Origin of the sequence: Brucella lupini (assembly GCF_002252535.1) — a bacterium.
Taxonomy (GTDB): domain Bacteria; phylum Pseudomonadota; class Alphaproteobacteria; order Rhizobiales; family Rhizobiaceae; genus Brucella; species Brucella anthropi.
Genome location: NZ_NNRN01000062.1, coordinates 455,872 through 571,214 on the forward strand (window position 1 = coordinate 455,872; position 115,343 = coordinate 571,214).

Below are 115,343 nucleotides of genomic sequence, written 5' to 3' on the forward strand. Positions count from 1 at the left end.
GCTTGAGGCATAGACCAACGTCGGCTTTAGCGATCTCTCATCCACCGAAAGAAACGAGATGAGAACCCCGATGACGGCTTCGCATGGCGCTGCACTCAACCGGGGGTCACCGCGAACAGTCTCCAGAAGTTCGAATTTGAAGGTGGCAATGCTGGACTTTGCCTTGGCCTTCGCCGTGGCATAGTCGAGCACTTCACCATCATCGGTGACGAACTCACTCATGCCGCATCCTTCTGATCGCGCAGGGAGATACGATCATCGATCCACGCTTGAACCTCATCGGATACGAAGGCTTTCCGAATACCGTCATCGCTCAGCGAGATCGGCTTAGGGAATGCACCTTCCTTCACCTTCTTCCACAACGTGGAGCGGGAGAAAGAAGTAATAGAACACACTTCACGAATGCTGATTAACGACTTGATGCTATTTACAGATTTGCTCATGACTTCACCGTTCCGGCAATCGATTAACTGCCTTCCAATATATCGTAAAAGGGGCATGATCCCTACAGTGCAACCCGTTCTAGGGCGCGCTATCCACACTAAACCCGTGCTATTTTGTTCACTGTTGGTTCGTTTAGTGTTCCAGACAAGCTATCCGCCCACTTTTCCAGAGCTTCCCGCTTCTCCGGCTCATACGTTGCGCGGTTGTAAACGCCTGCGACACCAGACCTGAAACCGCTGATATGGTTTAGACAGGCTTCCACAATGTGCGGCATTACGCCGAGATTAGACATTCCCGTCGCAACCGTGCGGCGTATGTCGTGAGGCGTCCATCGTTCGCCGGAAACTTGAAGCTTCAGCCTAACCGCCTGCGCGATGGCATTGCTCTCAATTGGATTATCTACGCGGCTGAATAGGGCAGGGTCTTCCTCGTCCTTGTCGGCGGCGGCTACCGCTTTGGAAAGGATCGCCAGCGCCTGCTCGGGTAGAGGGACAACGTGCGTGTTTCCGTTCTTCGTGCGGCTGCCTGGGATCGTCCATTTCTTCCCGTCAAGGTCAACTTCGCTGCGTTTGATGCCGCATACCTCGCCGGAGCGTTGCCCGGTTAGGAACAGTAGCTGAATGATGCTCACCGTATGCTGGCTTAGAGCGGCGTCAGGAAGCGCCTTTAGGATTGCCTTGACCTCCTCACCGGAAATCACTCGGTCGCGCCTGACGGGCTTCGCTCGCGGTTTGATGCCAGATGCAGGCGAGGCTTCGAGATAGTCACCATCCACTGCCCAATTGAACATCTTGCGGATGACCGCCAGTAAGTTGTTCGATTGCGCCCCTTTGCCCGCCTCGGCCTTGGCTTCAACGATGTCCAGAATATCGCGCTTCTTAACCGCCTCGGCTTTCATGCGCCCGATTTCAGGATAGACATCGGCCTTGAGAAGTTGCTCATCCTGCTTCCAAGTCTTCTTATTCCGCTGGGCATACTTCTCGATATAAAGCGCGCCTAACTCCTCGACCGTCATAGCGCCCCGCCTAGCGCGTTTCTGCTCGGCTGGGTCTTCACCATCAGAAATACCACTCATGGCCTTCAGCGCCTTCGCACGAGCGCTTTCCAAGTCCATCGCAGGATACCTGCCCAGCTTCACGCGCTGTTTCGCGCCATCGCTTTCGCGGGTGTAAAAAAGGTTCCAAGTCTTCGTGGGTGTGGGGGGCGTCAACTTCTTGTTGGAAGGCTTCTGCTTAGGAGCGGGCGAAACCCGCAACGAAAGCCCATGCACGAGCGTGTCATGGTAATCGGTCCGCACATCGACCGAGACATTGTCAATGAAGCGAGTAGTCAGACGCACCTTAGCCATATTGAACCTACTGATGAAAATCTTCTGATTTCCATTTGGGTACCGTATGGGTACGGAAATGTCAAAACTCGCTGATACGCCGCTGGACACTATAGAACAGAAATCCCCATGTTTTGCAGGGACTTCCGATGTTTCATAGCGTTCATGATGTTCTAAATTGTATGAGCGGAAGCCACTTTTAATCAGTAGGTCCAGGGTTCGAATCCCTGCGCGCTCACCACTTTCTCTTCAAATTGGTTCATTTCACCTTTGTCGCAGTGACTTTGCATTGCAAGAATGCCATGAGCGATCATGACCTTGCGTAGAAGAATTGTTGGCGATCGGTCGGATACCGCCCTTTGGGTTGTATCGCTGACGCTTGTTATTCTTCTGCAAGGGCTGGTAACGGCATACGCGCAGGCTTCCATGGCGGCGTGGAGCGCTGGTCCCTCGTCCGTGATCTGTTCAGTCCACACGACGCAGGCAGATGCGAACGCTCCCCTGAAAGATCTCGCCAGACATTGCTGCTCGACCCTATGTCAGGCCGCGTGTGCCATTGGGACAGGATTGCCAGAACAGCCTGTCACCGTGTCTTTCGATTCGATTGTTGCGAAAGACACGGTCGCTTTTCCTCTCGCGGTTCGCGCACCTCCTGGTCAGTTTGTTACGGCTGCTCAAGCCAGAGGGCCTCCCGCTTTGCACGATCTTTGAAAACGACGCCGCCGCCCCGCGACGGCAATTTCATATCGTTTGGAGATATCGATGCAAAATCATGATTTTATCGCGGCAGCCAATGCTGGCTGCCCACGCACTGTGCTGTGCTTCGACTGCTTTTCAAGGAGGGTTCCATGACGGATACGCTTCTTGAAGGAAAAGCTGGGGTACAGGCACGGCCGAATACCACTAGTTCTGCGAACTCCGGCTTCCAGGCCTTCATCACACGGCTTCATTTCTATGTCGGCCTGTTTGTTGGTCCTTTTATCTTGATTGCAGCTGTGACGGGCACGCTTTATGTGCTGACGCCTCAGCTTGAAAACTACATCTACCGCGACCAGTTGCGTACCGCATCACTTGGAACCTTGCAGCCATTGGCGGACCAGGTGAAGGCGGCCGAAGCCTTTATAGGCGAGGGCCCAAAACTTTTTGCCGTGAGGCCTTCAATTGCGCCCGGCTGGAATACACGGGTCATGTTCACCCAGCCTGGATTGGGAGAATCTGAAAGCCGGGCAATCTTCATCGATCCCGTCACGCTGGCAGTAAAGGGCGACCTCGTTGTCTATGGCACAAGTGGGACCTTGCCGTTTCGCGCGGCGATCGACTACCTACACCGCAATCTGATGCTTGGGGATTTTGGGCGTTACTACAGTGAACTCGCAGCATCCTGGCTGTGGATCGCGGCTCTAGGCGGCACTCTGCTTTGGTGGTGGAATCGGAAGATCCGGCGAAAACAAAAACAAACGAAAAATCTCCACCTGAAGACCCGTCGCTTTCACAGTCAGGTCGGTATCTGGATAGCTGTCGGTCTTTTGTTCCTTTCGGCAACCGGCATGACCTGGTCGCAATTGGCGGGGGAAAGGATTGATCAGTTCAGAGCGGCGGTTGGCTGGATTACGCCTTCAGTTTCGACAGTTCTGAATAAGGCGACAGAATCTAGCCAAGAGCGTGCGCATCAGGACCATGGCGGCATGCCGATGCCGTCCGGAACAGGGGATGTGCAGGATCATGTCGGACAGCTGGATAGTGTTTATCTGGCTGCACAACAGGCAGGCCTCGATTCCCCGATGCTTGAAATCCGACTGCCCCGTTCATCGGATCAAGGCTGGCTGGTGCGTGAATATGACCGTTCCTGGCCGACACAAGTGGATACGATTGCTCTCGATCCCCAAAATATGGAGGTTATCAGCCGTGCTGACTTCGAGAGTTTTCCGCTTATCGCAAAATTGATCCGCTGGGGTATCGATCTCCATATGGGTGTCCTGTTCGGGGTCACTAATCAGATCGTGATGGCTGCGCTCGGCCTCTCGCTGATTGTGATGATTGTCTATGGCTATCGCATCTGGTGGCAGCGTCGCCCGCCTGAAGGATCAATGCCCAGAACGTTGATCGCAAGCTGGAGACGTCTCACTGCCGCGCAACAGATTGGGATCGCAATCGCTGCTGTATTTGTAGGTTGGACGCTGCCATTGGTCGGTATTAGTCTGATTGCATTCTTGCTGGTTGATTCCGTGCGCTGGTGGTTTGGTGGTCAAAAACCTGTCGTGCGCTAAATCAAAAGCTGGCGTCCGTCTTCCGGGCGCCAGCTCTGGCTTAATTATCAACTGGCCGGTCGTGGCGGCAGTCCGGCACGGACGCGCATCTTTTCCAGAAGACTGGCGGCAATTGGCTCATAATTTTCATCGAAATGATGACCGCCGGCCAGTTTCATGACTTCCATCCCTTTGAGCTCGGCAGCTGTGCAGGCGGTATCGTCTTCTTCTTCGCCATAGACGCAAACAACCCGATCAAGCGGGATTGTCGAGATAGCAGGAACGACATCCTTGTCGCCATCCATTCCGAGCCAGCCTTCAATCGAAACCTGGAAGGTCGTCGTCGTCTCGACACCGAGAAGCCCGATCATTTTCGTCCGGTCCTGTATGGAAGGGTCGAGATATTTCCAGGCAAAGGGGAATGTATCGGCGCCGAATGAGTAGCCCAGAACTGCAACCGGCAATTTGTTCGTCGGGTCGGCCTTCTTGATCATGGCCGTCGTGTCATTGGCTATTTCTTCCGGCGTTCGTTCCGACCAGAAATAGCGAAGCGAATCCACACCGATCACGTGAACGCCATGAGCCTGCAGCCATTCACCAATGGATTTGTCGAGATCTCGCCAGCCACCATCACCCGAATAAAAGACGGCAACCATATCGGCTTTGCCGCCTTTGGCGGGAAGATCGACGATAGGCAGGGCTTCGTTTTTGGCGTCCTGATCCGCCATGGCGACGACATTGTCGACAGCCATTTTCAGGCGAGCAGGAAATTCCGGAGCGGATTGAAGCACGGCGACATTTTCGTGGCGGGCTGTAACCGGATTGTTGACCGGCGATCCGCTGGGACCGACCACAAGGGCAGGGGCGGGAATTGCCGCGTTGAAGCCATAGGTGAAGCCGCCATCGGGTGCCTTGGTCGCGTCGGCTTTCTCGGTGCAGGAAGGCAGACGGGTCTTGGCCGGGACCGGATCAAGCGATACCGCACCTGCAATCGTCGCATCCGGAGAATCCGAGGCTGCGGCATATGCGATGGTAGCGCCTTGTCCAACGCCTGTCAGAACGGGATGAAAATAGACGCCCAAATCAAGTCCACGCAGAGCCTCCTTGGCGATGGCTTCGAAATCCGAGTCCAGATAGTTGCAATCGCCATCTTCCTTATCGAGGGCGGCGCGCCACGGGCCGAGTTCGACCGGCAGAACGATCATGTTCCGGGCAAGCATGGCGTCCATGAAGCTCTTCTCCCGGTCGCTCATACCTCCTTCGTCACTCAGTAAAATCGCAAGGCCGACGGGATCGTTCTTCGGCATGTAGACCGGAATATTGGACAGTCTTTCAGCACTGGCGTGGATGACCGGTTCATCGGAATCGGTGATTCTCGTCCAGAGTCGGGCGATCTTGCCTGTATGCATTGCGCCATACGCGCCAACCGCAGCCACCAACGCCAGTCCAAGAAAAATGAAGAGAACGCGTCTTTTCGTCATTTGCGGATGAACTCCAGAGGACTGCCATTGATGAGGGTTGTGGCATCGAGAAGCGCGCGCGGCGTTTCCAGGCCACCCGGGCAAACCATGTAATGCGGGGTCCAGACTGGATCGAACTTTTCCTTGAAGGCTTTCAGTCCGTCAAAATGATAGAGATCGGCTCCACGCTTGTAGATGAAGGAGCCGAAACGGTTCCAGCGGGATGCCAGCCTGCTACCGCTCAGGCCGGAAAGCGGGGCGGCACCTAGATTGAACCACTTGTAACCTTCTTCCTTGCTGGCCATCAGCAGTTTTGCAAACAGCGCGTCCATCAGAAGCTTGTGTACATTGGGCATGTAGCGCATGAGGTCGACGGTGATTTCATACTTGTCCGCACCACGCCACATATTGGCGAAAGCCACGATTTCTCCGTCACTTTTCAGCACTGCGACGTCGAAGCGTTTCATGTATTCGTCATCGAAGTACCCCAGCGAGAAGCCTTTCTCGCTGCCCGACTTGAAATCGAGCCACGCATCGGAAATCTCGCGCAGGCGTGGAATGAGTGGCGGTACGTCAGCCGCCGGAATGATTTCAAACGTCAGGCCGTCCTTGTCGATCTTGCGGTCGGCATATCGGAATGGCTGGCGACGCGGACCATCGAGCGAGAAATTGGTGAGATCAACACGGGCGACTTCGCCGAGCTTCAGGGCAATCAGTCCCATATCCAGAAACAGGGGCAGGCTTTGCGGGCCAACACCGTAGAATACGGTTCGCAGGGCAAGTTCGTCGGCCAGTGCGTGAAATGACCATGCAAGCTCCTTAGCCGTCTGTTCCTGGCCTATGGGTTCTCCAAGCGCAATCAGGCTGCCCCCTGATTGCGCATACATGATGAAGGCGCTCTTGTCTGGCGCGAGGAGGAATTGCTTGTCACCAAGCATTGCCAAAGCGGCATCCGTATGTGGCCATTGGGCAACGAGATCCGGCACGGCATCAGGTATGGAATAATCCACCTTGCGTTTGCGGTGACCAGCCCGGTTGATAATCGAGTAAAGGCCTACTGCAGCGACCACTACGAAGACAAGGACAGTCGCACGCAAGAATCGGGGCGCATTGCCGTTCCATGCGAAATCCCACCAGAGGTCATTGGAATATTCCACGTGACGATAGACGAAGAAGCCGAGCCATGTTGAGACAAGCACCGTCGTGCCGACGGTCGCGATCCAGTTCCAGCTTAAATCGAACGGTCCGGAAATCGGGCGGCGATAGAACGAATCCCGGAAGCCCCAAAGTGTGAATGCAGAAATGCAAAGGATGGTCGCTTCTTCCCAGTCAAGGCCTTTGGCGAGGGAAAAGACAGCGCCGCTGAGGAGGAGAATTAGTGCTGCTACCCACGCACGTGCAAGCCGCTTAGACAGACCGCGCGCAACGATCAGCAGCGCGACTCCGACGAGGCTGGCGGCAAGATGCGACATTTCCATGAAAGATTCAGGAACAATGTCGGAGAGCAATTTTACGCGGTAGCGGAGGTCTGGTGTCGCACCGGACACCAGAAGAATGATGCCGCCGAGAAAGATGATGCTGGCAGAAAGGCTCGGGATGAGTGGCTCGACCAGACGTTTGGCGAAGCGCGCCTGCTTGCCGAGCATATGACGTCGCCGCATGATCTCCCATATGAGAATGCCTGCGGTCGCTACAACGAGCGGCATAACCGTATAGATAAGACGGTAGGCGAGAAGCCCCGCAATTGCATCCGGTTTCCCGCCTAGGCCGAGTCCAGCAATGATTGTCGCTTCAAATGCGCCTAGACCGCCCGGAGCATGACTGGCAATGCCCAGCACGATGGCGATGACATAGACTAGCGCGAAAACCGCAAAGCTTGGCACTGCGTCGGCAGGCATGAGTACATAGAGTGTAGCGGCAGCTGCGCCTACATCCACAAGCCCGGCAAAGATCTGGGTCAGAGCGCCTTTTGAGTTCGGCAGGCGCAGACTGAACGAACCCACCGTAAAACTACGCTGTCCATGCGACAGCCAGTAGATCAGCCAGCCGATGCCACCCAGAATGGCGATACCGGCGACGATATCGATTCGGGAATCGATGGCGGAAAGCCAGGGAACATCCTGCGGGTCGATAAGAAGCGCTGCACCGACCATGATGATCAGTGCGAACCAGATCGCGAACCATGATGTCCCGACAATCTTGCCGATATCGGCAAGGCTAACACCCTCCGCAGCATAGATGCGATAACGCAATGCGCCGCCGGTCAGCAGGGAAAACCCAAGCGCGTTGGAGATTGCGTAGCCGGCAGCACCTGCGACGGCAGCGATGCGGCGCGGTATCTGGTTGGGCGCAATCGTATCGACAGCCACCACATCGTAGAGTGCGACGGCTGCGTAGCTCAGAACTGTGAAGAACACAGCTAAACCAAGTGTCATCCACGAAATGTTGTGGAAGGCAGCGAGTGTTTCCGTGCGAGACGTATTCTGGAGCAGATTCTCCAGCACATAGATCGCCAGCAGCGCAATGGCGATGCCCGCTATTGGAAACAGAAAATGTTGGTATCGCTTGAGCCAGCCAGAATGTCTTGTCGACGTTGCAGGTGGTGTTGAAGGCACTTCATCATCAATAAGGCTCATAGGAACGTCGTCCGGTTGGAGCAATATATTATAAATCGCGCAATGATCTCGATTTAGGGCGAACTTGTGTTCGAGCGAGATGCCGCATTGAAAATTTTCTAAGTAGAGCAGAATCTAGTCTATATAAGCCTGTGGTTTGGCCAGACCGCAAGCGATTTGATGAACTGAAAGAGGTATTGGTGCTCGATATTTCATATATGACCGCAGCCGGAGCCGGTGCACTGTCGTTCCTGTCGCCCTGTGTTCTCCCGCTCGTGCCGCCTTATCTGTGTTATATGGCGGGCGTGAGCGTAGAAGATTTTCGCGCAGATAAGGCGACAGCCGTTGCCGCCGCGCCTTCGGCGCGCCGTTCGTTGGCATTTGCGGCAATTTGCTTTGTTCTCGGTTTCACAACTGTTTTTGTGGCGCTCGGCGCTGGAGCTTCGTCCATCGGCGCCTTCCTGCGCGCATGGCAGCAGGAGATCGCAATCGTTGCGGGCGTCGTCATCATATTGATGGGACTGAACTTTCTTGGCATCTTGCGTTTCTCGTTCCTGTCCCGCGAAGCTCGTTTTCAGGCACGCAACGCTCCGGCATCGCCGCTTGGAGCCTATGTCATGGGACTGGCATTCGCCTTCGGCTGGACGCCGTGCATCGGGCCTGTTCTTGGGCCGATTCTGACGCTTGCAGGCGGCAGCAGCACGGTTGGTGAGGGCGCGTTATTGCTGGCAACCTATTCGCTTGGCCTTGGCATTCCGTTTTTGATTGCCGCCCTTTTTTCCGGCGCATTCATGCGGTTTCTTTCACGTTTCCGCGTGCATCTCGGCAAGGTGGAGAAAGCAATGGGCGCGCTTCTGGTCGCTGCAGGTGTCCTGTTCCTGACCGGAGGCATGCAATCCTTCTCGTTCTGGCTGCTTGAGAATTTCCCCGCGCTCGGGCGGTTGGGTTAAAGGTTTGGCAGCAGCCCGTAAGTTTTCATAGACGCTTTGATGTTAAGAGCGAAAATCATCTCAATTTTCTGGACGATACCATGACAGACCGTACCTGCCTTTCCATCGTACTTGCTGCTGGCGAAGGCACACGCATGAAATCCAACTTGCCCAAAGTACTGCATCAGGTGGCAGGCTTGCCGCTGGTCTCTCACGTGGTCACGGCGGTTCAGGGCACCGGAAAGAGCGACATTGCGCTGGTGGTGGGGCGTGGCGCCGACGATGTGCGGGCGGCAGTGGAAAAGAACGCAGGCCCGGTGTCGGCTTTCGAGCAGAAGGAACGCCTGGGCACGGCGCATGCGGTTCTCGCTGCCCGCGAAGCAATCGAACGCGGCTATGACGATCTGCTCATCGTTTTCGGTGACACGCCGTTGATCGAGGCGCAATCTCTGCAGAAAGCTCGCGAACGACTGGCCGAGGGTGCAGACGTTGTCGTTATCGGTTTTCGCCCAGACAATCCACATGGCTACGGGCGCCTCATCGAGAAAGGCGACAAACTTGTCGCCATCATTGAGGAAAAGGAAGCAACCGAAGAGCAGAAGCAGATCGGATTCTGCAACGGCGGGCTGATGGCGGTTCGCGGTCAACACGCCCTGGCGCTTCTGGATGCGGTGGGCAATGACAACGCCAAGGGCGAATATTACCTGACCGATATCGTCGCCATCGCCCATAGCAAGGGCATGAACGTGACGGCCATCGAAGTGCCGGTCGATAATGTCATCGGCATCAACAATCGTGTTGAACTGGCCGAAGCCGAAGCCATCTGGCAGCAGCGCAAACGTCGCGAGATGATGCTTGCAGGTGTAACGCTTATTGCACCTGAAACTGTTTTCTTTTCGCATGATACGCTGATCGAAGCCGACGTCATTGTTGAACCGAACGTGTTTTTTGGTCCTCGCGTGCATGTCGCGACGGGAGCTCTGATCCATTCCTTCTCGCATATGGAAGGTGCTGACGTTGGGCCGAAGGCCGAAATCGGGCCGTTTGCGCGGCTGCGCCCGGGTGCAAATCTCGGTGAGAAAACCAAGGTTGGCAATTTTTGCGAAGTGAAAAATGCCACCTTGCACAAAGGCGCGAAGATCAATCACCTAACCTATATCGGCGATGCGACTGTGGGAGCCTCCAGCAATATCGGCGCTGGCACGATCACCTGCAATTACGACGGCTACAACAAATACAAGACGGTGATCGGCGAAAACGCATTTATCGGTTCGAACAGCTCACTGGTCGCGCCGGTGGAAATCGGCGACAATGCTTATATCGCCTCAGGCAGCACGATTACCGACAATGTCCCTGCCGATGCGCTGGCTTTCGGTCGTGCCCGGCAGGAAACAAAAGAGGGGCGGGCGAAGATCCTGCGAGAGAAGTACGCTGCCATCAAAGCGGCTAAAACCGCGACCAAATAAGTCGTCCAATTGTTTAAGCGAACGGCAATCCGCTGGGTTGCCGTTCTGCGTTAGAATCTTTAAACCGCGAAGTAACACGCCTGAACGTCGGATTTGGAGCAGCCTATGTGTGGAATTATCGGCATCATCGGAAATAACGAAGTCGCTCCGCTTCTTGTGGATGCACTGAAGCGGCTTGAATATCGCGGCTACGACTCTGCCGGTATTGCCACACTACAGAACGGCAGGCTCGACCGGCGCCGTGCCGAAGGCAAGCTGGTCAATCTGGAAAAGCGCCTGGCCGGAGAGCCGCTTCCCGGCGTTATTGGTATCGGCCATACCCGTTGGGCTACGCACGGCAAGCCAGTGGAGCGCAACGCCCATCCACACATTACCGAGCGCCTCGCGGTCGTCCATAACGGGATCATCGAGAACTTCGCCGAGCTTCGCACCATGCTTGAGGCCGAAGGCTACAAGTTCCAGACGGAAACCGATACCGAAGCTGTTGCCCATCTGGTCACCCGTGAACTGGCAAAAGGCAAGTCTCCGGTTGAAGCTGTGCGCGACAGCCTGCCGATGCTGCATGGTGCCTTCGCACTCGCTTTCCTGTTTGAGGGTGACGAAGAACTCTTGATCGGAGCGCGCCAGGGGCCGCCACTCGCCGTTGGTTACGGTGAGGGCGAAATGTTCCTCGGTTCCGACGCTATCGCACTTTCGCCTTTCACGGATACCATCGCCTATCTCGAAGATGGCGACTGGGCCGTCCTGACGCGTAAGGGTGTGACCGTTTACGACGAAAACAACAACGAAGTTGAGCGTCCGATTCAGAAGACTCAGACGGCGAATATGCTCGTCTCCAAGGGCAATCATCGTCACTTCATGCAGAAAGAGATGTTCGAGCAGCCGGAAGTCATTTCCCATACGCTCGCCAATTATCTCGACTTCACGACGGGCAAGGTTCGTCAGGAAGCCATTGATATCGATTTCAGCAAGATCGATCGCCTGACAATTTCTGCCTGCGGTACGGCCTACTACGCGGCTTCGGTTGGCAAATACTGGTTCGAGCAGATCGCGCGACTGCCGGTCGACAGCGATATCGCTTCCGAATTCCGCTATCGCGAAATGCCGTTGTCGAAAGATTCGCTGGCGATATTCGTGTCCCAGTCGGGTGAAACGGCCGATACGCTGGCGTCGCTACGCTACTGCAAGTCGCAAGGATTGAAGATCGCAGCTGTCGTGAATGTCACCGGCTCGACCATTGCGCGTGAATCTGATGCCGTTTTCCCGACGCTTGCGGGCCCAGAAATTGGCGTTGCTTCTACCAAGGCCTTTACCTGCCAGCTTTCGGCCATGGCATCGCTGGTAATTGCGGCTGCAAAATCGCGTGGCGCAATCGATGATAAGCGGGAACAGGAACTGGTACGCCAGCTTTCCGAAGCGCCGCGTTTCATCAACCAGGTTCTGAAGCTTGAAGACCAGATCGCTGCGGTCTGCCATGAACTGGCCAAGGTCAATCATGTGCTTTATCTCGGTCGTGGCACGTCTTTCCCGCTGGCGATGGAAGGCGCGCTGAAGCTCAAGGAAATTTCTTATATCCACGCTGAAGGCTATGCCGCCGGCGAGTTGAAGCACGGCCCGATTGCGCTGATCGATGAAACCATGCCGGTTATCGTCATCGCGCCGTCTGATCGGCTCTATGAGAAGACCGTTTCCAACATGCAGGAAGTTGCAGCACGTGGCGGTCGCATCATTCTCATCACCGACAAGAAGGGTGCCGAGGCAGCAAGCATCGACACGATGGCAACCATCATTCTGCCGGATGTGCCGGAATTCATCACGCCGCTCGTCTATGCGCTGCCGATCCAGATGCTGGCTTATCATACAGCCGTTCTGATGGGGACGGATGTCGATCAGCCACGCAATCTCGCAAAGTCGGTAACTGTCGAGTAAAATCAGCTTATTATAGCAAAATCTTGATAAGTTAATAGAAATGGCGGCTGATAGCCGTCATTTTGCTATCCTGCTCTCAGGAGCCTGATCGCTTCGTCGCGCCCGAAAAGATATAGCAACACGCGCAGTGCTTGTCCGCGTTCGGACTCCAGATCGGGATCGCTTGTCAGAATATAGCGCGCATCCTTGCGGGCGATTTCCAGAAGATCACCATGCGCTTCGATGGAAGCCAAGCGGAAGCCTGGGGTGCCGGATTGCCGCGTGCCGAGCAATTCGCCTTCGCCACGCAGTTTCAAATCTTCTTCCGCGATACGAAAACCGTCTTCCGTCTCGCGCATGACCTTCAGCCGGGCTTGTGCGATTTCGCCCAGCGGGCCTTTGTAAAGCAGCAAGCACGTTGACGGTTTGTCGCCGCGCCCCACGCGGCCGCGCAGCTGGTGCAGTTGCGACAGGCCGAAACGTTCGGCATGTTCAATAACAATGATCGTCGCATCGGGAACATCTACGCCGACTTCGATCACAGTGGTCGCGACCAGTAACCGCGTTTCGCCCTGCTTGAATGCCCGCATGGCTTCGTCTTTTTCAGCCCCGCTCATGCGGCCATGGATGAGACCGATGCGATCCCCAAAGACGGGTTTGAGGCTTTCGAAACGTTCCTCCGCCGAAGTCAGTTCAACGACTTCGGATTCTTCAACGAGCGGGCAAATCCAGTAGATTTTCTGTCCTTCTGCCACAGCTTTTCGGATTCGCTCGACAAGTTCCCCCATACGTTCCATCGGCACGATGGCGGTCGTGATGGGCTGGCGTCCGGCAGGCTTCTCGGTCAGTTTCGACACGTCCATATCGCCAAAAGCGGTGAGGACGAGGGTGCGCGGAATAGGTGTAGCCGTCATGACCAGCATATCCGGTGCAGAACCCTTTGCGGTCAGCATCAGACGTTGGTGCACGCCAAAACGATGCTGTTCATCGATGATGACCAGAACGAGGTCGTGATATTCGACCTTTTCCTGAAAAAGCGCATGCGTGCCGATGACGATATCGATTTCGCCAGTTTTTAATCCTTCGAGAACTGCATTCCTGTCACGGCCCTTTTCGCGACCGGTCAGAAGGGCGGTTTTCAGTCCCGCTTTCTCCGCAAGCGGCGCGATGGTTGCAAAATGCTGGCGGGCGAGAACTTCCGTCGGCGCCATGAGTGCTGATTGGCCGCCGGATTCAGCGGCATGCGCCATGGACAGCAATCCAACGACCGTCTTGCCGGAGCCGACATCGCCCTGCAAAAGCCGCAACATGCGCTCAGGCGATTTAAGATCTGTGATGATTTCGCGAACTGCCTGATCCTGCCCCTTGGTCAAGCGATAGGGCAGGTGGCGCATGATTTCGGCGACGATGCGCCCTGTACCTTCCAGAGGACGACCGGAAAGCCGCCGTGTTTTCGCGCGAACAAGGGCGAGTGCCAATTGTCCGGCCAGAAACTCGTCATATGCGAGCCTGCGCCGCGAAATGCTTTCAAGCGCGATATCCGACGGGTCTTCAGGCAGGTGAAGCGTGTTCAGCGATTGCTGGAAACTGGTGAAGCGCTCCCGCGCCAGCAACGGGCCGTCGATCCATTCCTGCAGCGGAGGCACGCGGGTCAGTGCTTCCTTGACGGCGCGCGCCAATGTCTTTGGCGACAGACCCGCGGTCAGCGGATAGACCGGTTCGACCATCGGCAGATTGGCTGCATCTTCTAAGCTCGCAATATAGTCCGGGTGGACCATGGAGGCGCGACCGTTGAACCATTCCACCTTGCCCGAGACGATGACAGTTTCACCCTCAGGCAGCATTTTTTGCAGCCAAGGCAATTGCGCATGGAAGAAGGTCAGCGCGATTTCGCCGGTGTCGTCATGAGCGAAGACGCGATGCGGAACATTACCACGCCCGGGTGGTGCAGGCTGATGCTGGTCTACAATGACTTCCAGCGTGACGATTGCACCTTCCTGAGCAAGCGCGATACCAGGCCGATTGCGTCGGTCGATCACGCTGTGCGGTGCCAGAAACAGGAGCTGACCGACCTTGGGCTCCGCGCCCGGTATGTCGGTGCCAAGCAGTTTGCCAAGCAGGGCGGCAACCTTCGGGCCAATGCCGGAAAGCGAACGAACGGAAGCAAAAAATGGATCGAGCATGGATGGGCGCATGGGCTTGAGCATTAACTGCTTCGTCCTGCGGTGCAAGGGCGGTGCGCAATCTTTCTGTGCTCTTTTTGTTCTTGTTGGATAAACGGGTTCCCGTTTGCGGCGCAGATGCTATATACCAGCAGCAATTTGAATGATTGGAGCTTACCGAGGATGACTGGCAGCACATTGGCGACGGAAAATCTGGATGTACGGCGCCGCAAGCTTCTGTTTCGCGCGTGGCATCGCGGTATGCGCGAGATGGATTTGATCCTTGGGCAATATGCGGATGAATATATTGTCGGCTTCACCGATCCGCAGCTCAATGAGTTCGAGCATATTCTTGAAGTGCTTGACCGCGATCTTCTGAAATGGGTGACGGGTGAAAGCCCGATCCCGGCAGATTATGACACGCCTCTGTTCCGCGATATTGTCGCGTTCCGCGACCGCATAGAATTCTGAGTTCAAGGTTCCCATGCCCGTTTTCAGCAAACTAGGTCTCAAGTCCTCCAGCGCACTCGGGGCAAATCGTCATATCGTGATCGACGGCGTTGCCGACGGTTATGAGGCGTTCTGTCTCATTCGTCTGGCGGAAGAGATCGGCGAACGCGGACCGATTATGTATATCGTGCGCGACGGGCAGCGCATTGCCGATCTGGAGCAGGTCTTGAGTTTCGTGGCACCGGATATGCCGGTTCTGCATCTGCCTGCTTGGGACTGCTTGCCTTATGACCGCGTATCGCCCGGTGCAGACGCATCGGCACGTCGGCTCGCCGCACTCAGCGCGCTGTCCCAGCTTAAAAAGGCACCGCATCCTGCCATCATTCTCACCACAGCCAATGCCGTTCTGCAAAAGCTGCCGCCGGAAGCGGCGATAGCCGAACAGGTGATTTCGGCGCGTCCCGGCAACCAGCTGGATATGAACGATCTGGCATCCCGGCTGGAGCGCAACGGTTTCGAACGTGTTTCCACCGTGCGCGACATCGGCGAATTTGCCGTTCGTGGTGGTATTCTCGATCTTTATGCACCCGGCGCAGAAGAGCCGTTGCGGCTTGATTTCTTTGGCGACACACTGGAATCGATCCGCGCTTTCGATCCGGCTTCGCAGCGTACCACGGGCACACGCAAGGAGTTCGTGCTCCAGCCGATGAGCGAAATCACGCTTTCGCCGGACATGATCAGCCGTTTCCGCAAGAATTACGTCGCGATGTTCGGTGCGCCGCAGCGCGATGACGCGCTTTATCAGGCGATCAGTGAAGGTCGTCGCTTTGCGGGCATGGAACACTGGCTGCCGCTTTTCTACGACAAGCTTGATACCGTCTTCGACCATGCGGGCAATATGCCGGTGGTGTTCGACCATCTGGTGCATGAGGCGCTGACCGAGCGCCACACCATGGTTGTCGATCACTACGAGGCGCGGCTGAGGCAGGCCGAAGGCAAGGAGCCGGGCAGCGATGCCGTGCCTTACAAACCGGTCAAGCCGGAAACGCTTTATCTCACACCATCAGAGGTCGAGAAGCACGCTGAGGCCGGAGGTATGCGCATCGACCTGACGCCATTCGGTGCGCCGGAGGTTACGGGGCGGACGATTATTCATGCCGATGTGCACAAGGGCCGCAGCTTTGCCGAGGAGCGCGCCGCCACCGACGTGAACCTGTTCGAAGCGGTGGTGAAGCATATTGCCGAACTGCGTGCAGCGGGCAAGAAAGTGCTGGTTGCTGCCTGGACTGAAGGTTCTCTCGACCGTCTTTTGCAGGTCCTTGATGAACATGGGCTGGAAAAGATCGAGTCGGTTGACCGGCTTTCTACCGTCAAGGCGCTGTCGCGCGACAAGGTAACGGCGGCTGTGCTGGCCGTCGAGAGCGGATTCGACGCGGGCGATCTCGTCATCGTGGCCGAGCAGGATATTCTGGGTGACCGTCTTATCCGCCGTTCTAAGCGCCGCAAGCGCGATCAGGATTTCATCTCGGAAGTCGCCTCGCTAAACGCTGGCGATATCGTCGTCCATGTCGATCACGGTATCGGTCGCTTCATTGGCCTCAAGACCATTACCGCCGCTGGCGCTCCCCACGACTGTCTTGAAATTCACTATGCGGGCGATGACCGGCTGTTCCTGCCGGTTGAAAATATCGAACTGCTCTCGCGTTATGGTTCGGAGGGCTCCGATGCGGTTCTCGACAAGCTTGGCGGTGGCGCGTGGCAGATGCGCAAGGCCAAGCTCAAGAAACGCCTGCTTGAGATTGCCGGGCATCTGATCCAGATCGCTGCCGAACGGCAGATGCGCGGTGCGCCGGTGATGACGCCGCCAGATGGTCTCTATGCCGAATTTTCTGCTCGCTTCCCCTATGATGAAACCGACGACCAGCTGACGGCAATCGAGTCCGTGGCGGACGATCTGGCTGCTGGCAAGCCGATGGATCGCCTGATCTGCGGTGATGTCGGCTTCGGCAAGACGGAAGTAGCCCTGCGCGCTGCTTTCATTGCTGCGATGAGTGGCGTTCAAGTGGCGATAGTCGTGCCGACAACGCTCCTGTCGCGCCAGCATTTCAAGACCTTCTCGAAGCGCTTCCATGGTCTGCCGATCAATCTTGCCCATGCCTCGCGTCTTGTCGGCACGAAAGAACTTGCGGCTGCCAAAAAGGGACTGGAAGAAGGAACGGTCGATATTGTCGTCGGCACGCATGCGCTGCTCGGCAACTCGATCAAATTCAAGAATCTCGGTCTGCTCATCATCGATGAAGAGCAGCATTTCGGCGTTAAGCACAAGGAGCGGCTGAAGGAACTGAAGTCGGACGTGCATGTGCTGACATTGTCCGCCACGCCGATCCCGCGCACTTTGCAGCTTGCGCTAACCGGCGTGCGCGAACTGTCGCTCATCACCACGCCACCCGTCGATCGTATGGCGGTGCGCACCTTCGTCTCACCGTTCGATCCGCTCGTCATTCGCGAGACGCTTTTGCGCGAACGCTATCGTGGCGGCCAGAGTTTCTACGTCTGCCCGCGCATTTCCGATCTTGGCGAGATAGAGGAGTTCCTGAAAACGCACGTGCCCGAACTGAAAGTGGCCGTGGCCCATGGTCAGATGGCGCCGGGCGTGCTCGATGACATCATGAACGCCTTCTATGACGGCCAGTATGATGTGCTTCTGTCCACGACCATTGTGGAATCCGGTCTCGATATTCCGACGGCCAACACGATGATCGTGCACCGCGCCGATATGTTCGGTCTGGCACAGCTCTACCAGCTGCGCGGTCGTGTTGGTCGCTCGAAGCAGCGCGCTTTCGCGCTGTTCACACTTCCGGCAGGTAAGATGCTGACGCAGATGGCGGAACGTCGCCTAAAGGTTCTACAGTCGCTCGACACGCTGGGCGCAGGCTTCCAGCTTGCCAGCCACGATATGGATATTCGCGGGGCAGGCAATCTGCTCGGCGAGGAACAGTCTGGCCATATCAAGGAAGTCGGTTTTGAGCTTTACCAGCAGATGCTGGAAGAAGCCGTTGCGACGCTCAAGGGTTCCGACGAAGTGGAAGACAGCCAGTGGTCGCCGCAGATCGCTATTGGCACGGCGGTTATGATCCCCGAAGCCTATGTGCCGGACCTGCAATTGCGCCTCGGCCTTTATCGCCGTCTCGCCGATCTGGAAGAGCCGCAGGATATAGATGCTTTCGGCGCGGAACTCATTGACCGTTTTGGTCCGATGCCGGATGAAGTGCAGCACCTGCTCAAGATCGTTTACATCAAGGCACTCTGCCGCCGTGCGAATGTCGAGAAGCTCGATGCCGGTCCGAAGGGCGTGGTCATCCAGTTCCGTCATGCGACGTTCAACAACCCGGTCGGGCTGGTGAAAATGATCGGTGAACAGGGCTCCATGGCCAAGATCAGGCCGGATCAGAGCATCGTCTTCATCCGCGACTGGCCGACACCGGAAAAGCGCCTCAACGGTTCTGCCGTCATCATGACGCAACTGGCGAAGATCGCGGCGGGTTAACCCGCCGCTTCGCGTCTTTTAGCGATCTTCAGAAATCCCCGGCTCAAAGCCTTCAGCCGTCTGGCGAATAGCGTCAGCAAGGACATCTGCCGTCTGAGCGCCCATGACGGCATATTTCTGATCGATGATGAAGCATGGTACGCCGCGCACGCCGATGCGGCTGGCGGTATCGATCTCCTCACGAATCGTTGCCTTGTCTGCCTCACTTTGCAGGAGCCGGGCGACCACTTCGGCATCCATGCCGACGCTTGCCGCAGCATCAACCAGCACTTCGTGGTCGCCGATATCCTGTCCCTGCTCGAAATAGAGCGAGAACAACATGCCGACCATCCGGTCCTGCGTATCAGGTGCAGCCTGTGCTGCCCAATGGATGACGCGATGTGCGTCCAGAGTATTTGGCGCTCGGGCGATGGCATCGAAATCGAAGACGATGCCGTTTTCCTCACCAAGCTGGGTCAGCTGCTTGTGGATGTCATCAATCTTTCCGCCGGTGCCGAATTTCTCGCGCATGTAGGTCTGGCGATCCTTTCCCTGCGGAGGCAGGGTCGGGTCGAGCTGGAAGGGACGCCAGCGCACTTCCGCCTCCACATCCGGCACCATGGCAAGTGCCGCCTCAAGGCGCTTGCGCCCCAGAAAGCACCAAGGGCAGACGACGTCGGACACGACATCGATAGTTATCTTTCTGGTGGCCATGGCAGTGTCTCCATACGGGAACCAGAGGCGTGGCCTCCGGTTGAGTACTCATCATATATTGGGTGCATGTAGGGCGAATTACATCAACGTTAAAGCCCGATCATGGCTTTGCGCGCCACCAGGTTGGCAGTTGATAGCCATAGAGTGAAGTCTTCTGCGGATGCTCGATGCGATCCCAGCGCGCTACCCACTGATAGGGCAGGTGGTAAAGCGGAATGTAGTAATCCCCGGAGATAAGCACACGATCAAGGGCGCGGACCGCACTCACGAAATCGGCGCGGCTTCTGGCTGCCAGCAGTGCTTCAATCATCGCATCTACTGCCGGATCAGCAACGCCCGGATAGTTGAAACTTCCCTGAACGTCACGCGAGGCTGCGCCCCAGCGCATCCATTGTTCGTTGCCGGGCGAAAGCGATCCGGTCAGCGCTCCGAGAATCATGTCGTAGTCGAATGTCTGGAGGCGTTGCTGATACTGGGCGTCGTCCACAGTGCGTATTTCGATTGTGATGCCCAGTCGCGCGAGATTGCGCTTGTAAGCCAACGCGACTTTTTCCTCGTCGGGCGAGCGCGTCATGATCTCAAATTTAAGCGGCTTGCCAGAGGGATCAACGGCGAGGCCGTGTTCAAACTGAAAACCCGCGTCAGTCAGGAGATCGTAGGCTTTCTTTGCAGGCGTGCGGTCATGACCGCTACCGTCCGTTACCGGCGGATGCCATGTACCATTCATGACATCGTCGCGAACGGCTTCGGGGAATGGTTTCAGCAACTGCTTCTCGCGGTCATCGGCAGGCTTGCCGACGGAGGAAAGCTCCGATCCTTCCCAAAAACTCTGCGTGCGGCGGTACTGATCGGCGAAAAGGTTGCGGTTAGCCCATTCGAAGTCGAAGAGCAGCCCCAGAGCCTGCCGGACACGACGGTCGGCGAAAATCGGACGGCGCGTGTTGAACACGAAGCCGAGCATGTTGGCTGGCGTGCCTTTTTCAAAGCTGTCCTTGATGACACGGCCCTGTTTTACAGCCGGGAAATCATAAAGCTTCTCCCATCGAGTCGGGTTTGCTTCGATGAAGACATCCAGCAGCCCCTTCTTGAAAGACTCAAACAGGGATGTCTCGTTTCGGTAATATTCAATCGTCAACGTATCGAAGTTGTTGAGACCGCGCTGCGACGGCAGATCCTTGCCCCAGTAGTCAGGGTTGCGCTTGTAGATAATACGCTGGCCGGGCTGCACGCCGGAAACGAGATACAGGCCGCTGCCGACAGGTGGTTTCAGGGATGAATTGCCGAAGGTTTCGCGATCAATGGCGTGCTTTGGCAGCACGGGCATCGATGAGGCAATCAGCATCGGAAATTCGCGATCCGACTTGTCGTTGAAGGTGAAGCGAAATGAGCGCTCCCCCGTCTTTTCGATCTTCTCGACCCGACTCATCCGGTTGTTGTAGGGAGGGCGTCCCTTTTCCGTCAGAATGTCATAGGTGAAGAGAACGTCATCCACCGTCACCGGCTGGCCGTCCGACCATTTCGCTTTCGGGTTCAGGGTGAATTCGACCCATTTGCGGTCCGGATCAACCGCAACCTTTTCAGCAAGCAGGCCGTAAAGGGTAAAGGGTTCGTCCCGCGAGCGCTGCATGAGCGTTTCGTAAACCAGATTTCCGAGGTCGACATCCCCGAACAGGCCGCGCGCTGTCGTACGCATGCTTTTCAGAACAAATGGGTTGAGACTGTCGAAAGTGCCGACAACGCCCATTGTGATGGCGCCGCCCTTCGGGGCGTCGGCATTTGCATAGGGGAAATGGGTGAAGTCAGCCGGCAGCGCCACATCTCCATGCATGGAGAGCGCATAGTCCGGCTGTGCTTCGGCTATCGCCTGCGCCGGCAGCACGCCGACGACAGCTCCGGTAAGGCTCGCAAGAACCACTTTGCGGAGAAAGGCAATCAATCCGTTCAACTTCAATCGTCCATTGTAAATAAGTTTGATGGTCGGCGCCGGGAAGCGTCGATTCGGAACCGAAAACTAGCATGATCGTACATTAAGTGCGGAATTAGGGCGTGTCCGTCACGCGACAGTAGGGGCTAAAATAAAGATTTTGGCGGATTCCGGGCATGGAAAGACGAAACTCATCTGGATTCATACCCCTAGTCGTTGTAACACGGCTCCGGATTGGGGCCCGCAAGGGTCTGGATGGGGGCTAAAATCCCCAAGGTCACGCTGTTGCCGCATTTTAAAACCAGTGACGGTCTATCGCTGACTTATAATACAGAACGGGAACTATAGATCAGAGCGTTGAAAGGAACCTGTTGATCATGTCCAGCACTAAGACAATCGCTGCCGCATCTGCCATTGCTGGCGCGTTCGCCCTGCTTGCCTCCGCGACGATGCCTGCATCGGCGCAGCAGCCGCCACAGGGCTGGTTCAAGGTTTGCTCGAAGCAGGAAGACAATGACATCTGCAACACGCAGAACATCGTCACTGCAGATTCCGGCCAGCTCCTGACCGCCGTCAACCTCATCGAGATCAAGGGCAAGATCAACCGCAAGATCTTTCAGGTGACCGTTCCTATTGGTCGTCTGATTCCTGCCGGCGTCGGCCTCCAGATCGACAACAACAAGCCGGTCAAGCTTGAATACGGCATCTGCTTCCCGGATCGCTGCATCGCAGAAGCTCCGCTGACCGACGATCTCATTAATGCGCTCAAGAAGGGCGGCAAGCTGACCCTGACTTCGGTCAACTATCAGAACAAGCCGAACCCGATTCCGGTTGCACTCACCGGCTTCTCAGGCGCTCTGACCGGCCCGGCTCTCAAGCAGTCCGAACTGGAAGAACGCCAGAAGGAACTTCAGGACGCCGTCCAGAAGCGCCAGAAGGATTTCGAAGCCAAGATGAAGGCTGAACAGGACAAGGCAAAGGGCGCAGCCAACTAAGCTGCTGTCTGTCCAGTGTGTTATGAAAAAGGGGCGCTTTGAGCGCCCTTTTTTTTGAACCATCACTTTAGAAGATAGTGCTATATTAGTTAGAATGTTGCGACTTTACGCGATAGGAACCATTGTCCTGTCGATCAAACATCTCCTCGATCTGAGGATGGCGCAAAGGCTCGCCGCTTAAATCCGGCACCAGGTTCTGCTCCGATACATAGGCGACATATTCGGATTCCGCGTTTTCCGCGAGCAGATGGTAAAACGGCTGGTCGCGATGCGGGCGCGCTTCTTCCGGAATGGACTCATACCATTCCTCCGTATTTGCAAATTCGGGGTCTACGTCAAAGATAACCCCGCGGAAGGGGAATAGCCGGTGCTTGACGACCTGACCGATCTGAAATTTCGCGTGCTTTATCTGTGTCATACCCATGCAACATTATGTAGTTCACCGCGTGACAAATTAAAGTCGGCGGTAACCGGCAATTCTGTCTGTTCGATGTCTCGGATGGTCCGAAAATTAAGTTAGCTGGAACGTTTGCCGTCGCTTCGGTGTGGAAGGCTTGGCAGTTTCGGTAGCAGATGCGAGAAACCGCTGCCAGGACGAAGCCCCTCACGCATGAAGAATGCGCGCAGCGGTGCGAATGAGCGGAGCATTTCCAATCCCACTCCACGCACGATCTGCGCCGGAAGCATGCCGGAGAGAAGTGAACGATTGAGCGCATCGACAGAGCCGGTGCGGGCTAGAATATCCGGACGTCTTGCGCGGTCATAGGCGCGAATGACCCGATTTGAGCCCGGGTCGACAGGATCGCTTTCGATAGCCTTGACCAGCGTTTCGACATCGCGGGAACCCAGATTGAGGCCTTGTGCGCCAATCGGTGGAAACACATGTGCGGCTTCACCAATCAGGATCGTGCGCTTGGCCGCAAAGACATGGGGCACGAGGCCGGAAAGGGGCCAGGCTTGCGGCTTGATCTCGAGGTTAATCTTGCCCAGCATGGACTGCATCATGTCTTCGATGCGCTGAGCGAGCGTGGCTTCGTCAAGCGCAAGCAGCGTTTCGGCGCGACCGGGATTGACCACCCAGACGAGGCTTGAGCGTTTGCCTTTCAACGGCACTTGAGTGAAAGGGCCTTCTTCGGTGTGGAACTCCGTCGAAATATTCTCGTGGTCGACGCTATGCGAGAAGGAAAGCACGACGGCTGTCTGCGGATAGCTCCAGCGGCGTGTGCGGATGCCTGCCGCTTCGCGGGCCATCGAATTGCGCCCGTCGGCTGCCACGACCAGCCGCGTATGCAATGTGTCGCCACCTGAAAGCGTGATGGTTACGTGGTCGCCATTGTGACGGTATTCGATAACAGAGGCATTGATGCGCTGGATACTCGGATTGCGGGAAACGGCGTCAGCCAGCTTCTCGTTCAAAACGGCATTGGGGATATTGTAGCCGAACGCAGTCTCATCAATTTCGCCCGCACGGAAGGTGACGACAGGGCTTCTCACGAGCCGTCGCGTGGCGTCTATAATGCGCATGGAAGCGAGGGGGGCTGCTTCCGGCTCGATATCCGACCAGACGCCCAGTCCCTCCAGTAGTCTGATGGCAGGCATCATGAGTGCGGTGGTGCGGCGGTCACCCTTATCGGTCTCCGGTCCAAGCAACACGGTGCGATAGCCTTTTGCGCCAAGCGCCAGCGCTGCCATCATCCCGGCAGGCCCGCTGCCGCTGATGACAATGTCAGTGAGAGGCTTGTTCACAACAAGATCGTTCATCGTGTTTCATCCCTGGTCCGACAGTGCAGACCTCGTGACCGTTCGCTATGCATATCGCATTGTCTGATGATTCCAGACGGATGCGTTTGAGCTGCACTTAAACCGAATTGCAGGCAAAAGACCATTCTTCCGTGGGATTATGGCGGATTTGCCTCACGCCTTACTTGCTCTTTTGTGCTTATTCAGGGAAAGCTGCTGCAGGATCATGGCTTTTCCTGGGGGAGAAGCTATTCAACGATCTTGAGGGTTGGGGACGTCAGTTTGTTTGGTGTACGCGTTCCCCGTTTGATGAAATGTACTCGCTGCCTTGGGGATTATCTTCGGCGGGATATGCGCGGCGACAAACTGAAATGGCGGACGGCGTGAAAACCAAACTGACCGGAAAACTCAAAGCCAAAAAAGTCACCGCGCCGCAAGCCAAGGCGTTTTCGGTTCATCTTCTGACGGCATCGGGTTCGTTTCTGGCGTTCCTTTCCATCGTGGCGGCCAGTGATGGGCGCTATACGGCGATGTGGTGGTGGCTGGGGCTGGCGCTTTTCGTCGACGGCATCGATGGCCCCATCGCGCGCAAGCTTGAAGTCAAATATGTTCTGCCGAACTGGTCTGGCGAGCTTCTCGACAATATCATCGACTATGTCACCTATGTTCTGATACCGGCTTTCGCGCTTTATCAAAGCGGGTTCATGGGGACATATCTGTCCTTCATATCCGGCGCGATCATCGTGGTTTCGAGCGCGATCTATTATGCCGACACCGGCATGAAGACGAAGGAGAACTTCTTCAAGGGGTTCCCGGTCGTCTGGAACATGGTGGTCTTTACGCTTTTCATCGTCAAACCGGGCGAGTGGGTCGCTTTCGCAACCGTTGTCGTGTCGGCAATCCTGTCGTTCCTGCCGATCAACTTCCTGCATCCAGTGCGCGTTGTGCGCCTGCGACCGCTTAATCTGACGGTTTTCCTGCTCTGGTGTGCCTTTGGCGCGGCTGCGCTCTATTATACTCTGGACGCGCCGTTGTGGGTCCGCGTTGGCATATCCGTGACGGGCCTCTACATCTACTTCATCGGCGCTGTCATGCAGTTTTTCCCAGGATTGGGACGGACTGCGACCGTCATCGCGGCTGAGAAAGCCGCTGCCGCAAAGAAGAGTGGAGAAGCATCATGATCAATGCCATTCGCGTCCATCAGACCGGTGGGCCGGAAGTCATGAAGTATGAACAGATCGAGATAGGCGAACCCGGTCCGGGCGAGGCAAAAGTGCGCCATGAAGCCGTCGGTCTGAACTTCATCGACGTTTATTTCCGCACCGGGCTTTACAAGGCAGCCCAGATGCCTTTCACGCCTGGCAATGAAGGCGCGGGCACAGTCATTGCGGTTGGTCCGGGCGTTGAGGGTGTTCGTGTCGGTGACCGTGTTGCCTATGTGGCGACACCGGGCTCCTATGCAGACGAGCGCATTCTGCCAGCGGACCGGCTGGTCAAGGTTCCGGATAATGTCGATCTGAAAACCGCCGCCTCCATGATGCTGAAAGGCATGACGGCGCAATATCTTCTGCGGCGTACATTCAAGGTGGAGCCGGGCCAGACGATCCTGTTTCACGCCGCTGCCGGTGGTGTAGGCTTGATTGCCGGACAATGGGCGAAGCATCTTGGCGCCACCGTCATCGGCACGGCGGGATCGGAAGAAAAGATCGCGCTGGCCAGAAAGCATGGCTACGACCATGTCATCAATTACCGCACCGAGAATTTTGCCGAAAAGGTGAAGGAACTGACGGGCGGAGCGGGTGTCGACGTTGTCTATGATTCTGTTGGGCGCGATACCTATATGGGTTCGCTCGACGTGTTGAAGCCGCTTGGCATGTTTGCCTGCTTTGGCCAGTCATCGGGTGTCATTCCGCCGTTTGATCTCGGCATTCTGGCGCAGAAGGGTTCGCTCTTTGCCACGCGTCCGACGCTGTTCAATTATATCGCCAAGCGGGCGGACCTCGAAAAGACTGCAGCAGAGCTTTTCGACGTGGTCGGAAGCGGAGCCGTCAAGATCGAGATCAACCAGACCTATGCGCTCAAGGATGCGGGCAAGGCGCATGAGGATCTGGAAGCCCGCAAGACGACGGGAACCACCATTCTGCTTCCATGATCGGGCTGATGATTGCAGCAGTGTGTATATGTCCACCGCTGCTTGCTTTTGGGCTTTTCAAGAGCAGAGTTGCTGGATAAGGTCGCTCAAAAATATAATTTTGGGGAACAATGACAGCGCCTTTAACCGACCGGCCTCTTCTGGATGTCCGCCGGCTCACGAAAGTATTTGGTCAGCTGCGGGCCTGCGATGGTGTCGATCTCACCATCGGGGAAGGCGAAATTCACGCGCTTCTGGGTGAAAACGGCGCCGGAAAATCAACCTTTGTGAAAATGTTGTTCGGCGCGTTGCAGCCACTTGAAGGCGAAATCGTCTGGAAGGGGCAACCTGTCACGATAGATGAACCTGCCGCCGCAAGAAAACTTGGCATAGGCATGGTTTTTCAGCATTTTTCGCTGTTCGACTCACTAACTGCCGCTGAGAACATTGCCTTGTCGCTCGACCGTTCGCTACCGCTTTCAGACGTTGCGAAGCGTGCGCGTGAGGTTGGCAGGACTTACGGTCTTCCGGTCGACCCGCAGGCCCATGTTGGTGATCTGTCCGTCGGCGAACGTCAGCGTATCGAAATCGTGCGCTGTCTTCTTCAGGAGCCGGATCTCATCATCCTTGATGAGCCGACTTCGGTGCTGACGCCGCAAGAAGCCGACAAGTTGTTTGAAACGCTGGAGCGCCTGAAAGCCGAAGGCAAGTCGATCCTCTATATCAGCCATCGTCTGGAGGAAGTGAAACGCCTCTGTGACCGCGCAACCGTGTTGCGGCATGGCAAGGTCGTTGCGCATTGCGATCCGCGCAAGGAAACCGCCGCGTCGCTCGCTCGTATGATGGTCGGTAATGATATCAATGTCGTGGCACGTAGCCCCATTGTGGCAGTAAATGCCGGTAATGACGCACTTTTTGAAATCAGGTCACTGTCGCAACCGCCGCGTGGGCCATTTTCGACGGCATTGAAAGATATTTCTCTCTCGGTCGCCGCAGGCGAAGTCGTTGGCATTGCCGGTGTTGCAGGCAACGGGCAAGGTGAATTCTTCGAAGCTGTTTCGGGTGAAGTGCTGCAGTCAAATCCATCGAATGTGCGCATTCGCGGGAAGGATGCAGGCAAGGCCGGCATCAGCGACCGCCGCATGATGGGGGCAGCCTTCGTGCCGGAGGAGCGGCTTGGTCACGGTGCTGTTCCGACCATGACGCTGACCGACAATCTGTTCTTGTCGCGATACAAGACCGACGCAAAGATGTTCCTGCGTGGCGGCAAGATGAAGCTGATCGCAGAGAGCGCGCTTCGATCGGCTGCAAAACGCATCATTGAACGGATGGATGTGCGCAAGAGTGCTGAAAATCCGCCCGCATCTGCACTTTCTGGCGGAAACCTGCAGAAATTCATCATCGGGCGCGAGCTTGATCGCTCACCATTGGTCATGGTTGTGAACCAGCCGACATGGGGCGTGGATGCCGGTGCCGCAGCACATATCCGGCAGGCACTTGTGGATCTTGCGCGCTCCGGTTCGGCAGTTCTCGTCATCAGTCAGGACCTTGATGAGCTTCTTGAAATCAGTGACCGCATTGCCGTGATGAATCATGGCCAGCTCTCCGATCCTCTGCCGATTGCCGATGTAACGCTGGAAAAGATCGGTCTTTTGATGGGCGGTATCTCAGGAGAGGCGGGAGCTGCATGATGCGGATTGAACTCGTCAAACGCCCGCAGCCGTCGAGACTTTTCAGCGCCTTGTCACCATTGCTGGCACTGTCGTTGACGCTGATTTTCGGCGGACTTGCGTTTGCGCTGATGGGCAAGGATCCGTTGCATGCGCTTTATGTCTTCTTTGTCGAGCCTTTGTTCGACATCTGGTCTTGGCATGAATTGCTCGTGAAGGCTGCGCCGCTGATCCTGATCGCAGTCGGCCTCTGCGTCTGCTTTCTGTCCAACAACTGGAATATCGGTGCCGAGGGGCAGTTCATCGCCGGTGCCATAGCGGGATCGATCTTGCCCGTTATGTTCCCTGAACTGCAGTCTTGGGTGGTTTTGCCCCTGATGATGCTGATGGGGATGGCAGGCGGCGCGGCCTATGCATCCATTCCCGCTTTGCTGAAAGTGCGCTTCAATACCAATGAAATCCTGACCAGCCTTATGCTTGTCTATGTCGCGCAGCTGTTCCTCGACTGGCTCGTGCGCGGGCCATGGCGCAACCCGGAAGGATATAATTTCCCGGAAACCCGTCAGTTCAACGATAGCGCCATTCTGCCGGAAATCTGGAGCGCATCGGGCCGCGCGCATTGGGGCTTCATCTTTGCGCTCGTTGCAGCGGTTGTCGTCTGGCTCCTGCTCAAGCACACGCTGAAGGGTTTCGAGGTCAAGGTGATCGGCCAAAGTCCGAGAGCCGGGCGTTTCGCGGGTTTCAGCGCGGGCAAGATGGTGTTCTTCGTCTTTGCGATTTCCGGTGCCCTTGCCGGTCTCGCAGGCATCGCGGAAACCTCCGGTGCCATCGGCCAGCTTCGTCCGGTCATATCTCCGGGCTACGGTTTTACGGCGATCATCGTCGCGTTTCTGGGACGCCTCAATCCGCTGGGAGCAATAGCAGCCGGTCTGGTGTTGGCGCTTTCCTATCTTGGAGGCGAAGCTGCACAGGTGGCTATCGGCATCTCCGAAAAATCTGCGCGCGTGTTTCAGGGCATGATCCTATTCTTCGTTCTCGCTTGCGATACACTCATCCTTTATCGCATTCGCTTCATATCCGGTCGCCACGCGGGAAAGGCCTGATCCCATGGATTTGACGCAGGCTATTCTTCTCACAATTGCAACGGCAGCGACACCGCTCCTGATCGCTGCCATCGGCGAACTGGTTGTTGAACGTTCCGGCGTGCTCAATCTTGGTGTCGAGGGCATGATGCTGATGGGGGCCGTGTCCGGCTTCGCCATTGCACAAATGACCGGCTCGGCCTGGTTAGGCTTGTTTGCCGCCGTTCTGGTCGGTGCGCTTTTCTCCGCTATTTTTGGCTTTCTGACGCTCATACTCGTCACCAATCAGGTCGCAACCGGGCTGGCGCTGACGATTCTTGGCGTTGGAGCATCGGCCTTGCTCGGCGAAAGCTTTGTCGGGCTTCCAGGTGTCCGGCTTGAAGCCATCCATATTCCCTATCTGACCGATCTGCCGCTTGTCGGGCGGTTCTTCTTCGGTCAGGATCCGATCTTCTATCTTTCGATCCTGCTGGTTATCGGTGTGGCATGGTTTCTGTTCCGCACGCGTGCAGGGCTTACATTGCGCGCCATCGGCGACAGCCATGGCTCGGCCCATGCGCTCGGCGTGCATGTGGTGCGCACGCGCTTTCTGGCGGTTTTGTTCGGCGGTGCTTGTGCCGGTCTTGCAGGCGCGCAATTGTCACTCGTCTACGTGCCGCAATGGGTGGAAAACATGACGGCCGGTCGTGGCTGGATCGCACTTGCGCTTGTCGTGTTCGCATCGTGGCGGCCATGGCGCGTATTGATCGGCGCTTACTTGTTCGGTGCGGTGACCATCGGTCAGCTTCACGCGCAGGCGCTGGGCTTTGGCCTGCCATCGCAGTTCCTGTCTGCGCTGCCTTATCTCGCGACGATTGTGGTGCTGGTCATCATATCGCGCAACAAGCGCCTGACGATGATGAATACGCCGGCTTCGCTCGGCAAGCCGTTCGTGCCAGACCGGTAGAACGAACGGCTGAGGGGGTAGACGTAAACCGTCCCAAGGGTTTTCGTTTTGGTTAGAGGGTAAAAACAAGGAGTGCAGGGAACATGAAAAAGACGCTTATGGCGATTGCCACTGCGGCGAGCTTTATGCTCGGCGGCGCGGCGCATGCAGAAGAAAAACTGAAGATCGGTTTCATTTATATCGGACCTCCGGGCGATTTTGGCTGGACCTATCAGCACGATCAGGCCCGCAAGGAGCTGGTCGAGGCACTTGGCGACAAGATCGAAACCACCTTTCTGGAAAGCGTTCCGGAAGGTGCCGATGCTGAACGTTCCATCGAACGTCTGGCGCGTGCTGGCAACAAGCTGATCTTCACGACGTCGTTCGGCTATATGGATCCGACCCTCAAGGTTGCTAAGAAATTCCCGGACGTGAAGTTCGAACATGCGACCGGCTACAAGACTGCCGACAACATGTCTGCCTATAATGCGCGCTTCTATGAAGGCCGTTATGTGCAGGGCGTGATTGCCGCCAAGATGTCGACCAAGGGCGTTGCCGGTTACATCGCTTCTGTGCCGGTTCCGGAAGTCGTGCAAGGCATCAATGCGTTCATGCTCGGCGCGCAGTCGGTTAATCCCGACTTCAAGGTCAAGGTGATCTGGGTCAATTCGTGGTTCGATCCGGGCAAGGAAGCTGATGCGGCCAAGGCACTGATCGACCAGGGTGTGGACATCATCACCCAGCACACCGATTCCACCGCTGCCATTCAGGTGGCGCATGATCGCGGCATCAAGGCTTTCGGTCAGGCTTCGGACATGATCAAGTTTGCGCCTGACACGCAGCTTACCGCTGTTGTGGACGAGTGGGGCCCTTACTACATTGACCGCGCCAAGGCTGCTCTCGACGGTTCGTGGAAGAGCCAAAACATCTGGTGGGGCATGAAGGAAGGCCTCGTGAAGATGGCGCCTTATACCAACATGCCGGACGATGTGAAGAAATTGGCCGAAGAAACCGAAGCCAAGATCAAGTCGGGCGAACTGAAGCCTTTCACCGGTCCGATCACGAAGCAGGACGGTTCCGTCTGGCTGAAAGAAGGCGAGCAGGCTGACGACAAGACCTTGCTTGGCCTCAATTTCTACGTCGCCGGCGTGGACGATAAGCTGCCGCAGTAAGTTTCTCCATACTGAAACAGAAAAGGGCGCTCAAAGCGCCCTTTTTATTTTCTTACAATGGATTGAATCCACCTCTCAAAGCGATAATTTAAGTCCCTCGTGGCTATCCGTGAAGCCGAGCGACTGATAAAAACGCAGCGCGTCGGAACGCGACTTATCGGTTGTCAGTTGCACAAGGCCGCAGCCGCGTTCACGGCATTGCTCGATTGCCCAAACGATCATCTGACGGCCTACTCCGCCGCCACGAATATGGCTCGCAATCCGCACGCTTTCGATCTGTCCGCGCCACATTCCCATCCGCGACAGGCCGGGTACAAAGCTGATTTGCATGCAACCAATGATCTCGCCATCATGTTCAACGACAGCCAGGAGCTGATTGGGATCGGAATCGATTGCCGCAAAGGCGCTGCGATAGGAATCTCGCAAGGGGAGGCTCGCATCTTCGCGCTGTGCGCCGAGCGCGTCATCGGCGAGCATGGCGACAATTGCCGCCACGTCAGCCGCGGCGGCTTTTCTGATCGCTATGGCAGCTTCCGCCGCCATCAGACCGCGATACCATGCAGATCGTAAGCGTCGCTCGCCTCGATCTTCACCGTTACGATGTCGCCGACGCGTAGCGGGCGGCGCGACTGGATGTGAACGCTGCCGTCGATTTCCGGAGCGTCGTAGCGCGTACGGCCTTTGCCGATTGTGCCGTTTGCTTCATCAATGATGACCGGCAGGCGCTTGCCAACTTTCTTCTTGAGGAGATTGGTCGAAATCTGCTGCTGCTTGGCCATGAAACGATGCCAGCGGGCTTCCTTGATTTCTTCCGGCACCTGCTCAAGACCGAGGTCATTGGCTTTTGCGCCCTTGACCGGTTCATATTTGAAGCAGCCGGCGCGTTCGATCTTGGCTTCATCGAGCCAGTCGAGAAGTATTTCGAAATCTTCTTCCGTTTCGCCGGGATAGCCGACGATAAAGGTGGAACGCACGGCCAGATCCGGGCAGGTCTCACGCCAGGCCTGAATGCGGCGCGAGGTCTTTTCCTGATGTGCCGGACGGCGCATGTTCTTCAGAACCGCCGGGGAGGCGTGCTGGAAAGGAATATCCAGATAAGGCAGAATCTTGCCTTCAGCCATCAGCGGAATGACTTCATCGACATGCGGGTAAGGGTATACGTAGTGCATACGCACCCACACGCCCATATCGCCCAGTTCACGTGAGAGGTCGAGGAATTTGGTGCGAACCGTGCGGTCCTGCCACATGGCTTCCTGATACTTGATGTCGAGGCCATAGGCGCTCGTATCCTGCGAGATGACGAGGATTTCCTTCACGCCTGCATTGACCAGCTTTTCCGCTTCACGCAGCACAGAATCGATCGGGCGTGATACCAGATCGCCGCGCAGCGCCGGAATGATGCAGAAGGAGCAGCGGTTTGAGCAGCCTTCGGAGATTTTGAGGTAGGCATAATGGCGCGGGGTCAGCTTCACACCCTGCGGCGGCACCAGGTCCACAAATGGATCGTGCGCGGGAGGGACGACTTCATGCACCGCGCTCATCACGCTTTCATAAGCCTGCGGGCCGGTGATGGCCAGCACGTTCGGATGCCGCTCACGGATGACATCGGGTTCTGCGCCAAGGCAGCCGGTTACGATGACCTTGCCGTTCTCGTTGAGAGCAAGGCCAATGGCATCCAGCGATTCATCGCGTGCGGAATCAAGAAAGCCGCAGGTATTGACGATCACCAGATCGGCACCGTCATGCTTGCGGGAGATTTCATAACCCTCGGAGCGAAGGCTGGTGATGATGCGTTCGGAATCGACAAGCGCCTTCGGGCAGCCAAGAGAAACGAAACTGACGCGCGGTGCGCTCATTGGGAGAACCTTGCAAAATATCGGAAATTGCGCGCGCAATATCACGATAAAGGGGCAACGGTAAAGTTGAGATGATAAAAAAAGCCGGAGCGCAAAGCCCCGGCTTCCATTCGCAAAGCGGATTTGGCTTACTCAGCCTGATCGGCCGGAGCCGCATTGAGCTGGCCATAACGCTCTTCGCCGATCTTGGCGAGGAGGTCGAGCTGGGTTTCGAGGAAGTCGATATGACCTTCCTCATCCGCCAGAAGCTCATCGAAAAGCTGCTTGGAAACATAGTCGCCGAGTTCGTCGCAGATTTCGCGGGACTTCTTGTAAGAAGCGCGTGCGTCGTACTCACCTGCAAGGTCGGCTTCGAGAACTTCCTTGACGTTCTGGCCGATGCGCAGCGGAGCTACGGTCTGCAGGTTCGGGTGACCTTCGAGGAAGATAATGCGGTCAATCAGCTTGTCTGCGTGATGCATTTCTTCGATGGATTCTTCACGTTCCTTCTTGGCAAGACGCGTGAAGCCCCAGTCGTTGAGGAGGCGGTAGTGAAGCCAGTACTGGTTTACAGCGCCAAGCTCGAGGAACAATGCCTCGTTAAGCCGCTCGATGACCTTTGGTTCGCCTTTCATTCCATGAACTCCCGAATTTGTCGCGTAGAGAACGTACACGATCCATGAACTGGACCACGTTTTCGTCCATTTGGTTATGACGAAGATGATACTCTTCAGTCACCCTTATGATCGTTTCCACGACGTTTGGGAAGCAGCCACAGCAACGGCCGCGTTTGGACATGACATTATAGACGGTGCCAGGAACTATAAGTTGCCAGCAATCCTGATCCAGAAGCTCAATAACAACGGCTTCAATGTCTTTATCGGTAATAACGTTACAGCTGCAGACTAGCATGAGGAAGTATCTCCCATGCCCGAAAAGCAGAAATCAGACGCAAAAAGCGTCGACTGGAGAGACTTTACCGGCTCACTCTTTACTTCAACTGTGTTGCTGACCTGAAAAACTGGCAGCTTTATTTCACTCGTGGCGCAAGGCCGAACTGAACCGGTCAATGGTTCCTCCAACTGCAAGGGTTAAAGGCCCGAACATTAAAGGCATTACTTAAGTGGCGTTTATAAAACCCACCAAATTAAGTCAGGTTATGGCCGGTAGGGCTCCGTTCTGTCAATTTTTATGTTTTTGAAATGTTCTAAAAATCAATAAGTTAGAATCATTCTAAATATGAGTTAACTACCCATCTTTAAAAGATAATTGGTGCTTTACTATCGTCATAGCGGCCTCCGAATGGCGCCGCTATGACATTATGCGCTATTTCGCCGCACCTTGTGGATAGGCGTTTCTACCGTGCGTCAGGAGCCGAGAACGGCGCTGAAGCCTTCAAACTGCGGAGGTCCCAGATAGAGCGGCTTGTTGTCTCCGGCGTTGCGATGCGCATCGCGAAACTGTTCGGACTTGGTCCAGGCGACGAAATCATCGCGGTTGCGCCAGACCGTGTGCGAAGCATAAAGCGTGTAGCCTTCCTCTTCATTGGTCGCACCGCGGAGAAGGTGAAAACTCTCGAAACCGGGAAGTTCGGACAGTTTCGAGTCGCGGTTTTTCCATACGGTCTCGAAGTCGGCTTCGCTGCCGACGCGAACCTTGAAGCGATTCATGGCTATGAACATTGCTGATCCTTTTCCATCAGGTTTGGGATTGGCTACTTTATATAACTTTTGGCGAGTGCAGCGGTAGGGGCCGCACCCGCCGCGTCACATCTCGGGATCAGAAGGCCGCCGCGGTCAGGTTGGTCGGTCTTCGAAGATGTGACGATCATGAACGGGAGGCGAGAACGCCTCCCAAAGTTTTAGAACTGGAACTGTGTCGAGACGAGGAATGTACGTCCGCGACCAGAACCATAAGTGCTGAGGGCAGGGGTATATTCCTTGTCGGCGATGTTCAGCACCTGAAGCGAAAGATCGACCGTTTCGGTGAACTTGTATTTCGCGAAGACGTCGACCAGCGTGTAGGGATCGGTGTCGTTTCCGCTGATGCTTTTGCCGCTCGAAACGTGCTGAACGCGCAGACCGCTTTCGAGCTTGCGCTCGAAGAAACGCGCACCGGCGGTAACCGTTACGACATCTTCCGGCAAATACTGGTTTGCGCCCATGCCAGCTGTCTGCTCAGGCAGTTCAGAGGTGGAATGCGTATAAGCAATGCCACCGAACGCGAAGCCCGCATCATAACGCGCGTCGAGTTCGAAGCCTTTCACTGTCGAAGTGCCGTCGACATTGATGAACTGGCTGTAGTCGGATGCAGCTGTGATGTAATCCTCAACACGCATCGTGTAGCAATTAGCCTTGAGGCGTAGTCCGTCTTCAGCAGTCAGGATGCCATCGCGAGCGATATTGACGCCGAATTCCCAGCCGCGCTGCTTTTCAGGACGAAGGTTGGGATTGCCGTGCATCATGCCGGTTCCGGTATGCGCCACGCCACCGAGGAATGTTTCCTGCAGGCTGGGCGAACGCATGGAATGCGCATAGGTGATGTAGGGCTGCAACCAGTCGGTCAGGTTATAGGCAACGGTGACCTTGGGGCTGAATTCGCCATCGCTGTTAGAGATCGAGCTGTCTTCGCTTTCGAGCTTGAAATAATCGTAACGAAGGCCGGTAACGACTTGCAGGGCCTGATAATTCCAGGTCGCTTCCGAGAAAACCGCGCCGCGATTGGATGTGGCATCCGTCGGATTGACGCCCGTTTGGGTGCCGCCAGCGGTGTCGCGGTTGATTTCAAAGCCGTTCTTCCACGCGACCGCCACTTCGCCGAAGGTGAAGCGCGACGTGTTCGAGGCCGTCATGCCGGTGGTTTCGGTCGAAACCTGCCGTCCTACGAAGCTGCCATTGCCGTCTTCCCAGTTCTGCAATGTGCTGTTGTGGTAGAGGTTGACGTCGAGGCCGATGAGATCGTTGTCGGACGGATTGTAGTTGTACTGTGCGAAGAACGTGCGGTTCTGCAGGAACATATCGTAGATCGTATAGGTTCCCGGACGGTAGCCGTTCGCATATGTTCCGTAGTGGTTGTTGTAGAGCACGCCACCAAGCGTCAGCTTCTGGTCTTCGCCAAGGCCGAACTCAGCTTTGAACAGGCCGGAAGTCAGTTCTTCGCCGGTTTTCTCGACGGTCACGCCGTCGCCGTTCTTGTAATCGTTGGAGTCGTGACGGCTGATGGCCGCAACAATCCCGATGGAATTGACGCGGGCGGCACCGGCCAGCATTTCGGAGAAGCCGGTTCCATTGCTACCCCAGGAAGCGCGGCCGAGGACGCCCTTGTCCTTGCCATCCAGAATGACATCATCGACGCCGAGGGTGCGGAAATTGACGCTGCCTGCAAGGCCAGTGCCGCCTTCGGTCGTCACAGCGCCGCGCGCCACGTCGATTTCAGATAACAGGTTCGGGTCGATATAGGCATAGCCCTGCGCATCGTGCGCGGTGTTGCGGTAGCTCTGCGGTACGCCGTCGATCATCATGTTGACGCGGCCGGAGCCTTCAAAACCACGAATATTGACCGCAACGCCGGGATTGGAAGCATTCTGCAAGGTAAACACGCCAGCGGTGCCGCGCAACACGTCGTCGAGCTTAGCGCCGCCGAAACGATTGATCTCTTCGCGGTCAACCCTGCCAACCGGTGCCGCAACGGAAGTCGGCGCCTGAGCGTCGTTCGCTCTGCGAATGGTGATCGTCTTCAACGCGACGCCAGCTTCTTCTTCAGAAGCCTTCTGTTCCTGCGCAAAGGCTTGTGACGTCATCGCCACCAGAATGACAGCAAGCCCCGTGCTCGCCAGAATTGACCGTTTGTGAACCCCACCAGTCGCCCGCATTTCCAATGTTTCCTTCATGACCCAGACGCGCTTCGCCGACCCGATGGGTGACGAAGAAATTAAAAAATTCAATTGTTTATGACTTCCCCCTCGGGAGAAGGCGCGTGCTGGCTGGGAAGAGGATTTCTTCCGGGCTTGCGCGGAAAAAGCGAGATTTAAACTTGACTCGATTATTCCAGTAATGCAGTGATTAATAAACATGACTGTTGATGTCAACAAAACAAATTTGCTGTCATCACCGTGTGGAAAGTCGATGCTGAGGCGAGAAAATGAACAGGCGAATCCATATCGACATGCAGGTGCGGTTACCACGCGGACCCGTTTCCGAACGAGCCGCAAATCGCATTCCTGAAAGCCAGCTCCGCAGCGATTCAACCGGGTCTGTCCCAGTTCAGGCGAAACCTCGCTTCGGCGAAGGTGGTCTTGAGCCGCAATTGAAAACCTATGGCAGTCGCGAACTCTTCGACGGCTCCCGGGAAGTGGGCATAGAGCACGGCGGTTCGCTCTATCGTCTCAAGATCACCCGCCAAGGCAAGCTCATCCTAAACAAGTAGGCAACCATCAGATGACGACCCATTCCAAGCCCTCCCCAGAGCAGATCCTCAAGGCACGGGCTGATAATCCGAAAATGCGCGAACGTGATTTTGCGCAGAGCCTCGGTGTATCAGAAGCCGATTTTGTAGCAGCGCATTGCGGACAGGATATAGCAGCCCCCATTTCGGCGCGGCGTATTCGCGCCGATGTTGAAACGCTGTTGAATCGCATTGCTGCTGTCGGCGAAATCATGGCGCTGACGCGTAATGAGAGCGTCGTTCATGAAAAGATCGGGCCTTTTGAGAAGACGATCTGGGGCCAACATGCTTCGCTGGCGCTCGGCAAGGAAATCGACCTTCGTATTTTCCCGAAGCATTGGGTTCACGGTTTTGCCGTTGCCAAGCAGGATGGCGAAGCAACGCGTCGCAGCCTGCAATTTTTCGATGCCACGGGCGAGGCGGTTTTCAAGATTCATCTGCGCCCAGCTTCGAACGTTGAAGCCTATGAGGCTCTTGTCGCCGATTTGCTGCTGGACGATCAGTCGCCAGCTGTTGAGACCAGTGCGCTTGCAACAAAGGGACCGAAGGCAGACGTATCGCTTCTCGATATCGACGCATTCCGCGAACGCTGGGGCGCACTCACCGATGTGCACCAGTTCGTTGGCCTGTTGAAGGATTTCGGTGTGGACCGCCATCAGGCTGTGCATCTTGCCGGTCATGATTTCGCCTGGCGTGTCGATACGTCATCGGTCGAGGCCATGATGAACCATGCGGTGCAGGAAAAGCTGCCCATCATGTGCTTTGTCGGAAGCCGTGGCTGCATCCAGATTCACACTGGCCCAATCCATGAAATCAAGATGATGGGCCCGTGGCTGAACGTGCTGGACCCGACGTTCCATATGCATCTGCGCCTCGATCACATCGCTGACGTCTGGGTTGTGCGCAAGCCGACGAAGGACGGGCATGTGACGTCGCTGGAGGCCTATGATGCCAATGGCGAACTGATTGTTCAGTTCTTTGGTGAGCGTCATGAAGGCGAAGCCGAACTAGCCGACTGGCGCATGATCGCGGAAAACCTTCCGCGTCTGCCGCAGTCTTCCGCTGCATAAGGTGACGGCAATGTCGTTCATTTCCTTGCGCTTCAGTCGCGGAGCTGCTCTGGCTGCCATCGCTTTGTCGCTGGCAGCTGGTGGTGCTGCACGCGCAGAAGCCGTCGACCATTTCGGCGATACGTCGCGCATCGTTTCCGTCGGCGGCTCGCTGACGGAAATCGTCTACGCTCTTGGCGCAGAAAAGATGCTCGCCGCGCGCGACCAGACAAGCGCCTATCCCGACGCGGTAAAGAAGCTGCCGGATATCGGATATATGCGTCAGCTTGCACCAGAAGGTGTGCTCTCGGTCAATCCGACCGGCATTCTGCTCCTTGAAGGCAGCGGCCCACAGGATACGCTCGATGTTTTGAAGAAAGCGTCTGTGCCAATGATCGTCGTGCCGGAAACCTATACCGGCGAAAGCGTCGTCAAGAAAATCGAGATCGTGGGCGAGGCTCTCGGTCTGGAAGAGAAAGCCAGGGCGCTTGCGAGCGAAGTCTCACGCGATATCTCAGCGGCTGAGAAGGCCGCAGCTGGCCACAGTTCGCGCAAGCGTGTACTTTTCGTTCTGTCGGCTCCCGGCGGGCGTATGATGGCTTCGGGCACAGGCACTGCGGCCAATGGCATGATTGAGCTTGCCGGTGGTGAAAACGTCATCACCGAATTTCACGGATATAAGCAGCTGACCGACGAAGCCGTCGAGAAGGCCGCGCCCGACATGATCCTGATGATGGATACGGGAGCGGACGGGATGACGCCTGAATCGCTGTTGAAAAATCCCATTATCGCTGCAACACCGGCAGGGCGTAACAAGAATGTCGTTTCGATGGAAGCGTCGTATCTGTTGGGATTTGGGCCTCGAACAGGTTCTGCCATTCGGGACCTGTCAGCAAAACTCTATGGCGCCTCTGCAGCGCAATAACATAATCAGACTTGCGGGATTGAAGAGCACGCAAGTCTGATTGTAAGGATTATTCGAAATGACCAGCCAAGGTCGCGTAGCGCGCGAACAGCGCTTTGCAGCGCGTCAATCAGAAAATGAAGTCACCACCTCAGAAGGTGACATCACGGGAGACCGTGCCGCACGTGCACGGTTCACCATCATATTGCTCGCCGTTGCTTTATGCATCGCGGCTTTGTTCAGCCTGACAGCAGGCGCTTCGGATGCATCCGTGCTTTCGGTTCTGCGCGCTCTGACCTCCTCCGGCGCAGCCGAAGGCGCGGATGCATTCCGTCGCGATCACCTGATCATCATGGAGATCCGCCTGCCGCGTATCGTCATGGGTATGCTGATAGGAGCGGGGTTGGCGGTTTCCGGTGCCGTGATGCAGGGCCTTTTCCGCAATCCGCTGGCCGATCCGGGTCTCGTCGGGGTGTCCGCCGGGGCAGGACTTGGCGCGGTATCGATGATTGTCCTGGGCGGCACTTTTCTTGCTCCCGTTATTGCGATCCTTGGTGTCTATGCGCTGCCTCTGGCCGCATTTCTGGGCGGGCTTGCCAGCACCTTGCTGCTCTATCGTGTCGCGACGCGTCGGGGCCGCACGTCTGTTGCAACCATGCTGCTCGCAGGTATTGCACTTGGCGCCCTGGCGGGCGCTGCGACCGGCGCGCTCATCTATCTGGCCGATGATCGACAGTTGCGCGACCTGACATTCTGGGGGCTTGGTTCGCTTGCAGGTTCCACCTGGGCCAAGATTGGCGCCGCGGGACCAATCATCACCATCATTCTGGTGGTTTCGCCATTGCTTGCGCGTGGTCTCAACGCACTGGCGTTGGGCGAGGCTGCAGCCGGTCATCTCGGTATTCAGGTGCAACGCATCAAAAACATCGCTATCGTTACCGTAGCGGCAGCTACCGGCGCGACTGTCGCCGTTGCTGGTGGGATCGGCTTTGTCGGCATTGTGGTGCCGCATATGCTGCGCCTCAGCATCGGTCCAGACCATCGCTATCTCCTGCCAGCGTCGGCGCTGCTCGGCGCAACGCTTCTGCTTCTGGCGGATGCGGTAAGTCGGACGATTGTGGCCCCGGCAGAATTGCCGATTGGCATCATCACCGCACTTTTTGGCGCGCCGTTCTTCCTCTGGATATTGCTGCGCCAGCGCGGCCTGCTCGATCTGTGAGGCTATCATGATTGAAACAAAAGCATTGGGCGTAAGCCTGTCAGGCAAGACCATCATCAGCGATATCGCCTTCTCCGCTAATCCGGGCGAGGTGACCGCAATTGTCGGGCCGAACGGTTCTGGCAAAACTACGCTGTTGCGTGCGCTTGCCGGTGACGTCGCTTACACGGGAACAGCCTATCTGGACGGCCGCTCCTTCGCTGAAATCAAGCCGTGGCAGTTGGCGGCGCGGCGGGCGGTGCTTCCACAGGCAAGCGCCTTGTCGTTTCCCTTCACGGTCCGCGAGATCGTGAAGATCGGGCTCACCGGCGGCTATAGTGGGGTTTCTCGCGAAGAAGAAAAGCGCTTGCCCGATCTCGCTTTGCAAAGGGTTGATCTCGCTGGCTTCGGCGGTCGGCTTTATCAGGAACTTTCCGGCGGAGAACAGCAGCGCGTGCAGCTTGCCCGTGTTCTTTGTCAGGTCTGGAAACCGGTTGTGGATGGTGAGGCGCGCTATCTTTTTCTGGATGAGCCGATTTCAAGTCTCGATATACGTCACCAGATTGTGGTGATGGAGATTGCGAGAGATTTCGCGGCAGCGGGCGGCGGGGTGATTGCTATCCTGCATGATCTCAACCTGACTGCCATGTTCGCCGACCGTATTGCGGTCATGAACAGAGGCAAGCTTGATGTGATGGGCACACCGCGCGAAGCACTGACCGACGAGAGGCTCGAACGTGTTTATGAATGCACGTTGCGGGTGGGTGTCCCGCCGGAAAAGGGGGTGCCTTTTGTATTGCCTCAGTCTGCCTATCGCGCAGCCGCAGAATAAAAAAGGTCCGGCTCTAAGCCGGACCTTTTCATTTCAAACTTCGCGCTGAATTATCAGCTCGCTACGCGCTCTTCTTCCATTTCATCGAGACCAAGCAGGTGCCGCACATTCGGGCGCGCCTTGACGAGGTCTGCAATGCTGTACTTCATCAGCACGGCGAAGAATGCATTGAGTGCCTCGCGCAGCGCTGAATTGAGTGCGCAGCTGTCGACCAGTGGGCATTCGGTGGCATCGTTCTCGAAGCACTCCGCCATGGCGAAGTTTTCTTCGGTCACACGCACAACATCGAACAACGAAATGTCCTGTGCTGCACGTCCGAGGCGCACGCCTCCATTGCGGCCACGTACAGTTTCCACCAGCCCATGTTCAACGAGCGGCTGAAGAATCTTGAACAAAAACAGCTCAGAAACGCCGTAGGCGCGTGCGATTTCCGGAATGCGGCTGAGCTTGCCGTCATTGGCAGCACAATACATGAGCATACGAACGGCATAATTCGTCTGGCGGGTAAGACGCATCACTGTTCCTTTCAACACGTCTCGGAACAACTGCAACCTCGATGCCGAGGACGCGATGCTCCAATCCTTGAGTTCGCAATTCCAAACCGAAAGCGGTTTATCCCTGTTTCGGAACTGCTCCAAAATTCTGGTCTTGTCGCATTTGCGATCCGGAAAGGTTCAAGGCTCGATCGGATCATGCGCTAAAGCGGATATCTGTTTCTTAACCCACTTTAGAATCATTCTTAAAATATATGAAGTCTTTTCTCACCTTTAAAGGGGAAAAGTTGTTACCGGTATCAAATAACCGCGAGTTCCTCCCAGACCCGCTGCAAAAGCCCATTCTGACCTACTGGCAAACGTCTATCCATTCGGCGCTGACCAGCTCAGCCATTTTGTGCGGAGCGATGCGCACGGCACTGTTGGTCGCTCCGGCAGCGGGCACGACTTCCTCGAAATTCTTCAGCGATACATCGCAGTAAACGGGCAATGCGCTCGGCAGACCGAACGGACATACGCCTCCGACCGGATGGCTGGTTTCGGCAAGAACGGTCTCGGCATCAAGCATACGAGGCTTGGTTCCGAACTGATCCTTGAACTTGCGATTATCGATACGCGCATCGCCACGGGTGACAATAAGAATGGTCTGGTCTTTGGCGGAAAAAGAAAGCGTCTTGGCGATCTGTCCCGGTTCCACGCCATGCGCTTCGGCGGCGAGAACAACAGTGGCGGTGCTCGTCGACAGCTCAATCACTTCGATTTCAGGCGCTTTGGCCGCAAAAAATGCCTTAACAGAATCCAGACTCATAGCTTCCCTTTTTCTTATTTTGATTATTAAACTCAAGTTTAAGCCGCAATGTGGCAAAGGACAAGTCTGGTTGCTTCCTTGCGGCGTTTTGGCATTGAGTTTCTATCAGATCGGAGTCTCGATCTGCAACAATGCGCCAGGACCGAGAATGGGAAGCAGGTGAGGGGAGTTTGTCTCATAACACGGCTGCCATTGGCCCCGTGTTATGAGCGGCCTTGGATATTGCTTCAAAGATCGACTGGGCGACCGGATGCTTCCTCTTCCAAGGTTACAGCAACATCGGCATTGGCCGACAGCCTGACCTTGTCACCTTCGATATCGGCGACAAAACCGAGTTCGATATAATGATGATGGTCGCTGTGCATGCCGGAATTATCGGTTTTCTTCAGCTTGATGCGGTTATCTTCGACGCGATCGACCGTGCCGACATGCACGCCATCGGCGCCGATGACTTCCATATTCTCCTGGATTTTGTGCTGCATGGGGAATCCTCCGTGTTGAATGATGCCGGAACGGCAATCTGCAATTGAGGCTGCGCCAAAGAACTTAGAGCGCATTTAACCGCTGGCCATGGCAGTAACATTGAAAGTTAGGTTTTGGAGGCTGGATCGAGCTATTGTGATCGGTATCCGTTACCGGTTTCGTTCCGTGTTGTTCAGAATGCTGGCAAATGAAACAGTGCACGTTGACGCCGCAAGAAAAACTGCTAAGAAGTCACTCGCTGAGCAATTGGGCGCAAATCGATAGCTTGCTGCGATTTGCTGTTTTTCCAGACTTGTGAAAAGCATAGATAAAACAATTGCCTGGAGGGGTGGCCGAGCGGTTTAAGGCACCGGTCTTGAAAACCGGCGTGCAGGAGACTGTACCGTGGGTTCGAATCCCACCCCCTCCGCCATTTCAGTATAAAATCTAAACGCTGGCACTAGCCGCCGCCTATCGTTTCCAAACCGAAGCCGATCGCGTTACTCCGGTTGCGAGCAACGGGTGCTTCGGTGCAAGCTGCACGGTCCAGAGCCTGCTTCCATCAACATTTCTGGTAAGACGCAAAAAGCCGCCCCGGTTTGGGGCAGGCTTCGTGTGGTGGTGGCCTGTTCTGAAGCGAACTTCTCTTTACTGGGTAACGTGGGCAATCGCCTCAAGAATAACTTCTGCGACTTCCGACGGTTGGGAAATGTGCGGTGCGTGCCCGGCTGGCAGAGTAGTCACCTTTGCGGAGATTTTCTGCGCCATTGCTGTCTGGAGATCTGGTTGGATCATGCGATCCTGTTCACTCACCACATACCAGGACGGTTTCGTCGTCCACGCAGCCACGGACACCTTGCCATCGAAACTACTGGCGTGGGTTGGGTGCTGTGTGGCGAATATCACCTTGGTTTGTGCAGGTGCAACGTCCTGAGCAAGATGCTGCTGCACACCTTCCAATGTCAATGTCAATGTCAATGTCAGGAAGCCATCCTTGTCGGCTTGGACGTGATTAAAACCGGAAGGGGGCGGGTAATCCTTGGCCGTCTGGTTGACCGACATACCTTCGGAAAGCGCGAAGGCCGCCACATAAACAAGTGCTTTCACATTGTCGTTCTGGCCGGCTTCGGTAATCACGGCTCCACCATATGACCAGCCGACCAGCACAACAGGGCCTTGCAGTCTTTCAAGCGCGCGCCGGGTGGTCGCGATGTCGTCCTCCAGGGAGGTCAACGGGTTCTGTACGGCTACGACATTCACGCCTTTTTCCTGAAGCAGGGAGGTCAGTCGGCTCCACGTCGATCCATCGGCCCATGCTCCATGCACGAGGACTACAGTTGGTTGCTGTGCGCTAGGACGGGTCGCGGTGCTTGTTGTATCAGGGACGGGTTGCATGGCTTTGTGCCTTTCCTTCTAAATGGTACTGTCCCGGTTGATCGCGGGATAATGGCAGCTTCATGCATATTGTAGTTATGAAACACTGAGGATAAAATGGTTTATATTTTTCAATAATAGAAATGGATCGTTTGTAATGGATCGGTTGACTGGCATGAGAGTCTTCGTGAAGGCAGTCGAATCCGGGTCCATCTCGTCGGCGGCACACGAGTTGGAGATGTCGTCACAGCTTGCCGGCAAGCAGATACGTGCCTTGGAGCTCGGACTGGGCGTAAGACTGCTGACAAGGACGACGCGTCGGCAAAGCCTTACTGATAGCGGGCAAGTGTTCTACGAGCGCGCGAAGAACATTCTGGCGGAAATGGACCTTGCCGAAGCATTGATGGCGGAGACAAGGTCTGAACCAAGGGGAAGGCTTCGCGTCAGTGCTCCGGTGACTTTTGGAAGCCATGCGCTTGCGCCCGAACTTTCGGAATATCTCAGGCGGCATCCCGAGGTGTCGGTAGACCTCAATCTTACGAACCGAAATGTCGATTTGGTGGAGGAGGGGTTTGACGTGATTTTTCGTGCTGGCGATCTCCCCGACAGCAGCCTTATCGCCAAGCGTCTTGCGCCCTATCGCCTTATTCTATGTGCTGCGCCTGCCTATATGGATTCTGCAAGCAGCCTGAAGACACCGCAGGATCTGGTCGAACATGAATGCCTGATCTTCACGCATTCATCGCTCCGCACTCATTGGTCATTCATTGGGCCGGAAGGAGAGGTGACTATTTCAATCACAGGTCGTTTCTGTGCCAACAGCGGTGAAGCACTGCGTGCTGCAGCGCTTTCTGGTATGGGCATCCTCTTTCAACCGTATGAACTGGTTGCCGATGAGATATCGTCAGGAAAGCTGATCCGGCTTCTCCCTGAATACGAACCCCCATCGCGCGCCCTGCATGCGCTTTATGCTTCAGATCGACAGATGACGCCCAAGCTCAGGAGTTTCCTGGATTTCGCAACCGAGAAATTTAGTGACGGAAAGCGTTGAGAGGTCGCGTCGCACATATTTTCCGGAGCTATAGCAAGTGTTCTGTCTTCTTTTGTCCCGGAAATTGTTTCACATTTTTCCAGATACGTTCCAGTGAAGCAGGTCGTGATTAAATCACAATGTTCCATTGGTATTTATGCCGATAAATATCATGAACATTATCACTATTACGACTGCAAACAATGCAAGAGATTGAAGAACAGAGAATGTATCAAGTCCCATATTTATAAATCCTAAAATATAATATAGGTAAAACATATCATAAAACTTAATTTATGGCCAGTAATTGATTCGTTTTAAGTAAATGAAAGTCGTCAAAGTCAATATATCTTCATTTTTTATTTGCATAATATAGCAAATGGAGGGTGTTTTCATATGAGCCGTGGATCTGAAAGCCGGGCCACTTTCACACGTGCGTCCATTAGAGCTCATCCCGAAAAGTGTGAAACGGTTTTCGGATAAGATGCGCGTGAAAACAAATATTTAGAGCGCGTTGTGCGCCCACAGCCGGACGGCACGCGTTAACACCGACCGTTGCTGTTGCAATCGTATGTGAAGCTTATGATGCTTCTTCTTCGATTACATTCTGCGCAACCTGTTCGATACCACCATTGAAGCGTTCTGCGGCAAGCAGCCCGAGCCACACGGCGATCAGGCAAAGCACAACCGAAAAACCGATATTGAACAGGGCTTTGCCGGGTTGTCCAGCGCGCAGAAGATCCATCGTTTGCAGGCTGAAAGACGAGAAAGTGGTGAAGCCACCGCACACGCCGACCATGAAGGCGAGGCGCCAGATTTCCGGTATGGGAAAACGGCCTTGCTCCAGTGTCAGCGCACCGAAGAACGAGATTGCAAAAGAGCCGGCAATATTGATGACGATGGTGCCCCAGGGAAGTTCGCGGCTTATCGGCAGCATCAAGAGGGCCAGCCAATACCGCGCGACACTTCCGATCGCTCCACCGAGCGCTACCATGAGGGTTGCTTGCATTGTTCTGTGTCCATTTCAATAATGGATAGAGATTAGTCGGTGACGTCTGGAAATTCGATAGAATATCTCACTTCGAGAGGTCTTGCGACGCACTCTTCTCCTGTTTCAATTCAAGCAGGAGTCATCAGCCAATTGCTGGCAGTTTCGGGAGAACCCCATTCCCATCATGTACGGCGAAAGCCGTCATTGATTTATACTGAAATATCGGACTGTTCGTCAACGTGATGGGCGCGGATGCGGCGCCCATCCCGATCACAAACCGGTAATCAGTTCAGCGCGCCGCTCTTGCGGCGTCCTAGCCGCCGTTTCACCGCGTCGCTGGCGCGATAGAGGAACGAAGCGGGTGCAGGCAAAGTGCGCCGCATGAAGGCGACCTTGCGCAGATAATTGTCGATTTTCCAGGTTGCCCATGTGCCGCCCCGGAAATAGGCAACGTCGCCAGCCCGCAAGGTGCGCGTGCCGCCGTCAGCGTCGGTAACGTGCACTTCACCTTCCAGAATATAGACGGTTTCATCCCAGCCGAAATACCAGCGGAAAGTGCCTGCGGTGCAATCCCAGATGGCCGTATAGGCGGCTCCGTCCCGGCTTGCTGATTGCTCGCTGGAGCGCGCCTGCGGAGTGCCGTCCAGCACCCAGTCAGGATTGATCGGTGCGGGTTTCAGTTCCATTTCCATTGCATTATCGGAGACCACAGCTGGTCCCGTGGGCGCAACGAAACCCCTCGGCATCGTTCGAGTTACGGCAAGAACGGCACTTGCAAGCATGAATTTCCAAGCCATGATTTCCCCCGAATGGCAGTCATCTTTCCAAATAACGGCTAATCGTCAGGAATGCGTTAAAGGCTTGAAAGAAGCGATCTTTCCCCGCAACTCATGCGAGACTCGCAATTGGCTCCAGTAATTATTTTATGTCTTTGATTTTACTTTGTATTCACAGAAAACGAAAAACGGAATTCGGTTGTTGCTTCAAACAGGCGAGGGATAGAAACGCCACCGGAACTTGCTCCGGTGGCGAGATGTCATGCTGCCACTATGCTATCACGGCGGGCAGGCAGTTCGAAGAGGCGGGCACCATTGTCGGTTCCTTTTTCTTGGTAACCAATGATCTTGAACCATTTTACGATGTCGGATCGGTCGAGCCAGCTTCGTGAATGGATTGGCAGATCACCGGCCAAAGCCTGAATCTGCCGGATATGCTGCTTGCAGAAACGCACGGTATTTCGGTTGAAAAATTCTTCCTTCGCCGCAAAAAGCGTATCGGTGGCACCGTCGCCCTCATGCCAGGCGATGATAGCAACCACCTTGCCGTCCTGCAGCAAAGCATGTGCACGGCCTTCCCGCAGGTTCATCATCAGGTTGTCATAAGCGGCTTTAGTATCCTTGCCGGCGGCGATATATTCGATCGCCATACGCCTCGAAAGGTCGTGAAAAACGCTTTCAAGATCACCGACAGTCGCTGTGCGTGCCTTCATTTTTCTGACCTCCCTTCGTTTCACTCCAGTCGCGTGCAAACCGCGACAGCACCATAATGGCCACTTCCGGCCATCGCTTTCAACGTGAAAAGCTGCTGCCGGTTCCGGTCAGGCGAACCCAATTCAGCTTTGATGGGTGATCGTAACTGCAAGACCGGGCAATATGTGGCGGGCAGGGATTGTCTTCACGTGATTGTGAAAACTGCCCGCGCCTCGGCGTCATTCGACCGGATTTTCGTCATTCTCCGGGCCTTTTCGGATTGCGCTAAGGCTCTAGTCTTATAGCGAACGCAGGTTGGTTATGCACAACTAGGGTACAAGTTGTTTGAACAATTCTGGAGGCTTGTGTATCCAGAGCGTATGTTTCTCATCTGCGTATCGTGGAATTTTCTCGGAAACACCTCCAAAAGTCTTACCCACCTAATCGGCAGGAAACGACAATGACCGACCTTCCCGGATATCCGAGTCGTCGCAGTTTTCTGAAAGCCTCCGCGGCAAGCGTGATGCTTTCAGGGCTCGCTGTCTCAGCTAAAGCGGAACCACAAACTCCCCCGGTTCCACTCGAAGAATATGAACGTCAATATTTCAATGAAGTCGAATGGGCTTTCATTCTCGCCGCAACGGCAAGACTGATCCCGTCTGAAGGCGATGGTCCAGGCGCTATCGAAGCCCGTGTTCCTGTCTTCATCGATCTCCAGCTTGCCGGTGATTACGGTCGCGCGGATGACTGGTACATGGTTGGTCCCCACGATGCGTCCGCCGATCCGACGCGCGGCTGGCAGACGCCGCTCAACCCTGCGCAGATTTACAGGCAGGGTATTCCTGCCTTCAATGCGTGGTGCGAGCAGAAGCATGGCGCTGCGTTCTCGGCCTTGACGGCGGAACAGCAAGATGCGGCGCTGACCTCGCTGCAGAAGGGGGAGGTCGGTTTGCAGCCTGAACTGCGCGACTTCTTCACAGTCCTGTTGCAGAACACCAAGGAAGGCTATTTCGCCGATCCGATGTATGGCGGCAATCACGGCATGCAGGCCTGGAGCTATATCGGCTTCCCCGGCGCGCGCGGCAGCTACAAGGAATGGGTCGAACGCTACAATGTTCGCTACCCGTTAGGCCCAGTTTCGATCAAGGGCGAGAGGGCTTAACAATGGCACGTCAGGAAAAGAAAAAAGACGTGGTCGTTGTCGGCCTCGGCTGGACCGGCGCTATTCTGGCCATGGAACTGGCTCAGGAAGGGCTTGAAATCGTTGCGCTTGAGCGCGGTCACGACCAGAACACGGTCCCCGATTTCAAGTATCCCAACATGATCGATGAGCTGAAATATGGCGTGCGCCTCAAGCTGATGCAGCGCGCCAGCCAGCAGACGGTCACGATCCGACGCAACGAGAATGAAGTTGCATTGCCGTATCGCAGTTTTGGTTCGTTTCTGCCTGGTAACGGCGTTGGCGGAGCGGGCACGCACTGGAACGGCCTGAACTGGCGTCCACAGCCGGAAGAGCTGCGCCTGCGCTCCTATGTGCAGGAACGCTGGGGCGAACAGATCATTCCGGAAGACATGCTTCTGGGCGATTATCCGATCCATTACGACGAGCTGGAACCGTTCTTCGACCGTTTCGAGCGTATTGCCGGTATTTCCGGCAAGGCTGGCAACCTCAAGGGCAAGATCGCCGAAGGCGGTAATCCGTTTGAGGGATGGCGCTCAAACGACTATCCCATGCCACCGATGCACACGACCTGGGACGGCCGGAAGTTTGCCGATGCCGCGCAGGGCATGGGGTATCATCCGTTCCCGTCGCCCGGCGGCATCGCGTCGACGGCCTATGTCAATGAATATGGCATGCAGATGGGACCGTGCAACCATTGCGGTTTCTGCGAGCGCTTCGGCTGCTACCAGTATTCCAAGTCTTCGCCTCAGACAGCAATCCTCGATGCGCTGAAGCGCATGCCGAACTTCTCCTATCGCACGGAGTCGGAAGTTCTGCGTGTCGAGATGGCGCCAGACGGCAAGACGGCTACGGGCGTGACCTATTTTGACGAGGCGACGCAGGAGGAAGTGTTCCAGCCCGCCGATATCGTTATTCTTGCGTCCTTCTCGCTCAACAACGTGCATCTGGCGCTGCTTTCCGGCATCGGCCAGCCATACGATCCGGCAACGGGCGAAGGTGTGACCGGGCGTAATTATGCCTATCAGATGAATGGCGGTGTGACGCTCTTCTTCAAGGATGAAGAGTTCAATCCGTTCATCGGCACCGGCGCGAACGGCATGTGCATCGACGATTTCGGTGTCAACCAGATCGATTTCGGACGAGAAGGCTTCATCGGCGGTTCGTACTGGCGCGCAGGCCAGACCAACGGCCAGCCGATCCGCAGCATGCCACTGCCGTCCGGTACGCCGGGCTGGGGCGGTGCATGGAAGAAGGCAATTGCTGAATGGTATGGCCATGCCATGTCCATCGGCAGCCATGGCTCGCATATGGCTTACAGGACCAACCATCTCGATCTGGACCCAACCTACAAGGATCGTCACGGTCGCCCGCTCATGCGCATGACCTTCAACTGGAATCCGAATGATATCCGGATGACCCAGTACATGAAGACCAAGATGGAAGAACTGGCCAAGACGATGAACCCGGACCTGATGCAGTCGTCCTTCAAGAAGGAAGGCGCGCAATATGACGTGCGTCCCTATCAGACGACGCACAATACGGGTGGCCATAGCATGTCGGAAAACCCGCGTGAGGGCGTGGTCAACCGCTACTCGCAGGCATGGGACAAGCACAATGTGTTCATGACCGGCGCGGGCAATTTCGTGCAGAACACGCAGTACAATCCGACAGGCCTGCTCGGCGGGCTTGCCTATTCGACTGCGCATGCGATCCGCACGCAATATCTGTCCAATCCGCGTCCGCTGATCTGAGGAGAATGGTGATGAAAACTTTTCTTCGCATAATCGGCGCTCTGGTCGTCATCGGTATTGTCGCACTGCTGGCCTTCATCTTCGTGCCGGTACAACTGACTAAACCGACCAAGGAACTGGCCGCAGACTGGAAGCCTGCCGAAGGGCAGGGCGAATATGTCATGTATGCCTCCGACTGCATGGCCTGCCATACGGCGGAAGGCGGCAAGCCCTTTGCCGGTGGCCGCCCGATTGCAAGCCCGATGGGTACGATCTGGACGACCAACATCACTCCGGATAAGGAAACCGGCATTGGAAACTGGACACTCGATCAGTTTCGCGCCGCTCTCTATGATGGCATTCGTGCCGACGGCTCGCATCTTTATCCAGCAATGCCATATGAGAACTATCGCAAGCTGACGGAAGAAGATGTCCGCGCTCTGTATGATTATTTCATGCATCAGGTGGAGCCGGTGAACAATGTCGTTCAGGAAACCAAGCTCGGCTTCCCGTTCAACATGCGTTTCGGCATTCGCGCCTGGAACTGGCTTGCTCTAGGCCAGGAAGCGGGCTTCAAGGCCGCCGGCAAGTCGGAAGCAGAGGATCGCGGACAGTATCTGGTCGAAGGACCGGCACACTGTGCTGCCTGCCACAGCCCACGCAATCCGCTGATGGCGCAGAGCGGCACGCAGGTCGGTGACAAGGACTTCCTAACCGGCGGTGTTGTCGATGGCTGGAATGCGCCGTCTCTGCGCGGTGCCAATTCCGCTCCGCAGAAATGGTCCATCGAGGAGCTGGCAACCTATCTCGCAACAGGCCGCAATTCCCATTCAACAGCCAATGGCGAAATGGGCCTCGCTGTCGAGCATTCGCTGCAGCATCTCACCGATGCAGACAATCTGGCGATGGCCGCTTTCCTGAAGGGGATCGACGGTGCGGCTGTCGAAGTGCCGCAGAGCTTCGCTTCAAAGGCGTCGATGGCGCTGCCAGCGGCTCCGGCCGATGCGGCCGGTGAAGCAACGACAAAGATGCTGACGGAAGCTTCTCCGGATATGCCTCTGGGCGCACGTCTCTACATCGATAACTGCGCCGCCTGCCACTTCGTGACGGGCAAAGGCGCGCCGGAAATCTTTCCTGAGCTTTCCGGTAATGATCTTGTGACAGGTTCGGAGACGAAACCGCTGATCTCGATCATCCTGCATGGAGCCGAGGTTCCGTCCACGGCGAAGCGTCCGATGCGTCTGGTGATGCAGGGTTATGCCGACCGCCTGTCGGATGATGAAGTCGCCGAACTGGCAACATTCGTCCGCTCGGCATGGGGTAACAGCGCAGGGCCGGTAAAGGCGACAGATGTCGCAGCGGTCCGCAACAGCCAGGGGCACTAACAATAGAACGGCGGAACGAAAGTTCCGCCGTTCTGCTATCTAAGCCGCTTCGATATCGCGCATCGGCGGGTTTCCATAGAAGCGGCTATATTCGCGACTGAACTGTGACGGGCTTTGATAGCCTACGCGATGGCCAGCCGTACCAGCATCCAGACGCTCGACCAGCATCAGCCTGCGTGCCTCGTTCAGACGCAGTTGCTTTTGATACTGAACCGGCGTCATTGCCGTAATCGCCTTGAAGTGATGATGAAATGACGACGCGCTCATATTGACGTGTTCGGCAAGCTGTTCAATCCGCAATGGCGCTGCGAAGTTCTGCCGAAGCCACCCGATGGCCCGCGCTATCCGGTTGGCCTGACTGTCGGCGGTTGCGATGTTGATCAAACGCTCGCCGCCGGGACCAGTCAGAAGGCGATAAAGGATTTCCTGTTCGATCAGGGGGGCCATCACCGGAATATCCTCGGGATTGTCAAGAAGGCGCAGCAGGCGCAGAGCCGCATCCAGCAGTCCAGCAGGCGCTGCATTGACGGTAATGCCCCATTGATCGCCATCTGCCATCACGTGCCTGCGAACGTCGGCGCGCCCGATCAGGTCGGTGAGCTTTTCGCTGTCGATGGCAAGCGCCAGACACAGATGTGGTGCTTCCGGGCTAGCTTCAACCACCCGCCATGTGACGGGCAGGTCCAGCGACGTCACCAGATATTCGCCCTTGGTATAGTTGATCGTCTCAGAGCCGAGGCGCAGGGATTTCGCGCCCTGCAACACCATGGCGAGACAGGGCCGATAGCTGCTGTGGCACGGTATGCTCGGCGTCGTCCGCCTGCTGATCCCCAGACCTTCGATCGGCGTTCGGTATTCACCGTCCTGTGCGGTGGAACGCTCCGCCAGCGCGGCAAGTTCCTCGTAGGTGTCGTTCAGTGACGTCATAGGTGATCCGCTTCAGATGAGATAGAATACAGCAATTATTGATCAGGCAGGCATGCATCGGCAATCGTGAAGCAGGCAGTTTTGCAGGATCGTGCAAGAAGCTTGCAGGATCGGTCTACCGCTTCTGCCCTTGCTTCCGGCATATTCTGCCTGCTTCCCCAATCCAATAAATGGAGTCTATCATGGCCATAGCAAGAGGTTACGCTGCTACGGATGCAGATGAGCCGTTGGTTCCGTTCACTTTTGAACGGCGCGAGCCCAATGCAGATGACGTGGTCATCTCGATCCAGTATTGCGGCGTTTGCCATTCCGACATCCATACCGTCCGCAATGAATGGAAGAACGCAGTTTATCCCATCGTTCCGGGGCACGAAATCGCAGGTGTCGTCACCGCGGTCGGTGATGCGGTTACCAAGTTCAAGGTCGGCGACAAGGTAGGCGTCGGCTGTTTCGTGGATTCCTGTGTTGGCTGCGCCAGCCGGGATGTCGACAATGAGCATTATCTTCCGGGCCTCATCCAGACCTACAACACCTTCGACACCGAAGGAAAGGCGCGGACGCAGGGCGGATATTCCGACCATATCGTCGTCAAGGAAGGCTATGTCCTTTCCATGCCTGACAATCTTCCGCTCGATGCGGCAGCACCGTTGCTCTGTGCAGGCATCACCCTCTATTCGCCGCTGCGTCACTGGAATGCAGGTCCCGGCAAGCGTGTGGCGATCGTCGGCATGGGCGGACTCGGACACATGGGCGTCAAACTCGCCAATGCCATGGGTGCGCATGTTACGGTTCTAAGCCAGTCACTTTCCAAGAAGGAAGATGGCCTCAAGCTCGGCGCTCATGAATATTATGCGACTAGCGACGCGACCACTTTCGAAAAGCTGGCGGGATCGTTCGATCTCATCATCTGCACGGTTGGCGTCGCCATCGACTGGAATGCCTATCTTGGCCTGCTCAAGGTAAACGGAACGATGGTTGTCGTTGGCGTTCCCGAAGACATGGTGCCGGTGCATGCGTTTTCGCTCATTCCCGGCCGCAAGTCGCTTGCAGGATCGATGATCGGGTCGATCAAGGAAACACAGGAAATGCTGGACTTCTGCGGCCAGCACAACATCGTTTCGGAAATCGAGAAGATCAACATTCAGGAGATCAACGAAGCCTATGAACGCGTTCTGAAGAGCGACGTACGCTACCGCTTTGTCATCGATATGGCTTCGCTGGAAGCCTGAAATCGATAATCTGCGCGGCGCCAGATCGCGGTGCCGCGCAGATCATTTTCATTCAGCCTTGGTTACATCGTTATCGGCGCCGGAGATCGAGATTGTCGGTTCGGCGGAACCGCCTGCAAGCGACCAGGTCACCTGATGGTTCGCGCCGCTGACATCGAATTGCGAAGGTCCATCGACCTTCACGTTGACGATATTCTCCGCGCCGGAAACCTCCAGAATTGAAGGGTCCGTTCCTTTCTTCAAGGTGGCGGTTACCTGATTGTTCGACACTTCAACGATCAGATTTTGCGTTGCTCCGCCCGAAACCGTGTTGTCCGTGCCGGATACCGAAAGCTTCCGGGCGTTTTCGAACGTCACTGTATGAGAAACGCCATGTATGGTGACATGGCCGCATTCTCCCTTGAGCTTGACGTTATTCTCCGCACCGTAAATCCCGACATCGCCGGAGGTGCAGGTGATTTCCCTGCCGAGGCCCACGCCTTCGATTGTCTGTTCGTCGGCGAAAGACGATGGTGCTGCAAGAAGTGTCAGGCTGCTTGCCAGCAATGCAATTTTCAACATCTCGACCTCTTTTACCAAAGCCATGTATGGCGATTATTAACCATAGCTCATCTGTTCTGTATAGATATGGCATCATGTCGACCGATGGTTGATCGATTTAAACATATTGCTTATCGCTTATTATCAAGAGCTGAACTACACTTGGCTATGCAGCGGGGGAAGTGCAGCTTTGGGACTCGACCAGAACACTTTGTTTTTTGCGACAGGTATCTGCTCTCTGGCAGTAGGGCTGACGATTCTCAGCGTCTGGTATCAGAACTCGCGTGACAAATTTCTGCTCTGGGGCTGCCTTGGCATGATCCTGCTCGGCACGGGGGCAGTACTTTACTATGCGGGGCCTTTGCCGCTGGCTACGGCCTCCATTGTCGCCTTCGCTCTGGAGAGCGTCGGTTTCATCTTCCTGATTGTCGGGTCACGGCAGATTTCCGGACGTCCGATACAACGGAGCTTTCTGGTCGTTCTGGCGATTGCCGTCATATGCGCAACCACGCTGCCTATTCTGGCCGGGCAGACGGGCACCGGCACGGCGATCTTCAACCTGACTTCGGCCCTGTTGCTCCTGCTGACGGCGAAAGAATATTTCCATGTCTATCGGGAAGCGCCGGTCCCGGTCATTGGCATGATCGTTCTTTATACCCTGACAGCGATTTCATTCTTTCTGTGCGGCGCTTTCATCCTGCATCAACAACAGTGGGTCATGACTACGATCCCAAGCAATTGGGCCGAAGATATCAATGCCATCACCGCCATCATAGGCATTACGGGTATTGGCGCGCTGTCGCTGAATTTCACCCAGTCGCGCATTGCGCGTCGTCATGCCAACGAGGCGCGTACCGACAGCCTGACCGGATTGCTGAACCGGCGCGCGCTTTATGACGTGCTGGACGATAATGAACTGCAGCTCGGGGATTCAGTCGTGATCTTCGACCTTGATGCTTTTAAATCCATCAATGATACGCATGGCCACATCGTCGGGGATGAAGTGCTGTACACGTTCTCCAACGTTCTGCGTAGTCATGTCAAAGGTCAGGCTCTCATCTCCCGCATCGGCGGTGAGGAGTTCGTTCTGATCCTGAGGCAGAAACACAATAGCGATGTTCTTGCCTTGGCCGACACGATCCGGAAAGCCTTTTCGGCGATCGTGTTCGAGGCTTCGGCTGGAGATTTTTCAACGACGACCAGCGCAGGCATCGCTTTCTGCATGCCGGGTAACGAAGATTTCCAAACGGCCTTCCGCAGGGCAGATGCGGCGCTCTATCGTGCCAAGCATCTGGGCCGCAACAAGGTCTGCACCGAACTGCACAGCGTCGCTTGAGCTTCTTTCAAATGAAAAGGGCCTGAAATCAGGCCCTTTTCGCTTTTCATTCCGTCATTACATCACGTACCGAAGCGCTCTTCGCTGAGCGCCGCCGCCATCAGAGCCTTGGTATAATCTTCGCGCGGGTGATCGAAGACCTGTTCGGTATCGCCCTGTTCGACAATCTTTCCGTTCTTCATCACAATCACATAGTCCGAAACGGCCCGCACGACCGCCATGTCGTGGCTGATGAAGAGATAGGACAAGCCGTGGTCTTTCTGCAGGTCGCGCAACAGGGCGACGATCTGCTTCTGCACCGAACGATCGAGTGCGCTTGTCGGCTCATCGAGCACTATCACGCGCGGTTTCAGGATCATCGTGCGCGCAATGGCGATGCGCTGGCGCTGGCCGCCGGAAAATTCGTGCGGATAGCGATTACGCATGGCCGGGTCCATGCCGACTTCCCGCAGGGCCTCCTGCGCGCGACGATCACGCTCTTTCGCCGAAAGGTTCGGTTCGTGGATCAGAAGCCCTTCGGTGATGATGCGTCCCACCGTCATGCGCGGGCTGAGCGAGCCAAAAGGATCCTGAAAAACGAGCTGCAATTCGCGGCGTTTCGGACGCATCGCCTGCGATTCCGTCGGCAATTCCTTGCCGAGATAAGCGATGCGGCCTTCTGATGGGAGAAGACGCAGAATAGCGCGACCGAGCGTGGACTTGCCGGAACCGGATTCACCCACGATGCCGATGGTCTGGCCTTCTTTCAATGTCAGCGAGACATTGTTGACGGCGGTGAGATAGTTCGCAGCGCCGAGCCACGGTTTGCTGATAAGAAAATTGACCTTCACATTGTCGGCGCGAACAAGCACCGGCGCGTCGTCACGGGGAGGGGCTTTTTCGCCTTCCGGCTCCGCATCGAGCAGCATCTTCGTATAGGGATGCTCCGGTGCGGTGAAGAGCTTTTCCGTTTCGTTGGTTTCAACCACTTCGCCCGAACGCATCACATAGACCCGGTCGGCAAAGCGCCGCACGATGCCGAGATCATGCGTGATGAAGACCACCGCCATGCCCAGCCGCTTCTGCAGATCGGCCAGAAGATCGAGAATCTGCGCCTGAATGGTGACATCTAGCGCGGTCGTCGGTTCGTCCGCAATCAGGATATCCGGCTCGTTGGCGAGCGCCATGGCGATCATGACACGCTGACGCTGCCCGCCCGACAGCTCATAGGGATAGCTGTCGATGCGGCGCTCAGGCTCCGGAATGCCAACCAGCTTGAGCAGTTCAAGAATACGCGGGCGCGCCTGCTTCTTGTTCATGCCGCGATGATAGCGAAGCGGCTCGGCAAGCTGGTCGCCGATGCGGTAAAGCGGATCGAGCGACGTCATCGGCTCCTGAAAGATCATGGTGATCTTTGCGCCGCGGATATTGTTCAGTTTCTTTTCGGACATGCCGATCAGATCCTGACCGCGATAGAGCGCCTGGCCGGTTGCCTTGCCGTTCTGGGCCAGAAGGCCCATCATTGCCATGGTGGTCTGGCTCTTGCCTGAACCGGACTCGCCGACAATGGCGATGGTTTCACCAGCTTTGACATCAAGATTGATGCCGCGCACTGCCTCTACCGGACCGTCATGCGTGTCGAATGTGACCTTCAGGTCGCGCACGCTCAGAATGTTTTCACTCGTCATCTCAGCGATCCTTCGGGTCAAGGCTGTCGCGCAGGCCATCGCCAAGGAAGTTCAGCGCAAACAGGATGATGGTCAGCGTTGCGGCAGGCCAGATCAATTGCCAGCTTGCGCCGCGCATGTTCTGGGCACCTTCGGAAATCAGCAGCCCCAGAGAGGTGAGGGGGTCCTGAACACCGAGACCGAGGAAGGAGAGGAGACTTTCGAGCAGGATTGCCTTCGGCACCAGCAACGTCACGAAAACGATGACCGGGCCGAGCGCATTCGGAATGATGTGGCGGGTGATGACACCGCGCCGTGTCGCGCCTAACGCTTCCGCAGCCTGCACAAATTCCTGACGTTTGAGGCTCAATGTCTGTCCGCGCACGATGCGCGCCATATCCAGCCATTCCGTCGCGCCGATGGCGATGAAGATGATGAAAATGGATCGCCCGAAGAAGACGAGCATCAATATCACAAAGAAGATGAAGGGCAGCGAATAGAGAATATCCACGAGCCGCATCATCACATTATCGATGCGCCCGCCGAGATAACCGGAGACAGCGCCATAGGACACGCCCAGAACCAGTGCCATCGCCGAGGCAAGCAGGCCGATGGCAAGCGACATGCGCACACCGATGAAGATGCGCGTCATCAGATCGCGGCCCAGATTATCGGTGCCGAGCAGGAAATAATTACGCGCCACGTCGAGGGTCAGCTTGCCCGACAGCCCGTCAGTAGCGATCTCGATTTTCGGATTGCTGAACAGGTCGGAGCGCTGGAAATAACGCAGCACACGCTCGTCCGTCGGACGCTGTGCGGTAAAGTCGACAACGACATTGTTGCCGTTCAGTTCCGGCTCGCCGGCAGCTTTCAGCCGCGCCCGGGCAAGTTCGCGTTCAAGACCCGGCATGATTGTATCTTCACGCGGATAGGCTTCGAGGCTCGGTGCCACACGCACGAACTGCGGATAAATCTTATCATAGGGGTGCGGGCTCAGCATCGGGCCGAAAATGCCCAGAAAAGCCATCAGAAAAAGGACGATAGCGCTTGCCACGGCAGCCTTGTTCTTGCGCAGGCGCAACCATGCGTCCTGCCAGAGCGAGCGGCTCGGAACTTCCAGCCGGGCTGTTTCCGTCGGTACAGTAAGATCAGTCATAGCGAACCCTCGGATCAAGCCATGCATAAAGAAGATCGACGATCAGGTTGAACACCACGACGAAGACCGAAATGACAACAACGGTTCCCATGACGAGGGTGTAATCGCGGCTAAGCGCGCCCTGCACGAAGTAACGACCGATGCCGGGAATGCCGAAGATCGTCTCGACCACGACCGAACCTGTGAGCAGGGCTGCAGCCGTCGGGCCGAGATAGGAGACGGCGGGGAGCATGGCGGCACGCAAGGCATGCACGCCCACGACCACACGCGATGGCAAGCCATAGGCGCGGGCGGTGCGCACGTGATTGGCGCGCAATGCCTCAATCGTCGCGCCACGCACGAGACGCGCAATGACGCCGACCTGCGGCAATGCAAGCGTCAGGACCGGCAATATCCAGTAGGTTATATTGGCCGAAGACCAGCCGCCCGCCGGAACCCATCCGAGAATGACACCGAACAGAAGGCTGAGGAGAGGGGCCACGACGAAGTTGGGCGTGGTGATGCCGAATGTAGCCAGCGCAACGACGAAATAGTCGACAGCTGAGTTCTGCTTCAATGCCGCCAGCGTGCCGAGGAATGTTCCGATGATCGCTGCAAGCGTCAGGCCGAGTGTGCCGAGCATGATCGAAACCGGCAGGCCGGAAGCGAAAAGATCGTTTACCGAGAAGTCGCGTCGCGTGAAGCTCGGTCCAAGATCGCCGTGCAGAAGATTGCCCAGATAAATCAGATACTGCTGCCACAGCGGCGCATCCATATTATAGGCCTTCTTGAGGTTCTCCAGGATCAGTGGATCAATCGGCCTTTCAAGGTCAAAAGGTCCGCCGGGCGCAAGCCGGATCAGAAAGAACGTCAGCGTGATGATGATGAATATCGTGGGTATCGCACTACCCAATCGTCGGAGCGTATAGCCCAGCATGTTCTTTTCCCTTCTTTGCCGGATCGCTTTGAACGATCCGGCAAATCCCACTAAGGGCGTGTTTCATTTTGTTTTTAGTTCTTTGTCGATAACCAGCGCGTGCCGTGCGAATTCATGAGGTTATCTTCGTAACCCTGAACACGGTCGGCAACGAGAGCGGTGGACGAATAATACATCAGCGGCACGACGGCCCCGTCCCCGAGCAGTATCTTCTCTGCTTCAGCGAGGATTTTTGCGCGCTCGGCGAGATCGGTCGTGGTTGCGGATTTCGCCATCAGCGCGTCGTAATCCTTGTTCGACCATTCGGCATAATTGAAGTAATTGCCGGTGGTATAAAGCTCCAGGAACGAATTCGGATCGTTGTAATCGCCGATCCAGCCATCACGGGTGATGTCGAACATCCCCTTTTCCTGAAGGTAGTTGTAGAAGGTGGCGCCTTCGACTTCGTTGAGCGTTGCCTTGATGCCGATATTGCCCAGCATGTTGGCAAGCGCTGCCATGGTATTCTTGTGGTTTTCCGAGGTGTTGTAGCGCAGCGTCACGGAAAGGCCACCCGGTTGGACACCGGCTTCGTGCAGCAATTCCTTGGCTTTATCTTCGCGGTCCAGCACATCTTCGTCGGCGAAATCCAGCTTCGGCGCGTCCTTGACGTAATTCGCAATGCCGGGCGGCACCATGGAACTGGCTGGCAGCATCACGCCACGCCAGACTTCATTGGCGAGGAACTCACGATCGACGGCCATCGATATGGCCTTGCGCACGCGCGGATCGCGCAGCTTGCTCGATGGCTCGCCTTTGATGTCGACATAATAGATGCCAAGATAGGGAGCGAGGCGGAACTGACCGCCGAGGTTCTTTTTCACATAGTCCATCTGTTCGGCAGGAACATCGGAACAGATATCGACTTCCTTCGCCTCGAAGCGGCGCATGCAGCTTGCGCGATCCTCGAACGGTATCCAGTTCACCGCATCGATCTTCACATTGGAAGCATCCCAGTAATTCGGGTTCTTCTTCATGGAGATCTTGTCATTGGGAGTGAAGCTGACAAGCGTATAGGCGCCATTGGTCACCATGTTGCCGGGCAGGGTGAACTTGTCGCCGAACTTCTCGACAGCCTTTTTGTTGACCGGGAAACCGGTCTGATGAGTGAGAAGTTCGAGGAAATAAGGGGCAGGGTTCTTGAGAGTGATTTGCAGCGTCTTGTCGTCAAGCGCCTTCACGCCAAGCTGATCGACCGGCATCTTGCCGGTGGCAACTTCCTCGGCATTCTTAATGGCGTAGAGGACGCTGGCATAGCCGGCAGCCGTCTTCGGGTCCATGATGCGGCGGAAGGAAAACTCGAAATCGCCAGCAGTTACGGGATCGCCGTTCGACCACTTGGCATTTTCGCGCATATGGAATGTGTAGGTGAGGCCGTCTTCGGAAATATCCCACGATGCAGCCGCTCCGGGAATGGCTTCGCCCTTCTCGTTTTGCGCCAACAAACCTTCATAAAGGTCGCGCAGAACACGGTTTTCCGAAACGGTGGTTGTATGGTGCTGGTCCAGCGTGGCGGGATCAGTATCGTTGCCCCGGTTGAGCACTGTTTCTGCCGATGCGGCACCGGCTAGCGCCATCAGGCAAACGCCTGTCATCAAGAATCCGCGAACCATTGAAAACTCCCATATGCTTATTAAAAAATGTTAGCCCCGACAAAAGAGGGCCCTCCGGAACTGCCGGAAGAGAAAAGGGCCGCGCCAACAGGCGCAGCCCAAGCTGAAAATTTATTGTTTAAACGAGAGCCAGCGCGTCTTGTGGCTGTCCATGAGGTTGTCGTTCCAACCGTCGATCTTGTCCGAAACAAGGGCGCGCGACGAATAATAGAGGATCGGGATATTGCTCATCTCATCGAGCTTCAGCTTTTCAGCTTCAGCCAGCGTCTTGGCGCGCTCGTTGAGATCGAGAATTTTTTCCGCCTTTGCCATCAGCGCATCGTAGTCGGCGTTCTTCACCTTGGAATAGTTGAAGCTCACATTGCTCTGGCTGATGAAAAGGAAGTTCTGCGGATCGTTATAGTCACCGATCCAGCCTGCACGCGCGATATCGAACGGGCCATCGTCGCGCATGAAGTTGAAGTAGGTCGCACCTTCGGTCTCGTTCAGTGAAGCCTTGACGCCGATATTGCCGAGCTGATCGGCGATGGCGGCCATGGTATTCTTGTTGTTTTCCGAAGTGTTATAAAGCAGTTCGATCGAAAGCGTGTTCGGTTCGACGCCAGCTTCCTTCAACAGTTCCTTGGCCTTGTCTTCGCGTTCCAGCATGTCGTCGGAATAGTCGAGCTTCGGCGCATCCTTCACATAATTGGCGATGCCCGGAGGAACCATCGAATAGCCCGGAAGCATGGTGCCCTGCCAGACCTGATCGGCAATGAAATCACGGTCGATGGCCATGGAAATCGCCTGACGGACGCGTGGGTCCTTCAGCTTGCTGTCGGCGGTCTTGCCCTTTACCGGCAGATAATAGACGCCGAGATAAGGCGCCATGCGGAATTCCTTGGAAAGGTTCTTCTTCACATAGTCCATCTGCTCGGCCGGAACGTCGGAGCAAATCTGCACTTCCTTCGCCTCAAAACGGCGCATGCAGCTTGCGCGATCCTCGAACGGTATCCAGTTGACCGTATCGATCTTCACCTGATCCGCTTCATAGTAATACGGATTCTTCTTCATCACGATCTTGTCGTTCGGTGTGAAGCTTTCCAGCATATAGGCGCCGTTCGTCACCATCTTGCCGGGCGTGGTGAACTTGTCGCCATTTTCCTCGACGCTTTTCTGGTTCATCGGGAAGCCGGTCTGGTGGGTCAGAAGCTCAAGGAAATACGGAGCAGGGGCGTTCAACGTGACCTTGAGCGTATGGTCATCGACGGCTTCAACGCCGAGCTGGTCAGTCGGCTTCTTGCCACCGGCAATATCTTCGGCATTCTTGATGATGAACAGCATGCTGGCGTACCCGGCGGCTGTCTTCGGGTCCATCAGGCGACGGAAGGTGAACTGGAAATCACCGGCCGTGACCGGATCGCCGTTCGACCATTTTGCGTCATCGCGCAGATGGAAGGTGTAGACCGTACCGTCTTCGGAAACATCCCAGGATTTGGCTACGCCCGGAACTGCTTCGCCGTTTGCGTTCTGAATAGTCAGGCCGTCATACAAGTCGCGCATGACATTGCCTTCAGCCACCGTCGAGGTGCGGTGATGGTCCAGTGTCGCCGGATCAGTGTCGTTGCCGCGATTGAGAACGACTTCAGCCGAAGCTGCGCCAGCCAGAGCCAGAAGACACACACCCGTCAGTAGAAATTTACGATACATTTGAGAACCCCTCCTTTGAAATTTTTGAAATGGCCCGCATCTTATGGATAAGCGCGCCACTTGCAAGAGAACTTATCAACACTTTGACTTAATTAACATATTCACATTTTCTTGAGCGAATTAAGTGCTCGAATTCTGGTACGGAACTATGGGTTTTCGCCGGATTTACAAAGTAGAAAGGCTCGCTGAGCGCGCCCGAAAAACGCCGTAATTTCCGCCGTTTGCGACGTTTGAATGTCAGCTGAAACGAGGTGGAAAAACGGTCCGATTCGCTGGAAGTTACATGCTCGTTTTCAGTGCCATTTCTCTAGTGCTTGGTGCCGCGAATATTCAGGGCTCAGATGTCGACAGCGCTGCAAGCGGTTGTTGCTGTGTTTCAAGACAGATGGATATGGGTTGGTTCCATAATACATATTATCTGATTTATGTTGAGACCAAGGGAAACTTGATCACTCATGAAAAGAAGCGCCTTTTCAGGCGCCTCTTTCTGTTTGTCTCAGAATGTCAGCTGGAGCGCGATCAGGCCTTGCCACGCGTCTGACCCGTTAAGGACAGACTTTTTGTCACGCCAGCGCACGTAAGAGATTTCGGGCGTGACCGTGAAGCCAGGAACCAGTTCGTAAGCGACGTTTGCCGTCGTGTAGAACGTGTCTGTGGCATCGTAGGAAAGCTGGGCATTGATGATGGCCTTGTCGGATATTTTGTAAGCACCGCCACCCCAGGCAGCCCAGTCGCCGCCCCATTGGCCGTAGAAACTATTGATCGCGCGAACCTGGCCTGCAACTTGTCCGTTGTCGCCTTTGACGTCCATATAGCTGTCTTTGTTGGACTTAAAGCCACCCATGGCCCATACGGACAGCTTGTCATTGATGTTGAGATTGCCACGCAGCTTGCCCGCCCATTTTTCGTTCCGGGCATCGTATGCAGCAACTGTAATGACCGCGCCCCAGTCTTGGGCATATTTCAGACCACCAACGATGTGCGGGGTATAGTCACTGATAGTGCCATCAAAGCCATATTGCTTATCTGTATCGAGATTGTTGCCCTGTTCCAGCGACAGGATCGCCGAAATGCCGTTGCTGCCGGAGTAGGTATAGCTGATCAAGCCTGTACGATAGCCGCCTGCAAGGATCACATCATCGTTAAAGACGTCGCCGAGATACCCCACGAAGGATATGAACGTCGAAAAATCGAGGCCGACACGCAGTCCCGCCAGATCGATATATGCAACGCGCAACGAGCCGGTGGAGCCGGAATCCTTGCCATTGCCCCACTGAAAACGGGTTTCCGCATAGGTTTTTAGTGTGCCGAGCTCCGTTTCGGATGCCGTGCTGGCACGCAATGTGAAACGGGCAGAATTGTCCCAGCTATCGCGCTTGCTGTTGCGCTGGAGATGAGGTGTGCCGTCCTTGTCAGTGAAGCCGCGGCCATAAACATCGTCCCCGCCCTGCATAAGATAGCGGACATAGCCATGTATCCGCAGGCATGTTTCAGTTCCGGGAATATAAAAATATCCCGCGCCGTATGCGTCACAAACCCGGACGTATTGTGTCGATTCCGGTTCCGGCGCGATGACTGCGTCAGCACCATAGGCTGCAGATGCACTGCATGCCGTCGCAATGCAGCCTGCCAGCGATAAAGTAAACTTCATGTCCCCTCACAAATATAAAAATATGACCGGAAATACTTTCCCGGCCTAAAACGTCGTCAAGGTAAAACATAAAAATGTTTTCTATAATCGCAAATTCTAATAAGCGAATTATAGTGCGTGCTTATATGTGTGCTATTAAAGTAATTATCACAATAATTAGGGAGTTATTACTTAAAATAGTAAGATTAAAACAAGAAATATACAGTCGATGCGTCTGGCGACTCCGGATCGGGGTCGCGCCATCAATGGGAGGGTTTTATGCATCGCAGTTTCTTTCTTGCAGGCGCTTGCTGTTTTTTGTTGGTTACCGTCGCGTCAGCTGGAACCGTGTTGAACCGTGATAGCGGCAGCGATCCATCAACACTGGATCAGCACCGTACAACGACGGTCAATGAAAGCGCTTTGTTGCGTGATCTCTATGAGGGGCTTGTTACCGAAGATGCAAAGGGCGAGCTGATACCGGGTGTGGCGCAGTCGTGGGATATTTCTCCCGACGGACTGACCTATACGTTCCATTTGCGCGCGGGTGCAAAATGGTCGAACGGCGATCCGGTTACCGCAGGTGATTTCGAATATTCGCTGCACCGTATCATCGACCCGAAGACTGGTGCGGGTTATGCCAATGTTCTCTATGCGATCAAGAACGCCAGAGAAATCAATACCGGCAAGCTCCCACTGGATCAGCTGGGCGTCGAGGCGCTTGACGACCGCACGCTGAAAATCACGCTTACGTCCCCTACCCCTTATTTCCTCTCACTGCTGACCCATCAGACGACCTTGCCGCTAAACAGGAAAGCCGTCGAGAAATATGGCGACAAGTTCACTCTGGCGGGAAACATGGTGTCGAACGGTGCTTATACATTGGCCAGCTTCACACCAAATGCGCAGATCGTCATGAAGAAAAACCCGAACTACTGGGATGCATCCAATGTAAAGATCGACGTGGTGAACTGGATTCCATTCGAGCAACCGGCGTCGTGCATGCGCCGGTTTGAGGCCGGGGAGATCGACATTTGCGGTACGGTCCCCGCCGAGCAGATGGACTACATCAAGTCGAATCTGGGGCATAATCTGCGTGTCGCCCCCTATTTCGGCACCTTTTATGTCAGTGTCAGAGGCGAACCGGATAGTAAGCTGCGCGATCCTCGTGTGCGTGAAGCCATATCGATGGCGATTGATCGCAAGTTTCTGGCCAATGAAATCCGGCGTGGCATGATGATGCCGGGTTATTCGATGGTGCCTCCCGGTACTGAAAACTATGTCGTGGACGCGCCCCGGCTGGATTACATGAATCTCGATATTCTGGATCGTGAGGACAAAGCCAGGGAATTGCTGAAGGAGGCCGGTGTCGCACCGGGAAGCCTGTCGGTCAAGTTGCGCTATGCCACTTCGGTCAACAACCAGAACACGATGATTGCTATCGCAGACATGCTCAAGAATATTGGTATCAATGCTTCGCAGGACGAAGTGGAGGGCGCGACTTATTTCAATTATCTGCATGAAAAAGGCATGTATGATTTTGCCTATCAGGCATGGATCGGCGATTACAACGACGCCTATTCCTTCCTGAGCATGTTCACGACCGACAATTATTTCAATAATTCCGATTGGTCGAACAAGGATTATGACGCGCTGATTACAAAATCGGAAACGATGACCGACACCGGAGCGCGGGCTGAAACCCTTGCTCAGGCTGAGCGCATTCTGCTGAAAGAGGTTCCGGTCATCCCACTGCTCTATCCTTCATCACAAGCGCTCGTGGCAGACAAGGTTGAAGGCTACAGCGACAATCTGATGAACATACACGCAACCCGCTGGCTGTCTCTTCAAAGCAAATGAAATAGAGGCTGGTTGTATGGCCATCGCGCGGACGGGTTGCGCGGTGGCCTGATTCCAATGTTTCAATCAAAACAGGAAATGCTCTAGCATAGCACTTTCAACTGAATCGGTTTCCGACGAGATCAAAACGGTGGGGTATGAAACCAGCAATCGAGCAGCTCTTTCCCGGCTTTGAGATGCGGGAAGTGGAAACGAATGATGTTCGTTTTGCGGTCATGACTGGTGGTAAAGGCCTGCCGGTTCTGTTGCTGCACGGTTATCCGGAAACCATGGCTGCATGGCATCGCATTGCCCCTGAACTCGCCCGCTCCCGCACAGTCGTCGTGCCTGATCTGCCGGGCTATGGACGAAGCCGCATCACGTCCAATCCGGTTGGTGCCGGATCAAAACGCCGGATGGCCGCTAGTCTGGTCGCGTTGATGCAGGCGCTCGGGCATGAGCGGTTTGTTGTGATCGGGCATGATCGCGGTGGGCGTGTCGCCTATCGCATGGCACTGGATCACCCGGACAAGGTGGTTGGACTGGTATCCGTGACGGTCGTACCGACTCCGGAAATGTGGGAAGGCGCCAGCAAGGCTTTCGGCATGGGGGCGTGGCACTGGTTCATGCTGGCACAGCCCGAACCGCTGCCTGAAATGCTTCTTTCCGGCAATCCTCGTTTCATGATCGATACAACCTTGCAGAAGATGGCGCATGGTCTCAACAAGCTGCATCCGCTTGCACTTGCGGATTATCGGGAAGCCTTTGACAGTGCGGAAGTCCGGCACTGGATATGCGAGGATTACCGCGCAGGCGCAGGTGTGGACGAAGCTGACGATCTTGCGGATCGGGCGGCAGGACGGCGCATTCATGCGCCGGTTCTGGTTTTCTGGGAACAAGGCCGACGCTATGGCGGCGGGCGCGAACCGCTCGATATATGGGCAGACTGGGCCATCGATGTTGACGGCGAAGGACTGGCTGGCGGGCATCTTCTGCCTGAGATGGCTTCAGGTCCAATACTGGCTGGGTTAGACCCGTTTCTGCGGAGAATCGATGCCGGTGCATTGGCGGCAGAACAAGTACGAGACCGTTAATCTTATTGAAAATCCCGCTATGTGGCTTTATGCGAAAGCAATCTTCCATATTTTTCCGTGGCAGAGACGTAATGAAATTTTGTTTGCCGGGCCTAGCAGGAAATCTGTTGCGCCAGGCTGACACCCGCATCGGAGGAGAACCGGAATGGATTTCACCCTGACACGCCGTCAGACATTGATGGGACTTGGTGCGTTGGGCATCAGCACGGCTTTCGGCTCCCCTGCCCGCGCCGCGACGCGAAATCTGGCCGTTCTCCATCTGGCGAGCCATGCGCCGAGCTATATCGCGCACGAGCGTGGCTATTTCAAAGATGCTGGTCTCGATATCGAGTTGAAGTTCTTCGAAGCCGCCCAGCCCATGGCTGTTGCCATCGCATCCGGCGATGCCGATTTCGGTGTGACGGCAATGAGCGGCGGTCTGATCAGTTTGGCCGACAAGGGTGCGATCAAGGTCATCGGCGGTGCGCTTGCAGAAGAAAAAGGCATTACCGGCAATGTCATTCTGGCCTCCAACAAGGCCTATGAAGGCGGGCTGACGGAACCGTCCAAGCTGGCGGGACACAGTTTTGGCATCACCACGGCAGGATCGTCATTCCATTTCATGGCGCACAAGATTGCCAAGGCCAACAATATTCCTCTTTCTGAAATCCAGCTGCGCCCATTGCAGAAGCTCGGCGCTGTTGTCGGTGCCCTGTCGACCGGGCAGATCGATTCCTGGGCCATCCAGCCCAATATCGCCAAGAAGCTCATCCGTGAGGGCGCTGCAAAGCAGATCGGTCTCGTCTCCGATTATGCGCCGGATTATCAGGTCACGACAGCATTCACGTCTACCAGGAATGCGTCCGACGAGCGCGCCATGACCGAAGCCTTCGTCAAAGCCTATTCCAAGGCAATCGACGATTATAATGCGGCCTTTGTCGACAACACTGCAGACGATGCAGCGCGCGACGACATTGCAAAGATCGTGCACAAATATGTCGAAAGCGACAGCCCGTTCGAGACGGCAAAACAGAACCTGATCGATGGTGCTATGCGCATCAACAAGGGGCTGGCCTTGTCGCTCAACAGCTGCGTGGAGCAGCTCGACTGGTTCCGCTCCGAAGGCATGGTCAAGGAAGCCGTCACACAGGAAAAGCTGTTCGACACATCCTATGTCAAGACAATTTGAAACTGGCTAAGGCTGGTTGAAACTGAACATTCCGGGCCGGCAGGTTTTGTCGGGCGCAAAGCCCGACGACAGGTATTCCAAACCGGGATGCGCGTCAAAACAACGAGATAGAGCGCGGATTTGATCCAATCATATCGAAACGCGCTCTAACGTCGAAGGGCGGACTTTCTGACTGGAGTTGAAATGGATCTGCAACTGAAAAACATCAGCCATTCTTATGGTCCGGTCGAAGTTCTCAAAGATATATCGCTTACCATCCCGCAAGGGCAGATCGTCTGCCTGATCGGCCCTTCGGGCTGCGGAAAGTCCACGCTCCTGCGTTTTCTGGGCGGTCTTGAGCGGCCATCCTCGGGCGAAGTGCTGCAGATAGGTTCGCCGCCGAAGGATTCACTCAATCCCCTCACCTATGTTTTCCAGCACTTCGCGCTGCTACCATGGCGCAGCGTGGAAGGAAATATCAAGCTGGTGCTTGAGGATCATGGTCTTGGCCGGGCGGAAATGGACAGGATCGTAACCAATGTTCTGGAGCGCACCCGGCTGTCGGATTTCCGACAGGCATTGCCGAAGCAGCTTTCGGGTGGCATGCGCCAGCGCGTGGCGATTGCACGCGCCTTGTCGGTACGTCCTGCCGTTATGCTGATGGATGAGCCCTTGTCGGCGCTCGATAGCCAGACACGGGAACTGCTGATGGATGACCTGATTGCGCTGTGGACGCGCCAGCCATTCACCTCGGTCTATGTCACGCACAATCTCAACGAGGCGGTGCGGCTCGGCCATCGGGTGGTGGTGCTGTCGCGACGGCCGGGACGGATCAGGGAGATTGTCGACATCGATATTCCCCTTTCCGAGCGTCATCTTGGCGACCCCGTTCTGGAAGAAAAGCAGAAGCAGCTCTGGGAGCTGATGCGGGCGGAAGCGCAGGCAGCAGATCAGGAGTTGATCAATGGTTGAGATCGCAGAAATGAAGCAATCCAGTCAGGATGTTCGCCCGGTTCCTTTCCGAGGTGGCGGTTTCGCACCTCAGCCGGTGCGCCACATGGCCCTGATCCTGTTTATAGCGCTGTTGGCGCTGGCGGAAATCGGAACCCGCAGCGGCTTCATATCCAATCTGACATTGCCGCGCCCATCCGCCGTGCTGGAAACCTTCGTCCAGCTCTGGCAGACCGGCCTTCTGTGGCAGCATCTGCTGCCATCGCTGCGGCGGCTTGTTGTCGGCGCCAGTCTCGGTATCGCGGTCGGTGTGAGTCTCGGGGTAATGATCGGCTTGTTCAGCTATGTTCGCGCCGGTCTGGTGCCGCTCGTTGCCGCTCTCTTCCCGATCCCAAAGATCGCACTCCTGCCACTCTTCGTGATCTGGTTTGGCATCGATGAAATGTCGAAATATATGCTCATTGCCTTCGGCACCTTTACGCCCACCGTCGTCGCCACTTACGGCGCGGTCGATAATGTGGATCGTTCGCTTGTGCGCATGGGCCAGAGCTTCGGTCTCGGATGGTGGTCGATCGTGCGCAAGATCATCCTGCCCGGCGCATTTCCTGCGATCCTGTCCGGGCTGCGAGTGTCGATCTCCATCGCCATCATTCTGCTGGTTGCAGCCGAAATGCTCGGCGCCCAGTTCGGCGTCGGTTCCTATATCCTTGAAGCCGGATCGCTCTACGATCTTGAAAAGCTGTTTGCCGGAGTCACAATCCTGTCGGTGATGGGACTGATCGTCAATTTCATCATTGGGCAGATCGAGAAGCGTTTCTTGACCTGGCGCGGCTGATCGCAATAATATTTCGTATAGACATATTATTGTCGACAGAATGAAATGCGTTGTCCGCTTTTCGTTGCATGTTCTTACCGGGACGTTATACGAAGGGACTCTATCGCAAATTTTTGCGTCTCATTTTAGATGGCAAGATTCCGCGTCTTGTCTGTTCCCCCATTCATGAGGCGCTACCCGAAAAGGAGCGGAAATATGAGCCGTTATGGCAAAGCACATCGTCAGTTCACCGGATGTGACGAGCGATGAGCGCCGAACCAAGCCGTATTCAGCCGGAAGCAACACGCAAGACCGCAATCGCGCTCAAGGATGTGCAGATTTCGTTCAAGCTGGCCGATGGCGGCCGCTTCGATGCTGTCGCCGAAAGCAATCTTGAAGTTGCTGAAAACGAGTTCGTGGCGATTGTCGGTCCGACCGGCTGCGGAAAATCCACATTGCTCAATGCCGTTGCCGGGCTTCTCGTACCAGCCAGCGGTACGGTCGAAATCAGCGGCCAGCGGCTGCAGGGTCTCAATCGCAAGGCAGGTTATCTTTTCCAGCAGGATGCCCTCATGCCCTGGAAGACTGTCTTGGACAATGTCTCCATCGGGCTGGAAATTGCAGGCACCTCGAAGGCTCAGGCGCGCGAACAGGCCCGTGAGTGGCTCGGCCGCGTCGGTCTTGCAAGTTTCGGCGACCGCTATCCGCATATGCTGTCGGGTGGACAGCGCAAGCGCGTCGGCCTTGCGCAGGTGCTGATCCGCAATCCGAAATATCTGCTGATGGATGAACCCTTCGGCCCCCTCGACGCGCAGACGCGGGTTATCATGGGCGACCTTCTGCTGGACCTGTGGTCGCAGGACAAGAAGGCGGTCATGTTCGTGACCCACGATCTGGAAGAGGCTATCGCGCTGGCGGATCGCGTCGTCATCATGTCCGCCGGGCCGCGGGCCCGCATCATGGCCGAATATAAAATCCCCCTCGCCCGCCCGCGCGAGATTTCCGAAATTCGTCTCGACGACAAGTTTCACGAAATTCATCGCGAAATATGGAGCGCGCTCAAGGAAGAGGTTCTCAAGGGCTATCAGCAGACGAGCGGGGAAAAGAAATGAAAAAGCCTATGCTGTTTCTGGCGCAGCTCAGCGTGGCTGTCGCCGTTATTCTGGTCTGGCACCTCTTCACCGCCACCCATCTGCTAGGCAATCCGGCCAAGGCGAAGTTCTTTTTTGCGACGCCGGGCGATGTGGCGCTGCGCATCTATAAATGGTTCGCTGATGGAACGATCTGGTATCACCTCGGCATCACGTTGCTTGAAGCCATGCTGGCCTTTGCCATTGGCGCAATTGGCGGCGTGCTGATCGGGTTCTGGTTTGCACGCAAGCCCCTGCTCGCGGCGATCTTCGACCCTTATGTGAAGGCAGCCAATTCGTTGCCGCGCGTCGTGCTTGCGCCGATCTTTGCGCTGTGGCTCGGTCTCGGCATCTGGTCGAAGGTGGCGCTCGGCGTATCGCTGGTCTTCTTCATCGTATTCTTCAACGTCTATCAGGGCGTGAAGGAAGTGAACCAGACCGTGCTCGCCAATGCGCGTATGCTCGGCATGAACGAACGCCAGCTTCTGCGCAACGTCTACCTGCCCTCCGCACTGTCTTGGATGTTTTCAAGCCTGCATACGGCTGTCGGCTTTGCCGTCGTCGGCGCGGTTGTCGGCGAATATCTCGGCTCGTCGGCAGGGCTTGGCTACCTGATCCATCAGGCGGAAGGCGTGTTCGACGTCACCGGTGTCTTTGCCGGCATGCTGGTGCTGACCGGGTTCGTGCTGATTATCGACTGGTGTGTAACGATCGTTGAGGAACGCCTGCTTGTCTGGCGCCCGAAAGCTGCCGGACACAACGGTTAAGAGGATTCAAGGAGGAAACCATGAGAACAACACGTAGAGATATACTGCTGGGCGCCGCAGCCTTCGGGCTTGCGGGTATTGCCTCGCGCCTGCCTGCCTATGCGCAGGATGCATCTGCGACGCCGGAAAAGCCGGAGCTGATGTTCGGTGTTGGTGGCAAGCCGCTCTTCTATTACCTTCCCCTCACCATTGCCGAGCGCAAGGGTTTCTTTGAGGAAGAAGGCATCAAGGCGACCATCAATGATTTTGGTGGCGGCGCAAAGTCCCTGCAGGCGCTGATCGGCGGTTCGGTCGATGTGGTAACCGGCGCATACGAACACACCATTCGCATGCAGAACAAGGGACAGGACATCAAGGCCGTCTGCGAGCTTGGCCGCTTTCCGGGCATCTGCATCGGCGTGCGCAAGGACCTCGCAGGCGAAATCAAGACGATTGCTGATCTCAAGGGCCAGAATGTCGGTGTCACGGCGCCGGGCTCTTCAACCTCGCTGCTGCTGCAATATGCGCTCATCAAGAACGGTCTGGCAGCAGATGCCGCTTCAATCATCGGTGTCGGCGGTGGCGCAAGCGCGGTCGCAGCCGTCAAGAAGGGCGAAATTGCAGCCCTCGTCCATCTTGACCCGGTCATCACGCGACTGGAAGTGGATGGCGACATCACCTTGCTTCTGGATACGCGCACCGAAGAAGGCACGCGCCAGCTTTTCGGTGGCACCAATCCGGCCGCGACCGTTTATGTGCAGCAGAGCTTCATCGATGCAAATCCGGTAACGACGCAGCGGGTCGTCAACGCTTTCGTCAAGTCGCTGAACTGGATTCACAAGGCTTCTGCCGATGACGTGGCTGATGCTGTGCCGGAAGAGTATCTGCTGGGCGACCGCGAGCTTTACAAGACCGGCTTCGAGAAGTCCCGCGCCATGTACTCCGAGAAGGGCCTGATTGCGGAAGACGGCTTCAAGAGCCTGTTCGAAATGCTCAAGGCGCTCGATCCGGAACTGGCAAGTGCGGATATCTCATTTGCGCAAACTTTCGATCCACGTTTCGTGGAAGCCGCAAAGGCATAATCCGCGTTGGGCAGGGGTATTCCCTGCCCTTTGCACCTTCGTCGCCGGAAGTTCAAAAGCGGCTTTTGGCAAAGCGCTCCTGCAGCCATTGGGCGGCTGGCCCCTGCCGTCGCCGCTTGTTCCAGATCAGCTCAAGCGCGACCGGATGCGCACCTTCATCGAACTGCAGTTTCGGAATGACAAGTTCTGGCGCCAGCGGTGAATCCTGCAAGATATGCTCGGGAATGAATGCCCAGCCGATCCCCCGCGTGAGGATCTGAAGGATAACCCAGTGGCTCTCCACCCACCAGACTTCGGCACCCACCCGCAGACGACGGCTTTCAGCCGTATCGCTGTGCTTTCGGGCTATGATCTGGCGAAACGACCTCAAATCTTCCCAGCTGACCGCCGTATGAGCCAGTGGATGCTCTCGCCCGCAGACGAGAACCAGAGGCACCCATCCGATGGTGTGGAAGCCAAGTTCATCCGGCATCTGCTCGGCGCGCCACATCACGCCGAGGTCCGCCTTTCCTTCCAGCACAAGCCCGCTTATTGCCGTTGACGGCGGAAAAGTCAGCTCCAGTTCGACATGCGGGTATTCCTGCGCGAAGGCTGCGAACAGCGTCGCGATAGCCGGTTCGGGATAAAGCTCGTCGATTGCGACCACGAGACGGCTTTCAACATGATCGCCGAAATTTCTGGCGACGGAAATCAGATGTTCACGCCGGGCAAGCAGCAACCGCGCTTCCGGCAACAGCCTCGCACCCGCCTCCGTGAGCACAGGATTGCGGGATGCACGGCTGAACAGCTTGACGTCAAGATCGTCTTCCAGCGAGGAAACCAGCACACTGACGGCGGACTGCGCCTTACGCAAATATCGCGCAGCAGCGGAGAACGAGCCGTGATCCGCTGAGGCCACAAAGGCTTCTAGCTGTTCGAGTTCGATACTCATTTATCGCAAATCCAGATAGTATCTAACTTTTCTTATCGCCAGAATAAGATAGAAGCACGCGCATTAACAACAGGGATTAAAGGAAATGCGCAGTTTTATGGACCGTGTCCGCCACGCAACGATGTTCGAAATCATCGGTCTGGCGATCTTCATACCCGGTTCCGCCTTCATTCTGGACAAGCCTGCAGCAGAGATGGGCGTGATCGGGGTTGTTTCGGCAACCACCGCAACCGTGTGGAATTTTCTGTTCAATCTGGGCTTTGACAAAGCGATGCTGCGTTTCACGGGTAGCGTCAACAAGAGCATGGCCGTCCGTGTTCTTCATGCAATCCTTTTTGAAGCCGGGTTGATCGTGCTGCTGATCCCGTTCATCGCCTGGTATCTGGGAATTTCGCTGATTGCCGCCCTTGTGATGGATATAGCGATTGTCGTTTTCTATCTGGTCTATGCGTTTGTGTTCAACATTGCATATGACAGACTGTTCCCGCTACCGCTCGGGCAGACCGCAGAAGCGGTTTGACATCGCTTCAAGAGTGACGCGGCCGCGCCTTAGAGGCTGAATCCAAAAGCGGCATGTGTGTGCGAGAATGGTGATTTTCGAGTACCGGAGCACAATGTACTTTTGGGTACATAGTACCGGAACGGAGACAAGTTGCCATTTGCAGCCACACAGGGCGAGTTTTGGAGTGGGCTCTCAACAGGGGGCGCGGCGTTTGCGCAGGTTTGCCTGTCGCTGCTCCCAGGCGATGAGCAGCAGGCTTGCCAGCACGATGAGGAATGCACCGGCAAACACATTTGCTGCCGGAACCTCCGCCCAGATGAGATAACCGTAGATAAAGGCCCAGATGAGCCCGCTATATTCCACTGGCGCCAGCGCCGAGGCGGGTGCATGGCGAAATCCTTCATAGAGAAGGAACTGGCCGAGCGTCGATACAAGTCCCAGACTGATCATCAGAAGCCAGCCGGAGAGATCGGGGTCCTGCCATGTCCACGGAAAGGACAGCGCGCAGGCCAGACCGAAAAGCAGGCCGGTGGCATACATCTGCGTCATCGTAGTTTCGCTGCGGCTGACGAGCCGGACCAGGATCGTGCTCCACGCCCAGCAGAAACCTGCCACGATGCACATGGCGGCGGGAATGAGATTGGGCGAATGGGTGGGATTAGCAGCAACCGTTACACCGACAAACCCGACGGCGCAGGCGATCCACCTCCCCGGTCCGATTTTCTCCTTGAGCACGAGGATCGACAGGAACATGACCATGATCGGTGCGGAGAAATAAAGCGTGGTCAGTTCTGCCAGCTCGAGATGGCGGGCCGCATTGTAGAACAGCAACCACGCGCCAAGCATAAGTGCGGCACGAAGGACGATGGTGTTGCGATAAGGACTTCGGAAAATGGACGGATGGCGGCGATAGCGTATCAGTACGCCGGTAATGGCTACGATCACCAGACTGCGCATGAACAATATCTGCGGCACCTGATAGGTCGCGACGAGCCATTTTACCATCGCGTCCTGAAGGGCGAAACAGGCGTAACCGCCGCAAGCAAGCGCGATGCCTGCGAGCGGTCTTGAGTTAACTGACCCGGTGACCATGAATTCCTCGATCCGGCCCTAGAATCCCTACTGCGGAAAGGGCCACGAACGCTGAATTTGCAGGACTGGAGCGTGTAAGCAAGGGGCTGATATATGACGGCCGCAGACAGGTGTGCCAATGTAGCCGGATTGCAACAAATTGGGAGGCTAAAACACGAGAGATCGATGCGCTGCAGTTCCTGCCGTCACGCCATCAGCGACCGACCAGGCGACGCTGTGGGCGCCACGAGTAATATCGCCTGCTGCAAAAATTCCGGGAACCGTTGTCGTCTTCAACCCGTCTGTCTGTATCGTTCTGCCGAGTGGCAGTTCGTCCATTGCGCAGCCGAACGTGTCGGCAATCTGGCTGTTCAGCCAATTGCGTGGCCCGATGTAAAGCGCATTGAGTGGGACCAGTCGCCCGTCTTCAAGCTCGATCTCTGAAATGTCGATCCCCTCGCCGTGCAACGCACGGACCGGGCTGTGTTCTATCTTCACGCCGCGCCGTTCCAGTTCTGCGAATGCCTCCGCATCCGGCTCCAGTCCCTTATCAATGAAGAAGGTTGTCGATCCCCATTCGGAGATCAGCATAGCCTGATGCACCGACATCGGCGACATATTGAGAACGCCAAGCTGACGGTCGCTGAATTCATAGCCGTGGCAATAAGGACAATGAATGACGGAATTGCCCCATCGCTCCGCGAGGCCGGGAATATCCGGCAGTTCATCCGATATGCCGAAAGCAAGGATTAGTCTGCGCCCTTCAACGATTTCGCCGCTATCAAGTTCGATCGCGAAGTTGTCGATTTCGCCACTACCGGAAACGGCCTTCCCTTGTGTGAACCTGACAGTCGGATAGGCTTCGACCTGCGCTTTTGCCGTTTCCAGCATGGACAGCGGGTTGCTGCCGTCCTGCGCAAAGAAACCATGCGAATATTCGGCGAAACGGTTGCGCGGTTTTCCAGCGTCGATCACGCGGACAGATCGTCTGCCGCGCGCCAGATAGGTTGCGGCAGACAAGCCAGCGAAGCTGCCGCCGATAATGATTGCATCATGATGCATGACTGCTCTCCAGATCGAATGTTACGCCGCGCTCCAGCGCGCGCTGATGAAAATCCGCGCTCAGCATGGCGAGCGTGACCTCGCCAAAACGCTCCAGAAGAAGGTTTTCGGCGTCGGTGAATGCCTTGCTGAGCGAGGCATTGACTGCCTGCTCCACCAGACAGCCCGGCATTTCGGTGCGGTTTCCCATGGCCAGAAGCACTGGTTCCCCGATGGCCTCGTAAATGTCGCGCAAGGTAACCTTGTTGAGGTCGCAGGCGATCTCCCACCCGCCGCCATGTCCCTTTTCCGAGCGAACATAGCCCTGCTCACGCAGGCCGCCCATGACACGTCTGACGACGACTGGATTGGTGGTCATGGCCTTGGCGAGAACCTCCGATGTGACAGGCCCTTTATGTTCCGCCATGTGGAGAAGGACGTGCAGAACGCCCGATAATTTGCTGTCTCTTTTCATGTAACTATAAATGTTACGAGAATCGGCAAATGTCAACACAACCAGTGAAAAGCACTGGGTCAGATAAATGTGATCGTTACGGAGTGGTTTGGATTATCTATAGATTTCAGGCTTGTAACGGCTGCCAAGACGGTAACGATTGCCGGCATAGATCAGCTTGTTGACGGTCGCAACCGTTTCACCCGTCCATGTCCGGCGGTCCAGAAGCAGGCAGGCAATACCATCATCGAGACGCAGCAGACGCGCAATTTCCGCGTCTGGTGTTATCGCCGAAATGACCTGCTCAACCTCGGTCATCGGAGTGCTTTTCTGAAGATAATCGTAAGTCGTGATAGCCCGGAAGTCCTGCAATTCGTAATGCTGCACGAGGCTCGTATTGACGAACCGCTCCTCAAGCTGCACCGGCACCTCGTTTTCGAGGTGCACAATCAGCGAATGGGCGATGGGGATACTCTTATGCAGTTCGAACGCATTGAGCAGTTCGGGCGTCGGTTCGATAATGTCGAGGGTGACGACTTCGGCGCGGTGCTGCCCGCCACGCGCCTTGATTTCATTGGCGATGTTGACGACTTCGATCAGCGTCGTTTCCGGCTTCGGGGGCGCGACGAAAGTGCCGACGCCCTGAATACGCTTCAATATGCCCTGATCGGTCAGTTCGCGCAGGGCCCGGTTGACGGTCATTCGGGAAATGCCGAGTGCATCCACCAGTTCATGTTCCGAAGGCAGGCGATGATTGCCGGGCCAGCGACCGGAGCGGATGTTGTCCAGCACCTGCGCCTTGACCTTCTCATAGAGCGGCCCGGCGGTTTCGGGCAGTTCCATGTCGGCGGCATGATGGGATTCCGATTTGTCGCCAGCACCCATGAGTCACATCCCTGTCCGTATGATCGTTTTCAAGCCGTCCGCTTCACCGGCAATCAGCCGGGCATAGGCGTCCGGAACCTCATCGAGCGAAATTTCCCGGTCGACAAGCTGCAACAGCGACGCCTCAAGATCGGGCAGGATTTTTGCAATTTCACGCAGTTCGTCCTGATAGGCATGGCAGCCGATCAGGCTGATCTCCCGCTCGACCAGACTATTCGGATCAAGCTCGATCCTGCCGTGGGATATGCCGACAAGTGCCAGCGAACCGCCGCCGGAAAGCACGTCGAGAATTGCCTTGAGGACGCCGATATTGCCGGTGGCATCAATGGCATAGCGGATGGGCTGGCCATCGAGTGCGGCTTCAATTGCCGCCTTGTCGAGCGGAACCCTGGTTGCGCCGGTGACAGTTGAAACAAGACTGGCGCGCTGCTCGTTGCGGTCGCAGACCAGTACAGGACCGTCATGCAGGCGGGAGAGAAGAAGTGCTGCAAGCCCGCCGATCGGCCCGCAACCCACAACGAGGACCGCTTCGCCCGACGGTACGCGCTGCTTGCGGATGGCGTGCAACGCCACCGAAAGCGGTTCGCCCATGGCGGCGACCACCGGGTTGATGGCCGGATCGTAGTGAACGAGGAGCCGTGCAGGAAGTGCTGTCTCCTCGGCAAAACCGCCATCGCAGACTTCACCGATGAACCCCAGCGTTTCGCAGACATTGTGCCTGCCGCTTTTGCAGGACTGGCATTCGCCGCACCAGTAGCGGGAGTCCGCGATCACCGTATCGCCGGGTTTGAAGCCGGTCACGCCAGCACCGGTTTCAGTCACGACACCTGCAAATTCATGGCCTGCGACCGAAGGTGACCGGCTGATCCACTGCCCGGTCATGAAATTATGCAGATCGGAGCCGCAGATACCGGCAGCCGACACTTTCAGCCGGACCCAGCCCGGCTTAGGCCGCGACGGCGGGTCGATTGTCTCGACCCGCAAATCCTTCGCCGCATAAAGCCGGACAGCCTTCATCGTCAGCCTCCCCGGCTCTTTCTAGAGGTAATCCTTGCGGATTTCTGACACGGCGTTCTCGTGTGAGGAGAACCCTTCGTAACGCGCCAGTGTGCGGGCATGTTTTGCAAATTCCGGATAGGCGGAAGCCGTCACATAGCCGATGGACGAACGCTTGACGAAATCCGTTACCGAAAGCGGACCATAGGTGCGCGCCCAGCGGCTGGTCGGCAGCACGGCATTGGGGCCGAGGCCGAAATTGCCGACGACGACCGGCGTATGCGGCCCCATCAGGATTTCGGCAGCTTCGGTGATGTGGCCGAGATGCGCGAACGGATCGGTCGAAAGAAGCTCCAGATGTTCCGGCGCATAGTCGTTGATGAACTTGTAGCTCTCTTCCACGGAAGACGTCAGGACGATGCCACCATATTTGCCGGTAAGTACGGTTTTGGAGAAGCCGACACGCTGTTCGGTCATGCGCGCCCAATGGTCCGGCAATGCAGCCAGCGCTTCTTCCGCGACGCGGCGGCTATGCGTGACGAGCCATGCCGACGAATCCGGGCCATGTTCCGCCTCGATCAGCAGATCGAGCGCCGCAAGGCCACCTTTCACTGTGTCGTCGGCGAAAATGACAGCTTCGGAAGGTCCCGCAGGCAGGCCGGGATCGATGACGCCGCCGAGCAGGCGCTTGGCTGCGACCACCCATGGGCTGCCGGGGCCAACGATCTTGAGCGCCGGTTTCACCGTTTCCGTGCCATAGGCGACGGCAGCAACGGCCTGCGCACCGCCAACCTTGTAGACGGTTTCCACACCGGCAAGGCGTGCTGCAACGAGCGTGGCAGCATCGACGGAACCATCCGGCGTCGGCGGGGTGACGATGGCAAGATCAGGCACGCCAGCAACCACAGCCGGAACGGCGGTCATCATGGTGACGGACGGAAACGCCCCCTTGCCGCGCGGAATATAGAGCGCGACGGAGCGGATCGGGGTGAAGCGGTCGCCTGCAAAGGCACCGGGACGCATTTCCTTCAGCCACATGGCCTCTGGCTTCTGCTCCTCATGGAAATGGCGGATATTGTCGATACCGAACTGGATCGCCTCGATCACGTCCTTTTCCACCTTGTCGAAAGCGGCATCGAACTCGGCTTCCGTCGCCTTGATGTTCGCCGGATCGACTTCAGCCTTGTCGAGATCGCGCGCAAAGCGGACAAGCGCCGCATCGCCTTCTGTGCGAACGGCTTCGATGATCGGCTTCACCTTTTCAATAAAGCCGGACAGATCGGTTTCCGAGCGCTTGAGAAGTTCGGCGCGCGCTGCGTCGTCCAGTTTAGCCAGTTCGTGAAAAGAAACATCGGACATGATGGGCTCCTTGCTGGTTGCGGTGGTGGCGCAACCCGTCATTTCGATTTGAGGAAGATGTCGAGCCCGACCAGCCGGTCGAGCAGGAAGATAGCAGCAGCGGCACAGGCGATGAAGACGACGGAGATGGCCGCAAGGTCCGGTGTGATGATGGACCGGATCGAATTGTAGATCTGCACCGGCAGCGTGACGATGCGTGCATCGACTAGAAGCAGGCTTACCAGAAATTCGTTCAGCGCCAGAATGAACATCAAGAGCGAGCCGCTGATGACGCCCGGCACGACGACCGGCAGTGTGACGAAGAAGAAGGTCGAGATCGGCCCAGCCCCGCAATTGGCGGCGGCGAGTTCCAGATCGGCATCGAGATTGGCCGCACTTGCCGTTACGGCCCAGATCATGAATGGGAGATTGATGACACAGGCCGCGATCCCGACCGGCCAGAGCTGGCCCAGAATTCCTGCCTGACCGAAAACCAGCATAAGACCGATTCCGGAACCGATCAGCGGAATGGTGAAGGGCAACAGCAGATAAATCTGGATTGTCTTTTCAAACCGCACGGCATATTTCGCCAGCGCTATGCCAGCCAACGTCCCGACCGGAATGGCGACAATGGTGCAGATGAAGGAGACATAGAGCGAGCGCAGGAATGCATCCCAGAGATCGCTCGTTCCGGCGATCTTCTGATACCATTTCAGCGAGAACCCTTCCGGCGGGAAGGTAATCATGTTGCCGGATGTGAAGGATGCGCCAAGCACCACGATGGTTGGTGCGGAAAGCAGCACCAGAACGGCGATCACGAATGTCCACATGACGATGGATTTCGACAGTGGCGAGGTCATTTGCGCGCCCTCCCCATGGCAAGCGTGCCAGCCCCGAACAGCGTGAACACGATCCCGACGAGGATGGAACCGACGCCGACCAGAAGCAGCGCGAGTGTCGCGCCAAGCCCCTGATCGGATGTGCGGAAGAACTGGTCATAGATCGCATTGGCGATGAAATCCTGCGACCCGCCGCCCAGAATAGCCGGTACGGCAAAATCGGTGAGCGACAGCGTCATCACCACCAGTCCCGCGCCGATCAGGCCCGGACGGGCCATGGGCAGGACGACGTGGGCGAAGGTCCGCAGCCAGTTCGCACCGAGCGAGCTTGCCGCCGCTTCCATTTCCTCCGGTATGGCCGTCAGGGCTGGCGCCAGCATCAGCACGGCGAATGGCAACATATATTGAATGAGGCCGAACAGAACTGCCGGATAATTATAGAGCAGCCGCATTGGCGCGATACCGACAAGGCCAAGCGCTTCGTTGACCATGCCTTGATTACCGAGAATGATGAGCCAGCCATAGGCGCGCACGACCTGACCGATGAAGAAGGGCAGGAACAGCGCGATCAGCAGGAATTTGCGCAATGCAGCCGATGGCGTGCGCACCATGAGATAGGCATAGGGAAATGCCAGAAGAAGCGTGAATGCGGTCACGACGAGCGAGCCGAACAGGCTGCGCCATGCCACGGTTGCAAAGAGGCTTTCCGTCAGTGCGCGCTTGTAATTGGCGAGCGTGTAATAGTCCGACATCAGGAACGTCGAAGTGTCGAGCGTGCGCAGGCTGGTATCCGCGATCTGGATCAAGCCCAGCACCAGCAGTCCGACCAGAGCAATCGCCGGAAGCAGCATCAGATAAGGCACGGCGCGATTGAACCGCGCGGGCCACAAAAAGGCTGCGATTGCTTCCAGCGCGTCCATGATGCGCCATGTCATGGGATAGGCAGTGCGTGCCGCTCGCATGTTTCAATTCCTGAATGTTTGTCCGAAATGTTTGCCCGAAGATGTCGGGCATCAGGATCGCCCTTTCGGGCGACCCGTCTTGCTTTCATGGAGCTGGATCAGCCCTGCATGATAGCCTTGAACTTCGAGAACCACTCGCTCTCGTTTTCCACCTGCACCTTTGCCGAAATACGGATGAGGTGTTTGAAATCCTCGTCCTTGGTCGGATAGGCCGGGTCGTTCACCAGATCGGCGGGCGGGGTCAGGCCCGGCACGACACCCGGCAGACCGAGGCCGTCGAGCCAGACCTGCTGCGCATCCTTGGTAAGGGCGAAGTTGATATATTCCTTGGCCCAGTAAAGTTCGTTTTCCGGCAGGCCCTTTGGAATCCAAAGGCCGTCGGTGTCGAACTTCGCGCCCTCTTCCGGAACGGTCCAGTCGATCTTGACGCCGTTCTTCTGGGCTTCGCGCGCATTGGTGGAAATGGTGCAGGCCAGATCGATTTCGCCCTTCTGGAACCAGGTGGTGAAATCAGGGTCTTCGCCGAGAAGCGGCTGCTGCTGCTTCACCTTGGTGATGAAATCCCATGCGGGCTGCATGTTGCCCGGAATGTCTTCCAGCTTGCCGCCACCGGCAACCTGCGCCGGGAAGTGGAAGCCGATGCCATCATTATAGAGCGCAATGCGTCCCTTGAACTTTGGATCGAGCAGAGCGTGCCACGACTTCGGCGGGCCATCCGGGAAGGCTTCCGGACGATAGGCCAGCACATAGACATAGCCATAGGTGTTGACGATCGGATAGCCGTCGAGACCAACCGGCTTGGCAAGATCGGTGGTGTTCTTGAGATTGGACAGGTCCGACAGGTCTTCCGTCACGCCGCGCAATGCCGATTTGGTCGCATTGGTGGTCGTGTCCCAGTTGACGTGGATCGGTGGAACACGCTTCTGCGCGACCGCAGCCCAGAGCTTCGGCTGGATTTCGTTGTCTTCCGTCAAGTCGTGACGGATGGAAATGCCGGTCTTGGCGGTAAACGGATCGGACACGCCCGCTTTAAGCGCCTCCACCCAGCTACCACCCCAGGCGCGCACGATCAGTTCCTTCGGCTTTGCCGGTTCTTCAGCGAATGCGCGCGACAGGCCGAGCGATGTCGTGCCGGCAGCGGCCGAAAAAGCGCCTGCGCTCTGCAGGAAGCGGCGGCGATCGAGTATTAGAAAAGGTTTCTTCAGATTGCTCATTTTGTTTCTCCTCTGGAGTTTCCCCGTAACGTTTCAATTCATGCGGCAAAGACGATGAGATCGCGGGCGTTCCAGCCAAGATGCACGGTTTCACCTTCCGCAAACTGGCTATGGCCGATGGGATCGTGGTCGAAGACGCGCATCAACACATCTCCCAAGGCAGGAACCTGCAATTCATAGACGATGCGTTCGCCTTCAAAAATCGCGTCGGTAACGATGCCTTCAAGCACGGTATCGAGTTCTGCATGTGCCGCGGCGCTGCCGCCGATACGGATCTGTTCGGCGCGGATTGCACACGAGACATTTGCGCCGGAGCCAATCGGTTCGCGCCCCTCGCCTGCCATACCTACCAGAGCTATTCCGGCATCGACCCGCACGAGATTGCCGTCGAGCGAAGACGCCTTGCCGGAAATGAAATTGGTGACGCCGATGAAGTTCGCCACAAAGGCGTTGGACGGATTGCGATAGGTCTCGGATGGCTGTGCCATCTGCTGAATTTCGCCGCCATCCATGACGATGATTTCGTCAGATACGACGAGCGCTTCGCGCTGGTCATGGGTGACATTGATGGTCGTGACACCAAGTTCCCGCTGGATGCGGCGAAATTCAAGCTGCATTTCCTCGCGCAGCTTGCGGTCGAGTGCCGCCAGAGGTTCGTCGAGCAGAAGCAGGTCCGGTTCGAAAACGAGGGCGCGCGCGATGGCGACACGCTGCTGCTGGCCACCGGAAAGCTCGTGCACGCGCCGTCCGCCGAGGCCGTTCAGACGAACGAGGTCGAGATAGCGTTCCACCCGCTCGGGGATCGAACGCGCATCGAAGCGTCGCATTTTCAGCGGAAAGGCGACATTTTCAGCGGCCGTCATATGCGGGAAAAGTGCGAGCTTCTGGAAAACCATGCCGATGGAACGCTTGTGCGGCGGCACGGCGCTGACAGCTTCATCGTTGATGAATATTTCACCGATGCTCGGTTTCTGGAAACCGGCGATGAGGCGGAGAAGCGTCGTCTTGCCGGAGCCGGACGGCCCGAGAATGGTCAGAAAACGGCCCTTGGCGAGATCGAAAGATGCCGCACGCACGGCATGGAAGCCGTTATAGATCATGCTGACATTGTTGACCGATACGGCAGCCGGTCCGTTGGAGACTATACGGCCAGTTCCGGTTTCGGTTGTATTCATCACTGTTTCCCATTTCAGTCAAAGTACCGGAAGGTACTTTATGAAGTTATTTCAATGCTATTTCACGATATGATGATGTTCTACTTAAGGATATCAGAACCTGAATCAAAAAGCGGCATGTGTGTGCGAAAATGGTGATTTTCGAGTACCGGAGCGGAGCGTACTTGAAGGTACGTGAGCACCGGAACGTAGACAAATTGCCATTTGCAGCCACACAGGGCGACTTTTGGAGCAGGTTCTCAGATGGATGCAAGGTAGCCTCCGTCGATCGGGATCACCTGCCCCGTGACATAGGACGACGCGGCACTTGCCAGAAACACCACGGCGCCCGCAACATCTTCCATTGCGCCGAAACGGCCCTGCGGAATCTTGCCCAGCATCGCCGTCTGCCAGTCGTCATTCTCGTAAAACACATCGGTCATGGCAGTGCGGAAATAGCCCGGCGCAATGCCATTGACGCGGATGCCGGAAGGCGCCCATTCTGTCGCCAGAGCATGGGTCATGCCCATGAGGCCGGATTTGGAAGAACCGTAGGGAGCGGCGGTTGGCACACCGACATAGGAGGTCAACGAGCACAGATTGATGATCGCTCCCCCCTTTCCGCTGTCTGTCATCTGGCGGGCAGCAGCCTGCGCACAGAAGAACGCGCCTTTGAGATTGGTCGCCACGATACGGTCCCAGAGCGCCTCGTCCACATCGAGCGAGGGGCGGATTTCTTCATAGCCTGCATTGTTGACGAGAATATCGAGGCCGCCAAGAGCTTCCGCCGCTTGCGCGACCGCGGCACCACAGGCGGCAACATCGCGCACATCGAGCGAAAGGGTGGCCGAAGCGCGGCCATGGGCGGCGATACGGGATGCCGTTTCGGAGAGGTCGTCGGACTTGCGCGCTGTAATGGCGACATCGGCACCAGCCGAGGCTAGCGCTTCGGCAATGGCCTGTCCCAGTCCCCGGCTTGCACCGGTAACCAGCGCTTTACGCCCGCTTAGGTCGAAAAGCGATAAAACCTGCATCATGTTCCCCTGCGGACCTTTGGCAAAACAATATTGTTGCCCGAACTTCTAACTGTTCCGGGTCGAATGTTTAGCAATTTTTTGTGGTCTCCCCAGCATAGGAACATCTTTTTCATAACTTGTCTATACATATATATACAAAATTGGATTTTAGTCTTAGAACTTCTCTCCCAAAGGCGCGCGACAAGTGACGCGCTGCACCAGAGGAGAACGTGAATGGCGCAGGAAAATGCCCGGTTTGGCGATCTGATTCGACCCGAAATCCGTGGTCTCAGCCCCTATAATGCCGGTCTCACCATTGCCGAGGTGGAGGCGCGCTATCATCCTCCGGCAATCGCAAAACTCGGCTCCAACGAGAACCCGCTTGGACCGTCACCCAAGGTGCAGGCGCTCTTTTCCGGTGCCCATGATCTGCTGCGGCTCTACCCCGACCCGTCGGGACGCGAACTGGCGCAGGAAATTGCGATCGAGTTCGATTGGCCGCAGGACCGCATCATTCTCGGCAACGGATCGGAAGACCTGATCGGCGTAATCTGCCGCACCGTTTTGCGGCCGCGCGACCGGGTGGTCACACTTTACCCGTCCTTTCCGCTGCACGAGGATTATGCGACGACCATGGGGGCAAGTGTCGAACGGGTTGAAGTGACGCCGTCGCTTGAAGTCGACGTTAACGCACTGGTGGCAACGGTTGCGACCGCTCCGCGTCTCGTGATGTTCGCAAATCCGCTCAATCCGGTCGGGACCTGGCTGACACCGGAGGCTTTGCAGCGCGTTGTCAATGCGGCTGCTCCGGAGACGTTGCTGGTCGTGGACGAAGCTTATGCTGAATATGCAGCCGGTGACGATTATCCGTCTGCCGCTACACTTCTGCGCGACAGCGGCCTTCACTGGGTGGCGCTGCGTACCTTCTCCAAGGCTTATGGGTTGGCCGGTGCGCGGCTCGGGTTCGGGCTTGTCAGCGACCCGGACTTGCGCGGGTTTCTGGACCGCGCCCGCACGCCTTTCAACGCCAATGGCATTGCACAGGCTGCGGGGCTGGTTGCGCGCCGGGATAAAGACCATCTCGCAAAAGGTATTTCGCTTGCACTTCGTGAGCGTGGCCGGCTGGCCGGTTTCCTGAGCGAGCGACAAATCCGTTTTGCGCCCTCCAAGGGGAATTTTCTGTTCATTGACGTGAAATCGGATTCTGTTGCGTTTGCCGAAAAACTGCTGGGAGACGGCGTCATCGTGAAGCCTTGGAAGCAGCAGGGTTACACGACTTTCATCCGCGTCAGTGTCGGTGCGCCGGAAGAAAATGATCTTTTCATGCGCTCTTTCGAGAAAGCCACAGGACTGGCTTGAGTTTGAAAGCAGGTTTCGGGAGGCTGTCTCCTGATCTCGTGCTAGAAAGGTCTCATGAGAGCCCTTTTCGACCAGATTGAACCGCGTGAAATCCTGGCGCCGGGCGCTGTGCTTCTGCGTGGCTTTGCGCTTCCAAGTGAGGATGCTGTTCTGAAAGCCGTGGCCGATGTTTCTGCCGTGACCCCCTTTCGTCATATGACCACTCCCGGCGGGTATCGCATGTCGGTTGCGATGACGAATTGTGGAGGATTCGGCTGGGTCACGGACCGGACCGGCTATCGCTACAGTACCCACGATCCGGAAACCGGCCTTCTCTGGCCGACGATGCCGGATGCCTTCCGCGCGCTTGCCCAAACTGCTGCCCGTGAAGCCGGCTATCCTGATTTTGCGCCGGATGCCTGTCTCATCAATCGTTATGAACCGGGTGCGAAACTTTCATTGCATCAGGACAAGGACGAGCAGGATTTCAACAATCCGATTGTTTCGGTGTCGCTCGGTCTGCCTGCGACTTTCCAGTTCGGCGGGTTGAAGCGAACCGACCCGATTGCGAAATATATCCTGCATCACGGTGACGTGGTTGTGTGGGGCGGACCTTCACGTCTCTTCTATCATGGCATACTCGCCCTGAAGCGCGGCGAGCATGAAAAACTAGGTCCGTTTCGCCTCAATCTGACATTCAGAAAATCGCGCTGACAGTTGCCAAACGCGATTTTCGGAACGGACAAGCGACAGAAATCGCCTTTTAATTGCGGCGAAGGACCGTTCATTATGTGGCGGTTTTGTGGCAAGTGGAGTTTTAGTTAAACGCCCCGCCGTCGCTTCTACTCTCCGGACGCTCCTTCGCAACCTTATCGCGGTAGCCACTGGCTCGGTAGGCGGCAATCGGTTCGATGGCCCCGCCGGTGCGGCGACGTGCTTCCGCGAGAATTGGTTCGACGTCGGTTCTATAGGCGCGTTTCAGCGTATCAGATGCCATCAGCGCGTCGTTTTCCTGCTGATAGGTTTCGAGCGCTTCACGATCCACCAGAAGCGCCTGCGCATAGGCACGGCGGATTTCATTGGCGGATGAGATCAGGCTCTCCAGCGGGTCGGTCACATTGTGCGACTGGTCGATCATATGGGCCGGATGGAAGTCGGCCACACCACGATAATCTGCATCCACCAACTCATTGAAAACAAGGAATAATCGATACGGATCGATAGAACCGGCATCGAGATCGTCGTCGCCATATTTGCTGTCGTTGAAATGGAATCCGCCAAGTTTCCCGAACTGGATCAGCCGCGCGACGATCATTTCAATATTGGTGTTGGGCGCATGATGGCCGAGATCGACCAGACATTGCGCCTTTGGCCCTAGCGTCGAGGCGATGAGATAATTGGTGCCCCAGTCCTGAACCACCGTCGAGTAGAAGGCCGGTTCATACATTTTATGCTCAGAGAACAGGCGCCAGTCGTCGGGTAGTGCGTGATAGATTTCACCCATGGAAGCCAGATAGCGCTCAAAGGCGCGGGTGAAATTCTGCTGACCCGGAAAGTTGGAGCCATCGCTCAGCCATACGGTCAAGGCTTTGGAACCTATGGCTTTTCCGATTTCGATGCATTCGATATTGTGCTCTACGGCTTGCGCCCGCACTGCCGGATCGACATGGGTAAGCGACCCGAATTTGTAGGAAAGCTTCTGGTCTGCGCCGTCGGCAAATGTATTGGAGTTCATGGCGTCGAAGCCGAGACCAAGCGCTTCGGCATGGGCTTTGAGCTTCTTCGGATCGGCCTTGTCCCATGGAATATGCAGGGAAACATTCGGTGTGGCACGGCAAAGCTCGTTGATGACGGCGCAATCGTCGAGCTTGTCGAAAATGCCGCGCGGCTCGCCGCCGCCCGGGAAACGCCCGAAGCGGGTGCCGCCTGTGCCTGTGCCCCATGAAGGTACGGCCACGTAATAGGCCGCCACCTTGTCTGTAATCGTGTCGATCTCGATGCCACGGCGCAAAAGCTGTTCGCCGAGCGCCTGATAATCGCTCTTCAATGATTTCTCAAAACCGGAATTATGCTCGGCGATGAAATCGGCCGCAATGCGTTGCTCGGACATGGTTCCTCCCAGAATGTCCAGATTATATGGTCAGCGCGGAAAGCTCTGCTGGTTTCCGGCGTCGACATTGATGATGTTGCCAGTCGACTTGGCCGAAGCATCGCTTGCAAGAAAGTAAATGGCTTCGGCAATGTCTTCGGGGAAAACATTCAGCTTCAGCATGGAGCGCTTGCGATAATGTTCCTCAAGCTCGGAAACATCAATCTTCGAGGATGCTGCACGCTGTTCGCGCCACTCGCCGTCCCATATCTTGGAGCCGCGCAGAACCGCATCTGGGTTGACCACATTGACGCGGATTCCGGCATCTGCACCTTCCAGCGCCAGACAACGCGCCAGATGGATTTCTGCGGCCTTTGCAGCGCAATAGGCCGAAGCATTGGGCGAAGCTGCAAGCCCGTTCTTCGAGGCGACAAATACCACATTGCCGCCGATTTTCTGGCGGCGGAACAAGCGAAACGCGTCCCGTGAAACGAGGAAGTAGCCGGTCGCCAAAATGTCGATATTGCGGTTCCACATGGAAAGTTCGGTGGCTTCTACCGGCGCGGATGATGCAATACCAGCGTTGGAAACCAGAATGTCGATGCCGCCGAGCTCGACGCTGGCTTCGACAAAAGCGTTTGCGACGCCCTTTTCGTCGGTCACATTTAACTCGACGCTGCGAACCTGATCGGCGCCATAACGCTTTGACAGATTGGCGTGAGCGGATTTGAGCGATTCTGCGTCAATATCCGCCAGAACCACGCAAGCACCTTCGCCTGCAAGCCGTTCTGCTGTGGCAAAGCCGATGCCGCCAGCGCCGCCGGTAATGAATGCAATGCGCCCCGCGAGGCTTTTCGGCTTTGGCATGCGCTGCAGCTTGGCTTCCTCAAGCAGCCAATACTCGATATCGAAGGCTTCCTGTTCGGGCAGGCCCTGATATTCCGATACGCCGGATGCACCGCGCATCACGTTGATCGCGTTGACATAAAACTCACCGGCGATGCGCGCAGTCGCCTTGTCGCGTGCGAAGGACAGCATGCCGACACCGGGGATCAGGAAAATTACCGGATTGGGATCGCGCATCTTCGGCGAATTGTCATGCTTGCACGCCTCGTAATAGCGCTTGTAGTCGGCGCGATAGGCTTCCAGTGCACCCTCAAGTCCGGCAACCACGGCATCGATATCGGGCTTGGCCGGGTCGAAATTAACGACCAGCGGACGGATTTTGGTGCGCAGGAAGTGATCCGGGCAGGACGTGCCAAGCGCTGCCAGCGGGCGCAGATCGTTTGAATTTACAAATTCCAGCACGGCATCCTGATCATCGAAATGACCGAGCTTGCGCTCATCCTTACCGATAAGTCCGCGAATTTCGGGCATCAGCCGTGCTGCAATGGCACGGCGCTCGGAAACTGGGAGGCTCTGCGTGACAGCACCGCCAAAAGCGGGCTTGCCTGCCGTCTTCTGATCCAGCCATTCAATGGCCTTGTTGATGATGGCAAGCGTGGTTTCATAACAGGCTTTGGCATCATCGGCCCAAGTGAAAAGTCCATGACTTTCAAGGATAACGCCCTTAGCGTTGGGATTTGACTTCACGAAGGCTTCAAGGTCGAGGCCAAGCTGGAAACCGGGACGACGCCATGGCAGCCAGCCGATATCGCCGCCGAAAATCTCGGCAGTCAGTTCACGAGAGTTCTCGGATGCAGCGATTGCTATGATCGCATCGGGATGCATGTGATCCACATGCTTGAAGGCGACAAATCCGTGCAACGGCGTATCGATGGAAGCGGCGCGCGGATTGAGGTTGAAGGTGCAGTGCGGCAGGAAACCGACCATGCGGTCCTCGTCCTCGACGCCCTTATAGATGCCCTTCAGCGCATCGAGCTTATCCTGATATAGCGTGGCGAAACCATCAAGCTTGATGGTTCCGACATCGCCGCCCGAACCCTTGACCCAGAGAACCTGAACCTTTTCGCCGGTCAGCGGATCAATTTCCTCGACTTTCGCAGACGTGTTGCCGCCGCCGTAATTGGTGATGCGCTTGTCGGAACCGAGCAGATTGGAGCGATAAAGCAGCTTGCCCGGCTCATCCATCGTTGCCGCTCTGGCATCATCCCACCGGTTTTCGAGAAGTCTGCTCTGGGCCACCATGTCATCCTCCCAATTCTGTTATGGTGAATCGCAAGCCGCCTGTACGTCTGCATGTCCATCCGCATGCATGTCCAATGTGCCAGCGATCATGTTGCGGCAGATATGACGTATCAAACGAATTGCTGTCAATCATAAACGATCATAATCAATCATTAATGTGACTATTGCGCCCTATTATGATTGTTTGTGATTGACATGAGCGACATTTATGCCCGATACAAAGACAAGGAGGAGCCATGCACGAAAGAGAGCGCCACCGCATCATCCTGAGTGCTGTTCAGGAAAAGCCGGTGATTACCATTCAGGATCTGGTGGAATTGACGGAGGCGTCGGAAGCGACCCTTCGCCGGGATATTGCTTCGCTCCATATGCAGGGCCGTATCAAGCGCGTGCGTGGTGGCGCAGAGGCTATTCATCCGCCACAGTTCGGAAATCTCGCAGGCCGTCCTTTCAAGGTTTCGGAGACCGAAAACACGGACCGCAAACGTGCAATCGCTCGCGAAGCCGTGGCGCTTTGCGAAGAAGGCGACAGCATCATCATCAATGGCGGATCCACGACTTTCCAGATGGTGCATTATCTTGCTCCGCGCCGCCTGCAGGTGCTGACCAATTCGTTTGCTATCGCCGAACATCTGCTACGCCAGTCGAAAAGCACGGTGATCGTGCCCGGCGGTGCGATCTATCGCGACCAGAGCCTTATCCTGTCGCCTTTCGACAATGACGTTATTCGTAATTTCTACGGACGACGCATGTTCATGGGCTGTCAGGGGATCAGTCCGCTCGGCGTCATGGAATCCGATGCGCTGATCATCCAGAGCGAACAGAAACTGATGGGCCAGGCGGACGAACTTGTCCTGATGGTTGATTCAACGAAATTCACACGCCGCTCCAGCCTCATCCTTTGCCCTCTCGACCGGGTCAGCACACTGATCACCGATGACGGCATTTCGGACGACGCGCGGCGCATGGTGGAAAATGCGGGCATCCGGCTCATCGTGGCGCAGGTCTCCGCAAATGCCGACAAGGGCGACCCACGGGAGGATTCCGCCGAGGTGGCCTGAGCCGGAACAAGCGAAACATATGTCTTTATACTGGGAGGAATGAGACATGAAACTTTTCAAGAAACTGGCACTAGGAACTGCGCTGGCTGTTGCCTTCATGGCGGCCCACGCGCAGGCCGCCGACATGAAGATCGGACTTGTCGCGAAGTCGCTCGGTAACGGCTTCTTCGAAGCTGCCAACAAGGGCGCGCAGGAAGCTGCGAAGGAACTGGGCGGCGTAGAGGTCATCTATACCGGCCCGACCACCACGACGGCGGAAGGTCAGATCGAGGTCATCAACTCCCTCATTGCGCAGGGTGTGGACGCCATCGCCATTTCGGCCAACGATCCGGATGCTGTCGTCCCTGCCCTGAAGAAAGCTGCACAGCGCGGCATCAAGGTGATCTCGTGGGATTCGGGCGTCGCACCTGAAGGCCGTATCGTCCACCTCAACCCGTCTTCCAACGAACTGATCGGCAAGATGTGCCTCAAGCTCGCAGCCGATCACCTGCCGGACGGCAAGGGCGATTTCGCGATCCTGTCTGCCACCACCACCTCGACCAACCAGAACGTCTGGATTGGCGAGATGAAGAAGCAACTCAAGGACTTCCCCGGCCTCAATCTGGTGACCACCGTTTATGGTGACGACCTGGCCGACAAGAGCTACCGTGAAGCACAAGGCTTGCTGACTTCAAATCCAAATGTGAAGGTCATCGTGGCCCCCACCACCGTTGGCGTTCTCGCTGCCTCGCAGGCCGTAAAGGATGCGGGCAAGATTGGTGATGTCTATGTGACCGGCCTTGGTCTTCCGTCCGAAATGGCCGGCGCCATCAAGTCGGGCGCAACCAAGGAATTCGCCATCTGGAACCCGATCGACCTTGGCTATTCGGCAACCCAGATTGCCTACCACCTCGTAAAGGGTGATGCCGATGGCAAGCCGGGCTCGGAAATCGAAGCCGGACGCATGGGCAAGATCAAAATCGGCGAAAACGGCGAAGCCGCAATGAGCGATCCTTTCGTCTATGACACGTCGAATATCGACGAGTTCTCCAAGGTCTTCTGATCGGAAAGCGCATCCGAAAAGTGGAAACCGGTTTTCGGGATGTGTCTTCAAAAAGGCGGCGCGCACATCGCCTGCCGCCTTTTTCTCCCCGGAACACTTTGATCGATTTCAGGTATCTGCGATGAATGCAGCCTTTCAATCCAGCGGCCCATTCGGCGGAGAGCCGACGCTTTCCGCCACGGATCAGCCCATTCTGGAAATGCGCGGCATAGCCAAGACGTTTCCGGGCGTGCGTGCGCTCGATGACGTGAACATCGCGCTTTATCCCGGCAAGGTGACGGCGCTGATCGGAGAGAATGGCGCTGGCAAATCCACGCTTGTGAAAATCCTGACCGGCATCTATCAGCCCGAGGAAGGCGAAATCTTCATCGACGGCAAGCCGGTACATTTCGCAACCGCACAGGATGCGACCGATCACGGCGTAACGGCCATTCATCAGGAAACTGTGCTTTTCGATGAATTGTCGGTGGGCGAGAACATCTATCTCGGCCATGCGCCGCGTACCAAACTCGGCTTCGTCAACTGGAAGGCTGTTTATGCGCGCTCGCAGGCGTTGCTGTCATCGCTCGAAACGACTGTTGATGCCCGTATCAAGCTGAAAGAACTTTCCATCGCCCAGCGCCATCTGGTTGCCATTGCCCGCGCCTTGTCCGTGGATTCGCGCATTGTTATCATGGACGAGCCGACCGCCGCCCTGTCGCGCAAGGAAGTGGACGACCTGTTTCGTATTGTGGCGCGGCTGAAGGCACAGGGCAAAGCCATCCTGTTCATCAGCCACAAATTCGATGAAGTCTATGAAATCGCCGATAATTATGCCGTTTTTCGTGACGGTCGCGCGGTTGGACACGGTGTGCTTGCCGACACGCGGCAGAACGATATTGTGCGCATGATGGTCGGGCGGTCTGTCGAACAGGCTTTCCCCAAGCAGGATGTCGCCATCGGCAAACCGGTGCTGAAGGTTGAAAACTATTCGCATCCGACCGAGTTTCGCGACATTTCCTTTGAGCTGCGCAAGGGCGAGATCCTCGGCGTTTACGGCCTTGTCGGCGCGGGACGTTCGGAGTTCGCGCAGTCGCTGTTCGGCGTCACCAAGCCATCGCGTGGCCGCGTGACGCTTGAAGATCGCGAGATTAGTATCCGCCGCCCCGGCGATGCGGTGGCGCATGGCATCGTCTATGTGCCGGAAGAACGCGGACGCCACGGCGCGGTGCTGCAACTGCCGATCTTCCAGAATGTATCGCTGCCGTCACTCGCCCGCACCTCGCGCAATGGTTTTCTGCGCATGGCGGAAGAACTGGCGCTGGCGCGCAAATATGCCGAGCGTTTCGACCTGCGCGCCGCCGCCCTTTCCGTACCGGTGGGCACGCTGTCCGGCGGCAATCAGCAGAAGGTCGTCATCGGTAAGTGGCTTGCCACCAATCCGAAAGTCATCATTCTCGATGAGCCGACCAAGGGCATCGACATTGGCTCCAAGGCTGCGGTTCACGCCTTTATCAGCGAATTGGCCGCCGAGGGGCTGAGCATCATCATGATCTCGTCGGAACTGCCGGAAATCATCGGCATGTCGGACCGTGTGATGGTGATGCGCGAAGGGCTGATGGAAGGCATCTTTGAGCGTGCCAGCCTCGACGCGGAAGTGCTGGTGCGCGCCGCCACCGGAAACACGGAGTAGACGATGAAACAGTTGCTCAAGCAGCGCGAACTCCTGCTTCTTGTCATCATCGCTCTTCTGGTGGGGCTGTTTGCAAGCCGCGCTCCGGGTTTTGCCAGCGCGCATAATCTGGCGAATATTTTCAACGATACGTCCATCCTCATCATTGTCGCGCTTGGACAGATGGCGGTGATCCTGACCAAGTCAATCGATCTGTCGGTCGCCGCCAACCTCGCCTTTACCGGCATGGCGGTGGCTATGCTGAATGCGACCTATCCGGGCCTGCCGCTCGTGTTTCTCATTGTGCTGGCAATTGGCATCGGCGCGGTTCTGGGCGCCATCAATGGCATTCTGGTCTGGAAGCTCAACATTCCGGCGATTGTCGTGACACTTGGCACGCTCACCATCTATCGCGGTATGGCCTTTGTGCTCTCCGGCGGCGCATGGGTGAATGCGCATCAGATGACTGCGCCGTTTCTCAACACGCCGCGCACGCCCTTTCTTGGCCTGCCGCTCCTCGGCTGGACAGCAATCCTGATCGTCGCGCTCGTCTATGTGCTGCTGACGCGGACATTCTTCGGTCGCGCCCTTTATGCCTCCGGCGGCAACCCGACCGCCGCCGTCTATACCGGGATCGATGTGGGCCGCACGCGCTTCTTCGCCTTCGTGCTGTCGGGTGCGCTCGCCGGGCTTTGCGGCTATCTCTGGGTGTCACGCTATGCCGTCGCCTATGTGGATGTTGCAGCCGGATTCGAACTCGACAGCGTTGCGGCTTGCGTCATTGGCGGCATCTCGACACTTGGCGGGATAGGCTCTGTTGCCGGTGCGGTTCTCGGTGCGCTGTTCCTCGGCGTCATCAAGAACGCCCTCCCCGTCATTGACATATCGCCCTTCTGGCAGATGGCGATTTCCGGCTCTGTTATCATCTTGGCCGTGATCTTCAATGCACGACAGGAAAAGCGGCGCGGACGCATCATCCTGCGCGACAAGGCTGCAAAAACTTACGAGGAGGTTGCGGCATGAATAATGAACAGCGCCGTCATATCCCCGACCGGCTCGGAACGCCATTCTCCCGCATCTTCGCAAGCTGGGAAATGCTTTTGCTTGGCGTGGCAATTGCGATCTTCATCGCGAATTCCTTTGCCTCGCCCTACTTCCTCAATGCCTGGAACCTGTCGGATGCCACGTTCAATTTCACCGAAAAGGCATTGATCGCCTTTGCGATGACGCTTCTCATTATTTCCGGCGAAATCGATCTTTCGGTCGCCGCGATCATTGCGCTCGCCTCGACGGCGATGGGGGCAGCGGCGCAGGCAGGTGTCGGCACACCCGGCCTCGTGATGATCGGCATCGGCACCGGTCTTGTCTGTGGCGCGATCAATGGCGGGCTGGTTGCCGGGCTGAAACTGCCGTCCATCGTCGTGACCATCGGCACGATGAGCCTCTTCCGCGGCATTTCCTATATCGTGCTGGGTGATCAGGCCTTTGGCGGCTACCCGGCAAGCTTTGCCTATTTCGGACAGGGCTATGTGTTCTGGGTGATCTCTTTCGAATTTGCGCTGTTCGTCCTGTTTGCCGTGCTGTTCGGGGTACTGTTGCACTGGACCAGCTTCGGGCGCCGTATCTATGCCATCGGCAACAATGAATTCGCGGCGCGCTTTTCCGGCATTCCGGTCGAGAAAACCAAATTCGTGCTCTTCTTATTGACCGGCGTGACGAGCGGCATCGCCGCCGTCTGCCTGACCTCGCGCCTCGGCTCGACGCGCCCGTCCATTGCGCAAGGCTGGGAACTGGAAGTCGTCACCATGGTCGTGCTGGGCGGCGTGTCGATCCTTGGCGGCTCGGGCACAATTGTCGGCGTGGTGATTGCCGCTTTCGTGATGGGTCTCGTGACCTTCGGGCTTGGGCTTCTCAATGTGCCGGGCATCGTCATGTCGATCTTCATCGGCCTCCTGCTGATCGTCACCATTTCACTGCCGATCCTCATCCGGCAGTTCAAAACGAGGCGTGCAGCATGACTGGCGAACGCTACGCATTTCGCATGAAGCTCAATCCTGGCATGGAAGCGGAGTACCGCCGCCGGCATGACGAGATATGGCCGGAACTGGTGGACCTTCTGCACACGGCAGGCGTGTCGGATTACGCGATCTATCTCGATGAAGAGACCAGTACCCTGTTCGGCGTGCTGACACGTAAGCCCAATCACGGCATGGCCGCCCTGCCTGATCATCCGGTGATGAAAAAGTGGTGGGTGCATATGGCGGATATCATGGCAACGAATGCCGATAATTCGCCGGTTTCCGTGGACCTCAAGCCAGTGTTTCACATGCCATGAAGCGCATTGCCATTCTGGATATAGGCAAAACAAACGCTAAAGTCGTTGTGCTTGATGCGGCAAGCGGCGAAGAAATCGTTGCAAACCGCATCTCCAATACGGTGCTGTGCGATGGCCCCTATCCACATTATGACATCGAGGCACTGTGGCGATTTTTCCTGAAAAGCCTTGCCGCTTTTGCCAAAGAGCCGGGTTTTGATACCATCTCCATCACCACGCATGGCGCGGCGGCGGCTCTCGTCGCAGCAGATGGCACATTGGCCATGCCTGTCCTCGACTATGAACTCGACTATCCGGCTGAAATCCTCGCAGCCTATGCGGCCATAAAGCCGGATTTCAAAGATACATTCTCGCCACCGCTGTCGCTCGGCCTTAATCTCGGTGCGCAGCTTCATTATCTGAAGACGACGTTTCCCGCCGATTTTGCGCGGGCGCATTTCATATTCACCTATCCACAATATTGGGCATGGCGCCTGACTGGCATTGCCGCTTCGGAAGTGACATCGCTCGGCTGTCATACGGATCTGTGGTTGCCGAAGGAATCCGCCTTCTCAACTTGTCGACCGGCTGGGCATCCGTGCAAAACTCCCGCCACTTCGCTCTGCCTTCGATGCGTTGGGCGAAGTTTTGCCCGAGATTGCAACAGAGGTCGGCCTTTGCAAAGCTGTGCCGGTTCATTGCGGCATTCACGATTCCAATGCATCGCTGCTCGCGCATCTAATGGATCGGGAGGCCCCGTTCTCGGTCGTCTCGACCGGGACGTGGGTGGTCAGTTTCGCCGTTGGCGGCAATTTCGACGGGCTTGACCCGGAACGCGACACGCTTGCCAATGTCGATGCCTATGGTCGTGCTGTTCCATCCGCCCGTTACATGGGCGGGCGCGAATTCGATATCATGACGGAAGGACTGACCGTTCCCCCGGTCATCGACCAGCCCGATATTGCAGCAAAGGTTCTGGTGCAGCACATCATGGCGCTGCCGTCAGCCGTGCCGGGTTGCGGCCCCTATCCGAGTTCCAATCTTCGCTGGATCAATGCTGACACAGCCAGCGATGCAGAGCGCTATGTTGCCGCCTGCATCTATGCGGCGCTGATGACGGAAACCTGTCTCCACCTGCTGGGTGCCGATGGACCGGTTATCGTCGAAGGGCCGTTTGCCGGAAACCCGGTCTATCTTGAAGCGCTGGCGAATTTTACGGGACGAGACGTCGAAGCCGTATCAGGATCGACCGGCACGTCACTTGGTGCCGGATTGCTCGCAGGTGCAACGGTTCCGGAGAAACACGGCAGGATTTTCAGACCGGGCAATGAAGCCTACGCTGCTTACCGAAAGCAATGGATTAGGAATACGACATAAAATACTGAAATAATATACAATATGCCCGGAAATAAAATTGATCTCCGGGCTTTTTTTCCTAACATGTCTCCCAAAACCGGTTCCCACTTTTGGGAGACATGTTCTAGTTCAACGCTTTCTGCCGTGTCTCCACATCGATGAAAAAGGCGATAATACCGGCCAGCGCCAGAAGTCCCGCAAACAGTGCCACGGCGACGTAAAAGCTCTGGCTGATGACGAGCGCCAGCGCGGACGGCGCAAGCAAGCCGCCAAGGCGAGCCATCGCGCCCGCCGCTCCCATTCCACTTGCGCGCAATCCTGTCGGATAAAGTTCCGGCGTAAAAGCATAGAGCGCGCCCCATGTGCCAAGCAGGGCAAAGCTCATGATGAGAATGGATACACCGACAACCGCTGAACTGTTGGCCACTGTAAAGAGAGCACAGGCCGCAGCGCTGATGAACAGAAAGGTGATCAGCGTCTTCTTGCGTCCCCACGCTTCCACGCCATAGGCGGCGAGTGCGTAGCCCGGCAATTGGGCCAGTGCAACCACGACAAGGAAGCCGTAGCCGCGGACAAAGCCAAAACCGTCACCGGCAAGCTTGGCCGGTATCCAGGTGAAAATACCGTAATAGGACACCGAAACGAGAAACCAGATTGCCAGCGTCGTCAGCGTGCGCTGGCGCAGATTTGGCGACAGAAGCTTTTCGCCTGTCACCATAAGGGGCGCTTCAAGCCGGGCCTTCGGCAGTAACTCCGGTTTGCCATTACGGCGAAGCACGCGGTTCATGACCGATTTGGCTTCTTCCGGACGTCCCGATTTCAGAAGATGCATCGGGGATTCCGGCACCCAGAGGCGCAGCCAGATGCCGATGAGCGCCGGTGCAGCAGTGACGATGAAGATATAGCGCCATCCATCTTCTACGCCTGCAAGGCTGGTGGCCCATGCCGCAAGGGCAATGATAACGGTGCCGACCGCCCAGAAACCTTCGAGCATGACGAGCCAACGACCGCGATTTTTGGCGGGAAGGAATTCGGCCATCATCGCATAGTCGACCGGCAATGTTCCGCCGACTGCCACGCCCGTCATGAAGCGCAGGAAGAGCAAAATACCGAAACTCGGCGCAAATGCCGAAAGCAGTCCGAAAACTGCATCGCAGGCGACAGTGATCAGAAGCACGCGGCGGCGGCCGTATTTATCCGCCAGTCGCCCGAAGACCGCCGCGCCGATCAGCATGCCAAGGAAGAACAGCGTGCCGGTCTGCAATGCTTGTGGGACGGTCAGGTCAAAAGTCTTTGCAATGGCAGCACCAGTAAAGCCGACCGCCAGCACCTGCATGGCGTCGGCGGCCCAGACAAGGCCAAACACACCCAGAAGACCGCGCTGAAATGCGCCCGTACCCGCCTGATCGAGCGTCTGTTCGATGGTAACTTTCATGCCGTGATGTGTCCCCTGCTACCGGCTGAAGATATGCTGCCTTTTACAGCGCCGACGATGGGCTGCTGTCAATCGCCCTTTTCAGATATTGCCCGATCTTTTGCCTGCAAATATTCCCAGAAGCTCTCGGCATGGGCCGGAAGTGCCGCATCGTGACGATAGATACGGACCTCGACCGTGAAATCCCAATAGGGATCAGTTGAGGCTGGCACAAGTTCGCCACGTTGCAGTTCGTCATAGATAAGGCTTTCGGGCAGCCAGGCCATCCCCCAGCCTGCAAGCGCCATGGCCTTCAGACCGATCGACATGGTGTTTTCGTGAACTACCTGACGCTTGAACGCGGTACCGGATGCAAATTTCTGCGACAGGGCAGCGCCAAAGAAGGAAAAGTCACCATAGCTCAGATATGGCAATGGCTCCCCGCTGGCAACGGCATGATCGAGGATCGGGCCTGTCGGAGACGGGCGCGAGACCGGCATCAGCCGTTCCGTACCGAGTACGATGTACGGAAACTGCGTGCGGTCGATCAGGATCGGCACTGAATTATGCGCATAGGTCAGGAAGAAATGAACCTCTCCTTCCGTCAGCGTCGCGATATTGTCCTCGAAACCACCCCGATCCGGACTGAGCTGCGAGCGGATACTGCCGACATCGTCATCGATCTGCTTCAGCCAGTGCGGAAAGAATGTGACTGTCAGCGTGTGCAAGGCGGAAAACGTGAGGACGGGGTTTTGGACCTCGCGGCTCGGCTGCAGCGCCTTGCGTGTGTTGTAGAACTGGCGAACGGTATCCTGCGCGACTGGCAGGAAGGTTCGTCCCTCGCGAGTAAGCTCTGCAGGAAAAGTCGCGCGATTGACGAGAGTAACGCCAAGCCAGAGTTCAAGCTGCTTGATGCGACGGGAAAACGCGGATTGCGTCACATGCCGGGTATCCGCCGCGCGCGAGAAACTGGACGTTGCCGCCAGCGCGATGAAGTCTTCCAGCCATTTCAGTTCCATTGGGTCGGGGCCTTTCCAGCAAAGGGCAATAAGGCAGTATGGCAATAGGGCAGTATGTTTGGTTCGGCTTGAACGAGACCTTTTTCCTGCTGCCTTACCCCTTATGCAATTTCTGCATAGTGATTGCAAAACATAGCATTGGCAGCTCCCAAGCTTTTTCCATACCGTCCGGCAAAACTGTTAAACGCGCATCTGTTCCGAAAACCGCTTCACGTTTTTCGGGGTGCGCACAATCAATCACATAGATGTCCGAGGACGTGTTTTGGCCAGGGTAATTTATTTGAACGGCGCTTTCGTTGCTGAGAACGAGGCGAAAGTGTCGGTTTTCGATCGCGGCTTTCTGTTTGGTGACGGTATTTACGAAGTCAGTGCTGTCATCGATGGCCGCCTTGTTGATAACGAACTTCACCTCGCCCGTCTGGAGCGCTCCGTCAGGGAACTCGGAATTCCGTTGCCTGCTTCGCTGGACGCCATTCGCGCCGCACAGATCGAGCTGATGAAGCGCAATGAACTGCATGAAGGCGTCGTCTATATGCAGGTGACGCGCGGCGAAGCCGAACGCGATTTCGTCTATACTGACGACATCAAGCCGAATTTCGTCATGTTCACGCAGGCCAAGAACCTCGCCAATTCGCCGTCGGTCCAGAATGGCGTAAGGGTGGATGTTGCACCGGATACGCGCTGGGCGCGCCGCGACATCAAGACTGTCATGCTTCTGGCGCAGGTGCTGGCAAAGAAGCAGGCCAAGAGCAGGGGCTACCATGAAGTCTGGCTGGTTGAAGACGGCTTCGTTACCGAAGGCGGTTCATCGACGGCATTCATCATCACCAATGACAATGTGCTGGTAACGCGGCCGAATTCGCACGCTATCCTCCCTGGCTGCACGCGTCGCGCCGTGATCAAGATCGCGGAAGAACAGCACCTTCGCATTGAAGAGCGCCTGTTCACGGTCGATGAGGCGAAGGCCGCCAAGGAAGCGTTTCTCACGAGCGCATCAAGCTTCGTGACGCCAATCATCGGCATTCAGGATCATACGATTTCCGACGGCAAGCCGGGGCCGATCACCCGCCGTTTGCAGGAGATCTACATGGATATGGCTCGCACGGGATCGGAGCCGGTACTTCAGTCGTAACTAACGAACGGGTTTTGCCTGCAAGGTTGCGAACAAGACCTGTTTTCTGCAAAACGATAGAATCTTAGAGCAAGGCCCGTCGATGCGGGCCTTGCTCATGCGCATTATCGAGGCCAGCACACGGAAATAACCATGACAGGCAAGGCACGCGACTACGGCATCATCTGCGGCATCATGCAGCCGGGCGATAACAACGCCATCACCGATGTGCCGGGCGTGCGCGTGGGGCACCGCACCTTGCGCAACGGCGATATCAATACCGGCGTGACAGCAATCATCCCACATGACGGCAACATATATCGCCGCAAGGTGCTGGCCGCCTGCGATGTCATCAATGGTTTTGGCAAAAGCACCGGTCTCGTGCAGGTTGAGGAACTGGGCACGCTGGAAACGCCGATCCTGCTCACCAATACATTTGGTGTCGGAACCTGCGCCAATGCGTTGATCCGAGAGGCGATTGCAGGCAATCCCGATATCGGACGCACCACGGCGACCGTCAATCCAGTCGTTTTGGAATGCAATGACGGTCCGCTCAACGACATTCAGGCCATGGCCGTCACGGAAGCCGATGCGCAGGAAGCCTTGCAGATTGCGGGAACGGACGTTAGCGAAGGCAATGTCGGTGCAGGAACCGGCATGAGCTGTTTCGGTTTCAAGGGTGGCATCGGCACATCCTCGCGCCAGTTCGAACTTGACGGCAAGGTGCATCACCTCGGTGTTCTGGCGCTGACCAATTTTGGCCGCGCCGGTGATCTGGTTCTTCCGGACGGGCGCAGGCCTTCGCCGAAGGCCGAAGCACAGCCGGAAAAAGGCTCAGTCATTCTGGTGCTGGCGACAGATGTTCCGATGGAACACCGCCAGTTGAAGCGCGTGACCCGCCGCTGTGGCGCGGGACTGGCACGCCTCGGTGCATTCTGGGGCCACGGAAGCGGTGATATCGCCATCGGCTTTTCAACGGCTGTGACATTCGACCATGATGAAACGCGTGATGTGGTCGAGATCGCGGTGCTCAACGAAAACCGTATCGATACGCTGTTTCGCGCAGCAGTTGAATGCACGCAGGAAGCCGTCCTCAACTCCATGTGCATGGCTGAACCTATGCGCGGACGCGCCGCAAACCGCCGCTCGCTGGCCGGCTGGCTGGCCGACTGGCTGGAAAGCAACAAAGATTAGACGCGGCAACCTCTGACGGGGTCCACATCAAATCCTGATATTTTCTGTGTATTGCCACATTTGGCTTCGATCATTCCCTAATGGTCGAAGTCGAAGGATGGCAATATGCTGCAAAACCGCGACTCGGCGCGACCCATGGCACGCTCCCACGAGTTTGGGCTGCTTAGGCACAACCGTTGCCGGTATAAGGGCGCTTCGTTTTCGGGGCAGTCATATGCCGAATCGATGACAGCGCTGAAATTTCAGGACCAATTTTTTGACGACATCGTTTGTTCGCCTGACTGTACTGGGAAGTATCCTGCCATTGCTGGCGGCATGCGTCACCGTTGGTCCTGACTATCAGAAGCCAAATGTGCTGACGCCTGCTGGTTGGAACAGCAAGGCTGACAAGCGTGCCCCTCAATTGGGTGATTGGTGGAAAAACCTGAAAGACCCGGTTCTGGATCAGCTGATAGCGGACGGAATTGCCGGTAGCCCGGATGTTGCTACTGCGAAGGCGAAGGTGCGGCAGACCCGCGCCAATTACACCTCGGCCGGTGGCGCGCTTTATCCGCAGTTGGATGGAAGCGGAAGCTTCACGCGATCTGACAGTGGAACTACTCTCGCCTCCAATCAGTCGAGCATGGGTTTCAAAACCCAATGGGAACTCGATCTTTTCGGCGGCAACAGGCGCGGTGTGGAAGCAGCCTACTACAATGTCGAATCCGCAAATGAGCAATTGCGGGCAGCGCTCGTTACGCTGATCGGCGACATCGCAACCAACTATGCAAACTTGCGCGGTGCGCAGGCCAATATTGCCATTGCGCAGCGCAATGCAGCGTCCCAGCGGCAGACCGTAGCACTGACGCGCAGCCAGCTGGAAGCCGGACAAATCTCGCAGGTTGATCTTTTGAGCGCCGAGACACAGGCAGCATCGACTGAAGCCCAGATACCGGGTCTGCGGATCAGCTACGCCCAATATCTCAATCAGTTGTCAGTGTTGACTGGCCGGTCTTCTTCGGCACTGGCGAGCGTTCTGGACAAATCACGTCCGATACCCGCGATCCCACGCAAAATTTCAGCCGGTCTGCCTGCCGATTTGCTGCTCAGCCGCCCGGATGTCCGCGCAGCGGAACGCGATTATGCAAGTTCAACTGCCAGCATCGGCCAGAAACAGGCCCTCCTCTATCCAAGCATTTCGCTCACCGGCAACATCAATACAGGCGGCGCCAATTTCGGTGACCTTGGAAAACTGTCGACAATCAGCTGGGCTTTCGGTCCAAGTTTGAGCGTACCGATCTTCCATGGCGGCCAGCTGAATGCGGATGTCGACGCGGCGAAAGCGGCACGCGACCAGTCGTTTATCGCCTATCGGAAGTCCATCCTGATGGCGCTCAGCGAAGTCGAGAATGCCAGCGTATCGCTCAACCAGAACCGTTTGCGCACCGCACAGCTACAGAAAATCGTTGGCAACAGCCGCAAGATCAACGAGCTGACGCTGGAACAATATAGAGCTGGCACGAAGAGCTTCGTGGATGTGCTGACGGCGCAGCGCGACCTTCTGAGCGCAGAAACCAACCTTAGTCAGGCCCGGACCGATCTGGTCCTGAATTATGTCGCCCTGCAGAAAGCACTGGGTGGTGGCTGGAACGGCATCATTGATGTTGCGAAACCTGAAGTCGTTGACGGTTATACAGGTCCGCGCATCGTCAAGACCCCGCCGCTTCCTCCGCTGACAACCGATAAGAGACCACTATGAAACCCAAGTCGAAACGTCGTTTTCGCTGGCGCCTGTGGCTGGCCGTCCTCATCGCATTGCTGATCGTGGGCTATTTTGTCGTCCGCTCCCTCACGAAAGAAGAACCTCTGCCCGCCACGACTGAAATCAAGCGCGGCGAAATCGAAAGTTCGGTTCTTGCAACGGGTACTTTGCGGCCTAAAAATCTGGTTGCCATCGGCGCGCAGGCGACAGGCCGCATTCTCTCGCTCAAAGTCAAACCGGGCCAGCAGATAAAGGCTGGCGAAGTCGTTGCCCTGATTGACTCGACCAATCAGCAGAACGAGCTGAACAAGGCCCAGGCATCGCTTCGCCAGAACGAAGCCACCCGTGCACAGAACCTTGCCGATCTGGAGCTGGCCAGGCAGGATCTGGCGCGAAACCAGATGATGATCGGCAAGAATGCCGTTGCACGTGCGGATTACGACAAGGCGGTCAGCACCGTAAAGTCGAAGGAAGCACAGGTCGCCAACAGCGAAGCGGCGATTGCGGCGGCGAAAGTCGACGTCCAGATCGCCGAAACCAATCTCGCTTATACCCGCATTACAGCGCCGATTGACGGCACGATCCTTGCGACGGTGGTTCAGGAAGGCCAAACCGTTAACGCGCAGCAAAGCGCGCCGACGATCGCTATTCTCGGGCAGCTCGACACGATGACCGTCGAGGCGGACATTTCGGAAGCGGATGTTACTCAGGTTCGCGAAGGAATGCCGCTTTATTTCACCATATCGGGACAAAACCTGAAGCGTTATGACGCGACGCTGGAAAAGATTGAACCGGCTCCGGATTCTATCGTCAGTGACAAAAGCTTCACGACAACGGCTGTGAGCGCATCGAGCTCGGCGACTGCCTCGGCCATTTACTACAAGGGTATTTTTAGCGTTCCCAATCCGGATGGGCTGCTCAGAACCTACATGACGACCGAAGTTCATGTTCTGCTTGCGAAGGCAAAAGACGCCTTGATTGCGCCTGTGACCGCTCTCAAGGACACGAGTGAACCGGGCAAGGCCACGGTTCGCGTGGTGACAAGCACCAACAAGATCGAAGAACGCACGGTCGAAACCGGCATTACCGACAAGGTCAACACCGAAATCCGTTCGGGTCTGAACGAGGGGGATAAGGTCGTCACCGATAATCAGGTTACCGTTCCTGCCCCGGACAGTTTCTGACATGAGCGATACGCCGCTTCTCTCGCTCAAGGGCGTTTCCCGACAGTACCCGTCAGGTGACGACTTCACGACGGTTCTGAACCATGTGAACCTGACCATCGAGCGCGGAGAGATGGTGGCGATCATTGGCGCGTCCGGTTCGGGCAAATCCACGCTGATGAATATTCTCGGCTGTCTGGATCGTCCGTCGGAAGGCGAATATCTGATTTCCGGTCGCGCTACGTCGGAGCTTGAAGCTGATGAGCTGGCACAATTGCGGCGTGAGCATTTCGGTTTCATTTTTCAGCGCTATCATCTGCTTGGTGAACTGGACGCCGTAGGCAATGTCGAGATCCCGGCCATTTATGCAGGCCAGAAAAAGGCGGAACGGCGCGAAAAGGCTGAAATGATCCTTCAGCGGCTTGGTATGGGCGAACGCACCCATCACCGGCCCAGCCAGCTTTCCGGGGGCCAGCAGCAGCGCGTTTCCATCGCCCGCGCCCTCATCAACGATGCTGATGTTATTCTGGCGGACGAGCCCACGGGTGCGCTCGACAGCCATAGTGGCGAGGAAGTCCTTGGCATCCTTCAGGAACTGAACCGCGAAGGACGCACCATCGTCATCGTCACGCATGACCGGCAGGTTGCAGCGCGGGCGCAGCGCATCATCGAAATTCGCGATGGCGAAATCATCTCCGACACACGTAACGGTGAGACCGAGCGGCGAGTGATGTCTGTGCCGGTTGAGCAGCAGCAGGCCAAGCCGAGGCTACTGGCCGGGCTTCGCGACCGCTTCAACGAGGCATTCGCAATGGCGCTCCGGTCGATGAATGCGCATCGGCTGCGCACGTTTCTGACTATGCTCGGCATCATTATTGGCACGGCATCGGTCGTCTGCGTCGTGGCGCTGGGACAAGGGTCACAGCGGCAGATTCTGGAGCGGATCAGCGATCTTGGCACCAATACGCTCTACATCAGTCCCGGCAGGGGATTTGGTGACCTGAAAGCCGCGCAGATTACAACACTCAATCTGGACGATGCCAAGGAGATCGCGAAACTGCCCTATGTGGTGGCTGCGACGCCATCCGGTTCGACAAGTTCCACGATCCGTGTCGGCGACAAGGAAGTCAGCGTTTCGGTGAATGGTGTGGGTGCGGAATATTTCGTCACACGCAACAGCAAGTTGCTCGAAGGCCGGTTTTTCGATCAGCGCAATGTCGATGATCTGGAACAGGTGGCTGTGGTTGATGAAACAGCCAAGACGACACTCTTTCCCCATGAAGTAGGCTCTGTCATCGGCAAGATCATCCTTTTGAACAAAGTGCCAGTGCGCATTGTCGGTGTCGTCAAGGCCGAGGAACGCGGACCGGGTGGCGCGCAGACGCTTGAAGTCTACCTGCCCTACACGACTGTGCAGACACGCATGACCGGCTCACGTTCATTGCAGATGATCCTCGTTCGCGTCGCCGACACAATGGACCCGTCGGAAGCCGAAAAACTGATTACGGCCTTCCTGACCAAACGGCATGGCGAGAAGGACTTCTCAGTCTTCAATACCGACAGCCTGCAAAAGACCATTCAGGCCACGACAGCGACGCTTGCCCTTCTCGTGTCCAGCATTGCAGGCATATCGCTTTTTGTCGGCGGCATCGGTGTCATGAACATCATGCTTGTCGCCGTATCGGAAAGAATCAACGAGATCGGTGTCCGCATGGCCATTGGCGCACGCCAGAGCGATATCTTGCAGCAGTTCCTGATCGAGGCGATTCTCGTTTGTCTGATCGGTGGCGTGCTTGGTGTTCTCATCGCTGCCGGATTCGGCCTGCTGTTTGCGCAGTTCAGTTCGATGTTCCAGCTCATCTATTCGCCCGCCTCCATCGTGGTTGCGCTTGTCTGCTCGAGCCTGATCGGCATCGGATTCGGCTTTATTCCGGCTCGCAACGCCTCCAAACTCGATCCGGTCGTCGCCCTCGCACGGGACTGATCGGTGAGTCTCTGACTTGACGGCTCTCTGCCGCCGGATGCCGTTCACGGCTGCAGAATTAACAGGCAGCGGAAACTACCTTTGATTGTTGCATTGCGCATAAATCAATATAAGAAATATCTTTATTAGATTGATATTGTTGATTTTATATATGCAACCGAAGGTAATATAGCCTTTGGGAGGCTATGCATGAGGATATATGTCCCGCAAGAAATTTCTGTCTTTTGGGTCGTTTCGGAAGGGGGTTGTTAACCTTCATTTTTTATTACTTGGGCTCATTCAGGCGACAGTATCTATGGTTCAGGTATCATGCGTAATTTGAGAGAAAATTTCCCCCAGTCTACAGGAAATCGTGCAGAGAACGCTCAGGACCCGAAGCAGCCTAGCGGTCAGACGGGTAGTCAAAATCCCGCCAGTGACGATGCCTGGAAAATCCATTTTTCGCTCGGTGCGAATGTTCGTTTTACCCGTACGCCAGAAGTTGAGCTTTTGCGTCGTCGCGGCGAGGAACTCCCGAGCATCAATGAGCGCACTCAAGCTGAAGCTGCGCCAGAGATCAGCGTCGAGAAGGTTGCCGAAGCCCAGCCTATGGCTGTCGCACAATTGCAGAAGACCGTGTCGCAGAGCATGGTTCGCTCGCCAATAGCACCGGTGCCGCCCGCAATGCCTGCGGTTCCTGTGGCAGTTGTTGCAGCTTCTGCAGAGCCCGCTCTGGAAGTAGCCCCAGTTGCGGTTGAACCGGTCGCGGCTGACATTGTAAATCCGGCCAAGCCATCGGCCTTCACCTATCTTTCAGACTTCGCTTTCTGGGAAGGTTGCGACATCGATACGGCAATCGTGCCGGCGGAGCCTCTGGTTTCTGCTGTTCCAGCAGAACCGCGCAAGCCTTTGCCGACCGTTGAATCCATTCTGGCACAGTTCCGTATTCGCGAATGGAACAAGCAACCGGCGCCAGCTGCAGTAGCCACGATTCAGCCAGTCGTAGAGGCACCGGTTGCCATTGCGCCAATTGAAACGGTTGCACCGAAACCTGTTGCTACCGTTCAGGTCGAAACGCCCGCGCCGCAGCCGATTGTGGCTGCGCCAGAGATCGCACCCGAAGTTATCGGCGAAGCCACCGAGGACGAAGTTGTACTCACCGTTGCTGAAGCGGAAGAACATGTCTTCGAGGAAGTAGTGGTTCCGGAGCCGGTCATCGAAAAGCCCGTTGCGGCCAAGGCAGCGCCTTCGATTGCATTGTACCAGCCGCAACCCCTCCCCCGCGCCGAAACGCCTGTCATTCACGGCAGCTATGAGTTTCCCCCGCGAGACCTTCTGCAGATGCCGCCCGAACAGGACGGAAATGTGATCACGCAGGAAATGCTGGAACGCAGCGCGGGATTGCTCGAAAGCGTGCTGGAGGATTTCGGCGTGCGCGGCGAGATCATTCATGTCCGCCCCGGCCCTGTCGTCACGCTCTACGAGTTTGAACCGGCGCCCGGCGTCAAGTCCTCGCGCGTCATCGGCCTTGCCGATGATATCGCCCGCTCCATGTCGGCGCTTTCCGCCCGCGTGGCTGTGGTTCCCGGCCGCAATGTCATCGGCATCGAACTGCCGAATGCCAATCGCGAAACTGTTTACCTGCGCGAAATGATCGATAGCCGCACTTTCGAGGCATCGAATTACCGTCTGCCGCTTTGCCTCGGCAAGGGTATTGGTGGCGAGCCGATCATCGCTGAACTGGCCAAGATGCCTCACCTTCTGGTGGCAGGCACCACCGGCTCAGGTAAGTCGGTTGCCATCAACACGATGATCCTCTCGCTGCTCTACCGTTTCAAGCCGGAAGAATGCCGCCTGATCATGGTTGATCCGAAGATGCTGGAACTGTCCATCTATGACGGTATTCCACATCTGCTGACCCCGGTTGTTACCGATCCGAAAAAGGCCGTCGTCGCTCTGAAATGGGCCGTGCGCGAGATGGAAGAACGCTATCGCAAGATGGCCCGCCTTGGCGTGCGTAACATCGAAGGCTTCAATGCCCGTGCCGCCTCGGCCAAGGGCAAGGGCGAAACCGTGATGTGCACGGTGCAATCCGGCTTCGACAAGGAAACGGGTGAAGCGACCTATATTCAGGAAGAGCTCGACCTCACGCCGATGCCGTACATCGTGGTCATCATCGACGAGATGGCCGACCTGATGATGGTTGCTGGCAAGGACATTGAAGGTGCTGTCCAGCGTCTTGCCCAGATGGCCCGCGCCGCCGGTATCCACCTCATCATGGCAACCCAACGCCCTTCAGTCGATGTCATTACTGGCACGATCAAGGCAAACTTCCCGACCCGCATCTCGTTCCAGGTCACCTCGAAGATCGACAGCCGCACGATCCTCGGTGAAATGGGTGCCGAGCAGCTTCTCGGTCAGGGCGACATGCTTCATATGGCAGGCGGCGGACGCATCGTCCGTGTCCATGGCCCGTTCGTTTCCGATGAGGAAGTCGAAAAAGTGGTCAACCACCTGAAGGAACAGGGACGTCCGGATTATCTGGCGACCGTCACGGAAGACGAGGAAGACGAAGACGCAACGCAGGACGCAGCGGTTTTCGATGCAACCTCGATGGGTTCGGAAGATGGTGATGACGTATATGAACAGGCCATCAAGGTCGTGATGCGCGACAAGAAGTGCTCCACGTCCTATATCCAGCGCCGCCTCGGTATCGGTTATAACCGTGCTGCCTCGCTCGTAGAGCGTATGGAGAAGGACGGTCTGGTCGGCCCTGCCAATCATGTCGGCAAGCGCGAGATCCTGACGGGCAACCGCGACTGATCACTGCTAAATCCAAGTTATAAAAAGCCGGATCGCACACGCGATTCGGCTTTTTGCTGTGCCTTGCCAATAGGTTGGAAACTGTTGCGCCAATGCGCTTGTCAAGATGTAAAATTTGGTTAATACTTAGTTCATTCGTACATTCTTGATAATCGGTCGAGATAGCCTCTAAAGCGGTCTCGCGCCCAGAAGATAGGGAGAATGATCGATGAAGAGCATTATTATCGGTCCTGCGGCTACCGAAAAGGATCGTACAGTTACGCAGCAGATTTTGCTGCGCATTCATGAGCAGATGCCAAAGCCTTCCGAAGACAAAACACAGGTTTGCAACGTATTGCGCCTGTCGAAGGGTGGCTATTCGCACCGCAGACGCAGAATTCATAAACTAGCCTGAGTTTAATTAATCGTATCACGTTTTTCTTCAGCGTCGCTCGCATCCCAGCGCAGCAGGCGCTGCATTTTTTATTTTCCGATATTTGCTGGTCGGCAGTGTCGATCACGGTCTTGTTCCAGCCCTACCCTTTTTAAAAGGAGACGTCTGGGGTAAGGGATAGCAATTGTCTCTCTTCATCCAGACATCAAGGAAATGCTATGCCCTCGCCCGCTCAAACCGACGGACAGCCGGAAAATAAGAAGTCTGGCATCTTTCTGGGGTTATTGACGATTCTGGTGGGCTTCTTCTTCATTCTCTTCATGGGGCTGGGCATCTGGCAGGTGGAGCGTCTGCAATGGAAGCTCGATCTCATCGCAAGGGTCGATGCGCGCGTTCACGCCGAACCAGTTGCAGCGCCGGGTCCGGACGATTGGGCCAACGTCAACCAGAAGGATGACGAGTATCGTCATGTCATGCTGACCGGCACCTATCTGAACGACAAGGAAGTGCTGGTCCATGCGCTGACCGAGCGCGGCGCGGGCTATTGGGTCTTGACACCGATGCGTTCGCCCGATGGGGCGCTGACCTTCATCAATCGCGGCTTTGTTCCAAGCGACAAGCGCGATCCGTCATCGCGGATGGAAACGCAGATTGCTGGTGAAACGACCGTAACTGGCCTGTTGCGTATGCCGGAACCGGATGGGTTTTTCCTGCGTCCGAACGATCCGGCGCGCAATGACTGGAATTCACGCGATGTCGCAGCCTTTGCGCTGAAGGAAAATCTGGGGCCTGTTGCGCCCTATTTCATCGATGCCGATGCAACTACCAGCGCTGGAGCGCTTCCCATTGGCGGGCTGACGGTCGTGAAATTCCGTAACAGCCATCTTTCCTATGCAATCACATGGTTTGCGCTTGCTGCCATGGTTGCCGGTGCCGCCATTTTCCTCTGGCGGCACGAGCGTAAGTTGAAGAGCTAGATGTGCAACGCGTGGCCGAGCGCTTTCATGCTGGCTTCGACAAAGCCTTCACTCAATGTCGGATGTGCGTGGATCGTACCGGCGATGTCTTCCAGTCTTGCCCCCATCTCCACCGCCTGCGCAAAGGATGATGAAAGCTCGGATATGCCGACGCCAACAGCCTGAATACCGAGGATGAGGTGATTATCCGCACGTGCAACGACACGGATCATGCCGTCTTCACGCTCGATCGTCATTGCCCGGCCATTGGCCTGAAACGGGAAAATGCCCACCTGAATCTCATGACCGGCCTTGCGTGCCTCATCCGGCGATAGCCCGACCGTAACGATTTCCGGATCGGTGAAGCAGACGGCGGGAATGCAGCGCTTATCCCAAAGCTGATTGCCGCCTGCGATGATTTCCGCCACCATCTCGCCCTGTGCCATGGCACGATGCGCAAGCATTGGCTCGCCGGTCACGTCACCGATGGCATAGACACCGCGCATGGAGGTGCGGCAGCGCTCGTCGATACGGATGAAACGTCCATCCATATCGAGACGAATTTCACTGAGACCCCAACCGTCGGTCTGCGGCTTGCGGCCCACAGTGACGAGGATCTTGTCGGCCTCGATGGTCTTCGTAGCGCCGTCGGCGGTCAGGACTTCAAGCCCTGCCTCATCCTTCGATAGTCCCTTGGCTGAAGTGCTGGTCAGGACTTCGACGCCAAGCGCCTTCAAACGCGCCATGACCGGACGCGTCAGCTCGGCATCATATTGCGGCAGGATGCCGTCAGTGGCTTCCACCACAGTGACTTTCGCGCCAAGCTTGGCAAAGGCCGTGCCGATTTCCAGTCCGATATAGCCGCCACCGACGATGGCCAGCTTTTCCGGCACCTTTTCCAGCGACAGCGCTTCAGTGGACGAAATGACTTTTCCGCCAAATGGCAGCGCCTGAATTTCCACCGGGACCGACCCGGTTGCGATCACGATGTTTTCGGCGTGGATCGTCTGGCGGCCGGTATCGGTTTCGACGAGAACGGTCTTCCCGTCGAGAAAGCGAGCCTGCCCATGGAACATGCGCACGCGCGACCGTTTCAGAAGACCGGCGACACCGCCATTCAGACGGCTCACAATGCCGTCTTTCCATTCAAGCGTTCTGGCAAAATCAATGGCCGGATTCTGCGCCGTAATGCCGAGCGCGCCCTTCGATGCAAAGACGGAAAGGTGGTGGAATTCATCGGCTGCGTGGATCAGAGCCTTGGATGGGATACAGCCCACATTGAGGCACGTGCCGCCCAGTCGTGTCTTTTCCACCAGCACCGTATCAATGCCAAGCTGGCCTGCCCGGATGCCGCATACATAGCCGCCGGGGCCGCCGCCGATGATCAGGAGTTTGCAGGAAATCTCGCTCATTCGATCAGCCTTCTACAAAAATCATCGCGGGCGTCTCCAGAAGGCTTTTCAGCTTCTGCACGAAGACCGCTGCATCCCAGCCGTCGATCACGCGATGGTCGAAACTGCACGACAGGTTCATCATCTTGCGCGGCACGAACTGCACGCCGTCCCACATAGGACGCACGGCCATCTTGTTGATGCCGACGATTGCGACTTCCGGGCGGTTGATGATCGGTGTCGTGGCGATTGCACCGAGTGGTCCAAGCGATGTGATGGTGATGGTGGAACCTGTCAGTTCTTCCCGCTTCGCCGTACCGTTGCGCGCCGCGTCAGTAACGCGCGACAACTCAGAAGCTGCAGCGAACACGCTCATGCTTTCCGCATGGCGTACCACCGGCACAATCAGACCGTTGGGCGTCTGCGTGGCGATGCCGATATGCACACCACCAAACTGGCGGATGATGTCGGCCTCGTCATCGAAATGCGCATTGAGACCGGGCTGTTCTTTCACTGCCTTGACGATAGTGCGAATAATGAAAGGCAGAAGCGTCAGACGCGGGCGATCTTCTTTCTTTTCATTGTTGAGGCCGCTACGCAGCTCTTCCAACTGTGTAACATCGACCTCTTCGACGATGGTAATATGCGGAATATGGCGCTTCGCCTCGGCCATGCGTTCGGCAATCTTGCGGCGAAGGCCGATGACCTTGATCTCGTTGACCGAGGTGTCGGTTGCATAACCGGACAGAGCCGGTGACGCGCCTGTTTCCTGTTGGAAAAAGACGTCCAGATCTTCATGCGTGATGCGTCCCGCCGGACCCGTACCGCGAACACGACGCAGATCGACGCCTGCATCGCGAGCGCGCAGTCTGACGGACGGTGTTGCCAGCGGCCTTTCGCCTTCGCTGCGTATTGGACCCGCACCAGAGAATGCGCGGCCTGCGCTCTCACGTTTCGGCGCAGCGGGCTTCGGAGGAACCGGCGTCTGCAACAGAACCGGTGTTTCGGGAGTTGGCGCCGGTTGCGGCTTGGCCGTTTCAACAGCAGTCGGAGCCGGTTCTTCTGCGTTCCCTTCGGATTTCTCTTCCGTCACACCGCCCTCGATCTCCAGACGGACGAGTTCAGACCCGACAGCGATCTTCTCGCCGACTTCACCATTGACGGCGATGACCTTGCCGCCGCGTGACGATGGAATT

Annotated in this window: 97 protein-coding genes, 1 tRNA gene, 3 pseudogenes and 1 riboswitch (2 of these 102 only partly in view); of the genes and pseudogenes, 52 read left to right on the forward strand and 49 right to left on the reverse strand. The window is 56.4% G+C overall.

Translation table 11 applies throughout. The annotated features are described in order from the left end of the window. The 3 genes from CES86_RS25610 to CES86_RS25620 all read right to left on the reverse strand — a co-directional run. On the reverse strand, positions 1–222 hold the 5' end (the start) of the coding sequence (locus CES86_RS25610; protein ID WP_094515744.1) for a hypothetical protein. Its footprint begins 588 nt before the window's first position; only the first 222 of its 810 coding nucleotides appear in the window; its start codon is at positions 220–222; the stop codon falls past the left edge of the window. After that, a complete protein-coding gene (locus CES86_RS25615) occupies positions 219–443 on the reverse strand; it encodes a helix-turn-helix transcriptional regulator (RefSeq protein WP_167387159.1) in 225 nt (74 codons plus the stop codon). Before CES86_RS25615 ends, CES86_RS25610 begins: the two co-directional genes overlap by 4 nt. Positions 444–541: 98 nt before the next feature. After that, entirely contained in the window at positions 542–1,792 is a 1,251-nt protein-coding gene (locus tag CES86_RS25620) for a tyrosine-type recombinase/integrase (RefSeq protein WP_094515746.1), read from the reverse strand. A gap of 827 nt (positions 1,793–2,619) precedes the next feature. On the opposite strand from CES86_RS25620, the gene CES86_RS25630 reads away from it, so the two are divergent. After that, complete coding sequence (locus tag CES86_RS25630) at positions 2,620–4,038, forward strand: PepSY-associated TM helix domain-containing protein (RefSeq protein WP_094515748.1); 1,419 nt, start codon at positions 2,620–2,622, stop codon at positions 4,036–4,038. A gap of 47 nt (positions 4,039–4,085) precedes the next feature. Here CES86_RS25630 and CES86_RS25635 read toward each other — a convergent pair whose 3' ends face one another. Next, the gene (locus CES86_RS25635; RefSeq protein WP_181834065.1) at positions 4,086–5,498 is read right to left on the reverse strand and encodes a virulence factor family protein; all 1,413 of its coding nucleotides are present in this window, start codon (positions 5,496–5,498) and stop codon (positions 4,086–4,088) included. Continuing rightward, on the reverse strand, positions 5,495–8,113 hold the full coding sequence (mprF, locus tag CES86_RS25640; RefSeq protein ID WP_192802330.1) for a bifunctional lysylphosphatidylglycerol flippase/synthetase MprF: 2,619 nt from the start codon (positions 8,111–8,113) through the stop codon (positions 5,495–5,497). Before mprF ends, CES86_RS25635 begins: the two co-directional genes overlap by 4 nt. A 179-nt stretch (positions 8,114–8,292) precedes the next feature. Between mprF and CES86_RS25645 the strand changes: the two genes are divergently transcribed. The 3 genes from CES86_RS25645 (at position 8,293) to glmS (ending at position 12,416) form a co-directional block, all read left to right on the forward strand. Continuing rightward, positions 8,293–9,042: a cytochrome c biogenesis CcdA family protein gene (locus CES86_RS25645; RefSeq protein ID WP_012093029.1), complete on the forward strand. Its 750-nt coding sequence runs from the start codon at positions 8,293–8,295 to the stop codon at positions 9,040–9,042. Positions 9,043–9,122: 80 nt separating this feature from the next. Then, positions 9,123–10,487, forward strand: a complete 1,365-nt coding sequence (gene glmU, locus CES86_RS25650) for a bifunctional UDP-N-acetylglucosamine diphosphorylase/glucosamine-1-phosphate N-acetyltransferase GlmU (RefSeq protein ID WP_094515750.1) — start codon at positions 9,123–9,125, stop codon at positions 10,485–10,487. A gap of 105 nt (positions 10,488–10,592) precedes the next feature. Next, a complete protein-coding gene (gene glmS / locus CES86_RS25655; protein WP_094515751.1) occupies positions 10,593–12,416 on the forward strand; it encodes a glutamine--fructose-6-phosphate transaminase (isomerizing) in 1,824 nt (607 codons plus the stop codon). Between the two features lie 65 nt (positions 12,417–12,481). On the opposite strand, the gene recG is transcribed toward glmS, so the two are convergent. Then, positions 12,482–14,602, reverse strand: coding sequence for an ATP-dependent DNA helicase RecG (gene recG, locus CES86_RS25660; RefSeq protein ID WP_181834063.1), 2,121 nt, complete (start codon positions 14,600–14,602; stop codon positions 12,482–12,484). 138 nt (positions 14,603–14,740) lie between these two features. Between recG and CES86_RS25665 the strand changes: the two genes are divergently transcribed. Both CES86_RS25665 and mfd read left to right on the forward strand, forming a co-directional pair. Further along, the gene (locus CES86_RS25665) at positions 14,741–15,028 is read left to right on the forward strand and encodes an FAD assembly factor SdhE (protein WP_012093025.1); all 288 of its coding nucleotides are present in this window, start codon (positions 14,741–14,743) and stop codon (positions 15,026–15,028) included. A gap of 13 nt (positions 15,029–15,041) precedes the next feature. Next, positions 15,042–18,554 (forward strand): transcription-repair coupling factor, encoded by a 3,513-nt coding sequence (gene mfd / locus CES86_RS25670; protein ID WP_094515752.1) that lies wholly within the window; start codon positions 15,042–15,044, stop codon positions 18,552–18,554. Between the two features lie 18 nt (positions 18,555–18,572). Here mfd and CES86_RS25675 read toward each other — a convergent pair whose 3' ends face one another. Both CES86_RS25675 and CES86_RS25680 read right to left on the reverse strand, forming a co-directional pair. Then, a complete protein-coding gene (locus CES86_RS25675; protein ID WP_029927370.1) occupies positions 18,573–19,247 on the reverse strand; it encodes a DsbA family oxidoreductase in 675 nt (224 codons plus the stop codon). Between the two features lie 100 nt (positions 19,248–19,347). Then, positions 19,348–21,198: an extracellular solute-binding protein gene (locus CES86_RS25680; protein WP_094515753.1), complete on the reverse strand. Its 1,851-nt coding sequence runs from the start codon at positions 21,196–21,198 to the stop codon at positions 19,348–19,350. A 350-nt stretch (positions 21,199–21,548) separates the two neighbouring features. Here CES86_RS25680 and CES86_RS25685 point away from each other — a divergent pair, with 350 nt between their 5' ends. Continuing rightward, positions 21,549–22,166, forward strand: a complete 618-nt coding sequence (locus CES86_RS25685) for an invasion associated locus B family protein (RefSeq protein WP_010658835.1) — start codon at positions 21,549–21,551, stop codon at positions 22,164–22,166. Between the two features lie 85 nt (positions 22,167–22,251). Here CES86_RS25685 and hspQ read toward each other — a convergent pair whose 3' ends face one another. Next, complete coding sequence (hspQ, locus tag CES86_RS25690) at positions 22,252–22,590, reverse strand: heat shock protein HspQ (RefSeq protein ID WP_010658834.1); 339 nt, start codon at positions 22,588–22,590, stop codon at positions 22,252–22,254. Positions 22,591–22,682: 92 nt separating this feature from the next. Then, complete coding sequence (locus tag CES86_RS25695) at positions 22,683–23,927, reverse strand: UbiH/UbiF family hydroxylase (protein ID WP_094515754.1); 1,245 nt, start codon at positions 23,925–23,927, stop codon at positions 22,683–22,685. Positions 23,928–24,277: 350 nt separating this feature from the next. On the opposite strand from CES86_RS25695, the gene pcsA reads away from it, so the two are divergent. The 6 genes from pcsA to CES86_RS25725 all read left to right on the forward strand — a co-directional run bounded on the left by pcsA (position 24,278) and on the right by CES86_RS25725 (position 30,886). Next, positions 24,278–25,087, forward strand: a complete 810-nt coding sequence (gene pcsA, locus CES86_RS25700; protein WP_094515755.1) for a phosphatidylcholine synthase — start codon at positions 24,278–24,280, stop codon at positions 25,085–25,087. Beyond that, positions 25,084–26,058: a quinone oxidoreductase family protein gene (locus CES86_RS25705; RefSeq protein ID WP_029927378.1), complete on the forward strand. Its 975-nt coding sequence runs from the start codon at positions 25,084–25,086 to the stop codon at positions 26,056–26,058. Before pcsA ends, CES86_RS25705 begins: the two co-directional genes overlap by 4 nt. 110 nt (positions 26,059–26,168) lie before the next feature. Beyond that, complete coding sequence (locus CES86_RS25710) at positions 26,169–27,728, forward strand: ABC transporter ATP-binding protein (protein ID WP_094515756.1); 1,560 nt, start codon at positions 26,169–26,171, stop codon at positions 27,726–27,728. Beyond that, entirely contained in the window at positions 27,728–28,810 is a 1,083-nt protein-coding gene (locus CES86_RS25715; protein WP_040128691.1) for an ABC transporter permease, read from the forward strand. The genes CES86_RS25710 and CES86_RS25715 overlap by 1 nt, the downstream gene beginning before the upstream one ends. 4 nt (positions 28,811–28,814) lie before the next feature. After that, positions 28,815–29,735 carry an ABC transporter permease gene (locus tag CES86_RS25720; protein WP_012093014.1) on the forward strand — a complete coding sequence of 307 codons (921 nt, stop codon included), beginning with the start codon at positions 28,815–28,817 and terminating at the stop codon, positions 29,733–29,735. 83 nt (positions 29,736–29,818) lie between these two features. Further along, on the forward strand, positions 29,819–30,886 hold the full coding sequence (locus CES86_RS25725) for a BMP family ABC transporter substrate-binding protein (protein WP_010658827.1): 1,068 nt from the start codon (positions 29,819–29,821) through the stop codon (positions 30,884–30,886). A gap of 75 nt (positions 30,887–30,961) precedes the next feature. On the opposite strand, the gene CES86_RS25730 is transcribed toward CES86_RS25725, so the two are convergent. The 6 genes from CES86_RS25730 to CES86_RS25755 all read right to left on the reverse strand — a co-directional run bounded on the left by CES86_RS25730 (position 30,962) and on the right by CES86_RS25755 (position 36,664). Next, complete coding sequence (locus CES86_RS25730) at positions 30,962–31,429, reverse strand: GNAT family N-acetyltransferase (RefSeq protein WP_094515757.1); 468 nt, start codon at positions 31,427–31,429, stop codon at positions 30,962–30,964. Then, a complete protein-coding gene (gene rimO / locus CES86_RS25735) occupies positions 31,429–32,742 on the reverse strand; it encodes a 30S ribosomal protein S12 methylthiotransferase RimO (RefSeq protein ID WP_094515758.1) in 1,314 nt (437 codons plus the stop codon). The genes CES86_RS25730 and rimO overlap by 1 nt, the downstream gene beginning before the upstream one ends. Positions 32,743–32,870: 128 nt before the next feature. Then, entirely contained in the window at positions 32,871–33,356 is a 486-nt protein-coding gene (bfr, locus tag CES86_RS25740; protein WP_010658824.1) for a bacterioferritin, read from the reverse strand. Beyond that, complete coding sequence (locus CES86_RS25745; protein WP_012093011.1) at positions 33,322–33,633, reverse strand: (2Fe-2S)-binding protein; 312 nt, start codon at positions 33,631–33,633, stop codon at positions 33,322–33,324. Before CES86_RS25745 ends, bfr begins: the two co-directional genes overlap by 35 nt. 455 nt (positions 33,634–34,088) lie before the next feature. Next, positions 34,089–34,403, reverse strand: a complete 315-nt coding sequence (locus CES86_RS25750) for an antibiotic biosynthesis monooxygenase family protein (RefSeq protein WP_010658822.1) — start codon at positions 34,401–34,403, stop codon at positions 34,089–34,091. Positions 34,404–34,582: 179 nt separating this feature from the next. Next, positions 34,583–36,664 (reverse strand): TonB-dependent receptor domain-containing protein, encoded by a 2,082-nt coding sequence (locus tag CES86_RS25755; protein ID WP_235820025.1) that lies wholly within the window; start codon positions 36,662–36,664, stop codon positions 34,583–34,585. A 272-nt stretch (positions 36,665–36,936) separates the two neighbouring features. Between CES86_RS25755 and hemP the strand changes: the two genes are divergently transcribed. The 5 genes from hemP to CES86_RS25780 are packed head-to-tail and all read left to right on the forward strand — an operon-like array spanning position 36,937 to position 41,147. Next, entirely contained in the window at positions 36,937–37,146 is a 210-nt protein-coding gene (gene hemP / locus CES86_RS28335; RefSeq protein WP_373418745.1) for a hemin uptake protein HemP, read from the forward strand. An 11-nt stretch (positions 37,147–37,157) separates the two neighbouring features. Beyond that, the gene (locus CES86_RS25765; RefSeq protein ID WP_094515760.1) at positions 37,158–38,234 is read left to right on the forward strand and encodes a hemin-degrading factor; all 1,077 of its coding nucleotides are present in this window, start codon (positions 37,158–37,160) and stop codon (positions 38,232–38,234) included. Positions 38,235–38,244: 10 nt separating this feature from the next. Further along, complete coding sequence (locus tag CES86_RS25770) at positions 38,245–39,138, forward strand: heme/hemin ABC transporter substrate-binding protein (protein ID WP_094515761.1); 894 nt, start codon at positions 38,245–38,247, stop codon at positions 39,136–39,138. A 58-nt stretch (positions 39,139–39,196) separates the two neighbouring features. Beyond that, on the forward strand, positions 39,197–40,336 hold the full coding sequence (locus CES86_RS25775; protein ID WP_094515762.1) for a FecCD family ABC transporter permease: 1,140 nt from the start codon (positions 39,197–39,199) through the stop codon (positions 40,334–40,336). A 7-nt stretch (positions 40,337–40,343) separates the two neighbouring features. Then, positions 40,344–41,147: a heme ABC transporter ATP-binding protein gene (locus CES86_RS25780; protein WP_094515763.1), complete on the forward strand. Its 804-nt coding sequence runs from the start codon at positions 40,344–40,346 to the stop codon at positions 41,145–41,147. Positions 41,148–41,200: 53 nt separating this feature from the next. On the opposite strand, the gene rirA is transcribed toward CES86_RS25780, so the two are convergent. The 3 genes from rirA to CES86_RS25795 all read right to left on the reverse strand — a co-directional run bounded on the left by rirA (position 41,201) and on the right by CES86_RS25795 (position 42,931). Further along, positions 41,201–41,662 (reverse strand): iron-responsive transcriptional regulator RirA, encoded by a 462-nt coding sequence (gene rirA, locus CES86_RS25785; protein ID WP_010658815.1) that lies wholly within the window; start codon positions 41,660–41,662, stop codon positions 41,201–41,203. A 328-nt stretch (positions 41,663–41,990) separates the two neighbouring features. Next, entirely contained in the window at positions 41,991–42,449 is a 459-nt protein-coding gene (locus tag CES86_RS25790; protein WP_012093007.1) for a YbaK/EbsC family protein, read from the reverse strand. Positions 42,450–42,676: 227 nt separating this feature from the next. After that, positions 42,677–42,931 (reverse strand): DUF2171 domain-containing protein, encoded by a 255-nt coding sequence (locus CES86_RS25795; protein ID WP_012093006.1) that lies wholly within the window; start codon positions 42,929–42,931, stop codon positions 42,677–42,679. Between the two features lie 323 nt (positions 42,932–43,254). Between CES86_RS25795 and CES86_RS25800 the strand changes: the two genes are divergently transcribed. Then, positions 43,255–43,344 (forward strand) — tRNA-Ser (locus tag CES86_RS25800). Positions 43,345–43,559: 215 nt separating this feature from the next. On the opposite strand, the gene CES86_RS25805 is transcribed toward CES86_RS25800, so the two are convergent. After that, complete coding sequence (locus tag CES86_RS25805; RefSeq protein WP_094515764.1) at positions 43,560–44,306, reverse strand: alpha/beta fold hydrolase; 747 nt, start codon at positions 44,304–44,306, stop codon at positions 43,560–43,562. Positions 44,307–44,442: 136 nt separating this feature from the next. Here CES86_RS25805 and CES86_RS25810 point away from each other — a divergent pair, with 136 nt between their 5' ends. Beyond that, positions 44,443–45,336 carry a LysR family transcriptional regulator gene (locus tag CES86_RS25810; RefSeq protein ID WP_012093004.1) on the forward strand — a complete coding sequence of 298 codons (894 nt, stop codon included), beginning with the start codon at positions 44,443–44,445 and terminating at the stop codon, positions 45,334–45,336. A gap of 559 nt (positions 45,337–45,895) precedes the next feature. Here the strand turns inward: CES86_RS25810 and crcB are convergent. The 3 genes from crcB to CES86_RS25825 all read right to left on the reverse strand — a co-directional run bounded on the left by crcB (position 45,896) and on the right by CES86_RS25825 (position 47,795). After that, on the reverse strand, positions 45,896–46,324 hold the full coding sequence (gene crcB, locus CES86_RS25815; protein ID WP_012093003.1) for a fluoride efflux transporter CrcB: 429 nt from the start codon (positions 46,322–46,324) through the stop codon (positions 45,896–45,898). Positions 46,325–46,432: 108 nt separating this feature from the next. Further along, positions 46,433–46,496: riboswitch (Fluoride riboswitch) on the reverse strand. Positions 46,497–46,590: 94 nt separating this feature from the next. Beyond that, positions 46,591–47,103, reverse strand: a complete 513-nt coding sequence (locus CES86_RS25820; RefSeq protein WP_012093002.1) for a cupin domain-containing protein — start codon at positions 47,101–47,103, stop codon at positions 46,591–46,593. Between the two features lie 239 nt (positions 47,104–47,342). Next, on the reverse strand, positions 47,343–47,795 hold the full coding sequence (locus tag CES86_RS25825; RefSeq protein ID WP_012093001.1) for a hypothetical protein: 453 nt from the start codon (positions 47,793–47,795) through the stop codon (positions 47,343–47,345). Positions 47,796–48,235: 440 nt separating this feature from the next. On the opposite strand from CES86_RS25825, the gene CES86_RS25830 reads away from it, so the two are divergent. Genes CES86_RS25830 through CES86_RS25840 form a run of 3 tightly spaced genes read left to right on the forward strand, consistent with a single transcriptional unit; the run spans position 48,236 to position 52,073 of the window. After that, positions 48,236–48,937 (forward strand): gluconate 2-dehydrogenase subunit 3 family protein, encoded by a 702-nt coding sequence (locus tag CES86_RS25830; RefSeq protein WP_012093000.1) that lies wholly within the window; start codon positions 48,236–48,238, stop codon positions 48,935–48,937. A 2-nt stretch (positions 48,938–48,939) separates the two neighbouring features. Further along, positions 48,940–50,709, forward strand: a complete 1,770-nt coding sequence (locus tag CES86_RS25835; RefSeq protein ID WP_036586263.1) for a GMC family oxidoreductase — start codon at positions 48,940–48,942, stop codon at positions 50,707–50,709. A gap of 11 nt (positions 50,710–50,720) precedes the next feature. After that, positions 50,721–52,073 (forward strand): cytochrome c, encoded by a 1,353-nt coding sequence (locus CES86_RS25840; protein WP_094515765.1) that lies wholly within the window; start codon positions 50,721–50,723, stop codon positions 52,071–52,073. Positions 52,074–52,112: 39 nt separating this feature from the next. Here the strand turns inward: CES86_RS25840 and CES86_RS25845 are convergent, their stop codons facing one another. Next, complete coding sequence (locus CES86_RS25845) at positions 52,113–53,000, reverse strand: AraC family transcriptional regulator (protein ID WP_094515766.1); 888 nt, start codon at positions 52,998–53,000, stop codon at positions 52,113–52,115. Positions 53,001–53,182: 182 nt separating this feature from the next. Between CES86_RS25845 and CES86_RS25850 the strand changes: the two genes are divergently transcribed. After that, positions 53,183–54,229, forward strand: a complete 1,047-nt coding sequence (locus CES86_RS25850; RefSeq protein WP_094515767.1) for an NAD(P)-dependent alcohol dehydrogenase — start codon at positions 53,183–53,185, stop codon at positions 54,227–54,229. 48 nt (positions 54,230–54,277) lie between these two features. Here CES86_RS25850 and CES86_RS25855 read toward each other — a convergent pair whose 3' ends face one another. Next, a complete protein-coding gene (locus CES86_RS25855) occupies positions 54,278–54,790 on the reverse strand; it encodes a DUF3060 domain-containing protein (RefSeq protein WP_094515836.1) in 513 nt (170 codons plus the stop codon). A gap of 169 nt (positions 54,791–54,959) precedes the next feature. Here CES86_RS25855 and CES86_RS25860 point away from each other — a divergent pair, with 169 nt between their 5' ends. After that, positions 54,960–56,105, forward strand: coding sequence for a GGDEF domain-containing protein (locus CES86_RS25860; protein WP_094515768.1), 1,146 nt, complete (start codon positions 54,960–54,962; stop codon positions 56,103–56,105). 62 nt (positions 56,106–56,167) lie between these two features. On the opposite strand, the gene CES86_RS25865 is transcribed toward CES86_RS25860, so the two are convergent. The 6 genes from CES86_RS25865 to CES86_RS25895 all read right to left on the reverse strand — a co-directional run bounded on the left by CES86_RS25865 (position 56,168) and on the right by CES86_RS25895 (position 64,815). Next, positions 56,168–57,772 carry an ABC transporter ATP-binding protein gene (locus CES86_RS25865; protein WP_012092994.1) on the reverse strand — a complete coding sequence of 535 codons (1,605 nt, stop codon included), beginning with the start codon at positions 57,770–57,772 and terminating at the stop codon, positions 56,168–56,170. 1 nt (position 57,773) lies between these two features. Next, positions 57,774–58,907: an ABC transporter permease gene (locus CES86_RS25870; protein WP_094515769.1), complete on the reverse strand. Its 1,134-nt coding sequence runs from the start codon at positions 58,905–58,907 to the stop codon at positions 57,774–57,776. Continuing rightward, a complete protein-coding gene (locus CES86_RS25875) occupies positions 58,900–59,823 on the reverse strand; it encodes an ABC transporter permease (protein ID WP_010658798.1) in 924 nt (307 codons plus the stop codon). Before CES86_RS25875 ends, CES86_RS25870 begins: the two co-directional genes overlap by 8 nt. Positions 59,824–59,897: 74 nt before the next feature. Continuing rightward, positions 59,898–61,475: a peptide ABC transporter substrate-binding protein gene (locus CES86_RS25880; RefSeq protein WP_012092993.1), complete on the reverse strand. Its 1,578-nt coding sequence runs from the start codon at positions 61,473–61,475 to the stop codon at positions 59,898–59,900. Between the two features lie 111 nt (positions 61,476–61,586). Further along, complete coding sequence (locus tag CES86_RS25885; RefSeq protein WP_010658796.1) at positions 61,587–63,164, reverse strand: peptide ABC transporter substrate-binding protein; 1,578 nt, start codon at positions 63,162–63,164, stop codon at positions 61,587–61,589. Between the two features lie 496 nt (positions 63,165–63,660). Beyond that, positions 63,661–64,815, reverse strand: coding sequence for a porin (locus tag CES86_RS25895; RefSeq protein ID WP_094515771.1), 1,155 nt, complete (start codon positions 64,813–64,815; stop codon positions 63,661–63,663). Positions 64,816–65,073: 258 nt separating this feature from the next. On the opposite strand from CES86_RS25895, the gene CES86_RS25900 reads away from it, so the two are divergent. From CES86_RS25900 to CES86_RS25940, 8 genes are all read left to right on the forward strand, one after another. Then, a complete protein-coding gene (locus tag CES86_RS25900; RefSeq protein WP_094515772.1) occupies positions 65,074–66,654 on the forward strand; it encodes a peptide ABC transporter substrate-binding protein in 1,581 nt (526 codons plus the stop codon). A 137-nt stretch (positions 66,655–66,791) separates the two neighbouring features. Continuing rightward, on the forward strand, positions 66,792–67,727 hold the full coding sequence (locus CES86_RS25905) for an alpha/beta fold hydrolase (protein ID WP_094515773.1): 936 nt from the start codon (positions 66,792–66,794) through the stop codon (positions 67,725–67,727). Positions 67,728–67,872: 145 nt separating this feature from the next. Beyond that, complete coding sequence (locus tag CES86_RS25910) at positions 67,873–68,895, forward strand: ABC transporter substrate-binding protein (protein WP_094515774.1); 1,023 nt, start codon at positions 67,873–67,875, stop codon at positions 68,893–68,895. Between the two features lie 183 nt (positions 68,896–69,078). After that, entirely contained in the window at positions 69,079–69,846 is a 768-nt protein-coding gene (locus CES86_RS25915; protein WP_010658791.1) for an ABC transporter ATP-binding protein, read from the forward strand. Then, a complete protein-coding gene (locus CES86_RS25920) occupies positions 69,839–70,660 on the forward strand; it encodes an ABC transporter permease (protein ID WP_012092987.1) in 822 nt (273 codons plus the stop codon). Before CES86_RS25915 ends, CES86_RS25920 begins: the two co-directional genes overlap by 8 nt. 245 nt (positions 70,661–70,905) lie before the next feature. Further along, positions 70,906–71,751, forward strand: coding sequence for an ABC transporter ATP-binding protein (locus CES86_RS25930; protein WP_012092986.1), 846 nt, complete (start codon positions 70,906–70,908; stop codon positions 71,749–71,751). Then, a complete protein-coding gene (locus CES86_RS25935) occupies positions 71,748–72,536 on the forward strand; it encodes an ABC transporter permease (protein ID WP_094515775.1) in 789 nt (262 codons plus the stop codon). Before CES86_RS25930 ends, CES86_RS25935 begins: the two co-directional genes overlap by 4 nt. Before the next feature lie 20 nt (positions 72,537–72,556). After that, on the forward strand, positions 72,557–73,597 hold the full coding sequence (locus CES86_RS25940; protein ID WP_012092984.1) for an ABC transporter substrate-binding protein: 1,041 nt from the start codon (positions 72,557–72,559) through the stop codon (positions 73,595–73,597). A gap of 52 nt (positions 73,598–73,649) precedes the next feature. Here the strand turns inward: CES86_RS25940 and CES86_RS25945 are convergent, their stop codons facing one another. Continuing rightward, entirely contained in the window at positions 73,650–74,528 is an 879-nt protein-coding gene (locus tag CES86_RS25945; RefSeq protein ID WP_094515776.1) for a LysR family transcriptional regulator, read from the reverse strand. Between the two features lie 85 nt (positions 74,529–74,613). Between CES86_RS25945 and CES86_RS25950 the strand changes: the two genes are divergently transcribed. After that, positions 74,614–75,048, forward strand: a complete 435-nt coding sequence (locus CES86_RS25950) for a PACE efflux transporter (RefSeq protein ID WP_012092982.1) — start codon at positions 74,614–74,616, stop codon at positions 75,046–75,048. Positions 75,049–75,222: 174 nt separating this feature from the next. On the opposite strand, the gene CES86_RS25955 is transcribed toward CES86_RS25950, so the two are convergent. From CES86_RS25955 to CES86_RS26005, 11 genes are all read right to left on the reverse strand, one after another. Next, positions 75,223–76,122: a DMT family transporter gene (locus tag CES86_RS25955; RefSeq protein WP_094515777.1), complete on the reverse strand. Its 900-nt coding sequence runs from the start codon at positions 76,120–76,122 to the stop codon at positions 75,223–75,225. Positions 76,123–76,269: 147 nt separating this feature from the next. Next, positions 76,270–77,163: an NAD(P)/FAD-dependent oxidoreductase gene (locus CES86_RS25960; protein WP_094515778.1), complete on the reverse strand. Its 894-nt coding sequence runs from the start codon at positions 77,161–77,163 to the stop codon at positions 76,270–76,272. Continuing rightward, on the reverse strand, positions 77,153–77,617 hold the full coding sequence (locus CES86_RS25965) for an Rrf2 family transcriptional regulator (protein ID WP_094515779.1): 465 nt from the start codon (positions 77,615–77,617) through the stop codon (positions 77,153–77,155). The genes CES86_RS25960 and CES86_RS25965 overlap by 11 nt, the downstream gene beginning before the upstream one ends. Before the next feature lie 93 nt (positions 77,618–77,710). Beyond that, positions 77,711–78,481: a histidine utilization repressor gene (hutC, locus tag CES86_RS25970; RefSeq protein WP_010658781.1), complete on the reverse strand. Its 771-nt coding sequence runs from the start codon at positions 78,479–78,481 to the stop codon at positions 77,711–77,713. Positions 78,482–78,484: 3 nt separating this feature from the next. Further along, the gene (locus CES86_RS25975) at positions 78,485–79,498 is read right to left on the reverse strand and encodes a zinc-dependent alcohol dehydrogenase (protein WP_094515780.1); all 1,014 of its coding nucleotides are present in this window, start codon (positions 79,496–79,498) and stop codon (positions 78,485–78,487) included. 21 nt (positions 79,499–79,519) lie between these two features. Continuing rightward, entirely contained in the window at positions 79,520–80,836 is a 1,317-nt protein-coding gene (gene hisD / locus CES86_RS25980) for a histidinol dehydrogenase (protein WP_094515837.1), read from the reverse strand. 38 nt (positions 80,837–80,874) lie between these two features. After that, positions 80,875–81,675 (reverse strand): ABC transporter permease, encoded by an 801-nt coding sequence (locus CES86_RS25985; RefSeq protein WP_094515781.1) that lies wholly within the window; start codon positions 81,673–81,675, stop codon positions 80,875–80,877. Continuing rightward, on the reverse strand, positions 81,672–82,616 hold the full coding sequence (locus CES86_RS25990; RefSeq protein WP_094515782.1) for an ABC transporter permease: 945 nt from the start codon (positions 82,614–82,616) through the stop codon (positions 81,672–81,674). Before CES86_RS25990 ends, CES86_RS25985 begins: the two co-directional genes overlap by 4 nt. Before the next feature lie 98 nt (positions 82,617–82,714). Further along, positions 82,715–83,830, reverse strand: a complete 1,116-nt coding sequence (locus CES86_RS25995; protein ID WP_094515783.1) for an ABC transporter substrate-binding protein — start codon at positions 83,828–83,830, stop codon at positions 82,715–82,717. Positions 83,831–83,868: 38 nt separating this feature from the next. After that, the gene (locus tag CES86_RS26000; protein ID WP_094515784.1) at positions 83,869–85,005 is read right to left on the reverse strand and encodes an ABC transporter ATP-binding protein; all 1,137 of its coding nucleotides are present in this window, start codon (positions 85,003–85,005) and stop codon (positions 83,869–83,871) included. 239 nt (positions 85,006–85,244) lie between these two features. Continuing rightward, entirely contained in the window at positions 85,245–86,018 is a 774-nt protein-coding gene (locus CES86_RS26005; protein WP_094515785.1) for an SDR family NAD(P)-dependent oxidoreductase, read from the reverse strand. 216 nt (positions 86,019–86,234) lie between these two features. Between CES86_RS26005 and CES86_RS26010 the strand changes: the two genes are divergently transcribed. Then, a complete protein-coding gene (locus CES86_RS26010) occupies positions 86,235–87,359 on the forward strand; it encodes a histidinol-phosphate transaminase (RefSeq protein ID WP_094515786.1) in 1,125 nt (374 codons plus the stop codon). A 54-nt stretch (positions 87,360–87,413) separates the two neighbouring features. Then, positions 87,414–88,052, forward strand: coding sequence for a DNA oxidative demethylase AlkB (gene alkB, locus CES86_RS26015; protein WP_094515787.1), 639 nt, complete (start codon positions 87,414–87,416; stop codon positions 88,050–88,052). Between the two features lie 103 nt (positions 88,053–88,155). Here the strand turns inward: alkB and rhaI are convergent, their stop codons facing one another. After that, positions 88,156–89,448: an L-rhamnose catabolism isomerase gene (gene rhaI / locus CES86_RS26020; protein ID WP_094515788.1), complete on the reverse strand. Its 1,293-nt coding sequence runs from the start codon at positions 89,446–89,448 to the stop codon at positions 88,156–88,158. 30 nt (positions 89,449–89,478) lie between these two features. After that, the gene (locus CES86_RS26025; protein ID WP_094515789.1) at positions 89,479–91,575 is read right to left on the reverse strand and encodes a bifunctional rhamnulose-1-phosphate aldolase/short-chain dehydrogenase; all 2,097 of its coding nucleotides are present in this window, start codon (positions 91,573–91,575) and stop codon (positions 89,479–89,481) included. A gap of 236 nt (positions 91,576–91,811) precedes the next feature. Here CES86_RS26025 and CES86_RS26030 point away from each other — a divergent pair, with 236 nt between their 5' ends. From CES86_RS26030 to CES86_RS26060, 7 genes and pseudogenes are all read left to right on the forward strand, one after another. Then, positions 91,812–92,636 carry a DeoR/GlpR family DNA-binding transcription regulator gene (locus CES86_RS26030; RefSeq protein WP_094515790.1) on the forward strand — a complete coding sequence of 275 codons (825 nt, stop codon included), beginning with the start codon at positions 91,812–91,814 and terminating at the stop codon, positions 92,634–92,636. 46 nt (positions 92,637–92,682) lie between these two features. Then, positions 92,683–93,678 carry a rhamnose ABC transporter substrate-binding protein gene (gene rhaS, locus CES86_RS26035; protein ID WP_094515791.1) on the forward strand — a complete coding sequence of 332 codons (996 nt, stop codon included), beginning with the start codon at positions 92,683–92,685 and terminating at the stop codon, positions 93,676–93,678. A gap of 121 nt (positions 93,679–93,799) precedes the next feature. Further along, on the forward strand, positions 93,800–95,350 hold the full coding sequence (locus tag CES86_RS26040; RefSeq protein WP_094515792.1) for a sugar ABC transporter ATP-binding protein: 1,551 nt from the start codon (positions 93,800–93,802) through the stop codon (positions 95,348–95,350). 3 nt (positions 95,351–95,353) lie between these two features. Continuing rightward, positions 95,354–96,352 (forward strand): ABC transporter permease, encoded by a 999-nt coding sequence (locus CES86_RS26045; RefSeq protein WP_094515793.1) that lies wholly within the window; start codon positions 95,354–95,356, stop codon positions 96,350–96,352. Beyond that, entirely contained in the window at positions 96,349–97,347 is a 999-nt protein-coding gene (locus CES86_RS26050) for an ABC transporter permease (RefSeq protein WP_094515794.1), read from the forward strand. Before CES86_RS26045 ends, CES86_RS26050 begins: the two co-directional genes overlap by 4 nt. Next, positions 97,344–97,664 carry an L-rhamnose mutarotase gene (rhaM, locus tag CES86_RS26055; protein WP_094515795.1) on the forward strand — a complete coding sequence of 107 codons (321 nt, stop codon included), beginning with the start codon at positions 97,344–97,346 and terminating at the stop codon, positions 97,662–97,664. Before CES86_RS26050 ends, rhaM begins: the two co-directional genes overlap by 4 nt. Then, positions 97,661–99,020: pseudogene (locus CES86_RS26060) on the forward strand (FGGY-family carbohydrate kinase). Before rhaM ends, CES86_RS26060 begins: the two are co-directional and overlap by 4 nt. Before the next feature lie 103 nt (positions 99,021–99,123). Here CES86_RS26060 and CES86_RS26065 read toward each other — a convergent pair. After that, on the reverse strand, positions 99,124–100,434 hold the full coding sequence (locus CES86_RS26065; protein ID WP_094515796.1) for an MFS transporter: 1,311 nt from the start codon (positions 100,432–100,434) through the stop codon (positions 99,124–99,126). 68 nt (positions 100,435–100,502) lie between these two features. Then, the gene (locus CES86_RS26070; protein ID WP_094515797.1) at positions 100,503–101,432 is read right to left on the reverse strand and encodes a LysR family transcriptional regulator; all 930 of its coding nucleotides are present in this window, start codon (positions 101,430–101,432) and stop codon (positions 100,503–100,505) included. A gap of 262 nt (positions 101,433–101,694) precedes the next feature. Between CES86_RS26070 and CES86_RS26075 the strand changes: the two genes are divergently transcribed. The 9 genes and pseudogenes from CES86_RS26075 (at position 101,695) to CES86_RS26110 (ending at position 112,777) form a co-directional block, all read left to right on the forward strand. Further along, entirely contained in the window at positions 101,695–102,564 is an 870-nt protein-coding gene (locus CES86_RS26075) for a D-amino-acid transaminase (protein ID WP_094515798.1), read from the forward strand. Between the two features lie 132 nt (positions 102,565–102,696). Next, entirely contained in the window at positions 102,697–103,737 is a 1,041-nt protein-coding gene (locus CES86_RS26080) for a DmpA family aminopeptidase (protein ID WP_094515799.1), read from the forward strand. Between the two features lie 256 nt (positions 103,738–103,993). Then, complete coding sequence (locus CES86_RS26085; RefSeq protein ID WP_114048006.1) at positions 103,994–105,475, forward strand: efflux transporter outer membrane subunit; 1,482 nt, start codon at positions 103,994–103,996, stop codon at positions 105,473–105,475. Continuing rightward, on the forward strand, positions 105,472–106,662 hold the full coding sequence (locus tag CES86_RS26090) for an efflux RND transporter periplasmic adaptor subunit (RefSeq protein WP_094515800.1): 1,191 nt from the start codon (positions 105,472–105,474) through the stop codon (positions 106,660–106,662). Before CES86_RS26085 ends, CES86_RS26090 begins: the two co-directional genes overlap by 4 nt. A gap of 1 nt (position 106,663) precedes the next feature. After that, entirely contained in the window at positions 106,664–108,625 is a 1,962-nt protein-coding gene (locus CES86_RS26095) for a MacB family efflux pump subunit (protein WP_010658756.1), read from the forward strand. A 309-nt stretch (positions 108,626–108,934) separates the two neighbouring features. Then, positions 108,935–109,337 (forward strand): annotated as a pseudogene (locus CES86_RS28340) (DNA translocase FtsK); the annotation flags it as partial. Positions 109,338–109,402: 65 nt separating this feature from the next. Further along, a pseudogene (locus tag CES86_RS26100) lies at positions 109,403–111,427 on the forward strand (DNA translocase FtsK); the annotation flags it as partial. A 208-nt stretch (positions 111,428–111,635) separates the two neighbouring features. Next, positions 111,636–111,821, forward strand: coding sequence for a hypothetical protein (locus CES86_RS26105; RefSeq protein WP_010658754.1), 186 nt, complete (start codon positions 111,636–111,638; stop codon positions 111,819–111,821). A 197-nt stretch (positions 111,822–112,018) separates the two neighbouring features. Further along, positions 112,019–112,777: an SURF1 family protein gene (locus tag CES86_RS26110; protein ID WP_094515802.1), complete on the forward strand. Its 759-nt coding sequence runs from the start codon at positions 112,019–112,021 to the stop codon at positions 112,775–112,777. On the opposite strand, the gene lpdA is transcribed toward CES86_RS26110, so the two are convergent. After that, positions 112,774–114,168 (reverse strand): dihydrolipoyl dehydrogenase, encoded by a 1,395-nt coding sequence (gene lpdA, locus CES86_RS26115; protein WP_094515803.1) that lies wholly within the window; start codon positions 114,166–114,168, stop codon positions 112,774–112,776. The two genes, CES86_RS26110 and lpdA, sit on opposite strands and share 4 nt — an antisense overlap. A 4-nt stretch (positions 114,169–114,172) precedes the next feature. Continuing rightward, on the reverse strand, positions 114,173–115,343 hold the 3' portion of the coding sequence (locus CES86_RS26120; protein WP_094515804.1) for a dihydrolipoamide acetyltransferase family protein. 143 nt of this gene lie beyond the right edge of the window; 1,171 of the gene's 1,314 nt are visible here — the last part of the coding sequence; its start codon lies off the right edge, out of view; the stop codon is at positions 114,173–114,175.

Excerpts from the sequence above, each read along its gene's own strand:
- CES86_RS26045 (WP_094515793.1), top strand. The coding sequence starts at position 95,354 with ATGAAACAGTTGCTCAAGCAGCGCGAACTCCTGCTTCTTGTCATCATC.
- CES86_RS25900 (WP_094515772.1), top strand. The coding sequence starts at position 65,074 with ATGCATCGCAGTTTCTTTCTTGCAGGCGCTTGCTGTTTTTTGTTGGTT.
- CES86_RS26040 (WP_094515792.1), top strand. The coding sequence starts at position 93,800 with ATGAATGCAGCCTTTCAATCCAGCGGCCCATTCGGCGGAGAGCCGACG.
- alkB (WP_094515787.1), top strand. The coding sequence starts at position 87,414 with ATGAGAGCCCTTTTCGACCAGATTGAACCGCGTGAAATCCTGGCGCCG.
- CES86_RS26090 (WP_094515800.1), top strand. The coding sequence starts at position 105,472 with ATGAAACCCAAGTCGAAACGTCGTTTTCGCTGGCGCCTGTGGCTGGCC.
- hutC (WP_010658781.1), bottom strand. The coding sequence starts at position 78,481 with ATGGGTGCTGGCGACAAATCGGAATCCCATCATGCCGCCGACATGGAA.
- CES86_RS25845 (WP_094515766.1), bottom strand. The coding sequence starts at position 53,000 with ATGACGTCACTGAACGACACCTACGAGGAACTTGCCGCGCTGGCGGAG.
- mprF (WP_192802330.1), bottom strand. The coding sequence starts at position 8,113 with ATGAGCCTTATTGATGATGAAGTGCCTTCAACACCACCTGCAACGTCG.
- CES86_RS25865 (WP_012092994.1), bottom strand. The coding sequence starts at position 57,772 with ATGACGAGTGAAAACATTCTGAGCGTGCGCGACCTGAAGGTCACATTC.
- CES86_RS25790 (WP_012093007.1), bottom strand. The coding sequence starts at position 42,449 with ATGAGTCTGGATTCTGTTAAGGCATTTTTTGCGGCCAAAGCGCCTGAA.
- CES86_RS25885 (WP_010658796.1), bottom strand. The coding sequence starts at position 63,164 with ATGTATCGTAAATTTCTACTGACGGGTGTGTGTCTTCTGGCTCTGGCT.
- CES86_RS25960 (WP_094515778.1), bottom strand. The coding sequence starts at position 77,163 with ATGCATCATGATGCAATCATTATCGGCGGCAGCTTCGCTGGCTTGTCT.
- CES86_RS26000 (WP_094515784.1), bottom strand. The coding sequence starts at position 85,005 with ATGAATACAACCGAAACCGGAACTGGCCGTATAGTCTCCAACGGACCG.
- CES86_RS26010 (WP_094515786.1), top strand. The coding sequence starts at position 86,235 with ATGGCGCAGGAAAATGCCCGGTTTGGCGATCTGATTCGACCCGAAATC.
- CES86_RS25730 (WP_094515757.1), bottom strand. The coding sequence starts at position 31,429 with ATGGCGGCGGAAGCTGCCATAGCGATCAGAAAAGCCGCCGCGGCTGAC.
- pcsA (WP_094515755.1), top strand. The coding sequence starts at position 24,278 with ATGGCGGACGGCGTGAAAACCAAACTGACCGGAAAACTCAAAGCCAAA.
- CES86_RS25710 (WP_094515756.1), top strand. The coding sequence starts at position 26,169 with ATGACAGCGCCTTTAACCGACCGGCCTCTTCTGGATGTCCGCCGGCTC.
- CES86_RS25920 (WP_012092987.1), top strand. The coding sequence starts at position 69,839 with ATGGTTGAGATCGCAGAAATGAAGCAATCCAGTCAGGATGTTCGCCCG.
- CES86_RS25950 (WP_012092982.1), top strand. The coding sequence starts at position 74,614 with ATGCGCAGTTTTATGGACCGTGTCCGCCACGCAACGATGTTCGAAATC.
- bfr (WP_010658824.1), bottom strand. The coding sequence starts at position 33,356 with ATGAAAGGCGAACCAAAGGTCATCGAGCGGCTTAACGAGGCATTGTTC.
- CES86_RS25870 (WP_094515769.1), bottom strand. The coding sequence starts at position 58,907 with ATGACTGATCTTACTGTACCGACGGAAACAGCCCGGCTGGAAGTTCCG.
- CES86_RS25770 (WP_094515761.1), top strand. The coding sequence starts at position 38,245 with ATGTCGTTCATTTCCTTGCGCTTCAGTCGCGGAGCTGCTCTGGCTGCC.
- CES86_RS26030 (WP_094515790.1), top strand. The coding sequence starts at position 91,812 with ATGCACGAAAGAGAGCGCCACCGCATCATCCTGAGTGCTGTTCAGGAA.
- CES86_RS25775 (WP_094515762.1), top strand. The coding sequence starts at position 39,197 with ATGACCAGCCAAGGTCGCGTAGCGCGCGAACAGCGCTTTGCAGCGCGT.
- CES86_RS26110 (WP_094515802.1), top strand. The coding sequence starts at position 112,019 with ATGCCCTCGCCCGCTCAAACCGACGGACAGCCGGAAAATAAGAAGTCT.
- crcB (WP_012093003.1), bottom strand. The coding sequence starts at position 46,324 with ATGCAAGCAACCCTCATGGTAGCGCTCGGTGGAGCGATCGGAAGTGTC.
- CES86_RS25935 (WP_094515775.1), top strand. The coding sequence starts at position 71,748 with ATGAAAAAGCCTATGCTGTTTCTGGCGCAGCTCAGCGTGGCTGTCGCC.
- CES86_RS25855 (WP_094515836.1), bottom strand. The coding sequence starts at position 54,790 with ATGTTGAAAATTGCATTGCTGGCAAGCAGCCTGACACTTCTTGCAGCA.
- CES86_RS25965 (WP_094515779.1), bottom strand. The coding sequence starts at position 77,617 with ATGAAAAGAGACAGCAAATTATCGGGCGTTCTGCACGTCCTTCTCCAC.
- CES86_RS25990 (WP_094515782.1), bottom strand. The coding sequence starts at position 82,616 with ATGCGAGCGGCACGCACTGCCTATCCCATGACATGGCGCATCATGGAC.
- CES86_RS25750 (WP_010658822.1), bottom strand. The coding sequence starts at position 34,403 with ATGTTCATAGCCATGAATCGCTTCAAGGTTCGCGTCGGCAGCGAAGCC.
- mfd (WP_094515752.1), top strand. The coding sequence starts at position 15,042 with ATGCCCGTTTTCAGCAAACTAGGTCTCAAGTCCTCCAGCGCACTCGGG.
- CES86_RS25840 (WP_094515765.1), top strand. The coding sequence starts at position 50,721 with ATGAAAACTTTTCTTCGCATAATCGGCGCTCTGGTCGTCATCGGTATT.
- CES86_RS26080 (WP_094515799.1), top strand. The coding sequence starts at position 102,697 with ATGACAGGCAAGGCACGCGACTACGGCATCATCTGCGGCATCATGCAG.
- CES86_RS25720 (WP_012093014.1), top strand. The coding sequence starts at position 28,815 with ATGGATTTGACGCAGGCTATTCTTCTCACAATTGCAACGGCAGCGACA.
- CES86_RS26070 (WP_094515797.1), bottom strand. The coding sequence starts at position 101,432 with ATGGAACTGAAATGGCTGGAAGACTTCATCGCGCTGGCGGCAACGTCC.
- CES86_RS25635 (WP_181834065.1), bottom strand. The coding sequence starts at position 5,498 with ATGACGAAAAGACGCGTTCTCTTCATTTTTCTTGGACTGGCGTTGGTG.
- CES86_RS26025 (WP_094515789.1), bottom strand. The coding sequence starts at position 91,575 with ATGGTGGCCCAGAGCAGACTTCTCGAAAACCGGTGGGATGATGCCAGA.
- CES86_RS25675 (WP_029927370.1), bottom strand. The coding sequence starts at position 19,247 with ATGGCCACCAGAAAGATAACTATCGATGTCGTGTCCGACGTCGTCTGC.
- CES86_RS25620 (WP_094515746.1), bottom strand. The coding sequence starts at position 1,792 with ATGGCTAAGGTGCGTCTGACTACTCGCTTCATTGACAATGTCTCGGTC.
- recG (WP_181834063.1), bottom strand. The coding sequence starts at position 14,602 with ATGCTCAAGCCCATGCGCCCATCCATGCTCGATCCATTTTTTGCTTCC.
- CES86_RS25780 (WP_094515763.1), top strand. The coding sequence starts at position 40,344 with ATGATTGAAACAAAAGCATTGGGCGTAAGCCTGTCAGGCAAGACCATC.
- CES86_RS25995 (WP_094515783.1), bottom strand. The coding sequence starts at position 83,830 with ATGAGCAATCTGAAGAAACCTTTTCTAATACTCGATCGCCGCCGCTTC.
- CES86_RS25830 (WP_012093000.1), top strand. The coding sequence starts at position 48,236 with ATGACCGACCTTCCCGGATATCCGAGTCGTCGCAGTTTTCTGAAAGCC.
- CES86_RS25665 (WP_012093025.1), top strand. The coding sequence starts at position 14,741 with ATGACTGGCAGCACATTGGCGACGGAAAATCTGGATGTACGGCGCCGC.
- CES86_RS26065 (WP_094515796.1), bottom strand. The coding sequence starts at position 100,434 with ATGAAAGTTACCATCGAACAGACGCTCGATCAGGCGGGTACGGGCGCA.
- CES86_RS26105 (WP_010658754.1), top strand. The coding sequence starts at position 111,636 with ATGAAGAGCATTATTATCGGTCCTGCGGCTACCGAAAAGGATCGTACA.
- CES86_RS25685 (WP_010658835.1), top strand. The coding sequence starts at position 21,549 with ATGTCCAGCACTAAGACAATCGCTGCCGCATCTGCCATTGCTGGCGCG.
- CES86_RS25850 (WP_094515767.1), top strand. The coding sequence starts at position 53,183 with ATGGCCATAGCAAGAGGTTACGCTGCTACGGATGCAGATGAGCCGTTG.
- CES86_RS25930 (WP_012092986.1), top strand. The coding sequence starts at position 70,906 with ATGAGCGCCGAACCAAGCCGTATTCAGCCGGAAGCAACACGCAAGACC.
- CES86_RS25945 (WP_094515776.1), bottom strand. The coding sequence starts at position 74,528 with ATGAGTATCGAACTCGAACAGCTAGAAGCCTTTGTGGCCTCAGCGGAT.
- CES86_RS25905 (WP_094515773.1), top strand. The coding sequence starts at position 66,792 with ATGAAACCAGCAATCGAGCAGCTCTTTCCCGGCTTTGAGATGCGGGAA.
- CES86_RS25715 (WP_040128691.1), top strand. The coding sequence starts at position 27,728 with ATGCGGATTGAACTCGTCAAACGCCCGCAGCCGTCGAGACTTTTCAGC.
- CES86_RS25975 (WP_094515780.1), bottom strand. The coding sequence starts at position 79,498 with ATGAAGGCTGTCCGGCTTTATGCGGCGAAGGATTTGCGGGTCGAGACA.
- CES86_RS25705 (WP_029927378.1), top strand. The coding sequence starts at position 25,084 with ATGATCAATGCCATTCGCGTCCATCAGACCGGTGGGCCGGAAGTCATG.
- hisD (WP_094515837.1), bottom strand. The coding sequence starts at position 80,836 with ATGTCCGATGTTTCTTTTCACGAACTGGCTAAACTGGACGACGCAGCG.
- CES86_RS25985 (WP_094515781.1), bottom strand. The coding sequence starts at position 81,675 with ATGACCTCGCCACTGTCGAAATCCATCGTCATGTGGACATTCGTGATC.
- CES86_RS26005 (WP_094515785.1), bottom strand. The coding sequence starts at position 86,018 with ATGCAGGTTTTATCGCTTTTCGACCTAAGCGGGCGTAAAGCGCTGGTT.
- CES86_RS26050 (WP_094515794.1), top strand. The coding sequence starts at position 96,349 with ATGAATAATGAACAGCGCCGTCATATCCCCGACCGGCTCGGAACGCCA.
- rhaM (WP_094515795.1), top strand. The coding sequence starts at position 97,344 with ATGACTGGCGAACGCTACGCATTTCGCATGAAGCTCAATCCTGGCATG.
- CES86_RS25910 (WP_094515774.1), top strand. The coding sequence starts at position 67,873 with ATGGATTTCACCCTGACACGCCGTCAGACATTGATGGGACTTGGTGCG.
- rimO (WP_094515758.1), bottom strand. The coding sequence starts at position 32,742 with ATGAGCGCACCGCGCGTCAGTTTCGTTTCTCTTGGCTGCCCGAAGGCG.
- rirA (WP_010658815.1), bottom strand. The coding sequence starts at position 41,662 with ATGCGTCTTACCCGCCAGACGAATTATGCCGTTCGTATGCTCATGTAT.
- CES86_RS25875 (WP_010658798.1), bottom strand. The coding sequence starts at position 59,823 with ATGCTGGGCTATACGCTCCGACGATTGGGTAGTGCGATACCCACGATA.
- CES86_RS25615 (WP_167387159.1), bottom strand. The coding sequence starts at position 443 with ATGAGCAAATCTGTAAATAGCATCAAGTCGTTAATCAGCATTCGTGAA.
- CES86_RS25880 (WP_012092993.1), bottom strand. The coding sequence starts at position 61,475 with ATGGTTCGCGGATTCTTGATGACAGGCGTTTGCCTGATGGCGCTAGCC.
- CES86_RS25895 (WP_094515771.1), bottom strand. The coding sequence starts at position 64,815 with ATGAAGTTTACTTTATCGCTGGCAGGCTGCATTGCGACGGCATGCAGT.
- CES86_RS25940 (WP_012092984.1), top strand. The coding sequence starts at position 72,557 with ATGAGAACAACACGTAGAGATATACTGCTGGGCGCCGCAGCCTTCGGG.
- hspQ (WP_010658834.1), bottom strand. The coding sequence starts at position 22,590 with ATGGGTATGACACAGATAAAGCACGCGAAATTTCAGATCGGTCAGGTC.
- CES86_RS25915 (WP_010658791.1), top strand. The coding sequence starts at position 69,079 with ATGGATCTGCAACTGAAAAACATCAGCCATTCTTATGGTCCGGTCGAA.
- rhaS (WP_094515791.1), top strand. The coding sequence starts at position 92,683 with ATGAAACTTTTCAAGAAACTGGCACTAGGAACTGCGCTGGCTGTTGCC.
- CES86_RS25795 (WP_012093006.1), bottom strand. The coding sequence starts at position 42,931 with ATGCAGCACAAAATCCAGGAGAATATGGAAGTCATCGGCGCCGATGGC.
- CES86_RS25810 (WP_012093004.1), top strand. The coding sequence starts at position 44,443 with ATGGATCGGTTGACTGGCATGAGAGTCTTCGTGAAGGCAGTCGAATCC.
- CES86_RS25765 (WP_094515760.1), top strand. The coding sequence starts at position 37,158 with ATGACGACCCATTCCAAGCCCTCCCCAGAGCAGATCCTCAAGGCACGG.
- CES86_RS25955 (WP_094515777.1), bottom strand. The coding sequence starts at position 76,122 with ATGGTCACCGGGTCAGTTAACTCAAGACCGCTCGCAGGCATCGCGCTT.
- lpdA (WP_094515803.1), bottom strand. The coding sequence starts at position 114,168 with ATGAGCGAGATTTCCTGCAAACTCCTGATCATCGGCGGCGGCCCCGGC.
- CES86_RS25630 (WP_094515748.1), top strand. The coding sequence starts at position 2,620 with ATGACGGATACGCTTCTTGAAGGAAAAGCTGGGGTACAGGCACGGCCG.
- CES86_RS25725 (WP_010658827.1), top strand. The coding sequence starts at position 29,819 with ATGAAAAAGACGCTTATGGCGATTGCCACTGCGGCGAGCTTTATGCTC.
- glmU (WP_094515750.1), top strand. The coding sequence starts at position 9,123 with ATGACAGACCGTACCTGCCTTTCCATCGTACTTGCTGCTGGCGAAGGC.
- CES86_RS25805 (WP_094515764.1), bottom strand. The coding sequence starts at position 44,306 with ATGCAACCCGTCCCTGATACAACAAGCACCGCGACCCGTCCTAGCGCA.
- glmS (WP_094515751.1), top strand. The coding sequence starts at position 10,593 with ATGTGTGGAATTATCGGCATCATCGGAAATAACGAAGTCGCTCCGCTT.
- rhaI (WP_094515788.1), bottom strand. The coding sequence starts at position 89,448 with ATGTCCGAGCAACGCATTGCGGCCGATTTCATCGCCGAGCATAATTCC.
- CES86_RS25695 (WP_094515754.1), bottom strand. The coding sequence starts at position 23,927 with ATGAACGATCTTGTTGTGAACAAGCCTCTCACTGACATTGTCATCAGC.
- CES86_RS25745 (WP_012093011.1), bottom strand. The coding sequence starts at position 33,633 with ATGCTAGTCTGCAGCTGTAACGTTATTACCGATAAAGACATTGAAGCC.
- CES86_RS26095 (WP_010658756.1), top strand. The coding sequence starts at position 106,664 with ATGAGCGATACGCCGCTTCTCTCGCTCAAGGGCGTTTCCCGACAGTAC.
- CES86_RS25820 (WP_012093002.1), bottom strand. The coding sequence starts at position 47,103 with ATGGCTTGGAAATTCATGCTTGCAAGTGCCGTTCTTGCCGTAACTCGA.
- CES86_RS25835 (WP_036586263.1), top strand. The coding sequence starts at position 48,940 with ATGGCACGTCAGGAAAAGAAAAAAGACGTGGTCGTTGTCGGCCTCGGC.
- CES86_RS25825 (WP_012093001.1), bottom strand. The coding sequence starts at position 47,795 with ATGAAGGCACGCACAGCGACTGTCGGTGATCTTGAAAGCGTTTTTCAC.